91 protein-coding genes and 3 pseudogenes (1 of these 94 only partly in view) are annotated in these 115,343 nt (G+C 44.8%); 55 read left to right on the forward strand and 39 right to left on the reverse strand.

Annotation, left to right across the window (positions count from 1 at the left end; genetic code table 11):
- The first annotated feature begins 432 nt into the window (after positions 1–432).
- The 4 genes from BCU34_RS16450 to putP all read left to right on the forward strand — a co-directional run bounded on the left by BCU34_RS16450 (position 433) and on the right by putP (position 6,970).
- Positions 433–1,257, forward strand: coding sequence for an AraC family transcriptional regulator (locus BCU34_RS16450; RefSeq protein WP_048660513.1), 825 nt, complete (start codon positions 433–435; stop codon positions 1,255–1,257).
- A 182-nt stretch (positions 1,258–1,439) separates the two neighbouring features.
- Positions 1,440–4,577 (forward strand): bifunctional proline dehydrogenase/L-glutamate gamma-semialdehyde dehydrogenase PutA, encoded by a 3,138-nt coding sequence (gene putA / locus BCU34_RS16455; protein ID WP_102480794.1) that lies wholly within the window; start codon positions 1,440–1,442, stop codon positions 4,575–4,577.
- 11 nt (positions 4,578–4,588) lie between these two features.
- Entirely contained in the window at positions 4,589–5,293 is a 705-nt protein-coding gene (locus BCU34_RS16460; RefSeq protein ID WP_102480795.1) for a 1-pyrroline-5-carboxylate dehydrogenase, read from the forward strand.
- A 150-nt stretch (positions 5,294–5,443) separates the two neighbouring features.
- Entirely contained in the window at positions 5,444–6,970 is a 1,527-nt protein-coding gene (gene putP / locus BCU34_RS16465; protein WP_170960878.1) for a sodium/proline symporter PutP, read from the forward strand.
- Positions 6,971–7,623: 653 nt separating this feature from the next.
- On the opposite strand, the gene BCU34_RS16470 is transcribed toward putP, so the two are convergent.
- Positions 7,624–7,794, reverse strand: coding sequence for a hypothetical protein (locus tag BCU34_RS16470; RefSeq protein ID WP_165886738.1), 171 nt, complete (start codon positions 7,792–7,794; stop codon positions 7,624–7,626).
- Positions 7,795–8,073: 279 nt separating this feature from the next.
- Here BCU34_RS16470 and BCU34_RS16475 point away from each other — a divergent pair, with 279 nt between their 5' ends.
- On the forward strand, positions 8,074–8,562 hold the full coding sequence (locus tag BCU34_RS16475; RefSeq protein WP_004732526.1) for an Lrp/AsnC family transcriptional regulator: 489 nt from the start codon (positions 8,074–8,076) through the stop codon (positions 8,560–8,562).
- 114 nt (positions 8,563–8,676) lie between these two features.
- Here BCU34_RS16475 and BCU34_RS16480 read toward each other — a convergent pair whose 3' ends face one another.
- Complete coding sequence (locus BCU34_RS16480) at positions 8,677–9,381, reverse strand: DUF445 family protein (protein ID WP_102480797.1); 705 nt, start codon at positions 9,379–9,381, stop codon at positions 8,677–8,679.
- A gap of 287 nt (positions 9,382–9,668) precedes the next feature.
- A complete protein-coding gene (locus tag BCU34_RS16485; RefSeq protein ID WP_102480798.1) occupies positions 9,669–11,519 on the reverse strand; it encodes an ABC transporter ATP-binding protein in 1,851 nt (616 codons plus the stop codon).
- 598 nt (positions 11,520–12,117) lie between these two features.
- Here BCU34_RS16485 and BCU34_RS16490 point away from each other — a divergent pair.
- Positions 12,118–13,092, forward strand: a complete 975-nt coding sequence (locus tag BCU34_RS16490; protein WP_102480799.1) for an arginine deiminase-related protein — start codon at positions 12,118–12,120, stop codon at positions 13,090–13,092.
- Between the two features lie 146 nt (positions 13,093–13,238).
- Here BCU34_RS16490 and BCU34_RS16495 read toward each other — a convergent pair whose 3' ends face one another.
- The 6 genes and pseudogenes from BCU34_RS16495 to BCU34_RS16520 form a co-directional block, all read right to left on the reverse strand.
- Entirely contained in the window at positions 13,239–13,871 is a 633-nt protein-coding gene (locus BCU34_RS16495; protein WP_102480800.1) for an esterase/lipase family protein, read from the reverse strand.
- A 111-nt stretch (positions 13,872–13,982) separates the two neighbouring features.
- Positions 13,983–14,345: pseudogene (locus tag BCU34_RS16500) on the reverse strand (helix-turn-helix domain-containing protein); the annotation flags it as partial.
- A 30-nt stretch (positions 14,346–14,375) separates the two neighbouring features.
- Positions 14,376–14,951 carry a mechanosensitive ion channel family protein gene (locus BCU34_RS16505; protein ID WP_107898558.1) on the reverse strand — a complete coding sequence of 192 codons (576 nt, stop codon included), beginning with the start codon at positions 14,949–14,951 and terminating at the stop codon, positions 14,376–14,378.
- Between the two features lie 15 nt (positions 14,952–14,966).
- Positions 14,967–15,161, reverse strand: a pseudogene (locus BCU34_RS16510) (CorA family divalent cation transporter); the annotation flags it as partial.
- Positions 15,162–15,202: 41 nt separating this feature from the next.
- Positions 15,203–16,825: a phosphoethanolamine transferase gene (locus BCU34_RS16515; protein WP_102480801.1), complete on the reverse strand. Its 1,623-nt coding sequence runs from the start codon at positions 16,823–16,825 to the stop codon at positions 15,203–15,205.
- Positions 16,826–17,050: 225 nt separating this feature from the next.
- Entirely contained in the window at positions 17,051–17,620 is a 570-nt protein-coding gene (locus tag BCU34_RS16520) for a porin family protein (RefSeq protein WP_102266842.1), read from the reverse strand.
- A gap of 184 nt (positions 17,621–17,804) precedes the next feature.
- Here BCU34_RS16520 and BCU34_RS16525 point away from each other — a divergent pair, with 184 nt between their 5' ends.
- Positions 17,805–18,344 (forward strand): hydrolase, encoded by a 540-nt coding sequence (locus tag BCU34_RS16525; protein ID WP_102480802.1) that lies wholly within the window; start codon positions 17,805–17,807, stop codon positions 18,342–18,344.
- Here BCU34_RS16525 and BCU34_RS16530 read toward each other — a convergent pair.
- Together BCU34_RS16530 and BCU34_RS16535 are read right to left on the reverse strand one after the other, a co-directional pair.
- The gene (locus BCU34_RS16530) at positions 18,341–19,204 is read right to left on the reverse strand and encodes a MurR/RpiR family transcriptional regulator (protein ID WP_048660500.1); all 864 of its coding nucleotides are present in this window, start codon (positions 19,202–19,204) and stop codon (positions 18,341–18,343) included. The two genes, BCU34_RS16525 and BCU34_RS16530, sit on opposite strands and share 4 nt — an antisense overlap.
- A 192-nt stretch (positions 19,205–19,396) precedes the next feature.
- Positions 19,397–20,671 carry an amino acid deaminase gene (locus tag BCU34_RS16535; RefSeq protein WP_102480803.1) on the reverse strand — a complete coding sequence of 425 codons (1,275 nt, stop codon included), beginning with the start codon at positions 20,669–20,671 and terminating at the stop codon, positions 19,397–19,399.
- A 176-nt stretch (positions 20,672–20,847) separates the two neighbouring features.
- Here BCU34_RS16535 and BCU34_RS16540 point away from each other — a divergent pair, with 176 nt between their 5' ends.
- The 7 genes from BCU34_RS16540 (at position 20,848) to BCU34_RS16570 (ending at position 29,620) form a co-directional block, all read left to right on the forward strand.
- Positions 20,848–22,281: an N-acyl-D-amino-acid deacylase family protein gene (locus tag BCU34_RS16540; protein ID WP_102480210.1), complete on the forward strand. Its 1,434-nt coding sequence runs from the start codon at positions 20,848–20,850 to the stop codon at positions 22,279–22,281.
- A 103-nt stretch (positions 22,282–22,384) separates the two neighbouring features.
- Positions 22,385–22,777, forward strand: a complete 393-nt coding sequence (locus BCU34_RS16545) for a RidA family protein (RefSeq protein WP_102431864.1) — start codon at positions 22,385–22,387, stop codon at positions 22,775–22,777.
- A 206-nt stretch (positions 22,778–22,983) separates the two neighbouring features.
- Positions 22,984–24,498 carry a sodium:solute symporter family protein gene (locus BCU34_RS16550; protein ID WP_102479719.1) on the forward strand — a complete coding sequence of 505 codons (1,515 nt, stop codon included), beginning with the start codon at positions 22,984–22,986 and terminating at the stop codon, positions 24,496–24,498.
- 126 nt (positions 24,499–24,624) lie between these two features.
- On the forward strand, positions 24,625–25,572 hold the full coding sequence (locus BCU34_RS16555) for a sugar kinase (protein ID WP_102479718.1): 948 nt from the start codon (positions 24,625–24,627) through the stop codon (positions 25,570–25,572).
- Between the two features lie 20 nt (positions 25,573–25,592).
- On the forward strand, positions 25,593–26,222 hold the full coding sequence (locus BCU34_RS16560; protein ID WP_102479717.1) for a bifunctional 4-hydroxy-2-oxoglutarate aldolase/2-dehydro-3-deoxy-phosphogluconate aldolase: 630 nt from the start codon (positions 25,593–25,595) through the stop codon (positions 26,220–26,222).
- 174 nt (positions 26,223–26,396) lie between these two features.
- A complete protein-coding gene (locus tag BCU34_RS16565) occupies positions 26,397–27,092 on the forward strand; it encodes an oligogalacturonate-specific porin KdgM family protein (protein WP_102480235.1) in 696 nt (231 codons plus the stop codon).
- Between the two features lie 77 nt (positions 27,093–27,169).
- A complete protein-coding gene (locus tag BCU34_RS16570; RefSeq protein WP_102480707.1) occupies positions 27,170–29,620 on the forward strand; it encodes a family 20 glycosylhydrolase in 2,451 nt (816 codons plus the stop codon).
- A gap of 99 nt (positions 29,621–29,719) precedes the next feature.
- Here BCU34_RS16570 and BCU34_RS16575 read toward each other — a convergent pair whose 3' ends face one another.
- Positions 29,720–31,795, reverse strand: coding sequence for an ATP-binding protein (locus tag BCU34_RS16575; RefSeq protein WP_048660489.1), 2,076 nt, complete (start codon positions 31,793–31,795; stop codon positions 29,720–29,722).
- Positions 31,796–32,003: 208 nt separating this feature from the next.
- Between BCU34_RS16575 and BCU34_RS16580 the strand changes: the two genes are divergently transcribed.
- From BCU34_RS16580 to lhgO, 4 genes are all read left to right on the forward strand, one after another.
- Complete coding sequence (locus BCU34_RS16580) at positions 32,004–33,344, forward strand: sigma-54-dependent transcriptional regulator (RefSeq protein ID WP_048660488.1); 1,341 nt, start codon at positions 32,004–32,006, stop codon at positions 33,342–33,344.
- A gap of 321 nt (positions 33,345–33,665) precedes the next feature.
- A complete protein-coding gene (locus BCU34_RS16585) occupies positions 33,666–34,679 on the forward strand; it encodes a TAXI family TRAP transporter solute-binding subunit (protein ID WP_102480706.1) in 1,014 nt (337 codons plus the stop codon).
- Between the two features lie 143 nt (positions 34,680–34,822).
- Complete coding sequence (locus tag BCU34_RS16590; protein ID WP_102480705.1) at positions 34,823–37,000, forward strand: TRAP transporter permease; 2,178 nt, start codon at positions 34,823–34,825, stop codon at positions 36,998–37,000.
- Between the two features lie 26 nt (positions 37,001–37,026).
- Positions 37,027–38,244 carry an L-2-hydroxyglutarate oxidase gene (gene lhgO / locus BCU34_RS16595; RefSeq protein WP_102480704.1) on the forward strand — a complete coding sequence of 406 codons (1,218 nt, stop codon included), beginning with the start codon at positions 37,027–37,029 and terminating at the stop codon, positions 38,242–38,244.
- 84 nt (positions 38,245–38,328) lie between these two features.
- Here lhgO and BCU34_RS16600 read toward each other — a convergent pair whose 3' ends face one another.
- From BCU34_RS16600 to BCU34_RS16640, 9 genes are all read right to left on the reverse strand, one after another.
- A complete protein-coding gene (locus BCU34_RS16600; RefSeq protein ID WP_102480703.1) occupies positions 38,329–39,102 on the reverse strand; it encodes an ADP-ribosyltransferase in 774 nt (257 codons plus the stop codon).
- Between the two features lie 15 nt (positions 39,103–39,117).
- The gene (locus tag BCU34_RS16605; RefSeq protein WP_102480702.1) at positions 39,118–39,867 is read right to left on the reverse strand and encodes an ADP-ribosyltransferase; all 750 of its coding nucleotides are present in this window, start codon (positions 39,865–39,867) and stop codon (positions 39,118–39,120) included.
- A 15-nt stretch (positions 39,868–39,882) separates the two neighbouring features.
- Positions 39,883–42,477 (reverse strand): hypothetical protein, encoded by a 2,595-nt coding sequence (locus tag BCU34_RS16610; protein ID WP_102480701.1) that lies wholly within the window; start codon positions 42,475–42,477, stop codon positions 39,883–39,885.
- A gap of 219 nt (positions 42,478–42,696) precedes the next feature.
- Positions 42,697–44,589 carry a methyl-accepting chemotaxis protein gene (locus BCU34_RS16615; protein ID WP_102530148.1) on the reverse strand — a complete coding sequence of 631 codons (1,893 nt, stop codon included), beginning with the start codon at positions 44,587–44,589 and terminating at the stop codon, positions 42,697–42,699.
- A 705-nt stretch (positions 44,590–45,294) separates the two neighbouring features.
- Positions 45,295–46,851, reverse strand: coding sequence for a M28 family metallopeptidase (locus BCU34_RS16620; RefSeq protein ID WP_102479501.1), 1,557 nt, complete (start codon positions 46,849–46,851; stop codon positions 45,295–45,297).
- Positions 46,852–46,994: 143 nt separating this feature from the next.
- Positions 46,995–49,349 carry a M4 family metallopeptidase gene (locus BCU34_RS16625; RefSeq protein ID WP_102479502.1) on the reverse strand — a complete coding sequence of 785 codons (2,355 nt, stop codon included), beginning with the start codon at positions 49,347–49,349 and terminating at the stop codon, positions 46,995–46,997.
- A 564-nt stretch (positions 49,350–49,913) separates the two neighbouring features.
- Positions 49,914–50,189 (reverse strand): hypothetical protein, encoded by a 276-nt coding sequence (locus tag BCU34_RS16630; protein WP_048664464.1) that lies wholly within the window; start codon positions 50,187–50,189, stop codon positions 49,914–49,916.
- A 99-nt stretch (positions 50,190–50,288) separates the two neighbouring features.
- Entirely contained in the window at positions 50,289–51,608 is a 1,320-nt protein-coding gene (locus BCU34_RS16635) for a sensor histidine kinase (protein ID WP_102432485.1), read from the reverse strand.
- Between the two features lie 36 nt (positions 51,609–51,644).
- On the reverse strand, positions 51,645–52,349 hold the full coding sequence (locus BCU34_RS16640) for a response regulator transcription factor (protein WP_048664466.1): 705 nt from the start codon (positions 52,347–52,349) through the stop codon (positions 51,645–51,647).
- A 278-nt stretch (positions 52,350–52,627) separates the two neighbouring features.
- Here BCU34_RS16640 and BCU34_RS16645 point away from each other — a divergent pair, with 278 nt between their 5' ends.
- Complete coding sequence (locus BCU34_RS16645; RefSeq protein WP_102432483.1) at positions 52,628–53,737, forward strand: alpha/beta hydrolase; 1,110 nt, start codon at positions 52,628–52,630, stop codon at positions 53,735–53,737.
- A gap of 315 nt (positions 53,738–54,052) precedes the next feature.
- Positions 54,053–55,252 (forward strand): diaminopropionate ammonia-lyase, encoded by a 1,200-nt coding sequence (locus BCU34_RS16650; RefSeq protein ID WP_102478421.1) that lies wholly within the window; start codon positions 54,053–54,055, stop codon positions 55,250–55,252.
- Positions 55,253–55,404: 152 nt separating this feature from the next.
- Here the strand turns inward: BCU34_RS16650 and BCU34_RS16655 are convergent, their stop codons facing one another.
- The gene (locus BCU34_RS16655; protein ID WP_102478422.1) at positions 55,405–55,896 is read right to left on the reverse strand and encodes an Lrp/AsnC family transcriptional regulator; all 492 of its coding nucleotides are present in this window, start codon (positions 55,894–55,896) and stop codon (positions 55,405–55,407) included.
- Positions 55,897–56,206: 310 nt separating this feature from the next.
- Between BCU34_RS16655 and BCU34_RS16660 the strand changes: the two genes are divergently transcribed.
- The 22 genes from BCU34_RS16660 to BCU34_RS16765 all read left to right on the forward strand — a co-directional run bounded on the left by BCU34_RS16660 (position 56,207) and on the right by BCU34_RS16765 (position 80,680).
- Positions 56,207–57,001: an Asp/Glu racemase gene (locus BCU34_RS16660; RefSeq protein WP_102478420.1), complete on the forward strand. Its 795-nt coding sequence runs from the start codon at positions 56,207–56,209 to the stop codon at positions 56,999–57,001.
- A gap of 101 nt (positions 57,002–57,102) precedes the next feature.
- Positions 57,103–58,314, forward strand: a complete 1,212-nt coding sequence (locus tag BCU34_RS16665; RefSeq protein ID WP_102478419.1) for a M20 aminoacylase family protein — start codon at positions 57,103–57,105, stop codon at positions 58,312–58,314.
- 217 nt (positions 58,315–58,531) lie between these two features.
- Complete coding sequence (dctP, locus tag BCU34_RS16670; protein ID WP_102478418.1) at positions 58,532–59,575, forward strand: TRAP transporter substrate-binding protein DctP; 1,044 nt, start codon at positions 58,532–58,534, stop codon at positions 59,573–59,575.
- A 121-nt stretch (positions 59,576–59,696) separates the two neighbouring features.
- The gene (locus BCU34_RS16675; RefSeq protein ID WP_102432478.1) at positions 59,697–60,239 is read left to right on the forward strand and encodes a TRAP transporter small permease; all 543 of its coding nucleotides are present in this window, start codon (positions 59,697–59,699) and stop codon (positions 60,237–60,239) included.
- A complete protein-coding gene (locus BCU34_RS16680) occupies positions 60,236–61,579 on the forward strand; it encodes a TRAP transporter large permease (RefSeq protein WP_102478417.1) in 1,344 nt (447 codons plus the stop codon). Before BCU34_RS16675 ends, BCU34_RS16680 begins: the two co-directional genes overlap by 4 nt.
- Before the next feature lie 36 nt (positions 61,580–61,615).
- The gene (locus BCU34_RS16685) at positions 61,616–62,800 is read left to right on the forward strand and encodes a M24 family metallopeptidase (RefSeq protein WP_102478416.1); all 1,185 of its coding nucleotides are present in this window, start codon (positions 61,616–61,618) and stop codon (positions 62,798–62,800) included.
- Between the two features lie 207 nt (positions 62,801–63,007).
- Positions 63,008–64,690, forward strand: coding sequence for an LruC domain-containing protein (locus tag BCU34_RS16690; RefSeq protein WP_102478415.1), 1,683 nt, complete (start codon positions 63,008–63,010; stop codon positions 64,688–64,690).
- 9 nt (positions 64,691–64,699) lie between these two features.
- Complete coding sequence (locus BCU34_RS16695) at positions 64,700–65,206, forward strand: hypothetical protein (RefSeq protein WP_102432474.1); 507 nt, start codon at positions 64,700–64,702, stop codon at positions 65,204–65,206.
- Positions 65,207–65,636: 430 nt separating this feature from the next.
- Complete coding sequence (gene betI / locus BCU34_RS16700) at positions 65,637–66,239, forward strand: transcriptional regulator BetI (protein ID WP_102432473.1); 603 nt, start codon at positions 65,637–65,639, stop codon at positions 66,237–66,239.
- Between the two features lie 125 nt (positions 66,240–66,364).
- Entirely contained in the window at positions 66,365–67,825 is a 1,461-nt protein-coding gene (gene betB / locus BCU34_RS16705; protein ID WP_102530149.1) for a betaine-aldehyde dehydrogenase, read from the forward strand.
- Positions 67,826–67,897: 72 nt separating this feature from the next.
- Positions 67,898–69,610 carry a choline dehydrogenase gene (gene betA / locus BCU34_RS16710; RefSeq protein ID WP_102432471.1) on the forward strand — a complete coding sequence of 571 codons (1,713 nt, stop codon included), beginning with the start codon at positions 67,898–67,900 and terminating at the stop codon, positions 69,608–69,610.
- A gap of 171 nt (positions 69,611–69,781) precedes the next feature.
- Complete coding sequence (locus BCU34_RS16715) at positions 69,782–70,753, forward strand: choline ABC transporter substrate-binding protein (RefSeq protein ID WP_102480004.1); 972 nt, start codon at positions 69,782–69,784, stop codon at positions 70,751–70,753.
- Positions 70,754–70,848: 95 nt separating this feature from the next.
- Positions 70,849–71,691: a choline ABC transporter permease subunit gene (gene choW / locus BCU34_RS16720; RefSeq protein WP_102432469.1), complete on the forward strand. Its 843-nt coding sequence runs from the start codon at positions 70,849–70,851 to the stop codon at positions 71,689–71,691.
- A gap of 2 nt (positions 71,692–71,693) precedes the next feature.
- Positions 71,694–72,908 carry a choline ABC transporter ATP-binding protein gene (gene choV / locus BCU34_RS16725; protein ID WP_102480008.1) on the forward strand — a complete coding sequence of 405 codons (1,215 nt, stop codon included), beginning with the start codon at positions 71,694–71,696 and terminating at the stop codon, positions 72,906–72,908.
- 361 nt (positions 72,909–73,269) lie between these two features.
- Positions 73,270–73,752, forward strand: a complete 483-nt coding sequence (locus BCU34_RS16730) for a MarR family winged helix-turn-helix transcriptional regulator (RefSeq protein WP_017632044.1) — start codon at positions 73,270–73,272, stop codon at positions 73,750–73,752.
- Positions 73,753–74,197: 445 nt separating this feature from the next.
- The gene (locus BCU34_RS16735) at positions 74,198–74,854 is read left to right on the forward strand and encodes a QnrS family quinolone resistance pentapeptide repeat protein (RefSeq protein WP_055319277.1); all 657 of its coding nucleotides are present in this window, start codon (positions 74,198–74,200) and stop codon (positions 74,852–74,854) included.
- A gap of 542 nt (positions 74,855–75,396) precedes the next feature.
- On the forward strand, positions 75,397–75,840 hold the full coding sequence (locus tag BCU34_RS16740) for a PTS sugar transporter subunit IIA (RefSeq protein ID WP_102480010.1): 444 nt from the start codon (positions 75,397–75,399) through the stop codon (positions 75,838–75,840).
- 26 nt (positions 75,841–75,866) lie between these two features.
- A complete protein-coding gene (locus BCU34_RS16745) occupies positions 75,867–77,270 on the forward strand; it encodes a PTS mannitol transporter subunit IICB (protein ID WP_102480013.1) in 1,404 nt (467 codons plus the stop codon).
- Positions 77,271–77,318: 48 nt separating this feature from the next.
- The gene (locus tag BCU34_RS16750; protein WP_102480015.1) at positions 77,319–78,590 is read left to right on the forward strand and encodes a zinc-binding dehydrogenase; all 1,272 of its coding nucleotides are present in this window, start codon (positions 77,319–77,321) and stop codon (positions 78,588–78,590) included.
- 46 nt (positions 78,591–78,636) lie between these two features.
- Positions 78,637–79,170, forward strand: a complete 534-nt coding sequence (locus BCU34_RS16755; protein WP_102480017.1) for an MltR family transcriptional regulator — start codon at positions 78,637–78,639, stop codon at positions 79,168–79,170.
- Positions 79,171–79,180: 10 nt separating this feature from the next.
- On the forward strand, positions 79,181–79,915 hold the full coding sequence (locus tag BCU34_RS16760; RefSeq protein ID WP_102480019.1) for a nucleoside/nucleotide kinase family protein: 735 nt from the start codon (positions 79,181–79,183) through the stop codon (positions 79,913–79,915).
- 18 nt (positions 79,916–79,933) lie between these two features.
- On the forward strand, positions 79,934–80,680 hold the full coding sequence (locus tag BCU34_RS16765) for a phosphatase (RefSeq protein ID WP_102480022.1): 747 nt from the start codon (positions 79,934–79,936) through the stop codon (positions 80,678–80,680).
- A 139-nt stretch (positions 80,681–80,819) separates the two neighbouring features.
- Here the strand turns inward: BCU34_RS16765 and BCU34_RS16770 are convergent, their stop codons facing one another.
- The gene (locus tag BCU34_RS16770; protein WP_102432460.1) at positions 80,820–81,035 is read right to left on the reverse strand and encodes a hypothetical protein; all 216 of its coding nucleotides are present in this window, start codon (positions 81,033–81,035) and stop codon (positions 80,820–80,822) included.
- Between the two features lie 447 nt (positions 81,036–81,482).
- On the opposite strand from BCU34_RS16770, the gene BCU34_RS16775 reads away from it, so the two are divergent.
- From BCU34_RS16775 to BCU34_RS16785, 3 genes are all read left to right on the forward strand, one after another.
- Positions 81,483–81,743 carry a DUF5062 family protein gene (locus BCU34_RS16775; RefSeq protein WP_017061084.1) on the forward strand — a complete coding sequence of 87 codons (261 nt, stop codon included), beginning with the start codon at positions 81,483–81,485 and terminating at the stop codon, positions 81,741–81,743.
- A 365-nt stretch (positions 81,744–82,108) separates the two neighbouring features.
- Entirely contained in the window at positions 82,109–82,264 is a 156-nt protein-coding gene (locus BCU34_RS16780; protein ID WP_017061085.1) for a DUF5993 family protein, read from the forward strand.
- A gap of 9 nt (positions 82,265–82,273) precedes the next feature.
- Complete coding sequence (locus BCU34_RS16785) at positions 82,274–82,825, forward strand: disulfide bond formation protein B (protein WP_102433561.1); 552 nt, start codon at positions 82,274–82,276, stop codon at positions 82,823–82,825.
- 100 nt (positions 82,826–82,925) lie between these two features.
- On the opposite strand, the gene melB is transcribed toward BCU34_RS16785, so the two are convergent.
- Complete coding sequence (gene melB / locus BCU34_RS16790) at positions 82,926–84,353, reverse strand: melibiose:sodium transporter MelB (RefSeq protein ID WP_102478414.1); 1,428 nt, start codon at positions 84,351–84,353, stop codon at positions 82,926–82,928.
- Positions 84,354–84,424: 71 nt separating this feature from the next.
- Positions 84,425–85,777 (reverse strand): alpha-glucosidase/alpha-galactosidase, encoded by a 1,353-nt coding sequence (locus tag BCU34_RS16795; RefSeq protein ID WP_102478413.1) that lies wholly within the window; start codon positions 85,775–85,777, stop codon positions 84,425–84,427.
- 327 nt (positions 85,778–86,104) lie between these two features.
- Here BCU34_RS16795 and melR point away from each other — a divergent pair, with 327 nt between their 5' ends.
- On the forward strand, positions 86,105–87,109 hold the full coding sequence (melR, locus tag BCU34_RS16800; protein WP_102478412.1) for a transcriptional regulator MelR: 1,005 nt from the start codon (positions 86,105–86,107) through the stop codon (positions 87,107–87,109).
- A 98-nt stretch (positions 87,110–87,207) separates the two neighbouring features.
- On the opposite strand, the gene BCU34_RS16805 is transcribed toward melR, so the two are convergent.
- The 3 genes from BCU34_RS16805 to BCU34_RS16815 all read right to left on the reverse strand — a co-directional run bounded on the left by BCU34_RS16805 (position 87,208) and on the right by BCU34_RS16815 (position 90,349).
- A complete protein-coding gene (locus BCU34_RS16805) occupies positions 87,208–87,837 on the reverse strand; it encodes a bifunctional 4-hydroxy-2-oxoglutarate aldolase/2-dehydro-3-deoxy-phosphogluconate aldolase (protein WP_102478411.1) in 630 nt (209 codons plus the stop codon).
- 3 nt (positions 87,838–87,840) lie between these two features.
- A complete protein-coding gene (locus BCU34_RS16810) occupies positions 87,841–88,809 on the reverse strand; it encodes a sugar kinase (protein ID WP_102478410.1) in 969 nt (322 codons plus the stop codon).
- 106 nt (positions 88,810–88,915) lie between these two features.
- Entirely contained in the window at positions 88,916–90,349 is a 1,434-nt protein-coding gene (locus tag BCU34_RS16815; RefSeq protein ID WP_102478409.1) for a PTS transporter subunit EIIC, read from the reverse strand.
- Between the two features lie 262 nt (positions 90,350–90,611).
- Between BCU34_RS16815 and BCU34_RS16820 the strand changes: the two genes are divergently transcribed.
- Complete coding sequence (locus BCU34_RS16820) at positions 90,612–91,811, forward strand: enolase C-terminal domain-like protein (protein ID WP_048662511.1); 1,200 nt, start codon at positions 90,612–90,614, stop codon at positions 91,809–91,811.
- Between the two features lie 200 nt (positions 91,812–92,011).
- On the opposite strand, the gene BCU34_RS16825 is transcribed toward BCU34_RS16820, so the two are convergent.
- The 3 genes from BCU34_RS16825 to BCU34_RS16835 form a co-directional block, all read right to left on the reverse strand.
- Complete coding sequence (locus BCU34_RS16825; RefSeq protein WP_102480509.1) at positions 92,012–92,719, reverse strand: GntR family transcriptional regulator; 708 nt, start codon at positions 92,717–92,719, stop codon at positions 92,012–92,014.
- A 341-nt stretch (positions 92,720–93,060) separates the two neighbouring features.
- Positions 93,061–95,751 carry an alpha-glucosidase gene (gene ygjK / locus BCU34_RS16830; protein ID WP_102480510.1) on the reverse strand — a complete coding sequence of 897 codons (2,691 nt, stop codon included), beginning with the start codon at positions 95,749–95,751 and terminating at the stop codon, positions 93,061–93,063.
- A gap of 261 nt (positions 95,752–96,012) precedes the next feature.
- Positions 96,013–96,777, reverse strand: coding sequence for a helix-turn-helix domain-containing protein (locus BCU34_RS16835; RefSeq protein ID WP_102480585.1), 765 nt, complete (start codon positions 96,775–96,777; stop codon positions 96,013–96,015).
- 680 nt (positions 96,778–97,457) lie between these two features.
- Here BCU34_RS16835 and BCU34_RS16840 point away from each other — a divergent pair.
- From BCU34_RS16840 to BCU34_RS16850, 3 genes and pseudogenes are all read left to right on the forward strand, one after another.
- Positions 97,458–97,627 (forward strand): annotated as a pseudogene (locus BCU34_RS16840) (helix-turn-helix domain-containing protein); the annotation flags it as partial.
- 223 nt (positions 97,628–97,850) lie between these two features.
- The gene (locus BCU34_RS16845) at positions 97,851–98,474 is read left to right on the forward strand and encodes an HAD family hydrolase (protein ID WP_102479722.1); all 624 of its coding nucleotides are present in this window, start codon (positions 97,851–97,853) and stop codon (positions 98,472–98,474) included.
- 37 nt (positions 98,475–98,511) lie between these two features.
- The gene (locus BCU34_RS16850; RefSeq protein WP_102432565.1) at positions 98,512–99,351 is read left to right on the forward strand and encodes a hypothetical protein; all 840 of its coding nucleotides are present in this window, start codon (positions 98,512–98,514) and stop codon (positions 99,349–99,351) included.
- Positions 99,352–99,415: 64 nt separating this feature from the next.
- On the opposite strand, the gene BCU34_RS16855 is transcribed toward BCU34_RS16850, so the two are convergent.
- Positions 99,416–100,009, reverse strand: coding sequence for a sugar O-acetyltransferase (locus BCU34_RS16855; RefSeq protein WP_102479723.1), 594 nt, complete (start codon positions 100,007–100,009; stop codon positions 99,416–99,418).
- 296 nt (positions 100,010–100,305) lie between these two features.
- Positions 100,306–101,304, reverse strand: a complete 999-nt coding sequence (gene add / locus BCU34_RS16860; RefSeq protein ID WP_065111595.1) for an adenosine deaminase — start codon at positions 101,302–101,304, stop codon at positions 100,306–100,308.
- Positions 101,305–101,424: 120 nt separating this feature from the next.
- Between add and BCU34_RS16865 the strand changes: the two genes are divergently transcribed.
- Positions 101,425–102,372: a LysR substrate-binding domain-containing protein gene (locus BCU34_RS16865; protein ID WP_102480610.1), complete on the forward strand. Its 948-nt coding sequence runs from the start codon at positions 101,425–101,427 to the stop codon at positions 102,370–102,372.
- 118 nt (positions 102,373–102,490) lie between these two features.
- On the forward strand, positions 102,491–103,945 hold the full coding sequence (locus BCU34_RS16870; protein WP_102480609.1) for a glutathione synthase: 1,455 nt from the start codon (positions 102,491–102,493) through the stop codon (positions 103,943–103,945).
- Between the two features lie 85 nt (positions 103,946–104,030).
- On the opposite strand, the gene BCU34_RS16875 is transcribed toward BCU34_RS16870, so the two are convergent.
- The gene (locus tag BCU34_RS16875; protein WP_102480612.1) at positions 104,031–104,804 is read right to left on the reverse strand and encodes an AraC family transcriptional regulator; all 774 of its coding nucleotides are present in this window, start codon (positions 104,802–104,804) and stop codon (positions 104,031–104,033) included.
- Positions 104,805–104,901: 97 nt separating this feature from the next.
- On the opposite strand from BCU34_RS16875, the gene BCU34_RS16880 reads away from it, so the two are divergent.
- Together BCU34_RS16880 and BCU34_RS16885 are read left to right on the forward strand one after the other, a co-directional pair.
- Complete coding sequence (locus BCU34_RS16880) at positions 104,902–106,023, forward strand: multidrug effflux MFS transporter (protein WP_102480608.1); 1,122 nt, start codon at positions 104,902–104,904, stop codon at positions 106,021–106,023.
- Between the two features lie 422 nt (positions 106,024–106,445).
- The gene (locus BCU34_RS16885) at positions 106,446–107,540 is read left to right on the forward strand and encodes an HDOD domain-containing protein (protein WP_102480607.1); all 1,095 of its coding nucleotides are present in this window, start codon (positions 106,446–106,448) and stop codon (positions 107,538–107,540) included.
- 97 nt (positions 107,541–107,637) lie between these two features.
- Here the strand turns inward: BCU34_RS16885 and BCU34_RS16890 are convergent, their stop codons facing one another.
- The 3 genes from BCU34_RS16890 to BCU34_RS16900 all read right to left on the reverse strand — a co-directional run bounded on the left by BCU34_RS16890 (position 107,638) and on the right by BCU34_RS16900 (position 111,178).
- Positions 107,638–109,143, reverse strand: a complete 1,506-nt coding sequence (locus BCU34_RS16890; RefSeq protein ID WP_102480606.1) for an SgrR family transcriptional regulator — start codon at positions 109,141–109,143, stop codon at positions 107,638–107,640.
- Positions 109,144–109,153: 10 nt separating this feature from the next.
- Positions 109,154–110,164, reverse strand: coding sequence for a Gfo/Idh/MocA family protein (locus tag BCU34_RS16895; RefSeq protein WP_102480605.1), 1,011 nt, complete (start codon positions 110,162–110,164; stop codon positions 109,154–109,156).
- Positions 110,165–110,278: 114 nt separating this feature from the next.
- Positions 110,279–111,178: a homocysteine S-methyltransferase family protein gene (locus tag BCU34_RS16900; protein WP_102480604.1), complete on the reverse strand. Its 900-nt coding sequence runs from the start codon at positions 111,176–111,178 to the stop codon at positions 110,279–110,281.
- Between the two features lie 241 nt (positions 111,179–111,419).
- On the opposite strand from BCU34_RS16900, the gene BCU34_RS16905 reads away from it, so the two are divergent.
- Positions 111,420–112,121: a biotin/lipoate A/B protein ligase family protein gene (locus BCU34_RS16905; protein WP_102480603.1), complete on the forward strand. Its 702-nt coding sequence runs from the start codon at positions 111,420–111,422 to the stop codon at positions 112,119–112,121.
- 19 nt (positions 112,122–112,140) lie between these two features.
- Here BCU34_RS16905 and BCU34_RS16910 read toward each other — a convergent pair whose 3' ends face one another.
- Both BCU34_RS16910 and BCU34_RS16915 read right to left on the reverse strand, forming a co-directional pair.
- Positions 112,141–112,965 (reverse strand): SDR family NAD(P)-dependent oxidoreductase, encoded by an 825-nt coding sequence (locus tag BCU34_RS16910; protein ID WP_102480602.1) that lies wholly within the window; start codon positions 112,963–112,965, stop codon positions 112,141–112,143.
- Positions 112,966–113,309: 344 nt separating this feature from the next.
- Positions 113,310–115,343 carry the 3' portion of an alkyl/aryl-sulfatase gene (locus BCU34_RS16915; RefSeq protein ID WP_102432577.1) on the reverse strand. Its footprint extends 39 nt past the window's final position, so only the last 2,034 of its 2,073 coding nucleotides appear in the window; its start codon lies off the right edge, out of view; the stop codon is at positions 113,310–113,312.

A 115,343-nucleotide genomic window follows, 5' to 3' on the forward strand; every position in this document is an offset into this window, starting at 1 on the left:
CTACTTCCTAGTTGTGAGTCACTAGTTATTAGCAATTAACACAGTACCCGTCTTTATACCGTTTTATTGCTATCCAATCTACTCAAAAGCCAAGTTTCGGTACTTCGGATACACTTTTTACAGGTTTATAGCCAATTATTTGAGCTATATAAGAAAATTTATTCATTATGTTAGAGCGGTGAAGCATTTATTGATGACATGGTTTTTCGTGCTTGAATGCTTGTGAAGCCCCTAAACTTGCCGGAACGATTGGTTTTACAATGGCCGTAGTTTATACACTCTTGATCATCTTTCCGGAGGCATGATCAAGACGATCGCGGTGATGATCTTTTGTTTGAGGTCAGGAAATGACTCTCATGATCATTTACAAATTCATCTTGTGCAGATTTCAGAGTATTATTCTTACTATGTTGACCTGAGTACTTTGCTGTCATGCCAAAACCTTTACCCTTTCCAAACCTAGATTTGTCTCCGCTAGGCCTTACTGGCCCTCGTCCCGCAGAGATCATTACCTTGCCTTCGCATATGGATTGTCATGATCACCATTATTCTCAGGTGGTGATTGGTCTAAAAGGTCAGGCGGAATTTGAAGTCAGCGGTAAGGGTAATCTTGTCGGTCCAGGGCAAGGATGTGTGGTGACAGCAAGCTCTGATCATGCTTTCGGTGGTGTGGTCGGTCAGTCGGATATTCTGGTACTTAACATGCCTGTGCCGAGTGACGACGACCCTCTGATGCTAGAGAAGATTAACCAGCTAGAGTCATCAAATGTCTACTTCCAATTAGACGCGCAAATTCAAAAACTTATCCATATGTTGGTACAAGAGATGCAGGCAAGCCCTGATGATCTGCTATTAAGCCGTGCCTGTAATGATACGGTGATCGCATTGATGCAAAGACACATCTCGGCGTTTGAAACCTCAATCAAAGATTCGCGTTTCGACCTTGAAGCTCTGGATCGTTACATCGAGCAACACCTCGCGAATAAGATCTCAGTCGCGCAGCTTGCAGGTAGCGTGTTTTTGGGCGAAAGCCAATTCCACATGCTATTCAAAGAGCAAATGGGCATTACTCCTCACCAGTATGTATTAGGTAAGCGTATCGACCGCTCTCGCCGCTTGATCGAACAAGGTAATCTGAGTCTTGGTCAGGTTGCAGAATTGGCCGGTTTCTCCGGTCAATCTTCCTTTACTCACACCTTTTCACGCCTTCAAGGCATGTCACCATCCCAATACAAAAAGAAAATTTCTGTTAAATAGTGAAACAAAACGGCATATTATTTTAAAGTTTCATATGTGACGTTGTGTTTGTTTTGTTAATAAAGCGAGTTTTTAGCAAAAAACTCGGAGTTTTTGACAAGTAATCCTTATATACTCTAAATACACTGCAGCCATTGTAGAGATCCCCGGGCTAATTCCGGGTGTGAGATTAAGGAAAACGCATGTTTACAGCTACTGATGTGTTAAAGCCAGAATTCAACGAGCAGCCGCTTGCTGATCTATGGTCGCTTATCTCACCATTATATATGGTGGATGAAACCCAATGGCTAGAGCAACTTCTGCCACTAGCTACCCCTTCTGAGTCTGAAAAGCAGCAAATCACAGAGAAAACGACATCATTGATCGAGGCTATCCGTGCGGATAAGACTTCTATCCAGATGATCGATGCACTGCTGCTTGAATACAGCTTAGATACTCAAGAGGGCATCTTGCTGATGTGTCTGGCGGAAGCCTTGATGCGTATTCCTGATTCAGCAACAGCTGATGCACTGATTCGCGACAAACTGAGCGTTGCGGACTGGAAGTCTCACCTTAAGAATTCTGATTCGGTGTTTGTGAACGCATCCACTTGGGGCCTAATGTTAACGGGCAAGGTGGTTGGACTTTCATCTAAAGAGCAGAGTGCAGGTCAAGCGGTTAACCGTTTAGTGAACAAGCTTTCTGAGCCTGTGATTCGTAAAGCGATGCACCAAGCAATGAAGGTGATGGGTCACCAATTCGTTCTTGGTCGCAGCATTGCTGAAGCGCAAAAGAACGGTAAGTCTATGCGTGATAAAGGTTTTACCTACTCATACGACATGCTAGGTGAAGCAGCACTGACCACTGCAGACGCAAACAAATACTTCAAAGATTACCTAATGGCGATCGAAGCCGTAGGTCGAGACACATATGTCTCTTCAAAGTCTAGCCCAGCACCGTCTGTTTCTATCAAGCTTTCTGCACTTCACCCACGTTATGAAGTGGCGAATGAAGACCGTGTTCTAAATGAACTGTGCGACACACTAGAGCAACTACTGCGCCGCGCTGTCGAGCTTGATGTTGCAATTACGATTGATGCTGAAGAAGCGGATCGCCTAGAGCTATCTCTTAAACTATTCGAAAAACTGTACCGTACTGACCTTGTGAAAGGTTGGGGTAAATTTGGTCTGGTTATTCAAGCTTACTCAAAGCGTGCACTTCCGGTTCTGGTTTGGCTAAACCGCCTAGCGAAAGAGCAGGGTGATTTGATCCCGCTTCGCTTAGTTAAAGGTGCTTACTGGGACAGCGAAATCAAATGGTCGCAACAAGCTGGCTTTACTGATTACCCAGTTTACACACGTAAAGAAGCGACAGACGTAGCTTACCTTGCATGTGCGCGTTACCTATTGAGCCCAAGCGTTCGTGGTAATATCTTCCCGCAGTTTGCGAGCCACAATGCTCATACGGTTTCTGCTATTGCCGTAATGACCGACCATAAAGACTTTGAATTCCAACGCTTACACGGCATGGGTGATTCTCTGTACAACCATGCGATGGAAGCTTACCAACAGTCGGTACGTATCTACGCACCGGTTGGCAGCCATAAAGATCTACTGCCATACCTAGTACGTCGCTTGCTAGAAAACGGTGCAAACAGCTCGTTTGTCCACCGTCTAGTTGATGCGCGTTGCCCAGTGGCAGAGCTGACTCAACATCCTGTCGATATGCTTCTGGCGTTCGATACATTGCACAACACTAAGATTCCTCTGCCTCCAGCGGTTTTCCCTGAGCGTAAGAACTCTTACGGTGTGAACATTGATATTGAAAGCGAAGCGCATCAGTTTGAAGAGCAAGTAAAAGGCTTCTTAAACAATCAATGGACTGCGGGCCCTGTGATCAACGGTGAATCTCTTGCCGAAAGCATGATCAAGGCTGATCAGAACGTTGAGCAAGTGACGGCACCTTATGATCGTCGTATTAATGTGGGTCAGGTGGCTTTCGCTAACCTTGATCATGTTTCCGCAGCGATCACTGGCGCAGACGCAGCATTCGCTGATTGGAACACAACTTCGGTTGAAACCAAAGCGGCTGCGCTTGATAAGTTGGCTGACCTGATGGAAGACAACCTCGCTGAGCTGGTGGCGATTTGTCATCAAGAAGCGGGTAAGACGATTCACGACAGCGTTGATGAAGTACGTGAAGCAGTCGACTTCTGTCGTTACTACGCAAAACAAGCGGACAACCTACAAGGTTTCGAACTAAAAGGTTTTGATGGCCAAACACGAATCGCTTCTCGACAAGGTCGTGGTGTGTTCGTCTGTATCAGCCCTTGGAACTTCCCTCTAGCTATCTTCCTTGGCCAAATTACTGCAGCACTAGTGGCGGGTAACACGGTTGTGGCGAAGCCTGCCGAGCAAACAAGCTTGATTGCAGCTCGCGCGGTTGAACTGATGAATGAAGCGGGCTTCCCTGCTGGCACGATTCAGTTACTACCAGGTCGCGGTGCTGAGATCGGCAGTGCACTAACAAGCCATGATGCGATTGCGGGCGTTGCCTTTACTGGTTCTACGCCAACGGCACAGCGTATCAATGTGTCATTAGCCACTCGTAACGCTAAGCCAGTTCCGTTTATTGCGGAAACAGGCGGTCAGAACGCGATGATCGTCGACAGTACTGCACTGCCTGAACAGGTAGTTCGTGATGTGATTCGTTCAGCATTCGCTTCAGCAGGTCAGCGTTGTTCTGCACTACGTGTGCTTTACATCCAAGAAGACATTGCAGACCGCGTGGTTGGATTGATTCACGGAGCAATGGACGAGCTGAGTGTTGGCATTCCACACCTTCATAAAACCGATGTTGGCCCTGTTATCGACCAAAACGCGAAACAGAAGCTAATGGCGCACTTAGAAAACATGACCAATACCCAGAAGAAGGTGGCTCAACTTTCTCTAGGTACGGATTGTGAACATGGTGACTTTGTTCCACCAAGTGCTTTTGAAATTGATGACATCAGCTGCTTGAAAGAAGAACAGTTTGGCCCAGTGCTACACATTGTTCGCTTCAAAGCGAGTGAGCTAGCGCAAGTGGTAGACCAAATCAACCAAACGGGCTTTGGCTTAACTATGGGTATCCACAGCCGTAACGAGACAACTTACCGTTGGATCGAAAAACACGTTCGTGTGGGTAACTGCTACATCAACCGTGACCAAGTGGGCGCCGTTGTTGGTGTTCAACCATTTGGTGGTCAAGGCTTATCAGGTACTGGCCCTAAAGCGGGTGGTCCTCACTACCTATACCGCTTTACTGATGTTCATTTCTCTCAATCACAAGACAAGGCATAAGGAGCATTATCATGGTTCATCAAGTGACAGGTTTTTCTGATGCTTTGCTAGCGTGGGAACAATGGAATCTTACAGACTTTGATTACAAGAGTGCTCAGGTACTTGCGCTGAAATCAGAGATCGAAAGCCAATCTGCGCCTTTGGCGACGGTGGCGACTTATCATCTAGAGCAAGCGTCTGCGCTGCTTTCTGAACATCACCTAATGGCAGGTCCTACGGGCGAAACCAATGAGTTGTATGCCGCTGGTCGCGGTGTGGCTTTGGTGATTGTTGATGATTGCCAAGAGAAAGTGCCAGCGCTGCAAACTGCAATGGCTTTGATTACTGCTGCGCTATTGGCAGGTAACAGCGTTCAATTGTGCAGTGATGATGTGCAGTTCAATACCTTAGTTGCAGACGCAGCTAAGTCGTCGAATTTGCCAACTAACTTGGTGCAAGTTGCCTCGTATGACGCTGCTCAACAGTTGTTGTCTTGCGATGTACGTAGCGTGGGTTACGTAGGTAACTCGCAAACGGCACAAGCTATCAATTTACAGCTTGCTAAGCGTGACGGTGCAATCGTCGGTTTAGTAGCTGAAACGGATCTGGCGACAATGAATGTTGCCAATGATCCACACCTATCGCTGCGCTTCATTACCGAGCGTACGCGAACTATAAATATAACAGCCGTGGGCGGTAACGCGACCTTGCTCGAACTTGGAAGCGAAGCTCACTAACCTTCAGTAAAATTGGCTCTAAGCACTTTTGGTTCTTTCCAACTTTGGTTTTCACCCTCTTTGGATTTAACTGATAGTGCTTTGGAGCCTGAATACCTAACTCAATGCACTTGCTTGCCTTTCCGGTGAGTGCCTTGCATTGAATTAGGCATGGAAGGCTTTCTACAAAATGAGGACTATCAAATGATAGAAAACAGTTTTGCAATAACGACGACGTTCATTGCGTATCTAATTATGATGCTAGCGATCGGTGTTATTGCTTACAAACGTACATCTAACTCAACTGACTACTTCCTAGGTGGTCGTTCGTTAGGCCCATGGCCTGCTGCACTTTCTGCTGGTGCATCAGACATGAGTGGTTGGTTGCTACTTGGCCTGCCTGGTTACGCTTACGCTGCTGGCTTTGAAGCATTTTGGCTTGCTGGTGGTCTACTTGTTGGTACTTGGGCAAACTGGTTAATCAGTGCAAAACGTCTACGTACTTACAGCATTACGACTGAATCACTGACGCTGCCTGAGTTCCTATCTCGTCGTTTCAATGATAATTCTAAGCTGATCCAAACAATTTCTGCTTTCTTTATCCTTTTATTCTTCCTTTTCTACACAAGTTCAGGCTTGGTAGCAGGTGGTAAATTGTTTGAAACGGTATTCGGCCTAGATTACACAACTGCGGTAATTATCGGTACGGTATGTGTGGTTTCGTACACCCTATTTGGTGGCTTCCTTGCGGTATCTTGGACTGACTTAGTTCAAGGCTTGCTAATGTCTGCTGCGCTATTGATTGTACCAATCGCGGCAATGAACGGTGGCCTAGGTCAGCTGTCTAGCGACCTGCACAACATCAACCCAGAGCTTCTAACGTTATGGAATGATGCGAAGGGTGAGCCGCTTTCTGCTATTGCGATCATCTCGCTAGCGGCATGGGGTTTAGGTTACTTCGGTCAACCACACATCTTGGCTCGTTTCAAAGCAACTCGTTCAAACAAAGATCTTGTGACAGCACGCCGCATTGCGGTTATCTGGACTGCATTGTCTATGGTTGGTGCAATGCTAGTGGGTCTTGTTGGTCTAATTTACGTGACTAACTCTGGCGCACCTAAGCTAGACGATGGCGAGAAGATCTTCATGCTTCTTGTTAACGCGATGTTCCACCCGGTAATCGCAGGTATCCTACTTGCTGCAATCCTAGCGGCAATCATGAGTACTGCGGATTCACAACTTCTTGTTTCTTCATCTGCAATGGCAGAAGATCTGTACAAGCAAGTTCTGAAGAAAGACGCAACGTCAGAAGAGATTGTTCGTGTAGGCCGTTTCGCGGTTATCCTAATCTCTCTCATTGCACTTGTTCTAGCGATGACGCCAGACAGTTCAGTACTAGGCCTTGTATCTTACGCATGGGCTGGTTTTGGTGCTGCGTTTGGTCCAGCTATCGTATTGAGCCTGTACTGGTCTCGTATGAACCGTAACGGCGCTCTAGCGGGTATCGTGGTTGGTGGTGTTACGATTGTACTTTGGAAACAGTTCACGGGCGGTTGGTTCGATGTTTACGAAATCGTACCGGGAATCATCCTATCGACTATCTCTATCGTTATCGTGAGCCTAATCACTGGCGAGCCAGAAGACGAAGTTAAGAAGCAACACGCTGAGTTCGAGAAGAACCTCGTTGAGCTAGACTAATCCCAATGACTATCGGTTAAAAAACAGCCGAATTTACATTGTAAAACTTAGAGTAATAAATAGGGTCACTTTGGTGGCTCTATTTTTTTATGTGAGTACGACCTTTGTCCTATTTCAAATTAAGTCTATTCGAGGTTTTCTGATGTTGAAATTGGGGTTTACAATGTAAATCGAAAGCGTAGGATCTTGAGCGAGAAATGAAAGATCAATCTTGTTGATCGCGTTTAATGTCAAAAAACAAAATAGAAAAGTGGCTGTTTTTTGAACTTAGCGCTCACTTTTGTCATTAGCTCGGTGAATTGTGGAACCGAATTGGACATGATGTGTCAATTGTCAGTAACCACTAAAGACCTATAGGACAAAGGTATGCCTGATCTCTATTGCAAAGGATGTAAAAAAACAACACTACATAAGTCTATAATGAAACGTTGTGAAACAGAGCCCGAGACAGCCTATGGCCGTATGATGCAATGGACGTCAAAGCTATTTAGTGGAAACCTGTACTACGATATGGAAACTCAGCACTTCTGCCGCACGTGCAATTGCCGCTGCGAAACCGGAAGTACTGTTCCCCAAGTTGGTTTAGCCTAACCCATAGTAAGTGCTTACTAACTTGATTCAAAAAACCTCCGTGTTGGGAGGTTTTTGCGTTTCTAGGCTGCTTTGAGTGCAAGTTCAGTTTCAATGGCATTGCCATCAATCTTCACATCCCAACCATAGTTTGAGTACTCATTTGCTAGTGCTTGAGCAACATCTTTTGATACCGTTACGTATGTCCATGAACCAATACCGTAAGGTTTATATGCGAGTTCTTGCGTTTTCATAATAGAGTCATCCTTTCTCTTTGATAATTCTATTATTCACTCTGGCCTATATCCTTTCTTTCGTTTCCGGCTCAACTTATTTGTTAATCGGGTCATTTCTATAATAATTTGTTAATAATCAGAGTTTGATTTATAAGCTCCATTATCTATTTGTATTTATTTATATTTGACGTGAATGCCATGCGTGCATTTAGTTTTTTAAATGTGTGAGCGAGGTTTTCTTCGATTGCTCTAGGTATGGAATATACTGAGCGGAATTTAGAATGTTTAAGGAATGTTATGTCTCAGCATCAACTTGATCGTATCGATAAAGAGATACTACGAATTCTGCATATGAAGGGGCGTTTGCCTGTTGTTGAACTTGCAAAGCAGGTTAACCTCACGACGTCACCTTGCTCTGACAGGCTCAAGCGATTGGAGAAAGAGGGATATATCACGGGCTATCATGCTGAGCTTTGTTCAGAAAAGCTGGGACTCGATGTCCAAGTCTTTATCCATATTCGTCTCGATCAGACTAGCTTTTCTATTTTTGATAAGTTTGCCCAAGCGGTTGAAATGATGCCCGAGGTGGAAGAGTGTTATTCATTGTCGGGAGACTTCGATACCATGATCAAGGTTCGAGTGAAAGACATGAAGGCGTACCAAGCGTTTATGGCAACAAAGTTAGGTACCTTGCCAGGTGTGATTCAGACACGCAGTGAAGTCGTGATTGAAGAGCATAAAAAGGGCTTTGGTGTTAACCCTGAATTGTTGGCAACCTTAAAGTAGGGCACCGGCTTTACTTCAAGCGTGTTTGTTTAGATATAAAAAATGGAAGCCAATAAGCTTCCATTTTTGTGGGACGTTAGAGAAAGAGTAATCCGATAAACTTGTCTGGCTTACTTACAGCGTAATTGCTGCAGAGATTAAGCCAATCACACCACCGAATACACCACCCCAAACCACGAGCCAGCCAAGGTGCTTCTTGATCATGGTTTGAACCATCTCTTTTACAAGCTTCGGTGTCAGTTCATTCAAGCGCTGATCGATGATCGCCTCAATGTTCTCTTTGATTTCATCCATCATCGCAGGCGATTCTAGTTCGTCTTTGATGGCATTTTTTACAGAGTCACTCTTGCTGATTTCAATCACTGACTCTTGCATTTTCTCAACAAATGGCGCTTTCATCGGCTGTAGTGCCTCTGTGCCACCAACCATTGCCAACATACCGCCAAACTGTGAGTTCTCAATAACATGCACCAGTGAGTCGAATGCAGGATTAAAGTCGATCTTCTGAATCACAGGCTCTAGATTAAGCGATTTTCCTGTGATCTCGCTGCTTAAGAAGCGGTCGATGTTACTTTCAGTAAAGAACTGCTCCATCATCAGTTGTTTGATGGCTGCCTTGAACTCTTCAAAGCGCGCCGGAATAACGCCAGAACCGTATAGGCCGGGTACTTTCTCGAACAACATGTGAATCGCAAGCCAGTTGGTTATGGCACCTGAAAATGCGAATAGGCCTGCGTAAAGCAAGTATTGGTTTGCTGTCGCATAGCCGCCAGCAAGCAGTGCTAACGCGATAACGTTAGTTAAGACACTTTTGTTCATGGTTGATCTCTAGAAATAATACTGCGCGCATTTTAAGAAAAAAACGCCAAGAAAAAAACAAAAGGATCGATGAAGTTTACGTAACAGGTGGGGAAAGGTTGCTGATCTAGTGGCATAAGAAAGGCTAGCCTCCCCCCGAAGTCTAGCCTTATTCCAGAACGCGCAAGCGAGGCGTCTTTGGTGTTAATGTCATTATATAATTACGACATAGCATTCTGCCACGTGTAATTTACCACTAATTAACAAATTGTTGTGAATCACGCCGCACTTTTAAAATAGCACAAAAATTAAGCGCTCGTAGCCTGTTCAAGATCATCCGCAATGAAGCCACCAGTTTGGTGATTCCACAATTGAGCATAGATGCCATTTTGTGTAATCAGCTCTTGGTGCGTGCCTTCTTCAACGATATTACCTTGGTCAAGTACGATCAAACGGTCCATTGCTGCAATGGTCGACAGACGGTGTGCAATCGCGATTACTGTCTTGCCTTCCATCAACTCAATCAAGCTCTCTTGGATCGCCGCTTCCACCTCAGAATCGAGTGCAGACGTTGCTTCATCCAGAACTAATAGTGGCGCATTTTTCAAAAGAACACGCGAGATAGCGACACGTTGACGCTGTCCACCAGAAAGCTTAACGCCTCTTTCACCGACTTGAGCATCGTATCCAATGTTGCCAAATGGGTCGGTTAGGGTTTCGATAAACTCATGTGCGTGCGCCTGTTTAGTGGCTGCGTAAACTTCTTCATCTGATGCTTCAGGTCGACCGTAAAGAATGTTGTCTTTGATCGAACGGTGCAGCAGTGAGGTATCTTGAGTCACCATACCTATGTTACTGCGCAGTGAGTCTTGAGTAACGCTAGAGATTTCTTGGTCATCAATCAGGATGCGACCACTTTCTACATCGTGGAAACGCAGTAATAAGTTAACTAGGGTCGACTTACCTGCACCTGAACGGCCCACTAAGCCCACTTTTTCACCTGGCTTAATGTTGAGGTTCAGATTGTTGATCACGCCCTTGTTCTCGCCGTAGTTAAAGCTGACGTTGTCGAAGTTAATACCACCTTGTGGAACGTCCAAAGGCTTCGCATCTTTTTTGTCTTCGATAGCGATAGGTTTAGACAGGGTTTTGATGCCATCAATCACAGTACCTAGGTTTTCGAACAGACCACCGATTTCCCACATGATCCATTTCGACATGCCGTTAATACGCAGAGCTAAGCTGACTGCAATCGCAATTGCACCCACGGTGATTGCACTATCTAGCCATAAGTAGATAGAGATACCCGCAATGCTGAACACTAATAGATAGTTAGCGAACTCTACACAGATGTTGAAGCCAGTTACCAAGCGCATTTGACGGTGCACAGTATCAAGGAAGCCTTCCATGCCTTCTTCTGCGTATTCGGTCTCTCTTTTACTGTGTGAGAACAATTTCACCGTCGCGATGTTGGTGTAGCTATCGACAATACGACCTGTCATTAACGAACGCGCATCGGCTTGTTCTGATGACACATCTTTCAGCTTTGGTACGAAGTGCAGCTGGATACCGATGTAAACGAACAGCCAAACCAACATTGGAGCCATCAAGCGCCAATCCGATTCGGCAAGCATGAATAGCATTGCCGTGAAGTAAACCGTCACGTAAACAAACACATCAACCATTTTGGTCACGGTTTCACGTACCGCGAGCGATGTTTGCATCACTTTAGTGGCAACACGCCCTGCAAAGTCATCTTGATAAAACGATAAGCTTTGCTTCAAAAGGTAGCGGTGCGCTAACCAACGGATCGACATTGGATAGTTGCCCAGCAAAGTTTGGTGAAGCAATAACGAATAAACACTGATCAAGATTGGTATCACGACCAGTAACAGGATACCAAGCCCCATCAGAGTGGATTGGTTGTCTGCTAAGAAGGTGTCTGGGTTGCTTGTTGATAGCCAGTCAACCAGTTGTCCCATGTAACCGAACAGCGCGACTTCGATGATCGCGATGGTCATGCTCATCAAGCCGAGCAAGATCAACGGCTTTTCAAAACCTCGAGTGTAATGGCGGCAAAATGCCAGTATTCCAGTAGGAGGTTGTATCGGCTCTCCCTTTGGAAAGGCTTCAGTAAAGCCTTCAAATTTTTTGTACATAGATTTCCCTTTATAAACGAATGCATCTATTAGCAACTGCATCGTCTGTGTAGCTTTGTTTTTATAGGTTCGATTAGAAATTTAGCAGTCTTGATTTGAAATTATATAAGCGCCAATTCGTTCTTATAAGCATTAAACCATTCGATGGATTTTAGTTTAAGCGTTTGGTTGAAAGCTTGGCTCACGAGTTCGTTAATACTAATACGTTGTTTAAGCGATGTCGTAGGAAAGGTCCAAAGCGTGTCTTTCATGACGCGTATTTTAGATTGAATCGGACAGGAAAAGTTAAGCTTATTTCAAACGTAATTGATTGTTATGCAACGGTGATAATCCTAACGCTAAATGGATTAAATTGTAACCTAAACCCGCCGCAAGCTAGAGAAGGAAGCTTGGATATTTATTCAGCAAAACCTGAATCTCATATGCAAACTGTTGGTTCTTTCTGATGTGCTGTTATCTTGCAGTAAAAATTACCGAATAAACTGAGTTTTGCAGGAATTATCTGGGATAAATATTCAAATCATTATTCTTTTCAGTGAATCTTGTCGTAACAAGTTGTTTACAATTCTGAGGTAAATAAAAGATAGGGACGGTTGAGATGTTAAACCTACACAAAAAATCACTTCACATTACTAATGTTCAAAACGCCAATTGCGTTGTTATGGTGCCGCCAAAAGAATTTAAATTTAATGAAGAAACGGCACAAGATAATGAGTTTCAGCACAGAGTGAATCTGACCGAAGCTGAGGTCAAATTAGAAACTATGGCCGAATTTAAGGCGATGGTCGCTTCGTTGCGTAAAGAAGGTGTGCAAGTTGTAGAGTTTGATTACCCAGAATTGGGAGTTGAAACTCCGGATGCTGTTTTCCCAAACAACTGGTTCAGTACCTGTAGTGATGGAAGCTTATTCACTTTTCCTATGGCGTGTGAAAACCGTCAGAATGAAGTTAAGCCAAATGCCCTTATTGAAGCTTTAGAAGCGTCTGGTCGTATAGTTAACCACAGTGAGTCTCTAGAGTCTTATATCACACAAGGTTCATACCTTGAGAGCACTGGCGTGATGGTGATCGATCATATCAATAAGACCATCTACGCGGCGCTTTCTCAACGTTGTGACCGCGAAGTATTAGAAGATTACGCGAAGCGCATTGGTTATTCTCGCGTGGTGTCATTCCAAACAGCACTGCCGTCTGGTCAGCCGATCTACCACACCAATGTGATGATGGCGATTGGTGATAATTTCTGCGTGATCTGTGATGAAGTGATCCCAGAGTTTGAGCGCCGTTTTGTGGTGAAGTCGCTTGCTAAAGATAAGCAGGTTATCTCTATTTCAATCGATCAGATGAACCGTTTCTGCGGCAACATCCTCCAGCTTGAAACCGTGAATGGCGACAAAGTGATCGCGATGTCTCAATCGGCTTACGACGCTTTCTCCCCAGCTCAACTCGCACAACTTTCGACACACGGTAAGCTACTACCATTTAACGTGAAAACGATCGAAGACATTGGTGGTGGTTCGGTGCGATGCATGTTGGGTGAGGTGTTCTTACCAACGCGAGTAAATCGTCTGTAACAAGCACTCATTTCTAGTAATCAATCTTCGAATACCACTCTCATTGAAGAGTGGTATTTTTGTATTAGCTTATCTTTGAATTGGTCTATCAGAAGTAAGAAGACAGAAAAAAACCAAAGCTAGATACAAGAGCTAACTTACAAAAGCTATGAGGCGCTCTTGAAAGCCCTGTGTTCGATGAATTGAGTTGAGAGTGAGACTACTTCCTTAGAATACACCAGTGCAGTGTGATTGAGCTTGAGTGCGCAGGTGTCTGTTGCGCCTCGCAGGTTAGCGTCTTCAAGTGTCACAGTGCCATCACCAGGGTTTCTGCCCAATACAATGCGACCGACACCCGCATCATAAGTACCTTTAATCACACCAATCGGCACGTCAATATCATAATCACCCAAGCCATCGCTTAAGATCATCTTGCTCGAACCAAATATAAATCCGAGGCCATGATTTGACAGCGTTTTCGCGATAGTTGCGCCGTTGTGTGGAGTTCCCGCGGTAATGATGCAGGTGTCGGCAAAGTCGGGCTGGTAAAACTTAAAGTAGTGGCGGATCAGCAAGCCACCGAGCGAGTGACCAAAGAAATAAACCTCATCGTGTTCATCAAAGCGTGCATTCACGAAGCGGTTAAGGCGTTTAGCCGCAGAAGGGAAACGCAGCGAGTTGTAGGCAAACTTGTGGGTAGTGAAGCCGCGTTTTTTGAAATTTCTATCTAGATATTGCATGATCAACGCAGGCATATACAGACCATGAATTAAAACTATGTGTTTGTTTTTATTATTCATTATTGCCCTCCGACTGATGGTGTTTTCAGTATATGGAGTCGCAATTCTAAACTCAACAAAACTTGCTGTGAATGGGACACAATAGACAGAGAGTGTCGTAGTGGCAGTTCGTTATTCTGACCTGACCCCGCCATAAACGTCTATAGTTAATCCCCCTTGTTGGGCATAAGTATTGGGTGTTAGGCCAATGGTTTTCTTGAGGTAACGAATTAGGTGCGGTTGGTCACTAAACCCAAATTGAAAGGCGACGTCCATCCAGTCGATGTCATCCAAATTTCTCTTATACAAGTATTCCAACATAGCTTCGAGTTTGTTCATCGATTGGCACTGTTTTAGCGTGAGGCCAGTCACCTTGTTAAAGCTTCTCTCTAAGGTTCGTTGTGAGCAAAACAGTTTGTTGCCAAGCTCTGCAATCGGCGTTGAACCAAGCACCCCCAGCACCTTGCGTGTCAGTTCGCTGTGCCTGTCTATTTGACTTGCCGATATCTAAGGCACCAGTAGATCTTATGATTTTGAATTTTTAGTTTTGATTAGCTCAGAATCACTTGCTTCACTTTTTGCTTCAGGTTCAAACAAAACTTTTATCACGCCTTTTTGTAGGATCAGGTTATTAGGGTAGGTGATGATGTTGCCCGAACTGTGTCGAAGAATAACGTGGAACATGGTGATATCGATGATCACACCGCTGATGTCTTCGTCTTTCTCTGCGACCCTAACTCTGTCACCAATGCGATAAGGGAATACGAAAAATATTAGTACGCTGGCTGTTAGGTTACTTAGAATCGACCATTGCGCGAATAAAGCGACACCCAGCACCGCAAATATGGATGACAAGAATAGCGAAATATCACCAAAGCCCAAGTTAAGAACAATCGTAAACACAGCGATGAAGAGTAGAAACAGAACGATATTGAAACACTTAATCACGAACTGCTTTCGCTTCAACTCGACACGCTTGTTCTCCGCTAATGTTTCTATCCAGTTTTTCCCCAAGCGTTTTATCACCCAATACACAGTGATAAGAAGTAAACCTAAACTTACTTGTTTAAGCCACATATTGGATTGCAAAAACTCAATCATTAAATAAACCTCATTTTTCAAAATAACGACCTCTGGCTCTACGGCCACGAGTAGCCCAACGTAAAATGGTGGGATTGCTATTGGGTTATTTGTTCCGGGTATCCCTGCAATATTGACACCCAGTAAACCGGTGAAAAACCCAGCAGGGAGGAAAATACCCGCAATGATAGAAAATAGGTACGTATTTCTATTCTTTTTTTCAGTTTGTTCAGGCAACTCGAGCTTTCCGATGGTTTACATAAGCAAAAGCACTACCGACACGGTGCGAAGATGTCTTGGCTCGCTCGGTATTCGTTGGTTTGCACGTCCATCAGGCCAAGCAAGGAGTCGAACAGGTTATCGTGAGAAAAGCTCTGCTCTTTCCCCGCCTTTCTTAAGCAGGTCTCGCTTATCCCTTTCTGCGCAGCAAAACCATCAGACATCCATAGGATCATCGGTACGTGGGTTTGTTCTTTTGGTGCCAGTGAGTAGGGCATGCCATGAAGGTACACGCCATTCTCCCCTAAAGACTCTCCGTGATCCGAGATATACATCAGCGCGACATTGTACTTGTCGGTCAGTTTCTCCAGTTTCTGAATCGCCTGTGAGAGAAAGAAATCCGTGTACAGGATGGTGTTGTCGTAGGTGTTAACCACTTCCTCTTTGGTACAGTTTTCAATATCGGCGCGAGCGCAATCAGGCGTGAATTTCTTATGTTCTTCTGGATAGCGTTCAAAGTATGTAGGGCCATGAGAACCAGAAATATGATAGAAAATGATGCTATTTTTCTTAAGATCTTGAGTATCTTGCTCGAAGTTTTCTAACATCGCTGTGTCGTAGCACACATCGTTATTACACAACGGGTCGCTGTCTTTGGCGACGAGGGTCATCTCTTTGATTCGGTGTGCAACCGCCTTGTCTCCACCATCATGTTCTCGCCAGATAGAGTGAATGCCCGCGCGGTTCATGATATCGACCACGTTATCTTGATTGTAAGCCTTGTCGCGGTCGTAGTTGCTGCGATTCATGTTCGAGAACATACACGGCACAGAAACCGCAGTGGCTGTTCCGCACGACTGAACATCAGAGAAAAATATCGGGTTGTAAGGCTGGGTGTGAGCGTTAGTTTCTCTCTCATAGCCATGATATTGGTAGTTATACACGCGCGCGGTTTCACCAAGCACAAACACCAGTAAGGTCGGTTTGGTTGACGCTTTGGCTTGCGGTGTTTGCTTCGCATCTAATCCCAATTCTTGATAGGGGATGGGCTGTTTGATGTAGGTGTTATTGATGTATTTCACCGTTGATGCCACATACTCGGTCGGAATGATCATCTTTTTGATGTGCGAGTTATTGCGGCCAAACGATACGTAATCTTTGTAGAAAAGCCCGGCAATAATCGCAATGACGATCAAAGAAGAAAGTAAGCCAATCGATTTCCAGACAAAGAAATCTTTCCAAGACTCTTTTTCAAGTTTGGTAAACAACAGGATGAGTGATGGAATAGCGCCCATCGTTAGTAGCCATAATATCGAGTGACCACTGATATAACTGGTTGCTTCACCGCTATTGGTCTCAAACACATTCTCTATCATGCCGTAGTCGACGAATATGCCGTAATTGAACATACTGTAGCTGACTAAGGTTGAGGTGATCAGCAATAAGATGAAAAACGGCTTAGAGAAGATAGGCCAGTTGAATACTTGGAAGATGAAATTAAAGGCAGCAAGGAAGAAGATAGGAATGGAGATAAGAAACGCAATGCTTTCAGACTTCGATGCTTGAACAATACTAAACAGTTCTTGGGTGAGAGGTAGGTTGATGACAAGCAGGTAATACACGGCCAACACAAAAGGCAGCTTGTTTATCGAGATGTTTAAGCTTGGTAGATTCATAGGTCTTATTTTCCTGCGTCTCTTATCCCTTTATTTTAGTCTGGCTACCAAGAAAGCTCTAATATCAACGCATAAAGCTCAGATAGGCGGCGATAAACCGACTAAAGTGAAATGACGCGATAGGTGTGTAGATACAAAAATTCACTTTACTGAGTGACCTTCATGACAAGGTGGAACAGCAAAGTGAATTAGTATGTTCAGCTTATTCTATGTGGTTCAATCACATTAGAAGTTGTATGAACCACCGAAGCTAATGCTGCTGAATGCTAGTGTTTTGTCTTCTTTCTTAAAGCCGTAGTCGTTTTCAACACTCACTGCGTCTGCTTGTGAAATTAGACGTAGTGTTAGATGTTCGATTGGCGTGTATTCAACACCAACACCAAAGTGGAAACCTGTACCGCTATCATCATCGTAGCCAGCGCTCTTGTTTGCGTTTAGGTCAACAGAGCTTAAACCAGCCAATACGAATGGGCGGATTGTGTTGTCGAATGTGTAACCAAGATTTGCTGACAAAGAAACAGACGTCGGAGACAGTTTTGCCGTCCCCTTTTTGTAGTCTGCGTAATCGTTGTAGCCAAGTTCAACACCTACGATACGGTTGAATTGGTAGCCGCCGTATAGGTTGTAGCCCATGCCATCTGAATCTAAGTCACCTTGACCATCTGTATCAGAATCTTGGTATACGCCAAGGCCGCCACCAATGTACGCACCGCCGTCAGTACCTGCTGCTAAAGCAGGAAGAGAAACTGCGCTGATTAAACCTAGTGCTAATGCTGATTTTGTTATCTTGTTCATCTTCGTTACTCACTCTTTAATGTCATGCCAGTATCAATAATTTTTGTTTTGCGACCGTTGGTGAGCATTATTCCGTAGTCTTGTACCTATTACTGTATGGCTTTGTAAGTTGAATCGTTACATAGTAGAAAAAATACACATCAGATTGCGTAGTGGATAAGGTTCCCCAAAATAAGGAATAAACATGTTAATGAGACAAAACGCAGGCTTGGTGGTTGTGGACATACAAGGCAAGCTCGCACGCCTCGTCGATGACAGCGATTCGCTGATTTCTAACTGTGGGAAGTTAATTCAAGGAGCGCAGGCTTTGGATCTGCCAATTATTAGTTTGGAACAGAATCCCGAGAAGCTAGGTGCTACAGTCGATGAACTGAATGACCTGTTGAGTGATGCTAAGCCGATACCTAAATTCACGTTCAACGCGTGTGACGAACCTAAATTTGTTGAGGCGGTGCAAGCCAAGGACGTGGATACTTGGTTAGTGTGTGGTATCGAGGCTCATATTTGTGTTTATCAAACCGCATTGGGTTTATTGGATCTCGGGTACAAGGTTCAAGTAGTTGATGATTGCATTAGTTCACGAACCGCACTGAATAAGAAATTGGCCATCAGCCGATTGCGGGACGCTGGTGTCCAAATCACAGGATTGGAAATGAGCTTATACGAATTGGTGAAAGATTGCCGCGCACCAGCATTTAAGCTCATTCTGTCCTTGATTCGTTAGTCACCGAGAGGTTGTCGGTCGCCGCCGCCTCGGTAGGAATCGAGTGCAACCTTCAAGCGGCGCAGTTTATCGCGCGAGCGGTTCTTGTGATTGACCGCCATACCCATAGAAAGCACATCCACTAAGGCTAACATTGCGTAGCGAGATGCCGATGGTTTGTAGATGAAGTCGGTTTCCATGTGTTTGATAGGTAGCAAGATATCTGCAATCTTTGCCAGTGGTGTGTCTTGTGGGGTAATCGCGATGATCTTAAGCCCATACTGCTTAGCTAGCTCTGCGGTTTCGGTGATCACAGGCGTGAAACCGGTCGCGGAAATCATCACCATCACATCGTTGGCATCTGCCGTGGCAGCAACCATGCGTGACATTAAACCATCGTTGTACGACACCACTGGGTAGCCCAAGCGGAACAGGCGGTGTTGCAGCTCTTGAGAGGCGATGGTTGAGCCGCCACCCATGCCGATAGCAATAATTTGTCTGGCGTTGTGCAGCCAGCTCACCGCGGTTTCAACGTCTTGCTCCTTGAATAGAGTGCGGTTGATGTCTAGGCTCTGCTTGATCGATTCGTAGATACCTTGATAGCCCGTTTGGTTTACCGGTTCGAGAATAAAGCGCTGGCCCACCGTTAAGGTTTGAGCAAGCTTGATTTTCATATCACGTACGTTGTTACAGCCGATCGCCTTAGCAAAACGGGTTATCGTGGCTTCACTGACTTGAGCACCTTCAGCAAGCTCTGTGATACTGGCATTGGCAGCAAAATCAATGTCGTCCATGATCAGCTTGGCGACTTTTTTCTCGGCATCACGAAGAGCGGGAAAACGCTCTGTTATCTGTGAAATGATATCTACTTCTAAACTCAAGAATCTTGATCCTTTGTTGATGGGGCTAACCGTTATGGCTTAGTTTTTAAGAACCTAGCTCGTAAGAACCAAGCTATTTAGAACTAGGCTATTTGGCATTAAGCCATTTAGCACTAACCTATATAAAACTCAGCCTTAGCCCCGTAAGTATATCTGAATGTTTCGCTGATTCTAGCTTATTGAAAAATCGAGCTAGAAGCAGGTCTCTACCCAGTTTGTTACCTGATAGTCGTCATCGCTGATAGCAATGTAACGCCACTTATCGAACGTCAAGCACGGGTGTGAGGTAGAAAACGCAATCATGTCACCGACTTCAATCTCAGAAGAACCGTCTGTTTCAACAAAGGTATGCTGATCCATTACCGCGGTAGCAGTGAGCCCTTTTACTGAGATAGCTTCGCCGTTACGATAGCCGCGCTCTGCAATTGGTAAACCGGCATCGAAGGCAACATCACGCTTACCTAATCCAATCACTAACTTGGTCGGCTCTGGGCGAGAGATAACATATGCCCACACTTCAAGTGCCGACTCTAAATCACCACCCAATTCACACGCGTAACCTTGGTTTACTTGCGCACGTTGCAATACCTTGCTTTGGGCATCTAGGTAGATCCCAGTATCGTGAATGGCATAACAACCTGGGCGGATAATCGCTAAGTAATTTGTGAGGTTTGCCAAGCATTCTGCCACCACGTCATACCAAGCCGAGCCTGCGCCCGTAATTATAGGTTGACCGGTAATTAAGCCATCTGATGCGAGGCTTTCGACCGAAGTGAGCGCTTGGTTTAAGAAGGTACGAATGTCTTGCTCGGCATTGTCGCCATGAATCACACCCTCGTATACCTCAATACCCGCTAGCGAAAGCGCAGGCGTATCTTGGATAATTTGCGCCAGTTTTAGAACTTCTTGAGGTGAACGACAACCACAACGGCCACCCGGAACACCAAACTCGATTAGAACTTTTAGCGTCTGCTTTTTGTTGGAGAAATATTGGTTGAGTTGCTGCACGTTTACTGACGAATCCACACAACAATAGAAATCAACGTCGAACTCACTAATAAGCTGTTCGATGATCGCCATGTTGGTTTTACCTACCAATTGGTTAGCCATGATGATTCTTTTTGCACCTGCCATTGCTGCAATTTCTGCTTGTGCAGGTGTCGCAACGGTAATTCCCCAAGCGCCATTTTCTAACTGTTGACGGAAGAAGTCAGGTGTCATCGATGTTTTTCCGTGTGGCGACAATTTAACCTGATGATGATCGGCGAATGATTGCATCCAATTCAGGTTATTGGTCAACGCTGATTGTTTGATAATTGCTACCGGAAGCGAAATGTCTTCATCAACCAGTCGATAAACACCGTTCTCAGATTGTGATACTGCTCTCCCTTTTTGGCCTTTTTCAGTCAAGATGAAACTATCTTTTTGATACTTTATAACATCTTTTTGCGCCGGGTTATGTTTCATTGCTGATTCCTAACATGATTTAAGTGATTGTTATTTAATGTTTAAATATATCTGTAATGTATTTTGTGATAGAAACTATCACACAAATTAAAATATTATGTGTGTTTTGTCACTGAAAATAATCGGCTGGATTTCTAATATAGATCCATCAACAGAGTGGATTGAGAGAGTGAGAAATGTTGTTCGATACGATAATTAAAAATGTAGAGGTGTTTGATGGCACCGGCGAACAATCGTTTTGTGCCGATGTAGCAATCCGAGATGGAAAAATCGCTGAAATTGGCAAAATCGATCATGAAGATTGTAGCCAGTTGGTTGAGGGAGCAGGCTTAGCATTGGCTCCTGGATTCATCGATGTACACACACATGACGATACCAATGTAATTCGTTACCCAGACTGCCTACCAAAGATCAGCCAAGGTGTGACGACCGTGATTGTTGGCAACTGTGGCATCAGCGCATCGCCAACGGTTTTGGCGGACGATCCACCTGACCCAATGAATCTATTAGGCGCGCAGGCTGATTTCAAATACCCAACTTTTGCGGCGTATGCACAAGCGGTAGAGCAAGCGCAACCAGCGGTGAACGTAGCAGCGTTAGTTGGCCACACCACACTGCGTAACCAAGTGATGGACGATCTACAGCGCACCGCAAGCGAAGAAGAAATTGCAGCAATGCAAACCAACCTTGATTTAGCGATGGATCAGGGTGCGTTGGGTTTGAGTTCAGGTTTGGCTTACGCAAGTGCGAAACAAGCGAATGCCAACGAAGTGATGCAGTTAGCCAAAGTGCTGTCTAACCATGGCGGCATCTATACCACGCATATGCGTACCGAATTTGAAGAGATCTTAAGCGCGATGGAAGAAGCGTTTGAGACTGGGCAATACGCGAAAGTGCCTGTTGTTATCTCTCACCTTAAATGTGCTGGGGCGGGCAACTGGGGAAGAACCGTTGAAGTGCTTGATTTGATGGACAAGGTTTCTGAGCACCAAGATGTGTCTTGTGACTGCTACCCATATTCAGCGAGCTCTTCGACATTAGATCTGAAACAGGTGACGGACGATTTCGATATCTTCATCACTTGGTCTGAAGCAAAGCCAGAACATGCAGGAAAAACGCTGAAGCAAATTGCTGATGAAATGAATCTACCACTGATGGATGCGGCGAAAGCACTTCAACCAGCCGGTGCGGTTTACCACTGCATGGATGAGAATGACGTAAAGCGCGTATTGAAATACAAGCTGACCATGGTTGGTTCTGATGGTTTACCAAATGACCCGCATCCACACCCAAGGTTGTGGGGCACCTTCCCGAAAGTGTTGGGTCACTACTGCCGAGATGAAAAACTGTTCGCGCTGCCAGAAGCGATTCACAAAATGACCGGAATGTCTGCGAAGCGCTACAACCTCGCGGGAAGAGGTGAGATTCGCCAAGACGCATTTGCTGATTTAGTTTTATTTGATCCAAAGAGTATTAAAGACACAGCAACATTTGAAAATCCTATTTCAGTTGCTGAGGGAATAGAAAGTGTATTTGTAAATGGTGAGTTAACTTACCAAAAAGGAAAAGTAAAAAATAATCGTTCAGGCGTTTTTATTTACCGTAATTAGAATTTAATTGTTTCATTAAATATACAGTAGTAATAAAACGACGAATTAATTTAAATATATTGGAAAAGAACCAATATTATCTATAAAGAAGTGGAGTTAAAAAATGACTATTAAACGTTACGGTGTTGAAGGCGGTACAGGTACAGGCGGACAACATTTACCATTTGCACGCGCAACTGAAGCGGGTGGTTTCCTATACGTTTCTGGCCAGACACCGATGACAGATGGTGAAGTGGTAGAGGGTGGCATTGTAGACCAGTCTCGCCTAGCGATCCAAAACTGTGTCGATATCATGACTGAAGCGGGCTACGCCCTAGAAGACGTAATGCACGTAAAGGTTGTGCTAACGGATTCTCGTTACTTCCAATCTTTTAATAAGGTATTCAAAGAGTTCTTTGGTGCTAACCCACCGGCTCGTATCTGCATGGTTTGCGACCTAGTTGTAGACGTGAAGGTTGAAGTAGATGTGACTTGCTACCGCGCTGATCGCGTTTAGTAATAACCTAATCACAATTACCTACTTAGAGAGTATTAGGGGTTAGTCTTCCCTGTTATTATCCTTTAATACTCTCACCCTACATTTATAAAAATTACTTTAATTAAAATAGATAGAATCAATAAAGTAATTATATGAAATATAAAAATGAATGAATCATAAATAAAGTTCAAGAATGAACTCAATATTTCACTGAGAGGTGTCAAATGAACAGCACACTTTTTCTTACAGGCTTCGGCGTGTACGTATGTTTTTTAATTTGGTTAGGCTGGTTTGTCTCGCGTAATCAAAAATCTGGCGAAGATTTCTTATTAGGCGGCCGTGGCCTGCCACTGTTTTTAGTACTTGGTACAACTGTTGCGACTATGGTCGGCACGGGTTCAAGTATGGGCGCGGTTGGCTTCGGCTACGCAAATGGCTGGGCAGGTGCTCTGTACGGCATTGGTGGCGCTATAGGCATCCTATTGCTAGCCCTTTGGTTTGCTCCGGTTCGTAAACTGAACTTCATGACCATGAGTGAAGAGCTGGCTTACTACGTAGGCGCTAACCGAATCGTGAAAAACGTGGTTGGCTTACTTATCTTTATCGCGTCAATCGGTTGGTTAGGTGCGCACATTCTAGGTGGTGGCATGTACCTAGCGTGGATTGCAGACATCGACCTTAACCTTGCGAAAATCATTATTGCAGCGGCATTCACTATCTATGTTGTTATCGGTGGCTACACAGCGGTTGTATGGACCGATACGATTCAAGCAATCATCCTTTTTGCTGGCTTCATCCTAATGGCGGTAATGTCTGTTGATCACATTGGTGGCATGGACAACCTTTACGCTGCGATGGACCCTGCTGCTACAAGCTTTTTAGCAATCGATAAACTGGGCATTCTGCCTGCTGTTTCTCTGGCTGTGGTTATCGGTGTGGGTGTACTGGCAACGCCTTCATTCCGCCAACGCATCTATTCTGGTAAAGATGTTTCAACTATCCGTCGCTCATTCGTCGCTTCTGGTGTGTTGTACCTTTTCTTCTCAATTATTCCAGCAATCATTGGTATGGCTGCTCACGCAATCGACCCATCATTGGACAACCCGAACTACTCGTTTCCTTACGTAGCTGCAACGGTTCTTCCAGTTGGCGTAGGTATGATTGTTCTTATCGCTGGCCTATCTGCAACGATGTCGAGCGCAAGCTCAGATGCGATTGCCGGTGTATCTATCCTACTGCGTGACGTGTACGTGATGTTCACAGGCCGCGTACCAAACAAAGAATCAATGCTGAACTACTCTCGTCTAGCTTTAGTTGTGGTGATTGGCTTCGCACTACTGTTTGCACTGACCTCAAACGACATCATTGGCTACATCACTAAGATGATTTCAACGGTAATGTCGGGCATGTTTGTGTGCGGTATGTTGGGTAAATTCTGGAAACGCTACAACTGGCAAGGTGCGCTTGCAACGCTAGCGGGTGCTTCTGTCGCTTCATTCGTAGTAATGCTAAACGCTGACTACACAGCCTTCTGGGGCAACCCAGTGATTCCTTCATGTCTGTTTGCTCTAGCTGCAGGTGTGGCAGTGAGCCTATGTACTCCGGCTAACCAAGTAACACCTGAAATGGCAAAAGCGATTCTTGATGACGAGCGTGCTCTGATGGAGATGGAAATGTCTGAGTCTGGCGTACTTGAAGAAGAAGCGGCACCTCAACGTCCAGCAAATCAAACAAGCTAACTCAACGCTCCGCGGCGAGTTAGTACAGCAAAGTTAGTACGACAAACAGTGGAGTGATTTAGTTAGCTCAGGCTCTGCTTAGCGGCAGAGCCTTCTTCCCCATTTATCTCTATTTTAGGAGCGGCTATGCCTGCATCTTCTCATTTCAATATTGCTTTCTTTGGCGAATGTATGGTCGAAATCAGCGGCTCTCCATTAACCAAAAAGTTTGGCGGTGACACACTTAATACCGCACTTTACCTTTCTCGCTTAACTCAACATCAAAACATCTCTGTGCATTACGCGACAGGGCTTGGCAGTGATGAGCTGTCTCAAGATATGATTGATAGCTGGCAGTTAGAAGGTATTCAAACCAATTTCGTAGAACGCATTGTGAACAAGCTTCCTGGACTCTACATGGTCGAAACCGACGAGACAGGCGAGCGACACTTTCACTACTGGCGCAACGATGCGGCAGTAAAATCTTACTTCCATGCTAATGACTTGAATAAGCTTGAAATCGCTCTGACAGAGAAGCAAGTCGATGCGGTTTACATCAGCGGGATCAGTATCGCGGTTTTGGATGACGCCTCTCGTGAGCGCCTATTCAAAGCCATTAGCGTGTTCTCAAACCAAGGCGGAAAGGTGATTTTTGATAACAACTATCGCCCGCAACTTTGGAGCATCGAGCAAGCTCGACATTGGTATGCCAAGCTACTGCCGCTGGTGGACATCGCCTTGATTACCGAAGACGACGATCTACTTGTCTGGGGGAACTCAGAGAGCGTTCAACAACGCTGCCTCCGTTTGGGGTGCCAAGAGATCGTCATCAAGCGTGGCTGTGAGCCATGCAAGATTGTTCAAGTTGAACAAGGCGATGTTTTTGAGAGTTATGTATCCGCGACTCGTGTTTCTAACGTGGTCGACACCTGCGCAGCGGGTGACTCCTTCGCTGCGGGTTATCTGGCGGCGCGTCTTACAGGTGAGAGCACCAATGATGCAGCTGAACTGGGTCACCAATTGGCTTCTACCGTTATTCAATACTCAGGCGCGATCATCCCGGTAAGCGCTATGAATCACTTAATTAAAAAATAGAAAAACAAAGCGAATTTATTATGTCTCAAGAAATGATCAACACACTTAAGCAGTTCAAAGTTATCCCTGTTATCCAAATCAACAAGGTGGAACATGCGATTCCACTAGCAAAAGTGTTAGTAGAAAACGGCCTGCCAGTAGCAGAAGTGACGTTCCGTACCGAAGCAGCAGCGGATTCGATTCGTGCGATGCGTGATGCCTACCCAGAGATGTGTATCGGTGCTGGTACAGTATTAACGCCAGCGCAGATCGACCTTGCGAAAGAGGCGGGCAGCGAATTCATCGTAGCACCGGGCTTGAATCCAAACACAGTAAAACGTTGCCAAGAGATCGGTATGCCAATCGTTCCTGGCGTAAACAACCCAAGCCAAGTAGAGCAAGCGCTTGAGCTTGGTCTTAACTTCTTGAAGTTCTTCCCTGCTGAAGCGTCTGGTGGCATCAATATGGTGAAATCTTTGCTCGCGCCTTACGTTGATGTGTCGCTAATGCCAACGGGCGGTATCGGCAAACACAACGTCAATGATTACCTAGCGATCGATCGTGTGGTGTGTTGTGGTGGCACTTGGATGGTATCGCCAAAAATGATCGAGAACGAACAGTGGGACGAGATTGCAGTGTTGGTTCGTGAAGCCGTTGAATTGGTGAAATAGCTAAATTTAGAATTTATTAAAATAAATAATAGCTACTGAATATGAGCAGTAGCTATAAATACACTTCATACAATCAAAATAATTAATAAGAAATAAAAAGGTAGTCTCCGAATTTACACCTTTCTGCATATATCAATGTGCGGTGGGTTTTTATAATCATAATATCGGTGAACTATGAAAAAATTACTTTCTTTAACACTACTAGCATTATTACCAATGACCTCAACTGCCGGGGGTTATGTCGATTTAAGGGCAGAGTATCGAAGTACGACAGATCAGTATCGAAGTCGTTTTATTGTTGGTCACCATTTTGATAATGGGTATGGTTTAGAAACACTGACGAATGTTCGACATGCAGCGGGAGCGTATGACGAAACGAAGGTGATTAATACTGAGTTTACCCATTATTACACCTATGCCATCAATGACAATTTTATGCTGAACCCTGGCGTAGTGATGAATTTTCAAGGCTCAAATACCTTCTTGATGCCTTATCTAAAGCTCAACTACAACTTTGACAATGGGCTCTTTGTACATGGCCGTTATCGTTATGACTTTTCGACCGAAGCTTTAGTGAATGACTATGGCAATGAAGAGACAGCAAAGCGAAACCGTTATGATATTTGGACGGGATACAATACAGACAAATACATGATTTCGTATGCCTTTACGTATTTCGACCAGATTACGCATCATACGACAGAGCTTGCAACCGGCGATCTAAATGCCCGCGAGCATACCGTCAAAGCAGTTTACAAATGGAAACCAACAGTGAGGCCATACGCTGAAGTGGTTGATGCGGATACGGTGCAATCTGAAAATGATAAAACGGATTGGCGCTTCCGAGTTGGTGTTAATTTCTCATTCTAAAACAACATAGCCTAGTTATTTTTGTGAATAGGCTCTGATAAATAAAATACAATGAAAGTTATATAGGAAAACTAATAATGAAAAAAACTATATTGTCTCTATTGATTTCAGGTTCAGTAGTGTCTCCAATGGCGTTAGCAATGGCTCCGAATACCGATCTAAATTTAATGCCGTATCCACAGACAGTCGAGCTGCAAGCCGGGCAAGTTACGGTCGACGGTAACTTCAAGGTTTACATCAAAGGCTTTAACTCTGATCGCGTTGAATACACTGCGAAACGCTTTATCGATCGCCTAGAGCGCCAAACTGGCGTACCGATTTTAAACTGGCAGGTTGATAGCGAAGACGAAGCAAACCTGATCATAGATATCGACGCAGCACCAAAGTCTGAAATACAAAATATCGACTCTGTAGAGTCCTACAAAATTACCACTCAGGGTGAACAAATCACGCTGAGCTCTCCAAGCCCATACGGCACAATTCACGGCATCGAAACCCTTTTACAGCTCGTTGAAACCACAGCGACTGGCTACCATATTCCTGCCGTCACAATTGTCGATGAGCCTCGCTTCCGCTGGCGTGGTGTCTCTTACGATACGTCGCGTCACTTTATTGAATTCGATGTGCTGATTCGTCAGTTAGATGCGATGGCGTCGGCGAAGATGAATGTGTTCCATTGGCACTTCTGGGACGACCAAGGCATTCGCATTCAAACCGAATCATGGCCGCGTCTGTGGTCTGAAACTGCTGATGGTAATTACTACACCAAAGACCAAGTTCGTTACCTAGTTGAGTATGCTCGTAACCTTGGTATTCGTGTGATTCCTGAAGTCTCCTTGCCGGGCCACTCTTCTGCTGTGGCGCACGCTTACCCACGCTTGATGTCAGGTGGTGAAGGTCAAAGCTACGAACAAGAACGTGGCTGGGGCGTATTTGAGCCATTGATGGATCCACTTAACCCAGAGCTCTATGAAATGCTGGGTGACGTGTTCGACGAAGTGACAGAACTATTCCCAGATGAGTACTTCCACATTGGTGGAGATGAGCCGAACTATGCGCAGTGGAAAAACAGCGAAAAGCACCAAGAGTTCATTGAAGAGAACAATATTGATGGTGAGCGCGGCTTACAGTCTTACCTCAACGTAAAAGTTGAAAAGATGCTGGAAGAGCGCGGCAAGAAGATGACGGGTTGGGATGAGATTTGGCATAAAGATCTGCCAACCTCTATCGTGATTCAAAGCTGGCAAGGGCACGACAGCATTGGTCGTGCGGCGAAAGAGGGTTACCCAGGTATTCTGTCTACCGGTTACTACCTAGACCAACCTCAACCGACTAGCTACCACTATCGTAATGATCCAATGCCAAGCGGCATCACGGTTGACGATAAGCTGCACAGCGGCGAGAAGTTCGTGACTTACCAATGGCAAAAGCCTCGCTCTAAAGGCAGCCCACGTAAGGGAACACTGACCATCATTGAAGCGAAAGACGGTACTTTCCGCGCGTTCAGTGATTACAACGGTAAGTCTCGTGAAGAGATCTACATTCTTGATTATGTGCCGGGCAAAACCTTTGTTGGCCACTTCGATAACTTCATGTCTTACACCGAGTTCAACCTTAACCTCAATCCAAATGGGTTTGCGGAAGGCAGTTATCAGTTAATTGGTAACGTGCGTTGGCCAACCACAGGTGAAGTGATTGCGAGCAGCGATGTAGAAGGCAGCGTGATCCCTGAGCCAAACGGTGGCTACCCTGCGGAGCTAACCGACAAGGAAAAAGAGCTGATTTTAGGTGGTGAGATCACCATGTGGCTAGAAAACAAAGATAGCCTCACGGTAGAAAACTATCTATGGCCACGCAGCTATGCAATTGCAGAGCGTTTCTGGTCGGATGCTGAACTGACAGATGAGCGCAGCATGTACAAGCGCATGAAAGCGATGGATACATGGTCGGAAGTGTCGGTTGGGTTACGTCACCACGCCGATGCTGACATGTTATTGAAGCGCATTGCGAAAGGCCAAGATATTCACGACCTGCGCGTGCTAGCAAAATACACCGAGCCAGCACAGTATTATGCTCGCAACTGGGAGAAGTGGAATTCCACCGAACCTAAGGGCACCTTGTACAGCCAATACGAACGCCTAAACCGCTTCGTGGATGCGCTGCCAGTAGAAAGCTACGCGGTGTATGAGATGCAAGATTTGGTTAACGAAGTCGCGACGGGTAATCAACAAGCGCTTGAGCAACTTGCAGAGCATTATCATCAAGCAAAAGCGGCTGCACTCGCTGCTAAAACTGTCTTCGCAGGTAATGTGTCTTCGGTAGAGACTGTGATTGTCGCAGAGAAAACGGTGGAAGTCGCAGACTTGGGGTTAACCTTGATTGCTAAGGAAAAAGCGGGCGAAAAAGTTCGAGCATCAGACGCGAAAGCCTACCAAGCGATACTGTCTGATTCAGCGAAAATCTACGATGAATCGATCATTGCGATAGTTCGTCCAACGGAGTCACTGCTTAAGCACCTGAGCAAGTAAGCGAGATAGAATAAGTCACACGCTAATAAACTTCTTCAAACCGCCCTCTAGGGGCGGTTTTTTGTTCCAGAATTCCAATAGAGTATCAGGAACAAAACATCATGTAAGCGACGACTCACTGTCGGCACTCTTAAGCGTTAGCGTGAACGTCATTCCTTGTTCAGGGTTGTTCTTAGCAATTAGATAGCCTTGCATATCGCGCACATTGTTAGCGGTGATGGCGAGTCCGAGCCCGAGCCCTTCGCCCATTTTTTTGTTGGTGTGGAAGGGTTCGAAAATGGTTTCTAGTTGGTCTTCGGATACGCCACAGCCATTGTCTTGAACCTTGATGATAACTCGCTGCTGCTCGGTATGAGCGCTGATAACAATGGTTGCTGGTTTCTGATTTTTCGTGGCATCGACGGCATTTCTAAGTAGGTTGCCAAGCACTTGACGAAGCCGCGCCTCTTCTCCCATTACCATCGAAATATTGGAAGCTACACGCACGCGAATATCGACGTTTTCCAATTCGGCTTGATGAATACGTAGGATTTCTTGCAATGCGTCAGTCAGTGAAACTGGGTAGGGCTTTTCAAGTCTTTGAAAGGCGAACGACTTCAATTGGCTGGTCATGTTAGCCATTCTGTCGATTAGGCTCATGACCAAGTCCATGTTCGCTTTCAACATCTTAGTCTCGCCTCTTTCCATCAGTAACTGGTTACTCGAAAGCAGAGTTTTTAGACCGGTAAGCGGTTGATTAAGCTCATGAGTGATCGCACTCGACATACGCCCTAATGCGGCAAGTTTGCTTGATTCAACCAACTCTTGTTGTGCATCTTTGAGGTCTTGCGTTCGCTCTTCTACCCTCAATTGAAGTGTTTTATTGGCTTCCTGAACCGCGATCTCCGCTTTTTTACGTTTACTGATATCAATCACAGTACACAGGTAATAGGTTGTGGCATGCCAAGGAAAGGGGCTAATAGAGAACAACACCGGGAAGTAGCTGCCATCGCTGCGTCTTGCCATGGTTTCAACACTAGTGATCTCGGCCAGCTCCTGATGTTGCTCTAAGTTCTTCAACAACTGCAAAGTGGTTGAATTCGGGTTACTGGCCTCAAAAAGTTGCCATGCTTTGATGTTGTTGATCATCGAATCAGATAGGCAGAAGTAGTTTTTGGCCATCAGATTAATGTCGTGGATGTGGCCGTGTTTATCGATCAGCACAAGTCCAACGTGTGTCTTGTTGATCATTCCAGACAATCGTTTTTCAGATTCTTCAATCAGCTTTTGGATTCGTAGGTTGCTGAGTTTTTTCTGGCGTCTTTGGTAGAGAATGACCAGCAATAGCATGATGAAAAGACAGCCCACCGCCACGCTCCAACTTATCCAGTTAGTGGTTTGATTGAGGCTAGTTAATGGGGTGAGATAGGTTAAACGCCAATTGAGGTCATCTAATTTGATGGACTGAATTAGGTAATCCTTACCTTGCAGTCGCCAAACGCGAATGTGGGTTTGGTCGTACAACTCGCGTTTGGTGGCAGTAGGCTGAGAGTTGAAGGTGTCGTTAAACCAGTCAGCACTCAATCGGTTATCACTTGAGAGAAAGAACTGATCGCGAGGGTTCTGGAACAGGACTGCTTCGCCATCAGCAAACCATTGATCAGTCAGCAGCGATAAGTCAATTTGCACCGCAACAATGCCTACCACATCAGCGGCTCGATACACCGGAGCAGCAATAAAGTAATCTGGGGTTACGCCTTTGTTTTTGGTTACTACTGAAATCGCCCCACCTTGCTGGTGGATTTTCGACACAATCGTACTGGCGTTCTTTTTGCTCAGCTTGCTTCTTTCTACACTCGATACCAACAAATCACCTTCGCCAGAAAGCAGATACCAGCCCTTGGTGTTGGCCGCTTTATCCAGTTGAATCAGCTGTTTCTTAATGCGTTTTTCAAGGCGGGCTTCACCATCAATGAAACGTACACTGGTTTCATCGTTCGTCACTAGGTAGGGCAGATAATAGAAGCGTTTCAGGGTACGTCTGGCTTCGGCAATGTATCCGAGGAAGCGCTGTTCTGCATAGCGTTGGGCTTGTTCGAGCTTCCATTGGCTTATACCACTTTTGGTGGTTACCTGAACCAAACCAATTAATAAACAGGCACATAGGAATAACCAATATCGATTGTTATTCATCATTGCTGATCAAATCCTTTTAAAACTAGTGACTTGAGAAGGTTTTCTGTTTGCTTTTTAAGCGAATGGAGAGTGAGACAAGTTGAAGCTAGCAAACATTATAAAACTGTTAAAGGAGTGTTATTCAAAGTGGGAGCTAGCTCCTTTTCGTCTGCGGATTTTTTACATACCGTAGGCGACATTATTCAGAGGTAAGTGGCGGAACCAAACCATGCAGCGTATAGCTTTGATTGAAGATGATGCAATTGTGCGTCAAGCAACCAGCCAATGGTTACAATTAGCGGGCTTCGATGTCACCGCATTTGAGGTTGGGCAAGATGCGTTAAACGCGGTAGAGCAGGGTGATTTCCAAACCATCATCACCGACGTTCGTTTACCTGATATAGACGGCGTTGAGTTGCTTGCGCGATTTAAGCAGTTAGTACCTGAGGTACCTGTCATCTTGATCACTGGTCACGGTGATGTCGATATGGCCGTGAAAGCGTTACAACAAGGGGCGTATGATTTCATTGAAAAGCCATTCGACCCAGAGCGCCTCTCTCAAACGGTATCTGAAGCGGTCGACAAACATCAAAGTGGCCAAGACAGAAACAGTCGTCAGAACTATCTGGATAACCTGAAGGGTATTGAACAGGTTCTGATTGGCCGCAGTAAAGTGATGTGTGAATTACGAGAGCAAATACAAAAAGTCGCCTCGATTGATACCAATGTGATCATTTATGGTGAAACCGGCTGCGGTAAAGAGCTGGTCGCCTCTTGTCTGCATGAGTTTAGCCAGCGAAAACCTCATCCGTTTGTGCCGCTAAACTGTGGCGCGATTCCAGAAAACCTCTTTGAAAGCGAGCTGTTTGGACACGAAGCCGGAGCATTTACTGGTGCGGCCAAGCGACGTATTGGCAAGCTTGAATTTGCCGACAAAGGCACGGTGTTCCTTGATGAAATAGAGAGCATGCCATTGTCGATGCAGGTTAAGGTTCTACGAACTCTACAAGACAATGTTGTTGAACGTGTCGGTGGTAATCAGCAACAAAACGTTGACCTGCGAGTGGTGTCTGCTTCGAAAAGCGATCTACTCAATCACCCTGATTTTCGCCAAGATCTTTTCTATCGTTTGAACGTCGCACAGCTGCACTTACCTCCACTCAGTGATCGCGAAGAAGATGCCTTACTTTTGTTTGAACACTTCACCCAAGAAGCAAATCCCGAAACACGAATAGCCAGTGAGGCTGATCGTTACGCTTTATTGTCTTATGCGTGGCCGGGTAATGTGCGTGAGCTGCGCAATGTCGCGATTCGTTTTGCGTTAGATGAGAGCCTAACAGTTGGGGATATCTTGGCGTGTCGTCCCAACTCGGTAACGGAGTCTGCCACAGCGGGAATTCCGTTGGCGGTGCAGGTGCAGAGCTTTGAACGCAAGGTGATTCACGATGCGTTAGTGCGTTATCAAGGGCGTATTAATGATGTGATGCAAGATTTGGATCTACCTCGCCGAACACTGAACCAAAAAATGGTGCGCTATGCGCTGAATCGAAGCGACTATGTCGAATCTTAGTGAGCAACAAGACTGTAGTGTTTATTGAAAATTAATGAGCAATAAATGGCTCACACTGTATTTGTGATTTTATAACTGTTGGTCACATTTCTCACGTAAAGTGTGATGTGGCTAACTTTATATAGATGTTACTACCTGTTTTTAATGAGCAAAAAATGGCTCATGCTATCTGCACTGAATAAGCAATAATCCGCCTACTGTTATTGAGCTTTTTATTTAAACTTAATTAAATCAATAGCTTAAATTTTGGCATTGTGCTTGCTATCTAGCAATCGTTGTTAACAAAAATATAACGTGAATAACTCTACATGGAGAGTAATAATGAAATACAACAAGCTAGTTAAAACTTTAGCAATCGCAATGGCCTCTATCGGCCTTATCAGCAATGCCTCAGCTCAAGAGGATCGCAGCTACATTTTAGCGACGGCCTCAACGGGGGGGACTTACTATCCAGTGGGCGTCGCTTTGGCAACATTGAGTAAAGTTAAGCTTGCACCCAAGCAGCACTTCTCTTTGGCCGCGATCAGCTCTGCGGGATCGGGTGAAAACGTAAAACTGCTGAATGAGAACGAAGCACAGTTTGCCATTTTACAAGGTTTGTATGGCGCGTGGGCGTGGCAAGGGCTAGGTCCATATGAGAAATCAGGTCAACAAACACAGCTTCGTTCGGTGTCCATGTTATGGCAAAACGTAGAACACTTCATTGTGCGCTCTGACTTAGCCAAAACAGGCACTGTGAGCGACTTAGAGAACCTGAACGGTAAGAAATTCTCTATTGGTAAGAAAAACTCAGGTACCGAGAACTCGGGACGTCAGATCATGCAAGGCCTGTCCGTAGACCCAGAACAATTTAAACTTGCCTTTATGGGGTACGGCGGCAGTGCGAGCGCACTACAGAATGGCACGATTGATGGCATGAACACGCCTGCAGGCGTACCTGTTGGCGCGGTGACCCAAGCGTTTGCAGCCTTGGGTGAAGACATTCAAATCCTGTCGTTTACCGATACTCAAATTAAACAAGCGAACGGTGATTACAATATTTGGACAAAATATGAAATCCCTGCAAATACTTACCCGGGTGTAGATAAGCCAATCACCACCATCGCTCAACCTAACTTCCTAGCGGTTCGTGAAGACATCTCTGAAGAAGACGTGTACCAGCTAACCAAGGCTATCTATGAAAACCTACCTTTCCTACAAGGTATCCACAAAGCAACCAAAGCAATGGCACTCGATAAAGGGATTGCAGGCCTTCCTGTTCCGCTTCACCCGGGCGCGGCTCGTTACTATAAAGAAATGGGTATCGATATCCCTTCTGAGTTGATCGTCAACTAGCTAGTTCCCGACAAGTTATTGGTTGTCCACTGACCCTTCGTGACTTAATTGCTTGGTGCTCGTTCGCTAGAGAACGCGTTCGTGCACCACCTCACTTTATGGATTTTCTCTGCGCGTTTGGCTGTGGAGAGCAGGAGTTTTCTATGAGCGATTCGCTGCAGCAGGAACTGAAAAAATTTGAACTGCCGACCCGAACGGATTTTCCGTGGGTGGGCAAAGCGATAACGACAATGGGAGTAATCCTCTCCCTATTACACATTTGGTTTAACACCTTATCTACTTTACCAGAGCTTTGGATCTCGGCGACCCACTTTGCTGGCTTTGCGATCATTTGTGCACTTTGGTATCCCGCCCATATCTCGCTGAAAAAGAGCAAGATCGCTCTGGCGGTCGATATCGGAATCGCTTTGGCAGCTCTGGCTTGTCTTATCTACATCCCCTTTGCAGAAGATGCTTTGTATGAGCGAGGCGTGAAGTTTATCGCCAGTGATTGGTTCTTTTCTATCTTGGCCATTACCATCGTTATTGAGCTGATTCGACGCACCATGGGCTGGTTTATTCCGGTGCTTATCTTAGTGTGTTTGAGCTACGTAGTACTGTGGGGACAATGGACCAGCGGCATCTTCCATTTTCCGGGCTTGAGCCTTGAAACACTGCTTTACCGAAGCTTTTACTCATCAGAAGGGATGTTCGGTTCTATCTCAAGAATCAGCTGGACCTTCGTGTTCATGTTTATCCTATTTGGCGCATTCTTAGTGCGATCGGGCGTTGGTGATTACATTATTGATGTGTCTCGCGCCGCCGCGGGCAAAGTGATTGGTGGCCCTGGCTTTATTGCGGTGATTGGTTCTGGCTTGATGGGCTCAGTGTCCGGTTCGAGTGTGGCAAATACGGTTTCTACTGGCGTAATCAGTATTCCCTTGATGCAAAAAGCGGGTTTCCCTTCGCGCTTTGCCGCGGGTGTGGAAGCAGCTGCATCGACGGGCGGGCAGTTGATGCCACCTGTGATGGGCGCAGGTGCGTTTATCATGGCGTCTTACACGCAGATCCCTTATGTCGATATCATTGCGGTTTCCTTCGTTCCTGCGCTTATCTACTTTTTGTCGGTGGCCTTTTTCGTGCGTATTGAAGCAAAGCGTAGTGGTGTCCAAAAGGTCACTTCTGGCTGTGAACCGCTGTTGAAGGTATTACTGTCAGGTTGGCACAACCTGATCCCGTTAGCAGTGTTAGTGACTCTGTTAGTGAAGGGCTTTACGCCGACGTACGCTGCGGGTATCTCAATCATCTCGGTAGTTGTTGCTTCGTGGTTCTCCAAAAATCATAAAATGGGACCAAAGGCGATCATCGAAGCGCTTTCTCAAGGCGCGAAAAACATGGCGACTACGGCGGTGTTGTTGGTAGGTATTGGCCTCGTTATCAACGTGATCAGCACGACTGGTATTGGTAACACCTTCTCGTTGATGATCAATAGTTGGGCTAATGGTGACTTGTTGGTGATGATTGCCTTGATCGCGCTGGCATCTTTGATTCTCGGTATGGGCCTGCCCGTAACTGCGGCTTATATCGTGTTGGGTACTCTATCTGCTCCCGCTTTGTACAAGTTGATTGCTGAAAGCCAATTACTTGACCTGTTGGTTTCGGGTCAGTTACCTGAACAGGCGAAAGCGATCTTCATGTTGGCAGCGCCAGAAAAGCTGGAACTGCTTAATGCACCTATGGCTTTGGAAACCGCAAAAGAACTGATTGCGTTAGTGCCCGCTGATTTTGTGGAAACGCTGCTTGAACAAAGCTTAGGCTTGGAAGCGATCAGCCTTGCTCTGCTCTCTGCACACCTGATTATATTCTGGTTATCGCAAGATAGTAACGTGACGCCACCGGTTTGTTTAACCGCCTTTGCGGCAGCGACGATTGCTAAAACGCCGCCAATGAGAACGGGCTTAATGGCATGGAAGATCGCCAAAGGTTTGTATTTGGTGCCACTGCTTATCGCTTACACCAACTTGGTAAGTTGGGATGTGACCTCGGTTTTGGTTACCGGTGGCTTTGCTATTATCGGTACGTACGCGTTTATCGCAGCGATTGAGGGTTACCTAGAAAGTGAAATCAATCTCGTTCTTCGTGTTGTATTGATTGCATTGGGGGGCGCTTTGGTTTGGCCTGATGTGTCGATCGTGATCCGCTTGGTATGTGTGGCGCTGTTTGTTGGCATTTTTGTCTACAGCGGCCGCAAATACGATTCTAATCAAGTGAAAAAGGAACAAGAACGTGAGGAGTCAAAATTGCCTCAAACCGGGTCTAACGCTGTCGCGGCTTCCCTATAACTAAAAGGACTGAGTGTAGGAATATTATGAACTCAATATACGACTATATTATCGTTGGTGGTGGCATTGTTGGCGTATCGACCGCATGGCAATTACAACAAGCTCACCCTGATAAAAGTATCCTTTTAGTCGAGAAGGAGCGCGGCTTTGCGCAGCACCAAACTGGCCACAACAGTGGTGTGATTCACGCAGGCGTTTACTACGCTCCAGGCAGTTTAAAGGCGGATTTCTGTAAGCGTGGCGTCGAGCGCACCATCGCCTTTTGTAGCCAACACGATATTCCCGTTGAAAACTGCGGTAAGTTGTTGGTCGCGACTAATGAGCAGGAAGTGAAGCGCATGAACGCGCTCTATCAGCGTTGCCACGATAACGACATTGATGTCGACCTCTTGGACCAAGCGCAGCTCAAACTTGCCGAGCCTAACATCACGGGCTTGGGCGCGATTTATGTCAAAACCACTAGCATCGTCGATTACAAAAAAGTCACCGAAGTAATGGCTCAAGAGTTTGTTGAAGCGGGTGGCAAGCTCAGCCTCGGCACTGAAGTGATTATGGCGGATGAGCAAGAGGATGAGGTGCAGTTAACATGCAAAGTAGATGGTCAGACTCTACAACTCAATAGTCGATTTTTGATCACTTGTTCTGGTTTGATGGCGGATAGAATGACCAGCATGCTTGGCATTGAAACCGACTTCCAAATCGTGCCTTATCGCGGTGAATACTATCAGCTTGATCCTAAACATAACCAAGTGGTGAACCACCTTATCTATCCGATCCCTGACCCTGAACTGCCTTTCCTAGGCGTCCATTTAACACGCATGATTGATGGCTCGGTAACGGTAGGACCTAACGCGGTTCAAGGGTGGAAGCGAGAAGGTTACGGTAAGCTTAATTTTAGCGTTAAGGATACCTTGCAGATGCTGAGCTTTACTGGTTTTTGGAAGGTGACGGCTAAGCACCTAAAAACCGGTTTGGTTGAGTTTAAAAACTCGTGGTGGAAGCCGGGATATCTAAAGTTGGTTAATAAGTACTGCCCAAGTATCACTGTGTCTGACTTCAAGCCATACCCTGCAGGTATTCGTGCTCAAGCGGTACTCAAAGATGGTACCTTGGTTTATGACTTCCTGTTTGCGGAGAGCCCAAGAAGCTTGCATGTGTGCAATGCACCATCGCCAGCGGCGACCTCAGCGATGCCTATTGGCGAATACATTTGTGGCAAGATAATGCGTAAAACAGCCAGTTAAATAGCCCTAGCCTCAGTAATAAAAAAGACCATCTTGATGATGGTCTTTTTTATCAGCCGCCTACAAAATCGTGTGCACGATACACTACAGGCAATAGAGTGAGCTACGACTTCGAAGTGCTACTTCTTCACCGCTGTAACTGTCATAGATGTGGATATCAGGCTCCGCTTTTAGGTATCGAGCAGGGTTCTTTACTTCACGCATCTTGATGTAGTTTTTGTTCGGTGAGACTCGCTCAATTGCTTCTACTCGAAAGTAGGTGTTTGGCTTCGCGAGTATTTCTGCTTCATCTGGTTTGAACGTATACGCGTTAATGGCGCGACCTGCCGACTTGAGTTCAATTTTGAATTGAGCAGCAGAAGCACCTTCATAAACACCGGCTGAAGAAAAGTTCTTGGCGACACTTGGTAGAGTCGATGTCGACAAAAATGCTTTCTCATGCAGAATATCACCCACGTTGAGTTTATCGAGTAGTGAGTTCTTGATGGATGAGCCACGGTAAACCGTACCTTTGTAGTTAGGAAGTTTATTCATGACATTTCGCATGTGGAATACGCGTGATTTCAATGTACGACCAAACATTTCGGATAAGTAGCCTTCAGGCTCTCCCGCTCTCATGTATTCATTCACCACATCATGGTCAACTCGGCCGTAATTCTTGATGGCAGAGTACTCTTCACTGATCATCTTTTTTTCAGCTTTTACATGGTGTGTCGTTGCCCAATCCATCAAGTCATCCGCAATTTGTTGTTGCGCCTGATAGGAGAGTGAACGCCCTTTAAACTCAGGAAACTCCTCACTTTGTGCCGAAAAACTTGTCATTAAAGAGAGACAAAGCACCCAAATAAATCTTTTCATTGCTTGATCCTTAGCTTATGTACAAACGAGAGAGTGCCAAAATGACGCTTCTACTTCTTCGCCTGAGTTGAGGTTATATTTCTGAGTATTTTTGACGGCAGATGCCTTCACCGTTTCCACGCCGATGTAGGTATGGGTAGAGGTTCGCTCTATCTGGGTGATTCGAAAGTGTGCATTTGGCGCAAACAGAACCTCTGCTTCTTTGCTGTATTCCGAAAGCCCTGCAATGGTGTGACCCCCTTGATTGATCTTTACTTCAAACAGCACTCGCTTGAGCCTTTGTGGGGAGTTGGGATGCACTACCGAAAAGCGCTTAGCAACTTCTGGGAGAGTAGAGGTTGAAGTAAATGCTGGCTCGACCAACACGTCCCCCTCTTCGAGCTTGTTAAGCAGAGATAGTTTTACCCAAGTCCCTCGATAGGCGGTCCCTTTGTATTTTGGCAGCTTGTTGAGAGCCGATTTAACCGTGCGAATGTACTGCCTCGCATCCGCCCCCGCGACACCCCATGTTGAGGTGTCAGTTGCTCTTAGGTAGTCATTAGCGGTCTGATAGCCGGAAATTGAAAAGTCTTCCACAGCTTCCTTTTCATTGGCAGTTATGAAGGAGTAGCGCCAACCATTGGAAGCCTTTGACCAGTCTTTGAAGTCTTCTGCCAGCTGGGTTAATTCTTCCTCTGAACGGTTTGGCTGTTTGAGCGAATCAAACGGTTGAGAGAAGGCCGTAAAACTCAGACAACAGAGCAGTAATAAAAAACGAGTATTCATAGTGTCCGCCCTTTATTAGTATTGGTAGCTGTTAGGGCTTAAATCACATGGAATGCCGAAAGTGTTCTGATTGATGACGGCATACTTCAGAGCCCCAAACATATTGAGCTGTTGGCGAGTGACGGCGTCGTACCATTCTGAGATAGGCGAAATCCAATACAGGTCATCATCAGCCGCAACATCAAGCAGTGCGCTCTTAAGGTATGGGTAGTAAATCATGCAGCTACGGCCCGGTTTATCGGTAAAGTTTTCGTTTGTATTGCTTAACTTATCGAGCTTTTGATTGAGTTCAGACGTTGGGTTAAAGATGGCATCGATAGAGCGCTCAATGCGCGCATCGTAGCTATCAGGGATGATGTCTGAAATCAGGTAGCGCATAAGGTGAGCTGGCAGCATCTCTGAAAACAGAGCGGTGACTTCACCTTCCCCAGAGGCGTAGTGCCCAGTAGAGATATGCTGAGAATGGATGATCGATGTATAGCGCTGGAATTGGCCCACTTGTGAATGTAGCCACTCAACACCGTTGCTGTCGGAGACACTCATCGCTTCAGCAAGACGAGTTTTTACGATCCCTTTCGCGAGTTGCAGCGTGTTGCCTTCCAGATGAGCAAGATCCAGTGAGGATGACTTCAGTGCGGAATAAATTAGTGGTGCATTTTTTTGAAGATCAATGCTACCTGGATAAGTGAAGCTATAAAATTCGACAGCTCTCTTAGCTTGCCACTCGCTCTCTAGCGCAGCGGTAATCAAGCCACCAAGCTTTTGATAGCGCTTCGAGTGCACATAGGCGCCTTTGCCGGAGTAGTTTGCGTGCCAATTGTTGATGTAATGCAGCGACGCTTGTCGTGAAAGGTTCTCTTTTTGAAGGTAAGACAAGCTCCACCCAGCACATGCGCTACCGCCACCACATTCACCTTCAAGCATTGCGCTTGAGTCCAGTAACCAGTGATAAACCTGTTGTTTGTCGAATTCGGCTTGCTGTTTTAGACGTTGCTGCGCAGAAAAGTCCAACAGCTGTTGTTCCAACCAACGCTCCTCAGCTTCGGCATTCCAGCCATGATCAATTAGGCTACTAAGTGAATCGAAAAGCACGCGTTTTACTGCTTCTTTGCTTGGCGAGGAGATCTGAGCAATCACGTTATCTTCAGATGAAATAAATGGGCGAGTTTCTGCCGGCACCCAAGCGTACTCAACACAACCTCTAAAGTTTGGATCGCCTCCTAGAATGCCAATACGAACGCATTTTTCGTAACCACTTTGAAGGACGATCTCTTTGTTGCGTATTTCTTGTGTTGTTGCTGGGCGTCCTAAAATGCTGCGTGTCATCTCGTCAATGGCGCTGCGCTCTGCTTGTCCTTTGAAGAAATTATGCATGGTGTCGACCGAGCCTGAACGGAATAGTCGCTCTATGGCGATATCACCTTGTGTGAACATATCTCTTTGCAGCTTACTCATCAGCAGATTGATATGGTTATCTGCCGTTTCAATGATCTGGGTTTTGGCTGCAAGTGTGCGAGCATATAGCTGTTGAACTGCAGCTTGATCAAGCCCTTCAATTTGACCTGTTCGTAACTCATTCAGTTTGGCAATTGCTTGATCTAGCAGGTTCTGCTGACAGTGCTGAAGTTTGGCCAATGCGCGGTTCGCTTGGCGTTTTGAAGGTAGTGCTGGTGGCAGGGAATTACTCTCTTCAATATCATGATCAGGATAAAGGTCTGCCAGTACACGAGTTTCCTCGTTACAGCTAGCGGCAATGTCTGATGCAAACAGACGAGAGTCTTTATGGTCGAGAGCCAGTTGGCTAAAGATGGCCTTGCGGAGCTCGTGGTCGACCGCGGTGATCAGCTCTTCCGCCATAATGGTCTGAGCCTTTACCACTTCTTGATAATGTTGTTGGTATTTGAGGGCAAGATCGGTGGCAAAGCCTCGTGCAACGGCGTTCAACATCGCTTGCTGATCTGAGGCGAGTTCTGCCCAATAAATTTTGTCTCTTAAATCTTGCTGGGTGACGAGATCCTCATGAACGTGATAACTGTAATGGTTACCTGCTGCAATTCTATCCCAGCGACTACTCAAAATTTGGCGGTCGATCTCTCTCGCGGGCAGCTTTAAAACGCCAAACCAATCGACGAGTCCCATTACAGTGGCAAATCGATCGTAAGAGGTACGTGATTCATCTTGGAAGCTAGTTGCGACCTCATTTGCCCAAAGTCCAACGGCAACCGCGTCGCCAATCGGTCCCAGAGCTTCTAATGCGCCTTGCGCTAGCCCCGTCGTTGAGCGGCCTAATGTGTCCATCAGTCTTGCCGCTTCTTCAGGTGCTAGCGTAACAGCTGAGGCGGGTCCTGTTTCTAGCAAGGTAGCAGTTTCAGGGAAAACATCACTGGCTTCAGAGAGAGAGGGTTTTAAGTCGACAATGTGCTCTGGTGCCGATGGAAAAAGGTTTTCAGGCGTAATACCTTCACCGAAGGCATCATAGTTTTTCTGTCGGATCTGATGAAAGCTTTCGCTGTCCAAGACGTTATATTCGTCGCCGATGTTACAGACCTGAAAGGCATTAACGTTGGATGAAATCATAGCAGTAATAAGTGCTATTTTTTTTAACTTCATAGGTTTATCCTTATTGTTAGTGAAGTTATATGCTTAATTTAGAAAGCAAAAAGCCTCTCCTTGCCGAGATGGAAAAGAGACAGCTAGAGGTTGTGTGTAGGGGTACTTCGAGAAATCGTTTACTCAAATCACCCGGGCAGTGAAATGAGGTTTTCGCCTTGGCGTTGTGATTAGGGGAATTGCCTCCCCCTAATCAGTTTCTATTAAATGCTGTTGAGGTTAACGGTTTAGCTTAAAGGTACTGACTGCTTGCGTGAGCTTTTCAGACAGTGCAATAAGTTCCGAAGCTTTCTCTTGGTTTGATGCCGACAAGTTGTGTGTCTCGCGGGCTTTGTCATTGACGTCAACGATACTCTGATTGATTTCGCCTGCGACAAGGGTTTGCTCTTCAGTCGCTGTGGCTATCTGTGTATTCATGTCTTCAATGACGGTGATAGAGCTCGAGATTTCATTGAGTGAAGCCTGTGCTCGTTTCGCATTCTCCATGGTGACATTTGATGCTTCTCGGTTCATCTGCATCATATCCATAGAGCTATTGGCTTCATGCTGCAATGAAGTAATCACCTCTTGAATCTCATTGGTGCTCTGTTGAGTGCGGTTGGCTAGGTTACGAACCTCGTCAGCAACAACCGCGAAACCACGGCCTTGCTCACCAGCTCGTGCAGCTTCAATGGCAGCGTTAAGGGCAAGCAGGTTGGTTTGGTCTGCAATGTCTTTGATCACGTCCAATACGGTGCCAATACTTGAGGTTTTCTCACCTACGGTGTTGATGACGTCGGAAACTTCTTGAATCCCTTGAGAGAGGCTCACAATACTGTGATTTACAGTATCAAACGTTTGATTGCCGGACTGTGCTTCTTGCGCTGCTTGCATCGCCGCTTCTGAAGCTCGATGAGCGTTTTGTGCGACTTCATCTACAGCGACCGACATTTCGTTCATTGCCGTCGAAGTTTGCTCTAGCTGTTCCATTTGCGAGGCAGAACTGGCATTCACGCTGTCGGCTGCGTTGGTTATGCCTTCTGCAAAGGTAAACAGGTCGTTCGATGAGTTACGGATGGTCTCAATTGTGGTGCTCAGCTCATTGACCATATCGTTAACTGCAGCATTGATACCAATCGCTTTGCCCTGTTGTTGTTTGATTGCGGTAAAGTCACCAGAGGCCACTTTAGCTACGGTCGCTTCTATTTCACTTGGCTCTCCACCGAGTGGGCGGTAAACCAAAACTTCAACAACGTAGTACACGCAACCCGCGCAAATAAGCAGTAGCGTCAAAGAGGTGATCAGAGTTTCAGTTAGGTTATCTTTTGAGTCCTGATTAACATTGGTCTCTTTATCCCACGCCCATACACTCCAACCAAGATCGTTGATTTTAGCGCCTGCTGCCAAGAACTCCGTATTCTTATAAACGTACTCGAAGCTCTCTTCTCGCGTGGTGTCTCTGTTCGCAAAAGCTGGGATCTCGTTGAAGATACTTTTCCCTATTAAAGACGGGTTTTGTGCGGCTAAGATAAAGCCATCTTCACGAGTGACGAAGATTTTATTATTTGTGGTGAGTTGCTCGGTGAATCTGGTCAGGTCTTCAACCAGGATGTTTAGAGCAGCAACGCCGACAATCTTGCCTTGTTTGTAGATAGGCGTTGCTAGAGACATTACTTGGTCACCGGTTGACGCCAAGTAAGGACGAGTAATGATTTTGTCCTCGCCACTCATTGCTTTCAAAAACCATTCGCGTTGTTTGGTTTTGGCATTAAAGTTTTCAATGATGCCATTGGTTTTTGACGAGTAGGAAGTGCCATCCGCTAGAGAAAAGTAGATGTTAGTAACTTTGGTTGAGCTCATGGCACTATGGAGCGTTGTGATTGCTCGTGATGTGTCGACTTGACCACGCTCATCGAAAGACAGCTCATTGCTCACTACTTTCAAAATATCAAAGTAGCGATTAATTTTCTGTCCGATAGTATCTGCGATAAGTTGAGATTTATATCCCAACTGTTTTTTATAACTTACGGTCGACGAAGTCTCGAAATTCTTCCAGCTTAAAAAGCTTGTCGTCATGATTAACATGACTGTTAGCCCCATAATAGAAAGCAATATTTTTAGTTTAGCACTCATAACTTGTTCCAATATAAGCAGTGTTGATTATTTTTAAGATTTCTTATAATTCAGGCGAATGTCCGAACTTTAAATAATATAACACTTATAAAATTCACGTATAAGCTTGGTTTATTTGTGAATAATATACATCTAATTAATATATGCAATATTTATTAAATGCATTGATTACTTATTTATTTGGTGTATCGAGTGCTTGTTTTTATTGAACCAATATCCCAGAATTAAACTGGTCTTACTTGCTGATTTTATTGCTTATGCCTTGGTGTGTATGGGGTTGCTTGTTGATTATTGCCCTTAATTAAAATAAGGTTATGGCATTTGTTTACTTTAAATAAATCATAAAATGAAAGTTTGTTTAATTTTATTTAAATTTTCTTACTGGTCTGAGTTGTTGATTCCCATAATAGAGAGGAGAGAATAGAGTTAATAAAGAAGTATCTAATTAAGGTTTTTCTATTTTAGCTTTTATTTAAGTTAATATGTGGGAGTGGTTTTCACTGATTGAAATAGGCGTAATATATTTGTGGTCATTATTAGGTGAAAAGAATCTCTCTATTTACACTTAAATTAACTCATTTTCGTAAAATAGTATTGGCTCTCAAGTTCCTCAGTCTCCCTAACAAAAAACGCAGCCAGTTCAGCTGCGTTTTTTTTGTTATTTTGGCAGTGAGCCATGTCATTCTTGAGTTTAGCTAGTCAGCCCTAGAGAAGATCAGGGATAAAGTTAGCGACGATAGATACATCGCTGAAGTTGCGATAGCCGCGCACCATGATGCTGAATTCACCCGCAGGTTTGTTCAATACACATTGTTCATTGCTGCTGTTCTGATATGGACGGCAGTCAAAGTTTGCTTTTGATACCACACCGTTATATTTGACGTATAAGTCGGCATCGCCACTGCGAGGGCCTGTCATGGTTACGGTTAATTGCCCTGCGTTTTCCGTTGTTAGGGTAAAAAATTGCTCTTCACCGTAACCTGCGGATAGTCCTTCAACAGGGACGTCATATTGAAGTTCTGTTGGACCTGCAACAGGTGAATCCAGACTAGTTTCAACGAGATAAGCAATCGCCAATTTAGCGAACTTCGAGGCATGGGTTGCAGTTGGATCTGAGTTCTCAATCGTATCATGCTGCGTGTGGATGCTAGGGTTGTAATCGTTGAACATGCTCTCGAACGGCATAGCTGCTGGGTAGCCAACGTTGTGCCATGATGCGTGATCGGAACAGGCATAGCCACAACGGTCGAAACTGTAACTGATGTCGCTCGTGTAGGTATCAATCAACTCGCTCAGGTAAGCCGTTAGGTTGCTGTCGGTGTAGTCGGTGATGAAGGTAATATCGTGCGCTGAACCGTTGTAGTTGGTCATGTCTAATTGCAGTACCGATACAACGTTTGCTTGTTCGTCTCTTAATGCATTGGCGACATCTTGTGAGCCACGTAGCCCAACTTCTTCTGCAGCATAACCATAGAACTTAATGGTTTTGTCTGGTTGAATACCACTGGCGATCATCAGGCGAAGCGACTCTGTTACCGTTGCAATACCAGACGCATCATCATCGGCTCCCGGTGAGATGGTGCCTTCGCTTGTCCAAGATCCAACGGTCGAATCAAGGTGTCCACCAACCACGACGATCTCTTCAGGATATTTAGCGCCAAGCAGTGTCACTTCAACGGATTTCTGTGGGTATTCGGCATGCGTGATCTGGCGTGCAGACGCATACGGCACATCCTTAATTTCTGTTTCCCAACGCTCTAAAAGCCAATCTGAAGCAGCGACACCAGTAGAAGTAGTATAAAAACGGTTGGTGAAGTTGGTTAGGTCTTCGATGGTCGTGACCATGTTGTTCGGCTCGACCTGAGATAGCAGATCGTTCACTGTGTCTTGATGGCTGATCACCGGTTTTTCGAAGGTATTCATTGTCAGTGGCATCGCTGCGGCTTTGAGTGCACTTGCTTTGTCTTCGTGCACCATGTAGCCACCACAACGGTGAGTTTCTTCATGCATGTGGCTGGATAGTTTCGCCAGCTCTTTCTGGTTGATTTTAGCGACGATGGAGTGCTTGTTCCCAGTCACGCTTGGATAAACCGTTGCGCCATGTTGAGTCATTATATGCTGTGCGTCAGCATCGGTGGTAATCCAGACTTCCTCGTTCGCTGGTGGTGTGATGCCTAGGGATGCGTAAGCCGAAGTACTGTTGATTAAGGCTAAAGAGCCTCCGAGTACAGCCAAAGCTAGCATGCTTTTTTGAATAGCCATTTGTCGTCCTTTTTATGGTGAGTATTGTTATGTTGATGGAGGTGATTTTTGTGTAATACGTGGATGTTTTTGTGTAGATGTTTCATTTTCTGAACAGATAACCGCGAAAAGGGCCCCTTTCGGAGCCCTGAATTTGCTATCGATTATTGTGTTTTAATGAAACGGTAGTGCTTGGTTTCTGAACAGATATCGCTTGAGGTACACACTTGGTACTCCACATCCACTGTGCCGTTGTGACGGAACTTGTCGACGTATGAGTTGAAGTCTGTAGCACCAACATTCTTGCCATTACGCTTAATCACGAAGTAGTCATTGGTGTCGTAATCCCATGCCAGCTTAACGCGAGCCTTACCGTTCGGGTTTTTGTTACCAAACTTCAGTTTTAGCGGGAAGCCTTCTGCTGAGTCACCTTCAATCGTGATCGACTTGCTTGTCGATGTTGCAACGCCTGCATCGTCAGTCACGGTTAGAGTCACCACGTAGTCGCCAGCTTCAGCGTAGGTATAACGAGTCACTTCACCGGTTTGCGTGTTGCCATCGCCTAAGTTCCATTGGTAAGAAACGATCTGGCCATCGCTGTCCGAACTTGTGCTACGCAGCTCTACTTCTTTGCCTACGACCGTGTGTTCGAAAGAAGAAACTGGCGGTACGTTAGCATTGCCTGATTCGTACGATGCTTTCAGGTTTGCACCTGCGTAATCTGAGTAACCCAGAATGTTCACCGTGTAGCGACCAGCTGTTGGGTTTTCAATTACACATACTTCATCGGTTACGCTTTCACTCTTACAGATATTCTCTTGAGAGCTTGGCGCATAATCTAGACCGACATACATATCCGGATCACCAGTAGAGACAGCAAGATCAATCGTTAGCTTGTCTTGGCCTTCTGGTACTTCGATATCGAAGTAAGTTTTTGAGCCGGTTTCACCAGCAACCGCAGCTTCAACACCGTTTTCAAGGCGTTGATATTCCGGTTCTGGCGGCAGTGGTGGCTCTGCACATGGGGTAACACCCACCAGACCGAACGCAGAAACAACGTCATCGGCATTGTAGCCAAGGTCGTTTGCTGAGTTTTTCACGCCACAAGCACCCTGCCAGAAGTCACTATTTTCCGACCAGTAAATTTGGTTAGATAACACGAAAAGCTCGAATGCTTTTTTGGTATCCCAACCTTGCGTGGTTGCAAGATGGTAGAAGGCTTTGTTAAACACACCAGAGCTGTAGTGAACATTCAAGCCATCGTAGTACTCGGATGCATTATTGATTGAAGAACCATCGCGTGATGGATCGTCCATGTAACGCAGAGCCCCGTCGCCTTTAAATATATTACGGCCGACCATCCAGTCGTTGGTACCTTTCATGTAGTATTCTGCCGCTTCACCTGCCATATCAGAGAAAGCTTCGTTCATACCACCGGATTGGTTTGCGTAAACCAAACCTGAGTTTTGCTCAGTGAAACCGTGGCTCACTTCGTGCGCTGACACATCTAGACTTACAAGTGGGTAGAAGAAGCTTTCACCATCTCCGAATGTCATTGCCTTGCCATCCCAGAATGCGTTCTCGTAGTTGTTACCGTAGTGAACACGCATCATGAGTTTGAAAGAGAGCGGCGCTGTGTCGAACCAGTTCTTATACATATCGAACACGATGTTACCGAAGTAGTGCGCATCGTTGAGTGGAGAGAAGGCTCCGTTCACTTCTTTATGTTCGTTACGAGGACATTCGTAGCTATAAGTGGTGTCGCCGTCTGTCGCGCCATTTAGGTCAACGGTAACGACATTTTCCGATTCCATCACACACTCTGTGCCGTTTTCTACCACATCAAGGTAGTGGTAGTCGGTACCGTACTCGTACATGCCTGTTTTCTCGTTACCACCAGGGCCTGTACCGATCTGTGCGTGAGCAATACCTTCCCAACGGTCGATAACTTCGCCGGTGTGTGCGTCTAGCATGGTGAATGGTCGAGTTGGCTGTTCGCTGCCTTCGACAAGATAAGAGACAACGTAGACTAGGCGTGTTTTGTCATGTCCTTGTTTTCCTGAACCTTGATAAATAAACAGTTCATGCTGGACGTTATCTAAAGATTTGCTTGTTAAGCCCTGAACCTTGAGATCTTTACTCGCAAGCTCAACGGCTTGAGAGCTGTTGATCGATGGTTTAACAAACGATCGCTCTAGGGTCGTCGTTTTAAGGTAGTTGCCTTGAACAGACTTAAGTGCGCCACCTTGTACACTTTGGGTGGCATTTAGGTAATGTCCCCATACTGGCGTTCCCCAGATGTTCTGTTGGATCTTAACTTTGTAGATGCCACGCTTTTTGAGGTTAACTTCCTTTACCATCTTAAAGCTAGAGGCGTTACTGACGCCTAACTGAGTGTTCAACCCAGAAAAGCTAGTAAAGTTGATCGGTTGATCGATGCTAACTGATTCACTTGCATGTACTGATAAAGACATCGCACTCGCTATAGCAACGGCAACTAAACGTTTTTTCATTTTCATTGTTATTTTCTCTTTCCATGTAAAATCCATGAAAACTTAACAAAATTATCACAACGAATTTACATCATTCGATCCGATTAATTAGTAGCATGGCAATGATCTCTTTTATTCATGAAACTTATATTTTTCGTATTTACAGATAGTTATCGTTTCTGTTTATTTTTGAACGCACCTATATGTTTTATTTATAAAATTATGACACTTTTATTAAGTGTTAATTTCTATTGGAAATTAAGATTCTTAAGTAAATTGATCTGTGCCTCAGTTAAGGTGTTCCGAGCTGATAGAAGGATCAACGATTTGAAAGTGTCATTTTAACCTGAAGGCTGTTAAGCGATTTTAAGGGCAGTTTTGATAAGAATTTGAAGATTTTTAGGCTTATTTTTCGAATTGTTAGTTACAAGAGGGAAGGGGGATTGGGCACTTCTTTGGCACAGAGCACAAAATCTGCTGGATGAAAAAAGCCAGCGACGGGTCACTGGCTTAGATTAACTGAGTTTGTACAGGCTACTGATTAAAGGTACGTAACGAAGACACTTAACTATGGTTTGTAACTAAAGCTAATTACTGCTTTTTACCGCCAACTTGAACGTAGTCGATACCGATAATACGGTTGATGATACCCAGAACAGAGCTCGTATCAGAGTTTGTTGAGCGAATCGTATCAACAGTTGCACCTTCAGGCACTAATTCCATTGCGCGGTCTTGAGTATTACCTGGAACTTGGAAACCGACAATGTTAAAGCTCTCAGCGTGCGCTGTGTAAACTTCATCGTTGTGGCTAATACCTGAACAACCTGCAAGAGAGACAATACCCAAAATAACTAATAACTTTTTCATGAACACACCTTAAGAATGATTGGAGTTTAGATTCAATAGGTTCATGGGAGACAGTATCTCCCGACCGATGTTGAACATTATTCCAGAGGTGTTTCGTAGTTACTGTATGGGTTTGTCAGTCGAACCATTACATAGCTGAATGGTTATGGTGAATACCGCACCCTTTAAGGTTTGGCTTTGACCTACCTCCACGGTTGCGTTGTGTTGAGCGCAGATCTTCTCGACGATAGACAATCCTAAACCATGGCCACTCTTGGCTTTGTTACGTGCTTTATCGCCTACGTAAAACGGTTCAAACAAACGAGCCTGATGTTCTTGAGTCACACCATCACCATCATCATGTACTGCAATTTTCAGTTGTTCTTGATGCGTGCTGGCTTCAATTAACACTTGAGATCGTGCGAATTTCATGGCGTTGCGTACGAGGTTATCTAGGGCGCGGTTCAGCAGTATCTCATCCGCAAGAATCTCGTATGGTTGCTCTGGCAGTGATAGGTTGATGTTGAGCTCTGTATCTTTGTTCCAACGCGTCATTGCGTGGCCAAGAAAGTCATTTATCTCGACAGGCTGCTGCAAATTTTCGAGGTCGCAGCTATCCAGCTTGGCGTAACACAATAGCTCGTCGACCATCTTCTCCATCTCTTCCGTATCTTCCACAATGCTTTCTACAGTCTCTTGCTGAGATTCGTTGAGCGGTGTGTCTTTAAGCATTTCAGCTTGCCATTGGATCCGGAATATCGGCGTGCGCAGTTCATGAGCGACCGCATTGGTGAGTGAACGATTGCTCTCAATTAACCGGTGAATGCGGTCGGCCATTAGGTTGAAAGACTTATTGAGTGAGCCGATTGCAATGCCGCTTGAGGTCTCGGCTCGCGAGGAGAGATCCCCTTCAGCAAAGGCTAGCGTCGCCGATTCAAGCTTCTTAACTCGGCGGAAGATGATAAATAGGTGGCATACGCCATACAGGATAAAGCTTGCTAAAAAGAACAACCAAATGAGGTCATCTTCCAATTCTATTTTTTGCCTAACGAACGCTTCACTGTTGGGTAGGTAATGATAGGTATTGTCACTGCTTGCTAAGCGAAACCAAAGATCACGCTCATCATCGTGGAAGATAAAGGTATTTGGGTTGGTCGAGAAGAACTCTGAAACAGGGCTTGGTATTTCATCTTTTGGATTGAACGTAATCAGTTTATTTCGAGTGGTTTCGACAAACTGGTTCATGGCTTGTTGAGCCGCTTCAAGCCCCTGATTTTTTGCGATGTTCTCTATGAGTTGCTGGTGGGCTGTGGCTTCATAATCTTGCAGAACATATTCGTAGTCAGTATTGAGCTGATAGACACAGATTTCGTAAGCGACAATACCGCTCATGAAGCAAACTAACAGCCCTATTAAGGACTCCAAAAAGATACGTCGCATAATCGTTCTCTTTCATTACGCTCGTAGTGAGCGAAGTTAATGCCAGGCGGTTGAAACAAACAAGTAGCCCTTACCGCGAATGGTCTGAATTTTCTCTGCTGGTGTGTGGTCGTCGCCCAAAATCTTCCTTAGACGTACAACCTTGTTATCAATAGTTCGATCAATGCCATCATACTCAATACCGCGCAATGTTTGCGTCAAGTAGTCACGCGATAGCGGTGTGTCAGGGTTACTCGCCAATAGCCAAAGTAGGTCAAACTCGCTGTCAGTGAGTGATAAAACCGCACCTGAAAGCTCACACTTCTTATAAGTGTTTTTCAGAACGAGTTGATCAAACTGAAGGGTGTCTGAGTCATCGACTGAAGCGGTACTGGTGTCTTGGCGGCGTAACAGCGAACGAACCCTTGCCAGCAGAACTCTTGGTTTGATTGGCTTAGTGACATAGTCATCAGCCCCTGTCTCTAAACCAGCAACGTGGTCGAAATCATCATCGCTAGCGGTGAGCATCAAGATTTTACCTTTATAGTGCGTACGCGTCTGTCGGCAGATTGTAAGTCCATCAGTTACAGGAAGCATCAAATCCAGCAGTACGATATCAGGCTGTGCGGCAAGAATGGTTTGCACGGCGTCACTGCCATCATCTAGTGTGGAGACTTCAAAGTCCTGCGTAACAAAGTAATCCTTTAGCATTCGCTGAAGTTTCAAATCGTCTTCTACGATGATCATTTTAGGTTTTGTCATTCCATTATCAGCCTTATCGTGCGTTTCATTTATCGAGATTACGTGAGGGAGTCTTTTTGAGTAGCTAGTAATTGTGGTACACCCAATTTACAGGCCTTACGTAAAATACCTAATGCGAATGATTAAACACTTTATAAGTTAGTTCAATGATGAATTGGCATTTATAGGAAAATAAAAAACATTGTTCAAATAGGTTCGACATTCTCATACATTCTCAAGACAGATAAATTAAGCGCTAAATAATAGAATTTTCCAATCAAACATTTTGGGAATGACGCATGAATAACTATAGAAAAACGTTACTGGCACTGCCCTTGATTATTTTAGCTGGGTGTAATTCAAGCTCCAACTCGGGTAAATCGGCAGGTAACGCGGCGACTAAAGCACAAGTGAAACCTAAGGCGGATTACGTATTTTCGTCAGTGAAATTAGGCAAGTTGTATCAAGAACGAGAAGAGCTTCAAGAGTCAATGAAACTGACCTATGACGGTGTCCAGTATGACCAAATTCAATTTGCTGAAGATATTAGTGATAAGCAAAAAGTAGTAAGGCTTGCGAGCCGTTTAGGTCAAAGTGTTGATCTGTATTTTCCTGATGCAGGGTTTGATAGCTGCGGTATCTACACAGAGAGCAAGGGTTTGGACGTGTTTGATTGCGGCGCCCCGCTCCGCTCTGTTTCTAATGAGACCACGTTAATCCAAACAACAGCGAACAGTGCAAAAGCAGTTGAGCTTGAGTACCAAAATGAGTTGTCGCAATACGTGACGAGCTTGGGTTCGACGATTCTGAGTAACACCAAAAATGGTAATAAGGTCACCATCACCACTTCATTTGCTTTCAATGCCTTTTACCGCGATGTGCTCAACGAGACTGGGGCTGTTGATCGTATTACTTCCACTCTAGGCGCATCAACTTATTCTCAGCTTTTTGATATCGTGAAATTGTATCAAGGCAGTGAGATGACGTTGAAGTTTACCAACCATATTGGTGGAAGTGCCGACGACGATATCAATATGTACACCGGTCGCATGATCCACAATAACAAGATGACGACGATCGTAACGCCTACGGGTTCGGTGTTCTCTGGCGGCACGGACCTGTTTGCTGCAGGTAATCCACGAGTTTTGCAACGCGCTGATACCACCAAAGCTATTGAGCTGAATAAACAGGTGGGTGTGCACAGTTGGGCTGAGGGTGATAAAACGGCTAAAGAATTCCCATACACCAACGAAAGTCATCGCCAACAAGCGACCTATTTCAAAAAGGTGATGGGAGACAAAGGAATCGATTTTTATATCTTCACTTTAGATTCTGCTCCGGCTTCTGGTGAACACTGGGTGACAAAGGCCGACTCAGATAAATACGGCTTCATTACACGTATTGAGTAGCTTTGACTCGCATTAAAAATTAGGTGTGTATGTTGAAAGGTTGGTTGTGCTTTGTCATCACCAGCCTTTTTTGTTCTGGAATTGAAGGCGGTACCGCTTGTAATGCTCATGAATTCAACGAGAAAACATGGATGTGAGTAAAAACCGCATTTATTCGCTAAGTAACAACTAATTTCTGCAGATTTGGTTTTTAGAAAGCACAATCACAGCACTTTTTTGACGATAGTATTTATTATCCGCAACCTTACTGGCCAATAGGTTTCTATAATCTAACGATGTAAGGAGCATGTGAATGACTAATAAGGACGATCATTTATGCAGTTACTGGCAGGCACTCTGACACACTACGCTAATCCCCAAGCACGCCGTGAATTGGAATACTCAAGTGAGCAGCGTGACATTTTAAGTGTCGCGAACTCTCAACAGGCTATTAAAGATATTTCTCAATGGCCAGGTTACTCTGTGACTCCTTTGCATGAACTGAATGCTATCTCTGCTGAGATCGGCGTAAACAAGTTTTGGTATAAAGATGAATCGCAGCGTTTTAGCTTAAAGAGTTTTAAAGCTCTGGGCGGCGCTTATGCGGTGGCTCGTCAGCTTCAGATTGAAATCGCTAATCGCTATGGGAAGAATCCGACCATCAGTGAGCTGCTCAACGGTGAATGGAAATCAGAAGTTGCTGAGATCGTTGTGAGTTGTGCAACTGACGGAAACCATGGCCGTTCAGTGGCATGGGGCGCTCAGATGTTTGGTTGTGGTTGTGTGATTTATATTCACCGCGATGTGTCTGAAGGGCGCAAACAAGCGATGGAAGCGTTCGGTGCAGAAGTAGTTCGCATTACAGGTAATTACGATGAATCGGTTCGTTTGGCTGATTCTGAAGCCAAAGCGAAAAACCGCGTGATTGTGTCGGACACCTCTTATGAAGGTTACATGGAAATCCCGAAGGATGTGGCACTTGGCTACACAGTGATGTTGGCTGAAATTGTCGAGCAATTGGATGGTGAAATCCCAACACATGTCTTCGTACAAGGCGGTGTAGGTGGTTTGGCATCAGCCGTCTGTGGTTACTTCTGGGATTTGTGGGGCGCTGAGCGTCCACGTTTTGTAATCGTAGAACCTGAGCAGGCCAACTGTTTGCAGAAGAGTGCTCAAGCGGGCAAGCCCGTTGTAGTTACCGGCGATCTAGAGACACTGATGGCTGGGCTTGCCTGTGGTGAGGTTTCGAGCTTGGCATGGACGATTCTCCAAAATGGCGCCGATGATTTCATGACGCTGAGTGAAGAGGCGATCCCACAAGCGATGCGCATGTTGGCAAGTGGCGAGCAGACGGAAGCGGCGATAGAAGGGGGCGAATCTGCCGTTCCAGGGTTTGCCGCAGCGATCATCGCTAAGCAAGAGCCGAATTTCGCTGAAAAACTGGATTTAACTCAAGACAGCCGAGTGCTAGTCATTGGTACTGAAGGGGCAACTGACCCGGATCTCTACCAACAAATCATCGACAACAAAATCTAATAACGAAAAGCTCATAGTTAGCAGTTAGCAATTAATAGCTAATCGCGAACAACGAATAATAAAGTAAGCCCCAAAGTTGGCGGTATGTAAGGTTTCTTCATACCGTCTTTTTTTCTCTCTTTTTGACTTCATCTCATGACACGTCTTGCTTTCTAATCGCGCTGCTCATCAATCGGAATAGTCAGCCCGACCTTGACGTTATCCATCACCACATTGGTTTGAAAGCTTTTGATATTGGCATTATCGAAGAAGGCCTCACGAGTAAAATTATCGTACCCCTCCATATCTGCAGCCGTGACGATTAAGATAAAATCAGAGCTGCCTGTGACGTAATAGCATTGCTGCACAGAACGGTTCGAACTCATCTCTTTTTTGAAGTTATGCATCAAATCCACACGTTCACGTTCAAGTGTTACCTGAACGATAAACGTCATTCCGTGACCGACCGCTTTTGGGTTAATCACCGAGACATCAGACTGAATTACCCCTTGTGCTCTCATGCGTTTTAAACGGCGCTGAACGGCAGCAGGAGAGAGCCCGACCTTCTCTGCAATCTTGTCTGATGTTGCTCTATTTGAGTCTTGTACGATGTTGAGGATCTTCTTGTCGAAACTGTCGACCACCAATGCAGGCTGTTGTGTCATACCCATACTTCCCAGTGTCAATTTGTAAATTATTTGTTTCTTTTTTGCCAGTGTGTGATCGAGTTAAAGGTATTTGGCTCCAACAATTAATCACAGAGGATTGAGAACAAAAAATCACTATAACGCAATAAAAATGCGGAATTCCCGCACAATAAGGTATTCGTTTAATGATAATCCTTAAAGTTGTCGGTGCATTATTAACCTTGTGAACGAAATGTAAAGTTCAAAATCACAGAGTTTGAAGTTTATATGATACATGTTGTTAACATTTGTTAAGTGTTGATATTGGCAGCTCAAGGAGTCGGAAAGTATGAAATCTGCAACCGCTACTTTACAGTTTGAATTAGAAAAATTGGCACCAGCAGGACGCGTCGGTGTGATTGCGTTAGCGACAGATTTCAATATTGAGCGTGATTTAAACACGTTGTTTCCAGACGATGTACAGTCGTTCACCAGCCGAGTTCGAAACTATAATCCTTTGACGATAGAGAACCTGCGAAAGATGGAGCCAGGAATCGCTGCTTGCGCTGATACCATCCTTCCGGGTACCGAATTGGATGTGGTGATTTACGCTTGTACTTCCGGCACCGTAGCGATTGGCAGCGAACGAATTACCCAGCTTATTCATCAATCTTGCCCAAATGCAGCAGTAACGAATCCGGTGACTGCGGCCTTAGCGGCTTTCGACTGCTTTAAGTCGAAGCGTATCTCGGTATTAACGCCTTATACCGAAGCCGTGAATCAAGACGTCGCAGCATTTTTTGAATCGCAAGGCATTGAGGTATTGAGCATTGCTGGCTTTGGCTTTGAAGATGACACCGCGATGACGTTCATTGACCCAATGGACATTAAAAGTGCCGCACTACAAGTTTGCGATCCTGAAGCGGATCTTCTTTTTATCTCTTGCACGGCACTGCGTGCAGCATCGGTGATTGAATCCATTGAAGTGGAATTAGATAAGCCCGTTGTTAGCAGCAATCAGGTATTGGCTTGGCATTCGCTTCAGTTGATGAACTACCCCATACCCATAAAAGGTTTCGGTGCACTGCTAGAGCACCATCTTGAGCCAACCTCAGATAATCACCGAAGGTCGCAGTCGTTGTAACAACCTTCGATTAAAGCTGCTCGTTTCGTGTTTACATTCAGCAGTCAAGCTAACTCTACATTTTACGTTAATACAAAGAATGACACTTTGGGACTACTACTATGCCTTCTACTTTCTCGATCAAACCAGACCAACTGTCTTCGCAGCTTATTCAAAGCATGACGGAGTGGCGTCAACATTTACACCGTTTCCCTGAGTGTGGCTTTGACGTGAATCTGACCTCCGATTTCATCGCCGATAAGTTACATAGCTTTGGTATCGAAGTGGTGCGTAACATCGGTAAAACAGGATTAGTTGGGATACTTCGTTCAGGATCGAGTGAAGCGAGCATTGGTCTGAGAGCTGATATGGATGCGCTACATATTCACGAACAAAATAACTTCGCACACTGCTCACAACACGATGGAAAAATGCACGCTTGTGGGCACGATGGACACTCCGCAATGCTGCTCGGCGCTGCAAGCTATTTGGCAGAAAACCTATTGGCAGGGAACCCAACCTTCGATGGCACTGTGTATTTCATTTTTCAACCCGATGAAGAGCACGGTTGTGGCGCGCAAGCGATGATTGATGATGGCTTATTTGAGCGATTCTCGATTGATGAAGTGTATGGAGTTCATAACTTCCCCGGTTTAGCGGAAGGTAAGTTGATGGTTCGCCCCGGATCATTAATGGCCAGTGAAAGTAGCTTTGAGATCACCATCAATGGTGTGGGTGGGCATGCTGCTCTGCCGCATCAAGGTGTTGATCCTTTAGTCGTCGGTTCGCAAGTCATTCTTGGTCTGCAAACCATAGTATCTCGCAACCTTAGTGCGATCCACGACACGGCTGTAGTCTCTGCGACCGAGTTTATTACCGATGGCACGGTTAACGTTATCCCGACCCAAGTAACCATTAAAGGTGACTGCCGCTGCTTCACTGAGTCTTCTCTCGATCGAATCAAACAAAGTATGGAGAGGATTGTGGCTGGCATTTGTCAGGCTGCGGGCGCTACTTACGATTTCGAGTTCATCAATACCTTCTACCCAACCATCAATAGTGAGCAACAAACCCAATACTCGGTTGCCGCCGCGCAGAAAGTGCTTGGCGTAGAGAACGTTAATGACGCCTGCGACCCGCTGACTATTTCGGAAGATTTCTCAAGCATGCTTCGTGTTAAACCGGGCTGTTATGTGCTGTTGGGTAATGGTACAGAATCGGTCGGTGGCTGCGCATTGCACAACCCTGAATATGACTTTAATGACGGCATCTTAAAGCTCGGTGCGAGTTACTGGGTTCAGTTGGTGAACGACCGTTTAACAAGATCAATTTAGAAACACTTATTTAGAAACAATGAATTAAAAGCAGCTCAATTAGAAGTAACAACTCAATTAGAAGCGATAAGTAGAGACACGGATTCAGCAGTGACGCATTTGGCACTGCAAGATGGCAGACTTTAAACGGAGTTTATTGTCGACACTGCCAAAACTGAAGCGCGTGAAGTGACCAAGGTCATCAACGTGTAATTAGGATAATAAAAGGAAAGACAGGATGAAACGATTAGGCGTAGCACTGCTAAGTTTGAGCATGGTTTTTGGCGTTCATGCCGAAACATGGAAGTTTGCTTCAGAAGAGGACAAAACAGACGTTCAAAACATCTATGCGCAAAAATTTGCGGAAGTGATTAAGAAGGAATCTGATGGCGACATCCGTGTCCGCATCTATTACTACGGTCAACTAGGGACAGAAAACGACATCGTAGAATTGGCTGCTAAAGGCACGATTCAATTCGTATCTGTAGGAGCGGGTCACTTAGGATCTTATGTTCCTGAAGTTCAGGCAGTGAGCTTACCTTATGTACTGGGTACCAATGAAGAAATCACCCATAAGGTGTTAACGGAAAGCCCAACCATCTACAACAAATTGGCACCGAAGTTTGAGAGTGTAAACCTCAAGCTATTGTCGATGATGTCCGAAGGCGAAATGGTTTGGGGCGGTAATAAACCTATCCGTACTCCTGAAGATTTTGCGAACCAGAAAATCCGTACTTTCACTTCAACCATTCCTGTTGAAACCTACAAAGCGTTTGGTGCAACACCTACCCCTCTTTCTTGGGGTGAAGTGTACGGTTCACTGCAACTAAAGACCATTGATAGCATGGTTAACCCTATCTACTTCATCTACAACGCAAAGTGGCATGAGGTTCAAGACTACTTAATGTTCCCAGGTCAGCAACCTTATGTGAGTACCGTTTCGACCAACAGTAAGTGGTACAACGCTTTGTCTGAAGAGAAGCAAGCAATGGTCGACAAAGCAATCAAAGCGGCAGATCAAGCGGCTTACGACTATCAGATCCGCATCAACAAAGAGAACATGGACAAGATCTTGAAAGAGCGTCCAAACATGCAAGTGGTTGTGTTGACGGATGAAGAGCGTGAGCGCTTTAAAACGCTAAGCCAGAAGCTGCACACGACATACTACGACGTAGTGGCGAATGCTTACCCGGCGGGTCAGAAAAGCGAAGCTCGTGAGGGTGCGAAAACCATTCTCGAAGAGATCCTAGGTGAAGTGAAGGCTGCTTCAGCAACGCAATAGAAAGCGTTAGTAAGGATGATAGTTATCCGTTGATATGTGTCAGCGGATAGCTTATCCCAACCTTCTCCAAATAGTGGCAATGGACTCGTGTCACTGAACGAAGTATGGAGCACTGCCTGTTATGAAAGAACTGCTACATAAAATAAGTGTCGCGACAGAAAAGCTAGAGCGCTTTTTGATCATGACTGCCATTCTCGCGATGATGATCAACTCTACGGCCAATGCGATTGGTCGTTACGCCTTCAATAAAAGCCTATTTTTTTCGGAAGAGCTCAATCAGTTTCTGATTGTCTCTGTTACCTTCGTCGGCTTCGCTTATGCGGTGCGCCAAGGTCGAAATATTCGTATGACAGCGGTCTACGATTCATTGAGCACGAAAGCTCAGAAAATTCTCACAACCATCATTGCGTTATTAACAGCAATGCTGATGTTTTATCTCACCTACCATGCGTTCTTTTACGTTAAAGAGCTGAAAGATATCAACCGGTTAAGTCCAGCCTTACAGTTCCCTGTGTATTGGGTGTACGCGATCATTCCGATCGGATTTTTTATCGCGGGATTGCAATACAGCATGAGTTTCTTGATGAACTTACTGCATAAAGAGATTTACGTGTCATTTGACGTGATTGAAAATAGAAATACAAAAGTAGGTGAGTTCGAATGAGCGATGTTGCACAGTTTTTCTCGGACATTATTGCCGGCGAATTAGATATTTATGTCATCACATTTACTCTTGTCTCTGTGATGGTGATTTTGCTGTTTTTGAGCTTCCCTATGATTGTGCCATTAGCGGTTGGGGCGTTGATTGGTTTGATTCATTTCTCTCAGGTTGAGCCGGGAGTGCTGATTCAGCAGATGGTTACGGGTATCTCGCCGAACGCTCTGATTGCGGTGCCGATGTTCATCTTGGCTGCGGATATTATGACGCGTGGTCACACGGCGTATAACCTACTGGGTCTGATTCAAGCTTTTGTAGGACATCTGCGTGGCGGTTTGCCGATTACTACGTGTATCAGCTGTACCTTATTTGGTTCTGTTTCCGGTTCGACCCAAGCGACCGTGGTGTCGGTTGGCCAGATCATGCGTCCGAAGTTGTTGCAAGCAGGCTACAAAGACAGCTTTGTGATGGCGCTGATCATCAATGCCAGTGACATCGCGTTTCTTATTCCGCCGAGTATCGGCTTAATTCTTTACGGCACCTTAGCCAACGCCAGTGTAGGGGAGTTGTTTATTGCTGGTATTGGTCCGGGCTTAGTGCTCGCTAGCCTGTTCTCGTTATACAGCTATGCCTACAGCGTGAAACACAGTGACACCATCTCTTTGGTTGAAAAAGCCAACACCGCAGAACGTATTGAAGCGATAAAGAAAGCGATTCTTCCTCTTGGTTTCCCCGCTTTGATCATCGGTGGTATTTATTCTGGTGTGGTCACTCCTACCGAAGCAGCCTCATTTGCCGTGTTGTATGCAATCATCGTTGAGTGCATTTTTTATCGCAAACTTGGCGTAAAAGACATCTGTGATGCAGCGCTAAATACCGGCTTGATTACCGCGGTTGTGTTTGTGCTGGTGGGTGTCGGTCAGGCGTTCTCTTGGTATATCTCGTTTGAACAAATTCCTCAGGAATTGCTAGCTCCTCTTAATCTAGAAGACGCCTCACCTGAATACATTCTGTTTGTCATCGCACTGACTTTCTTTGTCGGCTGTATGTTTGTGGATTCGTTAGTGGTCTTGCTGATCTTGACGCCGATTTTCATGCCGATTGTCAATGCCGCAGGTATCGATCCAATCTTGGTCGGTGTGATGGTAACGCTACAAATGGCCATTGGGTCGGCAACACCTCCATTTGGTTGTGACATCTTTACAGCCATAGCGATTTTCGAGCGACCTTACATGGAAGTGATCCGTGGGGCATTACCGTTTTTCCTTATTTTGATATTGATGTCTGCTTTGCTGATTTTCTTTCCAAGTATCGCCCTGCTACCAAGAGATGTTTTATTCAATTAATTCTAGGGTTACCTTTCTTCATTCAAGGATAGAGATATGAGTATATTGCCGTTAACACCTCCGCAGAGAGGGTTTGAGTCAGCAGAACTCGAGCAACGCACTGTCGAGTTACAACAACGCCTTCGCGCACAAAACATCGATGCTGCGTTTTTCACAACCGAGCCTGAATTCCGTTATTTCAGTGGCTTTAAATCGCAGTTTTGGGAAAGCCCAACTCGACCTTGGTTTTTGGTCGTGCCTGCGGTTGGTAAGCCCATAGCGGTAGTGCCAGAGATCGGTGTCGCTGGCTTTGAAGAAACATGGATTGACGACGTGCGCAGTTGGCCGTCACCAAGGCCTGAAGATGACGGTATCTCTTTGTTAGCTTCTACGCTATCTGAGGTCTCCAAGAGTTCTCGTAGAATCGGTTCGATGATTGGCCCTGAAACACATCTGCGTATGCCTGCTACCAACTATGCGTTGTTACAGCAGAAGCTGAGCCAACACAACGTGGTTGATGTGTCACTGATGATTCGAGACTTACGTAGTGTTAAGTCTCAAGCTGAGATCGATAAAGTACGCTTTGCTTGTCAAGTGACGGCGGCGGGCTTTGAATATCTTCGTCACCATTTAGCGATAGGCATGACAGAACGACAGGCGTGTAAAGCGATGCATTTAGAGATGTTACGTTTGGGTGCCGATGCGTGTCCTTATCTTATTTCCGCGTCCGGCCAAGGTGGGTATGACAACATTATTATGGGACCAACCGACCGTGTACTCAGTGAAGGTGACGTGTTGATCATCGATACGGGGGCTAACTTTGATGGCTACTTTAGCGACTTTGACCGTAATTATGCCTTTGGTCACGCAGCACCTGACACCATTGCGGCTTACGATGCCGTTTATCAATCGACAGAAGCGGGGCTCGCGATTGCTGAACCGGGACGCACCACTGGAGACGTGTGGCAAGCTATGTGGTCGGTACTCGAAAAGAACGGCGCACTCGGCAACGATGTGGGTCGTATGGGGCATGGTTTAGGTATGCAGCTTACAGAGTGGCCATCACATGTGCCTAACGGTGATGTGATCTTAAAACCGGGTATGGTGTTAACACTTGAGCCGGGCATGGCATTTGCGAAAAACCGTATGATGGTACACGAGGAGAACATCGTTATTACCGAATCTGGTTGTGAAATGTTGCACCAAAGAGCCTGGCAGTCTATGCCGATTATCGGCGAATAAACCACAGTTAGTTACTTTGTTAACCCTTCTATTCATCCCAAATTAAGACCGCTATTTGAATAGCGGTTTTTACATTCAACTTTATTCTCAAAATGAGAATTTTCAACTAGATAATCATAACCTTCTGTTAAATATAGTTTTATTTTTCGGCACTATACTTGCTCCATTCCTCTATACACGTTTAAGGCTAGTGAAAGAGGGAACAGAATGAGAAATTGGAATTCAGTCATATTGCCGAGTTGCTTGGTGCCATGTGTCGCGATGGCGTTGACAACCGCAGACCTTACATTTGAATCAGGCTCGGATGCTTCTAACTATTCTGCAAAAGGTAAACCCAACAATACTTATTCGATCGCGGGGTCACTTCCTCAAGATGTTTTAACTAACGTCTATTCGATGTTGCCAGAAGGCACTACCGTGAACAGTGCCTTTATTGCATCTGAGCGTTATTCGAGTATTGATATTGATGATGAGTTGGACGGTGCAGAGTACGCCACAGCCACAATCACTTTCCTGAACGAAGGGGCGGGTTACCGCAACACCCTTGGCTACTTCGTTTTTGATACTGATAACCCTCCAGCAACTAAAGAAGATATCAACGCACATGTCGTGGTGTTTCCTAATACGTCGGTTGCTGATGTTGGGGAAATGCAAGAAGGGGACTCTATTGATCTCAGTGTCCAACTTACGGCAGGTCAAACATTAGCCTTTTTTATCATCTCGAATGGTTGGGGCTGGGAAGGATCTTATAACAACATCCCGTGGCTTGGTGGCTGGGGCACACCTTTCTACAGCTATCCATCACTTAACCCTGAGGCGTCAGCTGAAAATAGAAGACACAATGTTGCCTTTCTAGATACAGAGAATGAGTTTTTGGTACTTGGCTTTGAGGATATTTATCGTCCAACTGGAGACAACGACTTTAATGATCTGATTTTCACGGTCGAAGTGACGCCATTTACCGCCGTTGATGGGGTTAATGAAGATGGCACGACAGATTCCAAATATGAAGTGCTTGTTCAAGAGAATAATGAAGATGTGACCGTAACAACGGTTTACCCGAGCTCGAACAGCTACGCAACGATCGCATTCGAAGATAATTGGCCATTGAAAGGTGACTACGACTTCAATGACGTGGTGTGGCGCTACAAAGTGACAGAGCAGCTTAATGGTCAACGAGAACTCAAGAACTTGACCGTAGATTACACCCTTCAAGCAATGGGAGCGGGCTACTCAAATGGTTATGCTGTGAAGCTACCTAACGTTTTACCTGCTAACGTAGCGTCGACAACATTAACTCGTAACGGTGTTGCCGTCGGTCATACGATTTTGCAAGCAGGTGATAGTGAAACGATATTGATGGTCTCTGAGGATTTGAGAGTAGACCTAGAGAATCTTGGTGAACTATCGGAAAGCTGTGTTTTCTACCGAACCCAAAGTGCATGTTCTGGGGTACAAAACGCTGACGTGCTTAACTACCAACTGTACGTGGAATTTACTACAGCAGTATCACGTGATGACATAGGGTACCCACCTTATGACTCATTTATCTTTGGGGCTGATGGTACTTATCACGGTGACTTCGTCGCGACCCCTCCGGGTATGACGTGGCAAACTCACTTAAAAGAGTTTACAGGTACCAGTGATATGAATAACGCCTTGTTCAATAGTCATGATGACAGCTCTTCAGGCTCTGAGTCGTTCAAAACCAGTAATAATATGCCGTGGGTCATCAACATTCGAGACGAATGGGATCACCCTGTAGAACTGGTTGATATCAGTGATGCGTATACGTCATTCCCTACATGGGTAACCAGCAGCGGTGAGACCGATGGTGAATGGTACAAAGCATCGACCACGAACAAAGTTATATCAGCGACGGATGAGTAGGAGAGCACCATGAATAAGATAAGCAAATTAATTACCATGACATCCTTCTCACTCATAATAAGTGCTTGTGGCGGTGGAGGAGGTGGCGGTGGTAACACCAGTGCATCACCTGCGCAGACTCCAGCTGCGACACCAACACCGACGCCCGCTCAATTGCCTGCGTTAGTAATCCAGCCAGCAGCGATCAGTACGTCTGATATCGTGGCGCCTGTCGGTTTCTCATTTGATATTGGGGAGAAGATCAGCTTGTCGATGGATTACACGGGAACGACTTCGGGAGCGCTGCACTTGTATTCCGAGTCGGCATTTGTGATGAGTAACGGTGATGTTGTCGCTGACCCTTTATCGAGAATCACCACGGTGTATCCAACTCAAATCGATGTTGTGGAATTAGAAGTGAATGGGAACTGGGAGCAAATTTACGCTCGTTGGGTGCCGATGAGCAGCAGTGAGAAAGAGCAAAGTTGGGTGATTTCACTGGATCAGTCGAGCAATAGTTACCACTTAGCTTTTTAGTTGAACTAACCACGCTTTATTACCTCGATATTGGTGATAAAAAAATGAGAGCACCTAACTTGATAAAGGTGCTCTCGTCGTATCTGATTTTCATTCTTGCTCTCGATCAATTACGCCATCGCTTCTCCCTTCTTAACCACAAATAACGATGCCTATTCTTTGCATATCACCCATTTCGGCTCAGAAGATAAGTGGTTAAGTTTTGTTCTTATTGAGTAAAAACATTTGACCATTAACTATCACACCTCAAATCTTTAATTCTTTTCGTTAGTGCTCTAAATGATATTTAATTTATTGTTTTATAATGATTTTTGTGCTTTTGAATGCTGTATTGTTACGAGTTTGTTTTAAATAATAATTTGAACCCTAACTAAATTTCTGTCATTTTATATTTAACTGAACGTTCAATAAAAAATAAAAGGACTAAGAAATGCCGAAGGTTGGGATGCCTGACATACGTAAACCACAGCTTGTTCAAGCGACCATGACGGTGATTGATCGAGTCGGTTTGCATGCCGCGAGTATTGCGTTGATCAGCAAAGAAGCGGGAGTCTCTACCGGCATCATTAATCACTATTTTGGTGGTAAGCACGGCCTGCTCGAAGAGACCATGCGTGAAATCCTTCGCCAACTCTCCAACACCATCACGACTTCACTAAAAGCGCTTCCTGTTGATGCTCACCAACAGAGAATTAACGCAATCATCGATGGTAACTTCGAAGGTTACCAAGCAGAAAATAAGGTCGCGAAGGCGTGGTTGGCATTTTGGTCATATTCAATGCATGACGAGCAGCTGAAAAGACTGCAGCGTGTGAATGAAAAACGTTTGATTTCACACTTACGTCTTGAGTTGAAAGGTATTTTGAATCATGAACAAGCGGATCTCGTTGCTCACGGGGTTGCGTCTCTGATTGATGGTTTGTGGCTGAGAGGCACACTAAACCCAGATGGTATCGATGCTCAAAAGGCGCGAGCTATCATCAATGATTATCTAGATAAACAACTTACGTTCTACTCGTGTCACAGCAAATAGATCGCAGTGGTAGCGTTAGACCTTGAGCTAGACCTAGAGCAAGAGCTAGAACGACCACTATTTACACCTAATACTCACATATAGACCAGTAGAGTCTAATAACAATAATTAAGTCAGAATCTCAAATGGAAATGAACTCGTTATACATCGATGGCGCAGCGGTTAAAGCAACCTCTGGTGAAACCTTTGATAGCATTAACCCTGCAAACGGTGAACCTATCGCGACGTTAGGCCAAGCATCTTCCGCGGATGTCGACAGCGCTATTGAATCTGCGAAGCGCGGATTTGCGGTATGGTCAGCAATGACCGCTGTGGAACGCAGCCGTATTCTTTTGAAGGCTGTGGAAATACTTAGAGCTCGAAATGATGACCTTGCAAACCTTGAGGTTGTTGATACGGGCAAGCCGCTGCAAGAAGCAATTGAAGTGGATGTGGCGTCTGGCGCTGATGTTATTGAATACTTTGCTGGCTTGGCTCCCACGCTACAAGGCGACCAACAGCCGCTGAGCGAATCTCAATTTTTCTACACACGCCGTGAACCGCTGGGCATCTGTGCTGGCATTGGCGCATGGAACTACCCAATTCAAATCGCGATGTGGAAATCAGCTCCGGCATTGGCCGCGGGTAACGCGATGATTTTCAAACCTTCAGAAGAAACGCCGCTAACGGCGCTCAAGCTTGCAGAAATCTTTACTGAAGCTGGTCTTCCTGATGGCGTGTTTAACGTGGTTCAGGGCGATTACCGTGTTGGTCAAATGCTAACGGCGCACCCAGACGTCGCGAAAGTGTCGTTCACGGGCGAAACCGGTACCGGTAAAGCGGTAATGGCAGATAGCGCTAAGACGCTGAAATCAGTCACCATGGAACTTGGCGGCAAGTCACCAATGATCGTGTTTGATGATGCGAAATTGGATGATGCGGTTTCCGCTTCGATGGTTGCTAACTTCTACACCCAAGGCGAAGTGTGCACCAACGGTACTCGTGTTTATGTACACGAAAACATCTACAACGCATTCATCGATCAACTTAAAACACGCACTGAGAAGCTGATCATTGGTAACCCAATGGACATGGAGACTCAGATCGGCGCGTTGATTTCTAAAGAACACCTGTCAAAAGTCCTTGAAGCAATTGAGCTAGCTAAGCAGTCGGGTGCAACCCTGTTGACGGGCGGCTATCAAGTGACAGACAACGGTCTCGAAAACGGCAACTTTGTTATTCCAACGGTGTTTGTGGATTGCGAAGACAACATGCCTAATGTTCAACAAGAGATCTTCGGTCCTGTAATGTCAGTGTTGAAGTTTACGGATGAAGACGATGTGATTCGCCGCGCCAACGACACCAAATACGGCCTTGCGGCTGGTGTGTTCACGCAAAACCTTTCTCGTGCGCACCGTGTTATTCATCAAATGCAGGCAGGTATTTGTTGGGTGAACACGTGGGGCGACTCACCGGCAGAAATGCCTGTTGGTGGTTACAAGCTTTCGGGGATTGGCCGTGAAAATGGACCAGAAACCCTACTTCATTATACGCAGACTAAGAGCATTCTTATTGAACTTGGCGACTACGCCAGCCCTTATGCCTAAAGCGTAACACTCAATTTTATGGGTTAGCTTAACAGAGCTAGCCCTACTGACTCATCTCAGGGAAATCAAAACATGGAACAACGCTACGATTATATTATCGTCGGCGCGGGTTCGGCCGGCTGTGTGTTAGCGGATAGGCTAACGGAAAGCGGTGAACATAGCGTTTTATTACTGGAAGCTGGTGGCACGGATAAGAGCATTTTTATCCAGATGCCAACCGCGCTTTCTTACCCAATGAATACTGAAAAGTACGCTTGGCAATTTGAAACAGAGAAAGAACCGGGTCTTGATGGACGTGAACTGCACTGCCCACGTGGCAAAGTGTTAGGCGGCAGCTCATCGATCAACGGGATGGTTTATGTTCGTGGCCACGCGTGTGATTTTGACCAATGGGAAGAAGAGGGCGCAGCGGGTTGGAACTACCAAGCATGCTTACCTTACTTCCGCCGTGCTGAATCATGGAACAAAGGCGGTGATGAATACCGTGGTGACAATGGCCCTGTCGGCACTTGTAACGGTAACGATATGGAGCTCAACCCGCTTTACCAAGCGTTCATCGATGCAGGTAAAGATGCCGGTTACCCAGAAACAAACGATTACAACGGCTACCAGCAAGAAGGATTCGGCACTATGCATATGACGGTAGACAAGGGTGTTAGAGCCTCTACCTCTAACGCTTATCTACGCCGTGCATTGAAGCGTTCAAACCTAACCTTGAAGAAGGGCATCGTGGCGCGTCGTTTCTTACTTGAAGCACAAGACTCAAATGGTCAATCGGGCTTGAAAGCGGTTGGTGTTGAGTTTGAAAAGTCAGGCAATACCCAAGTTGCGGTAGCGAACAAAGAGGTGATCTCTTCTGCGGGTTCTATTGGTTCTGTTCAACTGCTTCAGCTTTCTGGTATCGGCCCGAAAGCCGTGCTTGAAAAGGCGGGTGTTGAGCTGAAACACGAACTCAGTGGCGTCGGTGAAAACCTTCAAGATCACTTAGAAGTGTACTTCCAATATCACTGTAACGAACCCATCACGCTCAACAGCAAGCTTGGCTTGGTAAGCAAGGGCATGATTGGTGCCGAGTGGATTCTGACTCGTAAGGGCCTTGGTGCCACTAACCACTTTGAATCGTGCGCGTTCATTCGCTCTCGTAAAGGATTGAAGTGGCCAAATATTCAATATCACTTCCTACCAGCTGCGATGCGTTATGACGGCCAAGCGGCCTTTGATGGCCACGGCTTCCAAGTACACGTTGGACCTAACAAGCCAGAGAGTCGCGGTACGGTTGCGATCACCTCTGCTGATCCGCATGCCAAGCCAGAGATCATTTTCAACTACATCTCAACCGAACAAGACCGCCAAGATTGGCGCGATTGTATTCGCTTAACCCGTGAGATTTTGTCGCAACCTGCGATGGATGTTTACCGTGGTGAAGAGATTCAGCCGGGTCTAAGCATTACCTCCGATGAAGCAATCGATGAATGGGTTAAGCAGAATGTTGAAAGTGCTTATCACCCTTCTTGTGGCTGCAAAATGGGCGCTGATAACGACCCAATGGCGGTGCTTGATGAAGAGTGTCGTGTTCGCGGCATTGATAATCTGCGTGTTGTTGATTCGTCTGTATTCCCAACTATTCCAAACGGAAACTTGAACGCGCCCACCATCATGGTGGCTGAGCGTGCCTCGGATTTGATTCTGGGCAAGCCCGTTCTAAAAGAGCAAAACGTTCCGGTATGGATAGCACCGGAATGGGAAGAGACACAAAGAATCAATAAGCCAGTACGAGAAGCGTAAGCGTCTGTTATTGGGTAAAAAATAGCAAAAGTAGTAAAGAATAAAAACAACAAGTAACAAGCAAAAAATAACAAAACTAATTAGTCAAAAGTCAAAAGTCAAAAGTCAGAAGAACTGCTCTCTATCGGCGTTGATATCGAGCAGCAAAAGGAAAGATAAAAAGGAACCATTATGACGACTCTAAATATTCAGAACGTGACGACAAAAACGTTAACAGCACTAGCCATCAGCTCATTTGCATTTGGTGCTAACGCTTCAGTAGAACCACAGCAATGTGAAAACGTTCGCTTCGCTGATGTAGGCTGGACTGACATTACCGCAACAACCGCCGTTACTTCTGAACTATTAAAAGGCCTTGGTTACAAAACCAAAACCGACCTACTTTCAGTACCGGTGACTTACTCTTCAATGGCAAACGGCGACATTGATGTATTCCTAGGGAACTGGATGCCAACCATGGAAGGCGATATTGCTAAATACCGTGAAGCGGGCACCGTTGAAACTGTTCGCGCCAACCTTGAAGGGGCGAAATACACGCTAGCTGTACCTAAGTACGTGTACGACGCCGGTGTTAAAAGTTTCGCAGACCTAGCAAAACATGCCGACAAATTTAAAGACCGCATCTACGGCATCGAGCCTGGTAACGATGGTAACCGTCTAATCCAATCGATGATCGACTCTGACGCATTCGGTCTAAAAGATTTCAGCCTAGTTGAATCAAGCGAAGCCGGCATGGTGTCGCAAGTATCACGCGCAGCACGCCGTAGCCAATGGATTGTTTACCTTGGTTGGGCTCCGCACCCGATGAACAGCAATGTTGAAATGGAATATCTTTCAGGCGGTGACGACTTCTTCGGCCCTAACTACGGTGGCGCGAATGTTTACACCAACGTTCGTTCAAACTACCTGTCTGAGTGTGCAAACGTCGGTCAACTTCTACAAAACCTAGAATTCACTCTAGAGATGGAAAACCAGTTGATGGAAGAGATTCTGAACCAAAAAGTGAAGCCAGAAAAAGCGGCTCGACAATGGTTGAACAATAACCCTCAACAAGTTGAAGCTTGGTTAGACAACGTAAAAACGCATAAAGGTGAATCAGCGACTCAAGCGGTTACTGAATACCTAAAACAAGTTAAAGCTTAGTTCTACCTATCTCAACAGCTACATAAATAATAAAGGTGGGCTTACCAATTTATCGATTGGTTTGAAGTAGCCCGCCCATAATAAAAGGCAATATTGTGAATTTTATTACGGAAAACAAAATCCCTGTCGGACAATGGATGGAAGCGGGTGTTGATTGGCTAACAATCAATGCAGCAGGATTCTTTGACGCTATTTCGATTTTTCTAGAAACCGTCATTATGTTTTTAGTCGATGTATTTAAGTGGATGCCGCCTGCTCTGCCAATCGTGATTACCGCTGCGATTGCATGGTACTTACACCGTAAACTCTCGCTGGTGATCTTTGTGGTCGCGGCACTGCTGACTATTCTTAACCTCGGCTACTGGCAAGAAATGCTGGAAACCTTTGTTCTCGTCTTTGCGGCGACAACGATTTCCGTATTAATTGGCGTACCGGTTGGCATCATGGCTGCTCACCGTCCTTGGCTCTATACGATGTTGCGCCCAATTCTCGATTTAATGCAGACCGTTCCGACGTTTGTGTATTTGATTCCAACTCTGGTTCTATTTGGCTTGGGCATCGTGCCTGGCTTAATCTCGACCATTATTTTCGCGATAGCTGCTCCGATTCGTTTGACCTACTTAGGGGTAACGAAAGTCCCTGAAGAGCTGATTGAAGCGGGTAAAGCCTTTGGTGCAAGTCGCATGAAGTTACTGCTCAAAGTTGAATTACCTGCCGCTCTGCCAAGCATCATGGCCGGTGTCACCCAATGTATTATGTTGTCGCTTTCGATGGTGGTTATCGCCGCTCTTGTTGGCGCTGACGGACTTGGTAAACCTGTTGTTCGTGCATTGAACACAGTGAATATCTCACAAGGTTTTGAAGCCGGATTAGCGATTGTTTTAGTCGCAATCATCCTTGACCGCTTGTGCAAAACACCAAACCAGAAGGAAGCTTAATCATGTCTATCTCTCAGGAACAGAAGGCAATGGACGCGATTACCATCAAAAACCTTGATGTTGTGTTTGGTAACAAAGCCAATCAAGCGCTGGATCTACTCGATCAAGGTAAAACTCGCCAAGAGATCATTGATGAGACTGGCCAAGTTGTTGGCGTAGATAATGTGTCGCTGACGGTGGAAGAAGGCGAGATTTGTGTACTGATGGGTTTGTCTGGTTCTGGTAAATCATCTTTGCTTCGCGCAGTTAACGGCTTGAATGAGATCAGCCGTGGCTCATTGGCGATCAAAGATGGAGACAAGCTGGTTGATTTAGGTGAACAATGCGACGAAGCGACCTTGCGTCACCTTCGTACTCACCGCGTTTCTATGGTGTTCCAAAAGTTTGCTTTGATGCCATGGCTTAACGTATTAGACAACGTGGCATTTGGTCTTGAAATGCAGGGTGTCGCCAAAGATGTTCGTCGTGCTAAGGCGCGTGAACAATTAGAAATGGTCGGCCTAGCCGAATGGGAAACCAAATTCCCGCATGAGCTTTCTGGCGGCATGCAGCAACGTGTTGGTTTGGCACGTGCGTTTGCAATGGATACTGACATTCTATTGATGGATGAACCGTTCTCGGCGCTTGACCCATTGATTCGTGCTCAACTGCAGGATGAACTGATCACGTTGCAAAACAAACTAAACAAAACGATTCTGTTCGTGAGTCACGACCTAGATGAAGCACTGAAGATTGGTAACAACATTGCGATCATGGAGTCAGGCAAACTGATTCAACACGGTAAACCTGAAGAGATCGTTCTGACGCCGAAAACAGAATATGTGAAGGACTTCGTTGCTCACACCAATCCATTGAATGTGCTTAAAGGTCGTTCTTTGATGCAGCCTCTTGATTCGCTGACGCAAGAGAATGAAAGCTGGAAGATCTGCGATTCTAAAAACCTCTGGATTGAACAGAGTGAAGGTGCTTTATCGGTCAAAGGTGAATCTACTTTGGCGCTTGTCGAGTGGAGCGAGTCAGATGACTTAGCGGCGATCAGCGCGTCGAGTGTCGTGGTCACAAGCCCTGAAATTGGCATGCGTGATGCGATTAAGCTCAAGCAGATAAGTAACCATCCGATTTTGCTGGTTGAAGACAATCAATTGGTTGGGATCTTGGATAACAGCGAGTTCTACAACGCGCTGACAGGTAATTTTCAACTAAACAGTGCTGCTTAGTCTTTTGAACTAAAATAGTCAGATATCGAAACATTTAATAGGTAGTGGGGCCATCACAATCTCCCTACCTATTTGACTGCTCTGCTTTTTTATTTGTTAACGACTTCTGGCTTTTTGTTACCTTGTTAGCCGATATAAGAGCGAAAATCGTGACTCATTGAGCAAAAGTGTTGCCCTGCGCAAATTCAGAGGCATAGAAAAGATTGAGAATAGTATGAACATCAGTACAATGCGGAAAAATTAATGACGTAATTTATCAATTTACAGTGTAATTTGAGCGGTCCTGACTCCGATTTCATGAGAGTTCTTCGCTTCGACACTGTAAAACCACTCACAGTATATTAGTACAAAGGTCTGCATCTTGGACAAACATGACGAAATCCTAGTCGCTATTCGACAAATTATTCGCGCTATCGATTTACACTCGAAAAAGCTGAGTAAAGAGTATGGTTTGACTGGCCCTCAATTAATTCTAATGAGAGCAATCCAAGAAATGGGTAATGTGACGATCAAAGAATTGTCGAATCACACCAATGTAAGCCAAGCCACAACCACGACGATCATCGATCGCCTAGAGTTGAATGGTTACGTACAACGTATCCGTAGTGTTGCAGACCGTCGTAAAGTGCATGCGAACTTGACGGAAAAAGGCCAAGAGCTGCTAAACAATGCGCCACCGCCGCTGCAAGATAACTTCGTTAAAAAATTCCAAAACCTAGAACCGTGGGAGCAGAGCCTACTGCTTTCCTCGATGCAACGCGTATCATCAATGATGAACGCAGAAGACATCGACGCAGCCCCAGTTCTACAGCTTGAAGGCATTGCAAACGTAGCCAAGAGCTAACATTTATTTAAATTGTTCTTTAGAACAACAACTTAAATAATTATCAAATGGTCGCATTAAGCGGCCATTTTTGATCTTGGCCTCCCTACTTCTCAGATTTTACTGGTACAAATCACCTTTTAGTTGTGGCCTGTCGATACAAATTGGGCCTGAGAAAGACCGATTATCAGCGAGTGCATCTGTATAGGGTATTGCATCAAGTTCATACTGACATATGATGATTATCTTCTCGTTGTGTCTCATCTTATATCCCCCTTCTAAGCGACAAAACTTTTTTCAAGATAAGCGCATGCTATAAAACGAAAATAACAGCCTTAAAGAGGTTGTTTGGTGCCTTAAAATGGCTAATTTTGGGTGTTTTAAGTTGCTGTTTTTGTTGGTTTTTAATTTGGTGTTTTCTTAAGATCGTAATGATAGTCTTAGTTTAATTTCTTTAGGGGGCTAAATGGATACTAATAACAGCACTTATCATCACCACAGTTTTGCTCAGCAAGATTTATCAGAGCTTACATTTACAGCCTGCACGTTTATCCGTTGTGATTTCAGACGTTCGAACTTACGCGACGCAACGTTTATTAACTGTAAGTTTATTGAACAAGGCGATATTGAGGGGTGCCACTTTGATGTTGCCGACTTACGAGATGCAAGCTTCCAGAATTGCCAGTTGGCGATGGCGAACTTTAGTAATGCAAACTGCTATGGGATCGAACTGCGCGAATGCGATCTGAAAGGCGCGAACTTTACTCGAACAAATTTTGCCAATCAGGTAAGCAATAGAATGTATTTTTGCTCTGCGTATATTACGGGCTGTAACCTGTCATACGCCAATTTTGAACAGGCTTGTTTAGAGAAGTGCGAGCTGTTTGAGAACCGTTGGATAGGAACCTACCTTGGTGGCGCGTCACTGAAAGAGTCTGATCTTAGCCGAGGCGTGTTCTCGGAAGATGTATGGGGGCAGTTCAGTATGCAGGGAGCAAACTTATGCCACGCTGAATTGGAAGGGTTAGATCCTCGAAAGGTCGACACATCGGGGATTAAAATCGTCGCTTGGCAGCAAGAGCAGCTGCTTGAAAGTATGGGTATTGTTGTAATGCCTGACTGATTTTTTCATTCGGTTGTAGCCAACCACAGTCGCTAGAAGAAAAGCCCAAAGCTAATAACTTTGGGTTTTTCCTTATTTGGAGTTTCGTCTGACTTTTTTATGCAGGTCGTTTGCATGTTGTGAGGCTGGATGAGTGAGTTAGCAGTTTGTTATGTTGTAAACTTTCAGTTGAATGGTGCTTGGATTTCATACGCGATCTTGGTCACTCATTTTGACGTGCTACATTTAATTATCATTAGATACAAACCTAACCATCATCACGTTTACTTTATGGTCAATATACCTTATTGGATTATTGTCACATTTTATGGATTTTTAAATAATGTCAAATTCGTGGATTACATCCAATTAACGCAGTTGACTTGTTGTTAATTATAAATTTGTAACTAAATAACACGTGATTATCGTGATGTTCAGCATTAAATGGTGATTGACTCGATATTTTTAGTGATCCCCGTCTACTTTATTGGTTATTTCTCTAATTCGATACTTCCATTGATAATAAACCCAACAACAACGAACACGAATAACTGGGATTTATTATGCTTTATGACCTTATTGACCATGACTTAATTGACGTCATTAACCACTCAGAATATCAGTGGGAAGATGCAGTTAAAGAAACGACGCGTTATTTGCAGGATAAAGGTTATGTAACCGATAAGTATGCGGATGCGATTATTCAGTCAACGTATGATAATGGACCTTATTACGTGCTTTGTCCAGGTATTGCAATGCCTCATGCTCGCCCTGAGGCTGGGGTTTTAAAAACAGGCCTTGGTATCCATGTGTTTTCTAACCCAGTCGATTTCGGTTCAGATATGGGACCAGCGCATGTATTACTGACCCTAGCAGCACAAGATTCAGATACTCACATTGAAGTGATTCAAGCATTAAGCGAAATGCTTTGTGATGAGGAAAATATTGCCAAACTGGCCGCTTCTTCATCGAAACAAGACGTGCTTGAAATAATTAAAAGTTACTAATAATAACCTTGTATAAGGAATATAACGTGTCTACAAATTTACGAGCCAGAATACAAGCCTTCGGTGGTCATCTGACCGCGATGGTTTTGCCAAATATCGGAGCCTTCATTGCGTGGGGCTTTATTACCGCATTATTTATTCCAACGGGTTGGATGCCTAACGAATATTTCGGCGAGTTAGTCGGTCCAATGATAACTTACTTACTGCCATTACTTATCGGTTACACCGGTGGTCAAATTGTCGGTGATAAGCGTGGGGCGGTAGCGGGTGCTATCGGTACCATGGGTGTTATCGCTGGCGCCGAGATTCCAATGTTTGTAGGTGCGATGATTATGGGCCCATTGAGTGGCTGGGTAATCGTTCAAATCGATAAACGTTTACAAGACAAGATCCCTTCTGGTTTCGAGATGGTGGTAAACAACTTCTCGCTAGGTATCTTCGGCATGTTGATGTGTCTATTTGCTTACGCGATTGTTGGCCCTGCAGTGACTGCAGCGAACCTATTCGTTAAATCGGGCATTGAAGCACTGGTTGCGACTGGCTTCCTACCGTTACTTGCAATTATTAACGAGCCAGCAAAAGTTCTATTCCTGAACAACGCTATCGACCAAGGTATCTACTACCCACTAGGCCTGCAAACAGCGGCGGAAACGGGCAAATCTATCTTCTTTATGGTGGCGTCTAACCCTGGCCCTGGTTTAGGTATGCTTCTGGCTTACGCTAAGTTTGGTCAAGGTCTAAGTAAGAAATCAGCGCCAAGTGCAATCATCATCCACTTCTTCGGTGGTATCCATGAGTTGTACTTCCCATACGTGCTAATGAAGCCAATCATGATTATAGCGATGATTGCAGGTGCAGCGACAGGCATCGCAACGTTCAACCTACTTGATGGTGGTCTGGTTGCAGGTCCAAGTCCTGGCTCTATCTTCTCTTACCTAGCTCTAACACCAAAAGGTAGCTTCTTCGCGACCATCGCCGGTGTAGCAACAGCAACGATTGTGTCTTTCCTAGTGGCAAGTGCAATCCTAAAAGTGAGCAAGAAGGAAGAGACTGAAGATGAGTTCGAACAATCGATGACTGACATGAAAGACATGAAAGCAGAAGGTTCAGTGGCTAAAACACCTGCTTCAGCAGTGAAAACTGCAGCGAAAGACATCAAATTTGTAGCTTTTGCATGCGATGCAGGGATGGGCTCAAGTGCCATGGGCGCCTCAACGTTCAAACGCAAACTCGAAAAAGCCGGCTTTAACGTTGAAGTGAAGAACTTCGCAATCGAAAAAGTGCCGAGTAACGCGGACGTGGTGGTGACCCACGAGAGTCTAGAGAGTCGAGCAATCAAAGCAACAGGCCTGCCTGTGGTGACCATCAAGAACTTCCTACATGACCCAGCATTAGACAACCTAATGGACACCATCGGTCAGCAAGCTTAATTAATATTCTGGGGTCAGTTATTGGCCCCACTTTTCGGAGATAAAATCATGGTTCAAACAACTGCAGCGGTAATTTGTGGTGAGAAAGACGTTCAACTTAGAACCTTTGAGCTACCAAAGATTTCGGATGATGAACTGCTAGTAAAAAATATTTCTAATAGCATTTGCCTGTCAACTTACAAAGCAGCACTGCTAGGTAGTAATCATAAGCGAGTTCCTGACAACATCTCTGAAGTGCCAGTGATGACAGGCCACGAATATGCGGGTGTGATTGTTGAAGTTGGCGCTAATCTAAAAGATCGCTTCAAGCCGGGCGAACCATTTGTACTGCAACCTGCAATGGGCCTACCAACTGGCTACTCAGCAGGCTATAGCTACGAAACCTTTGGCGGGAATGCGACTTACTCAATTATCCCGAAAGTGGCGATCGACCTTGATTGTGTCCTTCCATACAAAAGCCCATATTACGCAAATGCATCGTTAGCAGAGCCAATGTCTTGCATTATTGGTGCATTCCATGCGAGCTACCATACAACGCAATATGTTTATGAGCATCAAATGGGTATTAAAGAAGGCGGCTCACTTGCTTTACTTGCGTGTGCTGGCCCTATGGGGATCGGTGCGATTGATTATGCGATTAACGGACCCGTGAAACCAAGCTTGATTGTAGTGACTGACATTGATGAAGCACGTTTAGCGCGCGCTGAAAGCCTTATTCCAGTATCAAAAGCCGCGGAAAATGGTATTGAATTACATTATGTGAATACCGCTAAAGTTGATGACCCGGTTACCTACCTAAAAAGTTTGAATAAAGATAAAGGCTATGACGATGTCATGGTATACGCTGCGGTTGCACAGGTGCTAGAGCAAGCCGATGAGCTACTTGGTAATGATGGCTGTTTAAACTTCTTTGCTGGACCTACGGATAAGCAATTCAAAGTACCGTTTAATTTCTACAACGTTCACTACGAATCAACGCATATCGTTGGTACCTCTGGTGGTTCAACAGGTGATTTGATTGAGTCAGTAGAGCTGTCAGAAGCAGGCAAGATCAACCCATCGTTCATGTTAACGCACATCGGTGGCCTTGAAGCCGCGCCACATACCATTTTGAACCAGCTGGATCTTCCAGGTGGCAAGAAATTGATTTACCCTCATATAGATATGCCACTAACAGCGATAGATGAGTTTCATACCTTAGCGGACGTTGCTCCGTTCTTTAACGAACTTGACGCTATTGTTAAAGCCAATAATTACGTATGGAATGAACAGGCAGAAAAAGCTCTGCTTGAGTTCTACGATGTGAATTTAACGGTTTAATCGACAATTGATATTGTGGTAGCTAGCCTGCCTGCTACCACAATGCATGAGGAAGTTAGATATTACAGTCCAAGAAGAATTATTAGATGCTCTAGAAGAGTGCGCCAATGCGACTTGTTTCATTAAAGTATCTCATAAACTGATCAACTCAAAGTTAAAGCAACTGCTTCCAAGGGTGTTTGTACAAGATCCCTTGGTTCTAGAGTATGCGGTGACGCCTCTTCTTAAAGAAGATGGCCCTTTAGTGGAAATTGATGTGGTATCAAAATTGATGTTCGCCATGGGAAAAATATCGTTGGAAACTTATGCCGATATTGGATTGTTCGAACAAATGCATGGGTTTGTTATCAAGCAACCTAACGCGATCCAATTTAATGATGACATGATTTACGACTTTATTTGTAATCAGTCGACATTCTCTAAAGCTGAAAACAACATCTATTTAGACTCTATTAATCAATTGAAATTTTCGTCATTCGATGCATTTTCTAAAGCTCGCTACGAGTCGCTCATCAAGACGGTTCTCAAACTATCTTGTGAAAGCTTGTTAGAAACTGTTGAGAAAGAAATACTAAATTAAGGTTGTTAGCATGCAAGTGTCATTAAACGTCAGTGGCTTTGAAACAGAAGCTGTTTTTCCCGATCGCGACATTGAGCTTATTCATAAACCGCTGGTTGAAAAATTCACCTCGCTCTACAAACAGAAAAATGATCGAACGGTCATCTTCTTAGCTGCGCCTCCTGGTAGTGGCAAATCGACGTTAGCCGCGTTTTGGGAGCATTTGTCACAGACAGAAGCGAATTGTCAGCCACTTCAAGTTTTGCCATTTGATGGCTTTCATTATCCTAACGAAATATTGGATTCAAACTATATCGTTCGAGAAGATGAAAAAATTCAACTTCGCACCATTAAAGGGGCTTACGAAACCTTTAATTTAACGTCACTGATTGAAAAACTTAAACAGCTTAAGATCAAAGACCCAATGTGGCCATATTATGACCGCAACCTTCATGACCCAGTAGATAATGCGATAGCCGTCAATGAAGAGATCGTGGTGATTGAGGGCAATTGGTTGTTGCTAGATGAGCCTGTCTGGAATGGGCTACATGAGTTGGCGGATTTCACTATCTTTATCGATACCGATCCCAAGTTTCTAGAAGAGCGCCTTGTTAACCGAAAAATTCGTGGCGGCTCAACTCCGGAAGCGGCACAAGATTTTTACGAAAAGTCGGATTCGAAGAACGTGGCTAAAGTCTTAAACCATTCGATTAAGGCTGATCTGACTCTGTATATGAACCAAGACGGTTCGTTTGAAATTAATTAAACAAATTAGGAGGTCATGATGGAGATTGTTGTCGACAGCCATACCCATACATTGGCAAGTGGCCATGCCTATAGCACCATTATTGAGAATGCTCTAGCATCAAAAAATAAGGGGCTAAAACTCCTTTGTACAACGGATCATGCTCCTGAAATGCCGGGAGCCCCCCACTACTGGTTTTTCAACAACCAAAGGATTTTGCCCCGCTTTCTTCATGGTGTCGGTATCTTGCGCGGTGTGGAAGCTAACACGCTGAACATTGCAGGTGAGTTGGATCTTCCTCCTTCTTCTTACCAACATTTAGACTGGGTGATTGCTAGTTTACATGAACCAGTTTTCAAGCCCTCGACGAAGCAAGAACACACACAGGCATTAATGAATGTTATTAAGAGTGGTAAAGTTGATGTGTTGGGGCACTTAGGGAACCCAAACTATCAGTTTGATATGGAAGCGGTTCTGCAGTGCGCAAAGGAGCACAATGTTGCGATTGAAGTGAACAATACGTCACTGACAGGCAAGAGCCGAAAAGGAAGCGATGTGCGATGTTCAAAAATTGTCGAGATCGGCAAGCGAGTTGGCGTTTACTTTTCTACAGGTTCTGATGCGCATTTCTGTGAAGAGATTGCTCATTTGGATCTCGTAAAAGCATTACTTGAAAAGCATGGTGTGGAAGCAGACAAAATAATCACGACCTCAACATCCCGCTTTTTGAACTTTTTATTATTGCGCGGTAAGAGTCGAATCGAAGAATTTGTACACTTATATTAAGCGCGTTGCTGAGTTAATGATTACTGATATCAAAAAGCCCAAAGCTAATAACTTTGGGCTTTTCCGTATCTGGTAACCAGCATTTTATAATGATTTTTTAAAAAGAGAACGCTTGGTGAATAGAGAACTGATTGGCTGATTAGTGCATGCCTGAACGCATTTTGTCGGCCAGGGCAAAGAACACAAACAACACAAAACAGACCAGAGCAACACCCAATGAAACCAAGATGGTTGTTGCGTCTTTTGATATCAATGGAACGACGATAGAAGCTAACGCTACCAACATAACAAGGATATGAACGATTCGTCCGATGATCGGGTTTTTATGACAGAATGAAGCCCATAGGTAACGCATTTTTAACACCAGTATAATATTAGTGGGTTTATTCTATTTTCTTAATGAGTGTTTTGTAAATAATATTCTGTTACAGGAACCTGTAAATATGACCTAAGTCGTTTTACTATAAAACTGGTTAAATAACATAGGTTTATTTGTATTCTATAGAATGTATATCACCTAAATGATAATCATAGTATTCCGTATTCTTTAGGATGGTAAGTTAAATATTGTTCGATTTTCAGTTTTTGACTTAAGATCTCATTTACTGAGTTTTTTATTAAGAGCTCGTTTGCGTATAGCCATTGATATCGTAAATACCAACCAAATTTGAATCAGCCTAGAGCCTGTTATTCGTTTTATGTTATTTATCAAAGCGACTCCTCAAATTGAGAGCGAGGTAATCTTGTGAGTTTTTCTGTTTGATATACTCAGTACTCGTTCGATAAAGATGATGGAGATGATATGTCGAAAACCGCGAAGATCATTAATGAAGATAAGCTGGTAAAAAAAGCAGTTGAAGTCGGTTTTAAGATGGCAAAACTACAAGGTTTTGATTTGCCAAATTCATCCCAACCGATAAAGGTTAAAGCGGTGTACTTGTTCCTTGTTGAAGTCAATCAGATCACACCGTTACCTGACGATAAGCTTGATGGCGCGAACATCAAGAAGCGTTTAGCACTATGGCTTCATAAGGCACTGCCGGACAATGACCCGCTGAAGTAAGCTTGTATTACCTCATTTTGTATTTAAAACCTAGCGACCTTTCGCTAGGTTTTTTGCTTTTGGGTACAGTAAAAGTAGCCCCTAATATTCCCCCAAGCCTAACTTCATTCACATATTCGCCAACCTTATCTGCCATCAACATTAACGCGCATCATCTGTTCATTAGTTGCCTCAACGTACTTGTGAGTACTCAGTACGAGGCCCCAAACTTGACAGCTTGGATCTTACTAACAACTATTAAGTTGATGATCTTCAATTCGTAATCCATCGATTTACCGAACTTGAATGATTAAGAGCATCGGTGTGGATATTCGTTATGACGTTTAGTCTGACTGAACAGGATAAATAGAAAGGAAAAACCTCTTATGATGTCTTTACTGTTTTTGTTGTTACTAGTGGCGATGCTATGCGCCTTTTTCGATAAGAAGACCGCTGCTTATGGCTTTTTTGCTAGCTCAGTGATCCTAGGTTTGTATTGGTTTAACCACCATGCCACCGACCCATTATCGATCTTACTGTAAGGAGCTAGCATGAATCGAAATCAGTTAACTCTCTTGAATACACTTGGCTTGCTAGGTATGACAGCCGTTTTGTTGATCGGCTTTATTCTTCAGTTTGTTCTTAATGAGTTGCCTTGTCCGTTATGCTTATTACAACGTATTGGCTTTGTGATGGTGGCGTTTGGCTTCATGTTGAATGTGGTTTATGGGCCTCAATCTCGCCACTATGGCATCGTCCTAATTGGCGCTTTATATGGTGTTGCTACCTCGCTAAGACAGGTCTCGTTACATGTAATTCCCGGTACGCCTGGCTATGGTAGCCCCATCCTCGGGATGCATTATTATACGTGGGCTTTTGTTTTGTTCACGGCCACTATCTTTGCGGTTGCTGTGATCTTGATACTAACGAATAAGATAGAAACTCAAGAACCATACAAAATGAGCAATCTAGGGCGTATTGCGTGCTTACTGGCAATCGTTGTGGTTGCGCTCAATGCTATTGCTACGTTTGCTGAGTGTGGGCCTTATCAATGCCCTGATAACCCAGTGAGTTATTGGTTGCTTAATCAAGGTGTTGGTTAGAGCCGATTAACTAACAACAAAGCCACAGCATACGCTGTGGCTTTGTTGTTTGTGTTTGCGCTTTTAATTGTATATGTAAACTGTTCGATGTGATTTCATGCTATACGACTTGTGCCGGTTCTGTCGGTTTTGCGGTTTCCCCTTTATCTGAGCCTTCGTTTGTAATGTGGTCATATTTTTCAGTGAGGTGGTCTTGGATCTTTTGGTGATATGCGCCGTTCAGCTTGTAAAAGCGGAAGTAGATGATTAGCGCAATGGCAAAGAAGAAAGCTGGTAGACCAACCATGATGCATTGCATGCCGAATACGGTTTCAGGGCTTTGCGTTACGTTAGGTACATAATCAACAGCGGTGAGCGCGATACCGATAAAGAAAGCGGCAAATGCCGAACCTGCTTTTACGACCAAGGTTTGCACTGAGTAAGCGATGCTTTCGCAACGAGAACCCAGTTTAAACTCACCGTAATCGACCGTGTCTGCCACCATGATGACGTTAAGTACCCAGAATAGCGCTGTACCAATTTGTAGAAAAACGCCTGCTGTTGATATCAGCAGAATGCTCTGTTTGTCGTACATGCCAACGTAGATGAGTACTGCGCTGCCTAAAATAGGGAAAGACGATGCACATGCCCACAGAACTCGGCGTGAAAACATCTGGGCAAGTTTAGGGAACAGCACCAGTGTGATGAGGTTAGCAATACCTGCATAAGCCATGTAGTAAGGGAAAAGTTCTTCATTACCCACCACATAAGTGAAGTAGTAAACCGCGAACGCTGTAATGATGTTGGTCGCGAGGTTATAAGACAAAGCCATACACAAAACACTAGTCAGTTGGTCGTTTTTGTAGATAAGTGACAGTAGCTTTTTCAGTGAAACCTTTTCTTCAGGTTGATTTGTGTCTAGGTTGGCGGTTGAATAACGTTCTTTTACATTACGCAAAGTAATGAAAGTTGATACCAAGAAACAAGCGATCAACAAGAGTGTAAAAATCTGGAAGCCGAACCCTTTATCGTCCCCACCTACGTAGTTCACGAAAGGCATTGCGATAGCCGCAGTTACAATCCAAGCTAGGCTAGCAAAGAAGCGAGGGTATGGGACGAGCTCTTCACGTTCACGCTTATCTAAGGTGAGTGTTGGGACCAGTGACCAAAAAGGGATATCCATTAGTGTGTAAGTCATGCCCCACAAGATATAGGTTACAGCGGCGTATGCGATTAACCAAGGACCTTCGATGTAATGCGCACTAAACACCATCAGAAGAACCACGGAGTTAGCCAGTGTGCCAATTAAAATCCAAGGTTTGAACTTGCCCCATCGAGTGCGGGTATTGTTGACTAACCACCCCATAATAGGGTCATTGACGGCATCCCAGATGCGTGCGACGAGGAAAATGGTGCCGACTGTAGCGGCAGAAATACCGACTACATCCGTGTAGTAAAACATTAGGTACATGTAGACGATGGTGATTGCGAAGTCTTTACCAAATGCGCCAAAGCCATAACTTAGCTTGGTATTCATAGAGATACTCATTGCCACTCCTTACGCCTCCTCGGTGAGAAGGCGTTGATATTCACGTTGTTGTATGTTTTTTTAGTATGAAGTTACTTGTTAACCCACTCTGGTAACCAACCCTGATGGGCTTCAATCAAGTCATCAACCAGCGCGTATATCTCTTCTATTCCAAGTACGGCGGCAGTATGAGGGTCAAGCATCGCAGCATGATAAATACGGTCGCGGTTTTCAGTGAGAATGGCTTCTGTTAATAGAGTTTGGACGTTGATGTTAGTTTGCATCAATGCGGCCAAGTGATTTGGTAGGCGGCCAGCTTTGATTGGTTGCACACCATTGGCATCGACTAAACAGGCGACTTCAACACAGCAACCGTGCGGCAGGTTATCGATTAAGGCTTCGTTTTTAACGTTGCCATAGATGACGCTAGGTGTACCCGTCCAGATAGAATTCATGATGGTGCTAGCGTATTCGTGAGATTCCTCAACGGTGATCTTATCGGCCGTTTTGAACTCTTGAAGGTCTTTTTTCCAATCGGCAATTTGTTCGACACAACGTTTAGGGTATTCATCAAGTGGCACTTTATAACGTTCGATTAAATCTGGACGATTTGGCTTGATAAAGTAGGGGGTGTATTCAGAAAAATGTTCAGAAGACTCTGTCACGAAGTAGCCAAGCTTCTTAAACATCTCATAGCGGACTAAGTTGGTGCAGCGACCATTGTGATAAATACCCGGCTTAGGCGCTTGGCCACTCTCAAAGGCTTCAAGTAGGTCTGGATAAATGTCGACGTACTCACCGCTTTCTGTTTTTTTCTCGAGGGTTAGGTAGTAAGCCATGTGGTTAATGCCTGCGCAGGTATAGCGAAGATCTGCGTAATCTAAGTCTAGGTCGCGTGCTAGTTCTTCTGCGGTACCTTGTACTGAGTGACACAAACCGACTTGTTTAATGTGTGGATACTTCTCGTACATTGCCCATGTGTTCATTGCCATTGGGTTGACGTAGTTAAGCATGGTCGCGTTCGGGCAAACCTCAGTCATATCTTCACAGACACTCCAAAGATGCGGGACTGTGCGTAGCGAACGCATAATACCGCCTGGGCCTAGTGTGTCTGCGATGGTTTGTTCCAGACCATGGCGCTTACACACTTCGAAATCTGTGACGGTACATGGCTCGTAGCCACCGATTTGAAAGGCTATGACAACAAAATCTGCACCTTGTAGTGCCTCTTTTTGATCTAAATGGCATGAGATAGAGCCAGTCGCACTGGATGATTCCATCAACTTACTGACGACAAGGTGAGACTCTTCTAATCGATTCTCATCAATATCCATCAATGCGACATGAGCATTTTGTAGTGCTGAACGGTGGAAAACGTCGCCAAGAATGTTCTTAACAAAAATGGTTGAGCCTGCACCGATGAATGTGATTTTAGGGCTTTGCATAGTGGGATCCTTTATTTCTCTGAGTTCTTTGTTGATGCAGATAAATTACACCTAGAACCCATGTCGATTCGTCTCAGATAATCGAATAGCTCTCCTGTTTTCTAATATTTTTAAATCACTAAATAGAAATCTTAGGAAATGGGATAACTTGTTGGCTTTTAAGGAGAGAGGATATGCAATGAGGCTAGTTTTGCACTTAAGATACTGACTCTAATCACATCGTGATGATCTTATGAATTGGGGTACTGCGTCTCTATGATCGCCTTCAGAGTTTTATTATCGAGGAACTGTTAAAACTCAGCTATACGATTTCCTAAGGAGCGAGATATGCCGCAATCAGCCCCAGATACGGTGAGAATTATCACTTTAGATAAGTATTCATCCGAGACCGTGTCGGTAAGCCCACTGTCTCTCTATTCTTCCTATGAGAAAATCGATATTGAACTCAGAGCCCCTCATTCCATGCCTGGTTATCATTGGCATGGTCAAATTGAGGTGAATATACCCTTTGGCGATGATGTGGAGTACATCATTAACGGTAGCCCGGTTGTGGTCAAAAGTGGGTCGATTGGCTTGTTTTGGGCATCGGTACCGCATCGACTGACGAATCCAGGCCAATGCCATAATATGGGAATCATCAACATACCGATTCACCATTTTATGTCGTGGGCTCTCAGTCGGGATTTAGTCAACCAGATCACTCACGGCAGTGTGTTGCAATCGAATTCTTGTTCGCTGATCAGTGAGTTTGAAATCTCACGTTGGGCAGAGGAGATAAAGCATTCGTCCGAAAGTCGTCAACAGTTGGCTATGGATGAAATTGGCCTAATGCTTAAACGAATCTGCCTTGATGGCTGGCAACAACTGTTGGTAAATCGACAGGATAAGTCGACTAAGAAAGGGGTATCGAAACACTCGCAATTCTATGTCAGCCAGATGTTGGAATATATTGCGACTCACCATAATCAGCCATTGACCGTTAAAGATATCGCTGAACATATCGGGTTACACAGCAACTACGCGATGAACGTATTTCAGCGAACGATGCAGATGACTATTAAGCAGTACATTACTGCGATGCGCATCAACCACGCTCGTGCTTTGCTGAGTGATACAGATAGAACCATTCTCGATATCTCACTCACGGTGGGCTTTAATTCGAGTAGCCGATTCTATGAAACCTTCCAAACGTACATAGGTGTCACGCCGACTCAATATAGAAAATTAGCTAGAGAAGATCACCGATGGAGCAGTCATGGAGCTAGCCCTCTATACGACCTTGAGAAAGGGGCATGTGATGGGAAGCGGCCGTTAACAACGAAAGACAGTTAGCGATATTGATACAACCCGATAAAAGCAAAGCCACAGCATGTGCTGTGGCTTTGTTGCGATGGAATCAAGAGAATTTGTGCTTTGTAGATCGTTATCGATTAGCGATTCACTTGCTCGACAATCTCGCGTGTTAAGCGGGCAATCTCATCCCACTCTCCATTTTCAACGAGTTTCTTGTCGACCATCCATGTACCACCGCAGGCTAATACTTGAGGCACCGCTAAGTAGTTATCGATGTTTGATGGCGTGATACCGCCTGTAGGCATGAGTCTAATGTCGCCGTATGGACCAACGAGTGACTTAACCATCCTGATTCCAACTGAAGCTTCGGCAGGGAAAAACTTGAGAGTCGTTAGTCCCATCTCAAGTGCTGCTTCAACGGTGCTTGGATTGTTCACACCTGGAATGATATCGATGCCGATCTCTTGGCATGCTTTAACTGTGTTCGGATTAAAGCCCGGTGATACCACAAAGGTCGCGCCCGCTTCTTTAGCAGCGAGTGCTTGCTCGCCATTTAAGATAGTTCCTGCGCCGATCAGCATCTCTGGCTGTGCTTGGCGAAGTAGTCGAATCGCTTCAACAGCGGCGTCTGAACGGAACGTAATCTCAGCCGCTGGCAACCCATTCTCAGCCAATACTTTGCCTAGAGGGATAATATCCTCTGCGTTATCAATGGCGATAACAGGGATAACTTTAAGTGCTTTTAATTGGTCATTAATTGTAGGCATGGTTTACTTCTTAATAGGGTTTAAAAGAGTGTCGGTGATGGCTTTTGGAATAATTGCACCGTGGTGCTGAATCACTAGTCTCGCGAGTGCATTACCTTGTTGGCAGGCTTCTGAAACAGAACCTCCAGCGAGGTAACAAGATAAGAAACCACCGTTAAAAGAGTCGCCTGCAGAGGTGCTATCAACCACCGTCTCGACAGGTGTTGTTGTGACTTTTATTGGCACATCTTTGGGGCTTTCACTGATCAAGCAGCCTTCAGCACCAAGCTTTACAACAACAGTTTTGACGCCGAGTGCATGCAGTCTTTTTATGGTGTCTTGTGGCTGGGCGTCTTGCCATAAAAGTTGCTCATCGTCGAAGGTGACCAAGGCGATATCTGTCGCTTTATAGGCAAGCTGATAAGCTTCTTTGGTTGCGTCTTGTGAGTCCCACAACTTTGGTCGGTAGTTACTATCAAAGGCGATGGCCACGCCACGTTCACGTAGACCTTGGATGATAGTGAGCAACTTTAGCTGATCGCCATGAGGCAAGATCGCCAGAGAGATTCCACTCAAAAACACCATATCGACATCTTCAAGTTGGGCGGTTATTTTGTCGAAATCTGGGTGCTGTACCATGTAGCGAGCAGCCGAGTCATTACGCCAATACAGAAATGTGCGCTCGCCAACATCGTCGAGTTGAATGAGATAGAGTCCGGGTGAACGCTGTTCATCAATAAGCACAAACTCGGTTGATAGCCCTTCATCTTGCCATCGGTTAAGCATCTCTTGGCTGATAGCGTCTGAGCCTAACGCTGTGACATAACTGGTACGAATCATAGGTGCATCTGACGAACAGGAATAGCTGGTGGCACTTCGGTTCAAATAAACAGCGGCGTTGAGCGTATCCCCACCATAGGTCTGTTGCATGGAACCGAATGGAGCGCCGTTCAGTTCTATCATGCACTCGCCGATAATCGCAATGTGGCTCATAGTGTGCCCTTACAGAAAGATTGGTATTGCTAGATATAAATGATGGAACGTGGCTACAAGGAAAGTAGCCACGTTGATTCTTTTCCCAATAGCTTGAGAGGAGGTCTTACTTGTTGTCTAGTTTCACGAACAACAGCGTTAGAACATAAGACAGTGCGAACACACCAACCACGCCCATTAGTGCTTGAATGAAGTTTTGCGTACCGCCTGCAAGGTAAGCCGGTAAGCTGAATACAGAAGAAAGAATGTAGCTTGTTAAGTGCGTATCGATTGTTACCGAGATAGCACCGAACACACCTGCAGCCAAACTCGCGGTCATCATTGCTTTGGTGTATTTCGTTAGTACACCAAATAGAGCCGGCTCCGTGATGCCTAAGATCGCGGTAACACTTGAGCCCATCGTAATTGAAGATTGCTCTTTAGGTACCGTTTTACGTTGCTTATGCCAGATAGCCATTGTCGCGCCAGCAATTGCCATGTTACCCAAACACATGATCGGCATAAGTAGATCCTTACCATACAGTGCAAAGTTGTTGAGGCTGATTGGTGTCATGCTGTGGTGAATACCAAACACAATCGTAATAGGACGAGTTAAACCAAACACAAAGCCCGTCAAAGTCGGAGAGATCTCCAGTAGTGAACTCATTACCCAACCCGCGCCATTACTTAGCCAGATACCAGCAGGGCCAACAAATGAAAGTGTGATGGTTGAAGTCACCGTAAAGGCAAGCAGTGGCGTAAATACTGGTTTTGCAGAAGAAGGTACTAGACGGTCAACTAACGGAGTCACTTTAGACAATAACCAGATAGCGAGAATAGCTGGTACGATAGCACCGCCGTAGTTGAGCAGTTCAATAGGAACCACACCAAGAACCGTCAGCTCAGGTGCAGCGCCAGCATCTTTTAGCATCGCCGCTTTATCTACTAGCTTGGGTGCTAGCATTGCAAACGAAACAGCAAGAGCTATGTACTCATTTACTTTAAAGACCTTGGCTGCAGAGAAAGAAACCAACATAGGTAAGAAGAAGAACACAGCAACAGAGATAGAACGGAAGAAGTAAACCGTGTCTGAGGTTTCAGAGATAACATTGGTTGCAATAAGGCCAGACAACAGGCCCATCAACATACCAGCGCCAGCGATTGCGGGTACAACTGGACCAAAGATGCCCGCGACAATGCGCATCACGCCTTGGAACAGCTTGCCTTTCTCTAGCTCATCAGCCGGATTAGCGTCAGCTTGTTGAGTGTTTGATAGCGCGTTGAACCATTTCTCTACCTCAACACCGATGATGACTTGAGTTTGACCTTGTTGAAGTACCACACCTTTCACATCTGCGATCTGCTTGATCGCTTCTTCGTCTACCAGTGACTCGTCTGATAATTTGAATCTCAGCCTTGTCATACAGTGCGTGATACTCACGATATTGTCTTCACCACCAAGTGCAGTGATTAATAACTGTATATTTTCTTTGAAATTTTTCTTCTTCGATGATGACTTTGAGTTATTAATAACGGCATCACTCTTTTCTACCATTTGTATACTACACCTGTTATTGGAATATATTTAACTCGAGAAATCATAACGACAACCAATTTAAATCCAACGGAGTAAAAAGAGATCTCAATCACATTTAAAATCCGAAAAATTAATTTTTCACCGTTTTTGGCCAATTGGTATGTTTTGTTTATCAAAAAAAAAACACTTAACGTACCAATTATTTTTAGGCGAAAATTAGCGCTTGAAATGTGATTTTTAAAGCGGTTAGATAATAGGAGTTGACTTAAGTTTAGGTTATTTAATTGTGAAAGAAACTATTATATCTGATATCCATTGTATTATTACTAAACCAGACAGACACAATCTCATTACTGTGGTAGTTGAAACGAATGAAGGAGTGACTGGGTTTGGTTGTGCGACATTCCAACAAAGACCGCTTGCTGTAAAAACAATGGTCGATGAATATTTAAAACCTATTCTTATTGGTAAAAATGCCAACAATATTGAAGACTTATGGCAAATGATGATGGTCAACGCTTATTGGCGAAATGGCCCTGTTATCAATAATGCAATTTCCGGTGTTGATATGGCACTGTGGGATATTAAAGCCAAATTGGCGGGTATGCCGTTACACCAGTTATTTGGTGGTAAGTCTCGTGATGCTATTCCTGTATACACACACGCGACTAGCGACACAATGGAAGGTATTTATGAGCTGGTGGAATCTTTCCTAGACAAAGGCTACAAGCACATTCGTTGTCAGCTTGGTTTCTATGGCGGCGTTCCAACCGATTTGCATACCACTCAAAACCCGACTGAAGGCTCATATTACGACCAAGATCAGTACATGGACAATACTCTAACGATGTTTAAGTCGCTGAGAGAGAAATATGGTAACCAATTCCATATTCTTCATGATGTGCATGAGCGCCTATTCCCGAACCAAGCGATACAATTTGCCAAAGAAGTCGAGCAATATAAGCCTTACTTCATTGAAGATATTCTGCCGCCAAATCAAACGGAATGGTTGGATAATATTCGTAGCCAAAGCTCAGTTTCATTAGGTTTAGGGGAGTTATTTAATAACCCTGAAGAGTGGAAATCATTGATTGCTAACCGTCGCATTGACTTCATTCGTTGTCATGTTTCACAGATTGGTGGCATTACTCCTGCTCTGAAACTCGGCCATCTATGTCAGAACTTCGGTGTTCGTATTGCATGGCATTGCCCACCAGATATGACGCCAATTGGCGCAGCGGTAAACACGCATTTGAATGTGCATTTACACAATGCCGCCATTCAAGAACATGTCGAGTACAACGAGAATACGAACAAGGTATTCCCGAACGCTGCAGAGCCAATTAATGGCTACTTATACGCTTCTGAAATCGCAGGTATTGGTGTTGAAATCGACCGAGAAGTTGCAGCAGAGTTCCCTGTTATGTATCGCCCCCATGAGTGGACTCAAAGTCGCCTTCCTGATGGCGCGATTCATACCCCTTAACTCGTATTTTTAATATCAAATGGTCGCTATAAGCGACCATTTTCTTATTTAATATATTTACCAGATATTACGTATTATCAAAAATTATATTTCTAGTATCACTAAATTAATGATACTAGATGTGAAATAGTATTAGTGGCTAATCTATAGCGTAATTAACTTATATATAAAAATTAACCATATTAAATCGAATTTAAAGGTTACTTCTTATCTCGGAAGCTCATGCTCTCACTGTTAAAAGGCGTGTGGTAGGTGCATTGGTAGTTGATGTCGATAATATCACTGACGATGAACAGTTCCCCCGATGCTAAGAAACCTCGGTTGGTGATATTCATGACTGCCGCATTTTTTTTGCAGCCGAGCAACTCCGCATCTTCTTTAGAAACATTGATCGCTTGATACGTTGTTAAGTAGCTATCGATCTGAAGGCCTTTCGCCAATGCATGTTTCTGGATTGAGCTTTCAATGATCTCGGCATTCATTTCTGGGAAGACGTTAACAGGGATCTTGGCTTCTTCTATTTGAACTACTTTGTTGTTAATCAATCGAAGCCGTCTAATTTTCCAAATGTAGTCATTGTTGTCTAAAGAAAAAATCTGCTGTTCGTGGTTATCGGGTAGCGCTTTATTCAGCTGGAGCTTTTTATAAGAGATCTCTTCAAAACTGTTTTCAGTAATGGAGTTGTACACCAGTGGTGTACCAATCAGAGAAGTGTTGACGAAGTAACCAGAACCCACCTTAGATTTCACCATGCCAATAGCCTCTAGCTTGGCTAGTGCTTTGCGAATCGTGAAACGAGATAATCCATATATTTCAGATAGTTCTCTTTCAGCAGGAAGCTTATGGCTGATACTGTTTTGGCAAATTTTGCTCACAATATCTTGAACAACTAATTCATATTTTTTCATTCTAAAAACTTAAAAAAGCACTCATGGTGATTAAATTATAGTTAACTAAATCAGATACTCAGCGCATTCCGAGCTAGCCGGTAATTCTAACATAGAAGGCCAATTAGATGATGGGAAATAGGGTGTTTTGGAGGGCGAATTAGAGGGTTACTTCTGGGGGGTGTGACTTTATTCTCTTTCTTGATTAGATAAGCGTGAAGGCGAGGTTACATGCAAGCAAATAATAAAAAAGCCACAGCATTTACTGTGACTTTTGAATCTAACCTGATTTGAAGAGGTTTAAGCGGTTGCAGATGCTAGGGGGGTCATCCGCAACGCCTAATATCTAATGAGTGTGGCTGCTATTTACCCACGAAACCGTTGTACAACATGTAAAGGTGCGCTGCACTCCAAGAGAAGTTATTCGCGCCCTGAACCTCGCCCGTTTCTGGGTTGTAGTTTTCCTGAATCGGGGTAGATTCTGTTAGGCCTTGTGCATTTTGGAATAGCTTGTCGACCATTTGACGCGCTTCTACACCGTAGCCATAGTTGTCCATACCGCGCACACCAAAGTAGAACTGATCTAGCCACACGCGACCACGCCAGTAAATGTCTGGGCCGTAAGCCGGGTTGTCCATTGATGCCGTACCTAGCGGAATCTTAGGTGAGTTAAACTTGCTGGTATTCAGCATGTTCTCCACGACTTTGTCCGCGTGTTCTTGCGTCGCGGCGTTGTTGAATAGTGGTGACCAACCTTCAGGGCCCATGCCTCGCTTCACTAGTACCGGACCTGCACATTGGTTAGGAAGTCCATTTGGTACCACTTCGATATCGTAGTAGAAGCCTGTTGACTCATCGTACATACAACGGTTGATGTACTCTTTGGTGTCCGCTGCTTTTTCTGCAAACTCGGCCGCTTTGTCTGCTTTACCCAGTACGTCGGCGATTTGCGATAGGTATAGGTTATCTGAGTACCAGTAAGATGCTTGGTCTACCGACTCTTGCATCAATGAGTAACCTGAGAGGTTGCTTGAATCGTCAGTGTTCTCGTTGAACTTCACTTCCCAATCTTTCTTCGCTTGAGCCAATTTGTTCATGTTCTCAAGCGAATTATCAAGGTAGGTCACCACTGAACCGTCTGCGCCCATCGCAATATTGTACGTGTTGTCAAAGCCATTGGTGTCGTGCGCGTAGCGACCCATTTGGTCTATCTCTTCCGCTTTTTCTTGTGTCGGTTGTTCAGATAATCCTTGTAGGTTATCGATAGTGTCAATAAAGCCGAACACGCCCGCGTTATCACGACCCGACTCCCAACCCGCTGCGACTTTTGCAGGGATACTCATCGCCGTGTAATCACCAGAAGTCAGCAATTCGTTGTACTTCTCGATACTCGTTTCTTTGAGCCACGTATCGCCATTTGCCTCGTCTTTATATTGGAATTTCATGTCGTCCACAGACGCATCTGATCCCCAAGAACCGTCATTCACGTCACCTGCGAAAACCGTGTGAATTGGATCTTTCGCTGCGCCATATTCCGGAATTCCGTTCTTGTTGGTATCACGAGCACGTAACCACCAATCGTGGAACGCCACTAGCTTCGGATACATTTCTTCTAGCCATTTTTGCGCTTCTTCTGGACGGTTATGCTCATCTTTCAGTGCGGTATACACTTCCCATACCGCCCATGCTGCCAGTGATGGCTTAGTATTACGCTCGTTCCAGTTCAAGCCATCTGTCGCTTGAGGGAACACTTTTTTGTATTCAGTAGACATGCCTTCCCAGCGTTCTGCTGGCAGGTTGTAAGTCACAACATCAAGCAGGTAACCTTCATCCCAAGGGCGCACTGGATCATCAGACTGCACTTGGTATTGGAATACAGTACGAATGTTTTCCATCGCTACATCTGGGTTGAAGTGTGACATTGCGTAAGCTTGCTTCCATGTATCCCACGGCCATGTCATGTTGCCTGAGAAGTAAGGAGCCGTAACGGAAGGGGTTACCGTGTCGTGGTCAATCGCACCCGCAGCTCCACGCCAGTTCGCGTTCAATGTTTCCATTGCTTTTACTGCAACGAACTCATGCTCTTTTGAAGCCGCATCGTTGGTGAGACCGTTTTCTAGGTACTCTTCCCAACGCATTGCTGAATCGTGCATGTAACCTTTTGGATCGGCCATTACTTTATCTAGTTTTGCAAACTCAGACGCTTGTTCTTTGGTGTTTTGAACGTGAGTGTAAGCCGTGTATAACGTGATCTCTTCGCCATCACCTAGAGAGGCCGTTTGCACGAAACCTTTCTTGTCATCATTGATGGTAGAAGTTTCTGGTTTGATAGAACGCGTCACTTCGAACTTTGAATCGCTAGATGTCAACAATGACCATGAATCACGAACTGCGCCAAAAGAGACTTCTACACCACTGTCTGTCGCTGTAATTTCACGGGAGTAAGTTGGGTAAGCTTCTTCAACACTACGGACTGTGCTGTCTTCATTCTTGTATGCCGTGCCATCATCCGCACGATAGTTTTGCATCAACTCACCATCCCATTCACCTTGAATATCTAGCTTATTGGGGTTTTTGATGGTGGTTTTTGCAAGAGAAGTACGATTAGTCACAAAACGCATTTCTAGCTCGGCTTCGATACCGTTCTCGCCTGTATACGTTTGAATCAACGCACCTGGTTGTGAGTATGCGTTTGTCAATTCTAGCGGCATTGGCTGGCCGTCGACAGCCAGAGTCAAACGGTCGAAACGTGCAGCCATGAATGATACGTATTCTTCGGTCAATAGCGCTGTACCACCTAGTGTGATTTCACCACCTTTGGTGTCTAACGTGTGGCCATGCCATGAGCCGTTATCGAACATTGGAATGTAGCGCAGGTGGCCGCCGTGTAAATCACGCAATGCCACAGGTACACCTGCACGATCGATGGTGTTGTGGAATTCGGTTGCTTTAAGTGGAGCATCCACATTCGAGCTATTATCACTACTGTTGCACCCGCTTAGTGTTAGAGCAACCCCGACAGCAATCGCACATAAAGACGTTTTAAACTGCATGTTATATCCTTCTTTATTGATTTTTGAATCTGATCAGGCGAAAAAAGGTCGAGACATGCCCTGCCGAGTTTCGTGAAGAAGATTCAACCTTATTTATTTCACTTATTGGTATGAGAAAAGAGCGCTATTTGCGTCTATTCTTTCTTTATTCAACTTGTTTAAATAACAAGTTATTAATTATTTAATAATATTGTGCCTTGATGGATTACGACTAGATTCCTTATCAATAAAATATAAATTATTATTAGTGCGTGTTAATCATTATTCGTTTGCCATCGATATGGATTTTAATAATTCACCGTCAATATTTGGGATCGTATCAGAAAGAAATATCTGATTGCCTGGAGTGTAGGTCATTAACACATTTCTGAGTCGTTCACTGCCTTCTCCATTCTTGTTTTGTACATCAAATTCAATCAGTTTGTTGTACACTTCGTTAGCCAGCTTTTCTTCTTGTTCTTCAGTAATAGCAATGCGTCCTATACAGATCGGAGGGCGCACGTCATGGCTGAATACTTCATCTCTAAAGCGCTTAGCAAACAACGTATCAAGCTTAGATCCTTCTTCAAAAATAAAACGGCCTTGATCTTTGAATCGGTATTGGTCATTACCTTTCAATTCAACATAATCCATCATTTCTAATGCGCGAAAATATATGGCGACTGACGTATGGCTCAGTTGGTATTTATTGGCAATATCTTGAGGTGACCATTCCTTGCGTCGTAATAGATACAGAAAATCAAACAAGTACGGATATTGATGGAATATTTCACTGTTTATATCCGTAATAAACTGTTCGTTCTCTTGCTGTAACTGTTTGCCTAGAATAGATAATTCTACTAAGTCAGTATCTAAATGAGTTGCGTATGAGAGTATTTTATCCAGCCCTAAAGACGTGTTGTGTAGTTGTCTTTTAATGGTTGAGAGAGGAATTCCCATCCCGGCAGAGAGATCGGAATAACAAATCCCTTTCTCTTTGATTTTTTCTCGTAAAGCAGCAAGTAAATACGTTGCAGAATTATTCATCTAACAATGCCTGTTCTATTTTCGTCAGTATCCTTGATAATAAATTCAAGAGAATCCTACTCTTGTGATTTTGGTTCCAAATATTTTCAATATTAACTATGAGTTGAGTTTTGCAAATTTGAGAATTTTACTTGTTGTTTATTGAACAAGTTTCACTCAATGTTACTAACGTTTAACTCATTATCAATATGTGGGGAGTATAATTGTTTTGATGCGTAAAATTAAGTTAATGGTGGTTTTTAGTAAAAATTTTCTTACGAGAGATTAATTTGTTGGGTGGGCAGTATCAATAAGTTGTACTTGGGAATTTAGTCTAGATTGATATCACAAAGTATTCGTGATTGACTGGTATTTTATTGAGGAGGTGACCAGTGAAAATATTGTTATAAGGAGTAAGGAGGTTAGTTAAATGGGGAGTGTAATTATTGAAGCGTAATCATATTATATAGTTATTTCTTAAACTTCCTATATATTTGTCCTATTTATTACTCGATCTTTAATTTACTTGGTATCTCACCTTGCTCTCTCTTGGCTTGATAGGAGGAAGAATAAGATCACCTGTAAGCAGGCAGGAAAAAAGCACATCCAATAGGACGTACTTCGAGTGCTTGAGGTTTCTGAGTTGCGAGCTACATGGCTAAGTTTTCATGTCTTAAGTTGGTGAGTGCTTTTAGATGGCCCTGTCTTTTAAGTTCGCTAAGCGCGTTATGACTATTCAAGACTATTCGATCTCAGATATTGCGCTTCACTTGGGATACGCAGATGCCTCACAATTAAAAGAGCGTTTAAGCGAGCGAACGGAATAACACCACTTCAATGGAAAAAGATCAATAAAGGTATAGGTGTATAGCGCTTCTAAAGCACCAACCATATTCTCTTCAGAAGCCGATTTGTGTTAGTTATTTCTTAGTTTATTGATATTGAGAAGGCCGTCGTAATGATGGCCTTTTTTGTACTCTATTGATTGTATATTCTACCCAAGGCTTTTAATTTATAAACGTTCGCTATGAATCTTGATGTGCGGCACTTTGTGTCGCTTTTCCATCAATGACATGGTGATAACGGGAGTGTGTATGAGTTCTAATGAAATCAAAAATGTGGTGTTTGATGTAGGCAATGTCATTGTGCGTTGGGCACCTCTGGAAATTGCCCGGCTTACTTTTGGTGATACTGAAGAATTGGAGTCTCGAGCTCGTTCTATTTTTCAAAGTACGATTTGGTTGGATTTGAACAAAGGATTCTTGACCGAAAGTGAGGCCAAGCTTCGTTATCAACAAGAACTCGACTTGTCCCCGTTAGAGTGCGATCGCCTGTTCTATTACGTTAAGCAAACGCAGATCTTACTGCACGGTTCAGTTGAACTCATCGAGCGAGTAAAGCGATCGGGCTATGATGTGTACGCGCTTACTGACAATGTGGTCGAGATTGTTGAATATTTAAAAAATACCTATCAGTTTTGGGCGTTGTTTGATGGTGCGGCAGTATCTGCTGAATTGGGCATGCTTAAGCCACAACCTGAAATCTACCAAGCGCTGCTATCTAATAATGGGCTTGAAGCTTCAGAAACCGTCTTCATCGATGATATGCCCTATAACGTTGAAGGGGCAAAGGCTGTAGGCATAGCTGGTATTCAGTTTACCGATGCCGCTCAGTGTGAAAACAGCTTGCAGGCGCTTGGCGTTAATTTAATAGATTGACACCTTGGCGAATGAGTTAAATTTGAGGATGTAGAAAATGAAAAGATACCCACCTAAGTCTATCGTTACATTCTTGTTTTTGACTATGTCGGTGCTGGTTTTAGTCGTGGCTTTCGTGCTTCAAATTCGCGGTGAGCAAGCATGTGATAGTTGCTATGAATCAGATAAAGGACAGTTCAAGTTTGTCCTTTATGATGGAACTTCACCTGCGATAATTCCCAGTATTTATAACGAGCTATTACTTAAACAGGCGCCTTTGATGAAGAGCTTCGGCCTGGACTCAATACCGGTCATAACGGTGAGAGTATGGCAAAGCCAAAAGGCGTACTTAGATGAGCAAGAGCGTAGCATTGGACAGCGATATGCGTTTTCTACAGGCTACATCGAGCCTAAAAGTAATGAAATCAGGCTGCTTTATTTTGGTGGTGAAATCCAACGAACGGCATTGCATGAATTTGTGCATTTACTGACACTTCAAATCAACCCCAATTTCGCGAACAACCCTCGTTGGTTGTGGGAAGCCGTAGCCATCTATAAATCTGAAGATTATTGGTTCCACATGAATAACAGGAGCGCCATCAAAGGCCGCTTTGATGGGCTTGTTCAGGACTTATACAATAAGCCGAACAGTAGCTCGGCGGTTTATGAGCTTGGGTATACGGTCGGTGAGTTTATTGAACGTTCATGGGGAGAAGGGGCGTTTGTTGATCTTATTAAGAGCAATGGTGACCCCTCACAGCTTACCGATCAGCCAATAGAATCGCTGTTTTATGATTGGGAAAAATTCGTCAAAACTACGTATTTGAGTGGCCCGAAAAGTGAGTATGAAAAAGCCATGGAACGAAGCCCATTCGATAGAAGAGACACGGTAAACTAATCAAAAAAGAGGTGATGTTTAATTAAAAATATCACCTCTTTTGTCATTTACTTTTAGTTCGCGTTTACTTGCTGTCGTCAGTTGGCTGTTCAGTATTCAAATATCTAATCAATTTTGCCGGCGTACCACCGTATAGGCAATCTGGTGGTACATCATTGTTGACTACTGAGTTCGCTGCGATAACCGAGCGAGCGCCAATCGTTACACCTTGGTTGATCACTGAGTTGCCACCAACCCACACATCATCTTCGATTGTTATGGGTAAACAGAAGGTTTCCCATTTACGGCGGCTACGATAATCAAGGGAGTGTGATGGCGTATAGAATTGCGCACTTGGTCCAATTAAAACATTGTTGCCGATTTTGATGTTCGCACCATCTAGCATTACTGCGTTCATGTTAATGAAGGTATCTTCGCCAATCTCGATGGTTTTGCCAAACTCACAATGAAAAGGGGGCTGGATTAAGCTGCTACTACCCACCTTACCAAATAGCTGCTCTTGCAATGTGTGTTGCTGGTCTGGGTCTTGGTGACTGTTGAAAGCCATTAGCGACTTTCTGGCATTGGAACGCATGGTATCAATTTCTTGGTCTGCACCATCATATACTTGCCCAGATAGCATCTTTTCTAGTTCAGTTTTAACGTTTGTATTACTCATGCTTGCCCACTTTCCGAGAGTCTCGGTTTAATACCAATCGTAGTAAATAACTGGTCATCCTAGCTGGTTAAAACGCTCAATAACTGCGTTAGAAATTTTGATTGTAGAATAACTACTTATCGAAAATTTCTGCCTTGTTCTTAAGCCTTTTTCCTGCGCTATTTATGATCACTTACTTACTGTGATTGGTATAAATGACGAATACTGTAAGATTAGCGATTTTCGGGCATAAAAAAAGAGAAAAGCCTCAGCCTTTCTCTTCCTGTTTTTCTACTTAGCAATCAAGCTTGCTTAAATTAGATTTGCTCAACGAAACCCATTAGGTGTTGTTTCACTTCATCTGAAGCGAAAGCGCTCTCTACAGAGTATTTGTAGATTTCTACGTAGTCTTCTTTTGTTAGGCCGAATGTTTCACACACACGCTTCACTTCGTTAGTCATGGTTGTGTTCGACACAGTACGGTTGTCTGTGTTGATGGTCACAACGATGCCGTCTTTCTTGAATTCAGCAATTGGGTGGTCGCTGAATTTGTGAATACATTTAGTTTGAACGTTACTTGTTGGGCAAGTTTCAAGCGCAACCTGCTTCTCTTTAACGATGTTATATGCGTCTTCGTTACCTTGGATGTGAACACCGTGGCCGATACGCTCAGCGTCAAGCATTGTCACTGCATCGTAAACGTTTTGACCGTGCCATTGTTCACCAGCATGAACTGTAATGCGGTAGCCTTTTTCAAGAGCGTATTGCGTGTACTCAGGGAATTCAGCGCAGAAGCCCGGCTTTTCACCGCCCGCAATATCAAACGCAACCACGCCTTTACCTAGGTAAGGTTGGCCTGCGTCGATCACGTCTTTGATAGAATCTTTAGGGAACATACGAAGCACAGACATAATGTAGTTGCCCTTGATGTCGTATTTCTCTTCTGCGCGCTTCATGCCTTTTACTGCACTTGCAATGATCGTATCAAGAGACAAGCCCTTGTTTACGTGCAGGATTGGTGCGAAACGAACTTCTAGGTACTTAACGTTTTCTAGTGCAGCGTCTTCGTAAAGCTCGAAAGAGATACGCTCAATCGCTTCTTCAGTCTGCATTACTTGTAGTGGCAGGCTGAAACAAGCCAGATACTCATCTAGGTTTTTGCAATCTTCTGGCACCGTTAGAGATTGAACAACCGCGTCGCGATCTTCAGGTAGTTCGATATTGTACTGTTTTGCTAGGTCAATAATCGTATCTGGGCGAACACTTCCGTCTAGGTGGCAGTGTAAATCAATCTTTGGTAGTGCTAGAAAATCCATGAGTATTCCTTAATTCTATTATTATTTGAGCGTGTTAACTCACATGCGCTAAATTTACCAAGACCATGATATGATTTAAAGTGACAATTAATCATCATTAACCTGAATTTAGGGAATATCATGGTAGATGTTAAAAGCTTACTTAAATGCGACATGAATTTGCTGCTTTGCCTACATGTTCTTATTGAAGAGCGAAGTGTGAGTAAAACAGCAGAGCGACTCTTTTTGAGCCAGTCTGCGGTAAGTAAACAGCTCACTAAGCTGAGAGCTTTGTTTGATGATCCGCTATTTGAGCGAGAATCTAAAGGTCTGTTTCCAACCCCGAAAGCTACTTCTTTAGCGCCTAAGATTCATCAGATCCTTTTGCAAGTTGAACAGCTAACCGTGCCGGACATTTTTGAGCCGAAAGACAGCGAGCGCACTTTTAATATCGATCTTGTTGAAACCGCTTATACCGCGATATACCCTAAATTTATGCCTAACGCGTTGGCAGATGCGCCGAACATTACGGTAAACAGCACTACTTGGAGTAGCGAAACCTTTAAGCGCCTACTAAAGCGTGAGGTCGATTTTGGGATTGGAATTTTTGAGCTCGATGAAAGAGCGAGTACTCACATTCAAAATATCCCTGCTGAGTTAAACCATGTCGAATTGCTGCAAGATTACTCTGTGTGTTTGATGCGTAATGATCACCCGGTGCTTCAGGAAGATTGGAACCTGCAAGCCTTCCTTAAATACCGTCATATTCAGTTAGTCACTGGTGGCGTTGGCGACTGGTTGCTTCTGGAGATCTTGCAAGCCAAACAGCTTCAAATTAACAAAGCCGCCAACGTGTCGGACATCACCAGCGCAGTAAAGCTGTGCAAGCAAAGCGATTTGTTAATGTGTTATCCGTACAACTCGGTTTGTGACTATATTGAGAGTGGCGAACTGGTGATGAAACCGATTCCCATTGAGTTGGTTCCCGGTGGTTTGTTTTTGCTTTGGCATCGTTATTTTGACTCTGAACCAAGTCACAAATGGCTTCGCGACCTAATCGTCAATAAGACCCAAGAACCTCAGCTGTAAACTGCGAGCTACGATGATCAAAACGGCGAAATAACTTTTTTAAAATTTATTTCGTCTTTTTCGAATGAGCATCGTCTTACTACGGGTGCCAAATGCCCGCCAAGAATGAGATATCTAAATGAATCCAATGCCATCGATTCCGCAACAAGTCATTGAAGATGCTTGTGAGTGGGCCATTATGCACGGTGTCGCTTTTCGTCAGTCTGACAATACCGCGAGACATTGCCCTTTTAGCCTTGCTCCAATGAGTATTGAGCGTAAGGTATTTGAACACCTGTTGAGGGTGACACCGCTTATCACCAAGCTCATCAACAATGTTTCGGAAGACCATGACTTTTTACAGTCATCATTGAGCGATATGGCGAAAGCCGATCCGTTTTTTGGTCGCTTGATGGAGCTTCATCAACAGGCTCATGGCAGTGCCGATGAGCGCTTGAATCCAGCTCGACAACCTTTGTTGTTGATGCGTACTGATTTTATGGACGATCGCCGACACGGTGCAAAAGTGATTGAGTTTAATGGCATTGCGGCAGGGATGGCCCCGTTTGGTCAACGCGCTACAGAGTTCCACTCGTTCATGCAAAACCAATGGGCAAACGTTTATAACAATTGGTTGGAAGACCCGTCAGCAACACCGGCTGAAAACCAAGGTTTAACCCAGTTGGCTTATGGTATCGCTAATGCTGCAAGGCAAGTAAAAGCCGACTTCAACGAGCAAGATAAACCGGTTTTCTTGATGGTGGTGCAGAAGAACGAAGACAACGTATATGACCAACATTTGCTTGAAGTTGAGCTGCAAAAACAGGGCATTCGCACGGTTCGTCGTACCTTTGAACAATTGAGCTGCCAGCTTTCATCGGGCGATAATCAACGCTTGTTATTGAAAGATGTGGGCGCTGTCGATGTGGTGTACCTAAGAGCTGGCTATCAGTATTCAGATTACTGGGCTCCAGAACTCAACGAATCGGTTTGTTGCCATACGTTAAGTCAGACTCGCTTGTTTATGGAGCAACACCATGTCGCAATGAACGCGACCATCAACCAGCAATTAGCGACCAGTAAAACCATGCAAATGTTGCTGACCATGATGCCAGCAGCTGAATACGCACGTTGGGGTTTAACGTTACAAGAAGCCGAACTGGTCAAGAGTGTATTAGCTGACATGAAGCCCATCGGCAGTGAAGAAATTGAATGGTTTAATACACAAGCTGATAAGCAAGAATGGGTGCTGAAAAACCAAGGAGAGGGCGGTGGCCACTGCGTCTTTGGTGACGATATCAGTGAACAGCTGAGCCAACTTGAGCCAGAAGAGTACGACGCGTGGGCACTGATGCAGCGCTTGTACCCTCATGAACGTGACGTACCGACCATCGCAGTGCGCGATACACAACAAACGCTCGTGACAGACTTAGTCAGCGAAGTAGGTTTATTCACCGCTTACTATCAAGGAGAACCAGTAACAGAGCTGGACGGTTATGCTGGCTACTTAATCCGCAGTAAGCCAGCCAGCGAAAACGAAGGCGGGATCCACAGTGGAAAAGGGATTCTCGATTCGCTGGTGTTGATTGACTAGTTGAATCTGTATTAAAAAACCAGAACTCATGTTCTGGTTTTTTTTATCTGAACTAAGTACAACCTCAGAGTTTGGATTACTACGATCACGTCCCTAACTTGGTAAACGCCAACGGGGTTTGTCCGGTTTGCTGTTTGAAAAAAGCGATAAACGCACTGTTGGATGAGAACTCTAACAGATGAGCCACATCACCGACTTGTCGGTTTTCTGAGAGCAGTTCAATCGCTTTAAACAAGCGCCATTGTTGTCGCCACTCTTGATAAGTCATGCCTGTTTCGGCTTTGAATAATCGAGTAATCGTCTTGGTACTTGCGCCAACCGAATTCGCTAATGTCGATAATGCAGGGGCAAGAAAAGAGGCGGTTCGAACTTGCTTGCAAAAGCTTTTAAAGCGGCGATCTGTCGGTAGTGGCAAGATGAACGAATGCTGATTGGCACTGTAAAACTCTTCCCAGAATAGGTTGGCGGTGTTGGTTGTGTGCTCCGATGCAATGTTCCAATCCCAAAAGGCCATCTTATTGATCAGCGCTTTCAAAAGCTCGTTCACTTCCACAATCTCAATGGCCTCTGGGCAGGTGCAAACACTGCTATCGAAATACAGTGAGCGATAGGCAACCACATTGGTCATCTGCGCTCGGTGCTTGGTATAGGGCGGGATCCACACGGCTTTGGTCGGCGGTAAAATGCAAAGAGCGTTCTCTAAGGTCAAGGTGATGCAGCCTTGCGGAGCATACAGAAGTTGCCCCTTGACGTGGTGGTGTATGCCTGAGTCATGTTTGCCTAGCTCTGCGGCAATGCCAATTACAGGCGCGGGTATACTGTCTGCATCAAACTCGATGGTCTCACTAATTAATGCCATTTGTCCCAATTTTGTTGTTTTTGGTTTTAATGTTGTTAACGAGCCAAGATTAGTTTCCTCTAGACTTCGCGTCAAGTTCACTGGTCTTGGAAAAATGATGAAAACAAAACCTTCTTTATGGCAAATGGTGCTGCTGTTGATGTTCCCCCAAATCGCAGAAACCATCTATAGCCCGACTCTGGATTCAATATCGAAATCCTTTGATGTCAGCTACACACAAGCTACTCAAACCCTATCGATTTACTTCTCAGCGTTTGCGCTCGGTGTTGTGGTATGGGGCATATTGGCAGACAAATGGGGACGCCGGCCCACCATGTTATTGGGCTTGGGGTTATTCGCCTGTTCTGCGCTGATCGCAATGCAAACCAATAGCTTTGTTTGGTTGATGATAGCCAGAGCCATGGGCGCTTTCGGGCTTGCGGTTGGCTCTGTCGTCACTCAAACCATGCTTCGAGATGCCTTTAGCGGTACTGAGCTAGCTAAGGTATTTGGTTACATGGGGATGGGATTGTCGATTAGCCCAATCATCGGGTTGCTACTTGGTGGTCAATTAAGCCAAGCAGGCGGGCATCAATATGTGTTTATTGCTTTGTTTATTATGGTGTTAGCGCTGCTGACACATAGCTTATGGTCGCTGCCTGAAACGCAGCAATCTAAGCAGCCGCTACGATTAAAATCGCTCAGTATTCATATGATTAAAGACGGTGGTATTTGGGTGTCGGCACTGCTTGTCGCCTCGTTCAATATTGCGCTGTTTTCGTATTACCAACTGGGTTCATTCACCTTCTTGCTGCTTGGGTTCAGCATCGAGCAGTTTGGTTATAGTGGCGTCGTGCTTGGGTTCGGAACCTTGTTGGGAAGCTTGATTAACAAAGCGCTATTGAAACGACAAGTATCATCTATCTCTTTGATTGGCTTAGCGGCAGGGCTTCAAACATTAGGTGCGGTGGGTGTGTATTTTTCACAACACACGATCTGGTTCTTGCTTCCGATGATGTTGGTGGTTATGGCGTTTGGCATTGCGATTCCTAATGTATTGAGCCGAGCGTTAGTGCGTTACCAATCTCAAGCAGGAAGCGCAGGCGCACTGTTTGGTTTGATGTATTACACCTTGATTGGTTCAGGGCTCGCTTTGGCGGGACTGATTCAAGATCTAGGTGTGGTGTTAGTACTTTGTGGTGCGTTATCTGTGTTGGTGACGATACGTAGTCGACTCTAGCTTAAACAGTAAGTCTCTCATCTATATCGATAAATTCCGCACTCTATTGGGTGCGGAATTTTTCATTTTATTGATTCGTAACCGTTGGTAACGAAGTATCGGCTGAGCGTATTGGCGAACGTGTTCTGATTGAGCCTTGTTTGACTGAGGTTTATGGGCAAGATTGTGTTAGAAGTAGCAGAGCGCTAATTTAGTCAGCTTCAGGATTCAGATTGATGGAAGAGCGAGCAAGTGTTACTTGCTCGCTTTTTTGTTTCTGGCGAATACCGGAGGCTTGGCCTAGCAAACGGCTAAATAACATATCCTATATAGCAGAAAAATTAATGATTCATTTATCACTGTATGGTTTATGAGTTGCCTGTGCGATAATCACCGCCGTTATATATCCCTATCTATGTTGTATTCATCTAGGAGCCGTATTGATGTTTAAAAGGGTATTGCAGGCACTATTCTCACCTTTTGTTGATTCAAAAAACAAACCCTCTGCAGAGCCTGTCCAACAAGAGCAACAACAAACCGTTGCTACTGATTCTGTTCCGTCTTCAATTTTTGTTCCGCCGTCGTCCGCTCAGCCATCATCATTAATCGTCGATAAGACACTTAGCCTGCACGATGGTGAATTCCTTGATTATTTGTTTGGAGAGTCTCGCCTTCGAACGGAGTCAGATCCATTTAGCGATTTTGTCGCTTGTCAGATAGAACGTTTGATTCGCTCTCCAAAAGCTTTGCTTAATGAACTGCCAGTGATGCCAGCCTCTGTGACCACGTTAATGGCTGAATTGCAGAGCGATGAGTTTGATATCGATGCATTGTTAAGAGTGATTGAGCGCGAGCCGAGTATGGCTGCCGATGTGATTAAACTGGCTAACAGTGCTTTTTATAAGCGTGGTGAAAAACAGGTTACTGACCTAAAAACAGCATTCTTAAATATGGGTTCTCAAGGGCTTGTTGAAGGAGTAGTGAATAGCTACATGAAGAACTTCACGCCGGGGAACAATATTTACTGGCGTCACTTCGGTGAGAAAATTTGGTATCACAGTGTTCAAACCGCGTCTTTTTCTAAGGAGTTGATGAAAGACTCTTCATCCCAAGAAGATCAGGCTGCGGCGTACTTTGTTGGGTTGATTCGCAACTTAGGCAAGATGATTATTTTCCAAATGATGGTAGAAGCCTTCAAGCATGTAGATCCCTCTGTTCCGCCAAACTCGTTAGCATTGAAGCGCCTGATGAACAGTTACTCTATTCGCCTGACTTACACCATTGCTAAGTTCTGGGAACTGCCAGAATCTGTGTTGACCGCAATTGGCTACCAAGAGTCGAGCCGATACGAATGCACACCACTTGGTCAAGCTGTGTTTGAAGCTAACTACCTAAGTGAGCTGAAATACTTATTGGAAGAGCAGGCGATTGAAGCAGAGCAGTTTAAGACTCGATGTAAAGAGACACTCTTATCTCCAGCGGCATTCAAAGTGGCTAACCGTATCTATAAAGAATCTGAGTTATCGCTAGTGAGCTAACCCTTAGCCTATTCGACCTACGCTGTGACTGAACATTATGATTGGTTGCAGCTTGGTTGGGCTAGGTTGTGAAATACAGTTCAGCTACGAAATTCGCTTACAAATGGCTAATCCATAGCTTGTCGAGCTCACACCAACCGAAGCCATTCACTTGCGCACCGTGTATCTTTTCAGAAACCTCTAAGTTGAACGCTTCTTGCTTGAGCTCAACCACAATCCCAGTTTCATCGAGCCAATGTCTAAGTTCTAACAGCTTATTCATTGCCAGGTCGAGGTTTGGCTCGCGTCGAATTGAGGCTATCCCTTGCTCAATCCTATTTAGCATCTTTGCGGCTAGCGATAAGTCTTCAAAAGGGAAACGAGTAAAGAAACTTAACCATGAGGAGAAGGTATCGTTTTCATCAATAATGCTGCACAGCGCGATGTCTTTGGTCGCTGTGTAGTGTCCATATTCGATATTGGTTTTTTGATCGTCAGATACTGATAATTGCTCGAAAAGCGCTTGGCATTCTGAGGTGTCTTCAACGGTGAACTCACGAGCGGTTTTCGACAACTTCGGGTTTTGAACCTTGAAGAAGGTTGAACCGAAATTCTGTAGAGCTGAATCGCTCGCTCCATTCACCGTGACCGTTTTCTCTGGCATTTTGACGCACACTTGGTTTTGCGCACATGCCTTAGTTTGCGACCAGTCAGGGTAAACCCAAAGCTCAACTCGATTGAGAATCGGTGTGCTGTGTGAATAGGCATTATTGCGGTTTAACCTCAGCATCTTGCTTGAGAATATCTCCAACGCGAAAGCGCCTGAGCCAATTAGCTTATCGTCTGATGTGTGCTCAAATATCGAAGCCTCAGGTCTAGCCAGTAATCGAGGCAAATGCCAATCAGGCTCACTCAGAGTCATTTTGATCACATCGCCAGTGACAGCCGACACGTCAACAATATGTTGATAGCAACGACGCCAGAATTTGCTCCTAGAGAGTGAGGAGAGACAGCGCACTATGTCTTGGATTTCAAGCGATCGACCGTTATGGAATTGAGCGCCATTACGAACTTGGAAATGCCAAACGGTAGCATCTTCATTATGCTGCCAATGATAAGCTAAATCACCGCTCAGCTTTTCTTGTCGAATTGCAGTGAGGCGTTGGCAAATCTGCATCACTAAGAAACGTTCAGTACGCCTTAGCACACGCTGAGGGTGGAGTGCTTCAAGTTCTCGGTGGAAGGGAATTAATGCTACGTTCTGTGTTGAATGATTGTTGCTGCTCAGAAAGGCTTGCAGCTCAGTGCCAGCGTTTCGGCCATTGAAGCTTAAGGTGTTAAACACCTGCTCAATATTGCCTGAATCTGCTTGGCTTTGTGCGTATTGGTAACACGCCTCAATGGGTTCAACCAGACACGTGAGTTGTGCCTTCTTGCTGCGGCCTGAACTAGCTTGCCACTCAATCCAACCTTGCGCTGTCATCGCTTTGAGTAAGGTCTGAACGTGACGTTCACTCACGTGCAGCAGTGTGGCCAGTTGATTGACTTGACAATGCGATACTCCAGGCCCAAAAGCCTGAAATATCTTTTCATACAGTTCAAGCTTGCGCTTAAGGTTGCCCAATTTGCTTTTCCTAACGATGAGGTTGAGTTAAATGTGGATAGCCAGAGTCAATGAGTGCTTGTTCCATGGTATCCAGTACCTGAGCACTTACATTTGAGCTTAGGATATCAGAGTACGTTTTTCCCTCTAGCACCAGCTGTGAGAAGTGTTCGATTTGATATTCGAACCCATTGCCTTGAATTGGGTGCTCGATGGTGAAGGTTTCATTCTGATATTCGACCTCGATGTAGGCTGGGTTCCACCATTTGTCTTGAATCGTGATGGTGATATCTGGACCATTTAATCGAGCTGAGCGGGGCAGGTTGTGCACTGTCGAAGCTGATATGGTCGCGTTGATCTCGCCAGAAAACTGAAAGCAGGAATCGGTATCAACATTGGCCCCCTCATACAGACATGACATCTCTACCTGAGGTTTTGAAGGACTAACCCCCAACGTTCGACACAGATCGTAGAAGAACCAAAGCCCATAGACCCCAACATCGAGCGTTGCTCCGCCTGACAAGTCCGGATTGAAGATAAACAAATCGGGCTTATAGTCGTGATGGTTACCAAAGCTGGCTTCGATTGAATCTATCTGAATGTTGTTATCGACCAAGAATGATTGAAGCTCACGATACGCGGGAAACACCACGGTTTTCATCGCTTCTAACAGCATCACGCCATTTTGTTTCGCGAGGGCTTTCATCTCCAGCCAATCACTAAGGTTGGTAAAAGCCGGCTTCTCGACCAATACATGTTTTTTACTCTTTAGAAACAGTTCGGCGAGTGGCTGGTGGTATGGGTGAACCGTAGCGATGTACACCGCTTCAACATCTGGATCTTGCGCCATGACTTCATAAGATCCATAAGCCTTGTTGCAACCAAACTTATTGGCGAACGTGGCTGCGCGGGAGTGATCTCTTGCGGCAACGGCATAAAGTTCACCATGCAGACAGTGCTCTGTGACTGCGGTTGCGAATCGATTGGCGATATTGCCTAGCCCTGCGATACCCCATTTAATCTTGCGTTGCGTGCCGCTCATCAGTTGCTCCAAATCGTTGTTTTGTATCAGTGTACTCAGAGACGCCACATACAAATAGAGAACAGATTTCTCAACCTGTTCTCTATTTAATTCTATTCTAGTTGAAGCTCCGTATCAGCTCTGTATGGAGCGTTTCCACTCGGCTAAGGCTTGAATGTGTTTTGGCCCAATACCACAGCAACCACCGACAATATTGGCACCCAATGCGTGCCAACGTTTTGCGTAAGCTAAGTAACCTTGGCCATCCAGCTCTCGCATCTCCTGAAACATGTCATTGGCTTCATGTTCACTGCTGATAGGAGCAAAGTTATTGGCGTAGACACCAATCTCCAAATCACTGCCTAACTCGTCGATCACTTGTTGAGCATCGATAATAGCTTGATCCATCACTTCAGGCACTGAGCAGTTAAACATAATGCCTGTCGCGTTTAATTGGCAGGCAAGTTTGATCGCATCTGTTACGCTCTCACCAGAACGAATGCTGGCAGAATCGCCCTTGGTGTCTTCCAAACTGAATGCGTAGTAACATGGCTTATTTGACTGCTTAAGTACCGCATGAATGGATTCGAATTCTTGCAGGCTGCAGATGGTTTCCGCGATCCAAAGGTCGATGTTGGGATCTTGTGCATCGTAAAGGGTTTGAATAATTGGCGCTGCTTCTTCTACCTTGAACAAGTCTGGTCGGTAGCTGCCGAATGGCGGTGGAATCGCGCCTGCTACTTTCACGGTGTGAGAAGTATTGTCAGCAACTGCTTTAGCCAGTTCGCCAGAAAGTGCGGCTAGTTCAAAGCCTCGTTGTTCAAAGAGCTCTTGACCCAAATGAAAAGGCACACACGCGTAGCTATTAGTGATCAGGATTTCAGCACCAGCATCGACAAAGTTTTGATGCGCTTGGCTGACAAATTCGGGTGCTTCAATCAGCGCTTGAGCACTCCAAAGTGGTTGAGAAAATGGCGCGCCAATTTCTTTGAGTTCTCGGCCCATGCCGCCATCAAGTATGGTTAGTGTTTTCATATTCAATACTATCTAAACAATTGCTGAAGTTCTGCCGCCACCATATCAGACAACCTTGTAAGACTGAAGCCATCAAAGTGGAAGTGGTTTAGCTAAATCAATACATCTCAATAGCGAAAGGAAAAAAGGATGGAGAGGTAATCGGTGCTATGCTGCATTGGGTTTAAGATATATGTTTATCTCATCAACCATCCCAGAACGTTAAATACTAAGTCACCACAATCTGTTGAGGAAAAGTGCATTGAAGTTAACGAATAAACTCGTACGTTACCCGCACATTGATGTTGATCGTGCGTTTGAAAAAGAAGCTGAATTATTGCAGCAAATACAGGCTGGAGAGATTGGACAAGCCTTAATGCTATGGCAAGCAAAAACGCCAACACTCGTTTTGCCCGCAGGTAAAAAGTGGCCAGTGACGGTAGAATCTAGAAAGCAACTTGAGGCACAAGGCTGGCAGCTCACCTCGCGTAAAACAGGTGGTGCTCCCGTTCCTCAACTGCCGGGGATCATTAACCTATCGCACATTTATCATTGGCCTCGTGACGAAGCGTACAATATTCAAAAAGCGTATCTACATCTGTGCAATGTCTTAACCCTGTTTTTTAAAGAACTAGGTGTCGATGTGGATGTGCATGCAACTCCCGGTTCTTACTGTGATGGCGACTACAACCTCAATATCAACAAACAGAAAATAGTGGGCACTGCTCAGCGCGTTTTACTTAAACGAGGGGGCGGTCAAATAGTACTTTCACAAGCCTGTATCTTGTTAGATGTCGACTTAGAGAACATCGTTGCACCCGTAAATTTTTATAATCAAATTTGCGACAATCTGACCGTTGTAGATCCGCACGTTCATACTCCGTTGTCTGAGCATGTGACGCCTCTGCCCAACGTAGACTCACTCTTCCAGCAGTTAAGCCAAGCCTTTATCAAGCATGTGTGATGCTATGTGTCTACCAGAATCAACTGGGTGCCATGCACAATTTCTCTTTTAGCAACCGGTCAAGCGTTTCCACTAATTTACGGTTTTTAGCGGGATTCAATGCATCGGCATGGGGATCTTTGAATAACCCAGAATCATTATCAAAATATTGACCGGAAGCGCTGGCAAACTCGTCACTGAGTGCCGCGCGACAAAGGATATCGGCTCCAATTGCCAGATCATTCCCGTCCACGCCATAAGCCTCTTTGACCAATTTGCTGCCAAGGAAAGAAGCAGGGTTCACCGGGATCACCGCAGGTCTATTATCTAATAGAGTGTTGGCCAATTCGATAGACCACATTGTCAGCGCGAGCTTACTTTGCGCGTAAACTGGGCCATCTAATTTGCCTGCGTTCGGACTGGTAAGCGCTTCTAAATCTACGGTTGATTGGGCTGCTGAAGATAGGTTGACGATGCGACCTGTCGCACCAAAAAGAGGGAGCAGCTTCTGTGTTAGTAGATAAGGCGCAATGGTGTTCACAACAAAACGTACATCAAGGTTGTCTGAGGTGGTGATGTCCGACACCTTGTATACGCCAGCATTGTTGATCAGTATATCGAGTCGCTTGTGATTATTTTTGATTTGGGTGGCGAGTTTATCGACATCAGAGAGCGTCGATAGGTCTGCGATATAGCTTTCTATGATTGCACTCTTAGACAGGCGAGACAGAGCGGCCAAGACTTTACTAACCTTAGCTGGGTTGCGACCATGAATCAGAACATGGTGCTCTTGTTGTGTTAGTGCTTTTGCGGTCTCTAAACCAATGCCATCCGTGGCCCCTGTGATCAGAATTGTTTTTTGCATTTTTCTTCCTTTGAAACATTTCCCGTGTAACTTTTATAACAAAGATTCGGTGCGCAAAATTCATACTAGTTCACATGATGGGAGGAACAACGGTTAGGTAATGTGCTGTAAATGAGAATTATGACAATACTGAGTCGGGTAGGATTGCTGGATATTATACTGCGATTTCTCTAAAGCTTTTGTGAGTGGTTTGTAATGGTAAGATTTAAGCCTGCTGGAGGAAATACTCTTGCAAGAAAAAGCCTCAACTAAATTTTTTAGTTGAGGCTTGGTCGTTATTAGCCTTTTTTCAGCCTATATTGGCTTTGTTTGACGTTGTTATTTTATAGATATTTTTTTGGAGCTTAATGCGCGTGTACCGCTGAATCTTGGTATAGCTCTGCATCAACTTCTTCACCTTTGTTTGGACGCGGCACAATCTCAAATGAGGTGTCAGCTTCAGTCAGGGAAGACAACAGTTTGTTCAGAGATGATTTGTCACCTTTCACGCCTGCTTGTCCGTCTTCTAACAGTTTTCCAAGGCTTGTTTTCTTAAGCACGATATCAGACACGTCAGACTTATTGATGATCAGTGTCGTTTCAGCGTCTTGTAGCTCGCTTACTTGAATGTTATTCAGGTTACCGTTAGACATCTCAACGTAGTAGAACTCTTGCACATCTGGTAGCTGAATATTCAATGTAAATGGTGTTTCTTGTGCTTTTAGAGAATCCACTTTTACTGCTAAGTAATCGAGTAGGTTTTCAATCGTCATGTTCGCTAACACGTCCGGAGATGCCGTTTTTGGTGCGCCCGGCTGAGTGCCAATGCGAAGCTCTTGAGCGCCCGTTAGGTAGATGTTTCTCCAACCTGCACCTTCTGATTGATAACCCAATTGCTCGTAAGTGTCTGCCAATAGGCCACGTGCAACTTTGTTATCTGGTTCTGCTTGAATCACCTTATTCAATGCGGTTGCAACGAAGCGGTATTCACCTTCTTGGAAATCTTGTTGCGCTTTTTCAATCACAGCATCGCTGCCGCCCATGTACTCAACAAACTTCACCGATTCTGGCTCGATTGGTAATGGGTTTAGGTTCGCCGGGTTCATATCGAAGTAACCAAGATACATGTTGTACACAGCGCGAGCGTTGTGAGAGTAAGTACCGTGGTAGCCGTTTGTGTGCCAAGTCTGCTGAATGCTGTCTGGCATTACTTCGTAAATCGCATCACCGATGTCTTGCAGAACCACACCGTTATTCGCTAAGCGAAGCGTTTGGTTATGAGTAAAACCGTAAGCATCACGTTGCATTTTTAAGTAGTCAGAAATCTCTTCTTCACCCCAAACTGGAGCTGAGTGGGAGGCGAATAACACCTCAGTTTCTTCGCCCCATGTCACCAACATTTCGTTGATCTTCTTCGACCACTTCAAGCCATCACGTACTTTTGCACCACGCAGTGTGTACAGGTTGTGCATGCCTTGGTAAGTCAGCTCACCAGTCCAAAGTGCTTTCATACTCGGGATATAAGTCACCATCTCAGAGGCTGCTTCCGTCCCAGATGCATCCATGAATTGCATTTCTAGGCCATCAATAACCAGAGTTTCAATCTCTTCGTTATGGTTTAGCTCGTAGTCTGGCAGTACGTAAGTAATGCTACCTGTTGATAGACCTTTAGACAGCGCCGCATCTACAATACCGTGCTTGTGTCGGTTCAACGTTGCACCGTACTGATAAGCGGTACGACGAGACATTGCATTACCCGCCAATACGTTCTCATCTACGATTTCTTTAGTGATGTTTTTCGAACCGTACACTTTTACATCTGGGTATGCATCTTTGATTGCTCTCGCGCCACCAAAGTGGTCAGCGTGAGAGTGAGAGTAAACCATTGCAACGACTGGCAGTTCACCGCCATCAGGTACGTTTTTCTGGAAAAATTTAAGAGCTTTAGCTGCTGCTTCTTTGGTAAGAAGAACGTCGTAAGCAATCCAACCACTGTCACTACGAATGAAAGAGATAGACGCTAAATCCGCACCACGAACTTGGTATACTTTACCCGGAACAACTTCATATAAACCTTCAGCCGCTTGGTTTAATACCGCTTGGCGCCAAAGTGAAGGGTTTACCGAATCAGGTGCTTGGTCTGCGTTATTAACACTTGGATCGATGAAGTTAAAGCTATTGCGAATGATGTCGCCAGTCTCTTGGTCAAAGCTAGCAATCAAGCCTTTGTTGTTATTCTCAAAAGCGCGAATATCAGCAAAGTTAAGAGTTTTTGCGAACTCGTTGTTTGCTTTAGTGGTCATTTCGGTTGCATTTTTGCCACCTTGGTCGCCAATTTCGCTGAAGTGTGCGTGGTCATGATTGGCTGCAACCGCAGGGAATGCGAGAGAAATAGCTAG

The sequence above is a fragment of the Vibrio sp. 10N.286.45.E10 genome (assembly GCF_002874195.2).
Lineage (GTDB): Bacteria > Pseudomonadota > Gammaproteobacteria > Enterobacterales > Vibrionaceae > Vibrio > Vibrio crassostreae.

Excerpts from the sequence above, each read along its gene's own strand:
- BCU34_RS16450 (WP_048660513.1), top strand. The coding sequence starts at position 433 with ATGCCAAAACCTTTACCCTTTCCAAACCTAGATTTGTCTCCGCTAGGC.
- putA (WP_102480794.1), top strand. The coding sequence starts at position 1,440 with ATGTTTACAGCTACTGATGTGTTAAAGCCAGAATTCAACGAGCAGCCG.
- BCU34_RS16460 (WP_102480795.1), top strand. The coding sequence starts at position 4,589 with ATGGTTCATCAAGTGACAGGTTTTTCTGATGCTTTGCTAGCGTGGGAA.
- putP (WP_170960878.1), top strand. The coding sequence starts at position 5,444 with ATGGAAGGCTTTCTACAAAATGAGGACTATCAAATGATAGAAAACAGT.
- BCU34_RS16470 (WP_165886738.1), bottom strand. The coding sequence starts at position 7,794 with ATGAAAACGCAAGAACTCGCATATAAACCTTACGGTATTGGTTCATGG.
- BCU34_RS16475 (WP_004732526.1), top strand. The coding sequence starts at position 8,074 with ATGTCTCAGCATCAACTTGATCGTATCGATAAAGAGATACTACGAATT.
- BCU34_RS16480 (WP_102480797.1), bottom strand. The coding sequence starts at position 9,381 with ATGAACAAAAGTGTCTTAACTAACGTTATCGCGTTAGCACTGCTTGCT.
- BCU34_RS16485 (WP_102480798.1), bottom strand. The coding sequence starts at position 11,519 with ATGTACAAAAAATTTGAAGGCTTTACTGAAGCCTTTCCAAAGGGAGAG.
- BCU34_RS16490 (WP_102480799.1), top strand. The coding sequence starts at position 12,118 with ATGTTAAACCTACACAAAAAATCACTTCACATTACTAATGTTCAAAAC.
- BCU34_RS16495 (WP_102480800.1), bottom strand. The coding sequence starts at position 13,871 with ATGAATAATAAAAACAAACACATAGTTTTAATTCATGGTCTGTATATG.
- BCU34_RS16505 (WP_107898558.1), bottom strand. The coding sequence starts at position 14,951 with ATGATTGAGTTTTTGCAATCCAATATGTGGCTTAAACAAGTAAGTTTA.
- BCU34_RS16515 (WP_102480801.1), bottom strand. The coding sequence starts at position 16,825 with ATGAATCTACCAAGCTTAAACATCTCGATAAACAAGCTGCCTTTTGTG.
- BCU34_RS16520 (WP_102266842.1), bottom strand. The coding sequence starts at position 17,620 with ATGAACAAGATAACAAAATCAGCATTAGCACTAGGTTTAATCAGCGCA.
- BCU34_RS16525 (WP_102480802.1), top strand. The coding sequence starts at position 17,805 with ATGTTAATGAGACAAAACGCAGGCTTGGTGGTTGTGGACATACAAGGC.
- BCU34_RS16535 (WP_102480803.1), bottom strand. The coding sequence starts at position 20,671 with ATGAAACATAACCCGGCGCAAAAAGATGTTATAAAGTATCAAAAAGAT.
- BCU34_RS16540 (WP_102480210.1), top strand. The coding sequence starts at position 20,848 with ATGTTGTTCGATACGATAATTAAAAATGTAGAGGTGTTTGATGGCACC.
- BCU34_RS16545 (WP_102431864.1), top strand. The coding sequence starts at position 22,385 with ATGACTATTAAACGTTACGGTGTTGAAGGCGGTACAGGTACAGGCGGA.
- BCU34_RS16550 (WP_102479719.1), top strand. The coding sequence starts at position 22,984 with ATGAACAGCACACTTTTTCTTACAGGCTTCGGCGTGTACGTATGTTTT.
- BCU34_RS16555 (WP_102479718.1), top strand. The coding sequence starts at position 24,625 with ATGCCTGCATCTTCTCATTTCAATATTGCTTTCTTTGGCGAATGTATG.
- BCU34_RS16560 (WP_102479717.1), top strand. The coding sequence starts at position 25,593 with ATGTCTCAAGAAATGATCAACACACTTAAGCAGTTCAAAGTTATCCCT.
- BCU34_RS16565 (WP_102480235.1), top strand. The coding sequence starts at position 26,397 with ATGAAAAAATTACTTTCTTTAACACTACTAGCATTATTACCAATGACC.
- BCU34_RS16570 (WP_102480707.1), top strand. The coding sequence starts at position 27,170 with ATGAAAAAAACTATATTGTCTCTATTGATTTCAGGTTCAGTAGTGTCT.
- BCU34_RS16575 (WP_048660489.1), bottom strand. The coding sequence starts at position 31,795 with ATGATGAATAACAATCGATATTGGTTATTCCTATGTGCCTGTTTATTA.
- BCU34_RS16580 (WP_048660488.1), top strand. The coding sequence starts at position 32,004 with ATGCAGCGTATAGCTTTGATTGAAGATGATGCAATTGTGCGTCAAGCA.
- BCU34_RS16585 (WP_102480706.1), top strand. The coding sequence starts at position 33,666 with ATGAAATACAACAAGCTAGTTAAAACTTTAGCAATCGCAATGGCCTCT.
- BCU34_RS16590 (WP_102480705.1), top strand. The coding sequence starts at position 34,823 with ATGAGCGATTCGCTGCAGCAGGAACTGAAAAAATTTGAACTGCCGACC.
- lhgO (WP_102480704.1), top strand. The coding sequence starts at position 37,027 with ATGAACTCAATATACGACTATATTATCGTTGGTGGTGGCATTGTTGGC.
- BCU34_RS16600 (WP_102480703.1), bottom strand. The coding sequence starts at position 39,102 with ATGAAAAGATTTATTTGGGTGCTTTGTCTCTCTTTAATGACAAGTTTT.
- BCU34_RS16605 (WP_102480702.1), bottom strand. The coding sequence starts at position 39,867 with ATGAATACTCGTTTTTTATTACTGCTCTGTTGTCTGAGTTTTACGGCC.
- BCU34_RS16610 (WP_102480701.1), bottom strand. The coding sequence starts at position 42,477 with ATGAAGTTAAAAAAAATAGCACTTATTACTGCTATGATTTCATCCAAC.
- BCU34_RS16615 (WP_102530148.1), bottom strand. The coding sequence starts at position 44,589 with ATGAGTGCTAAACTAAAAATATTGCTTTCTATTATGGGGCTAACAGTC.
- BCU34_RS16620 (WP_102479501.1), bottom strand. The coding sequence starts at position 46,851 with ATGGCTATTCAAAAAAGCATGCTAGCTTTGGCTGTACTCGGAGGCTCT.
- BCU34_RS16625 (WP_102479502.1), bottom strand. The coding sequence starts at position 49,349 with ATGAAAATGAAAAAACGTTTAGTTGCCGTTGCTATAGCGAGTGCGATG.
- BCU34_RS16630 (WP_048664464.1), bottom strand. The coding sequence starts at position 50,189 with ATGAAAAAGTTATTAGTTATTTTGGGTATTGTCTCTCTTGCAGGTTGT.
- BCU34_RS16635 (WP_102432485.1), bottom strand. The coding sequence starts at position 51,608 with ATGCGACGTATCTTTTTGGAGTCCTTAATAGGGCTGTTAGTTTGCTTC.
- BCU34_RS16640 (WP_048664466.1), bottom strand. The coding sequence starts at position 52,349 with ATGACAAAACCTAAAATGATCATCGTAGAAGACGATTTGAAACTTCAG.
- BCU34_RS16645 (WP_102432483.1), top strand. The coding sequence starts at position 52,628 with ATGAATAACTATAGAAAAACGTTACTGGCACTGCCCTTGATTATTTTA.
- BCU34_RS16650 (WP_102478421.1), top strand. The coding sequence starts at position 54,053 with ATGCAGTTACTGGCAGGCACTCTGACACACTACGCTAATCCCCAAGCA.
- BCU34_RS16655 (WP_102478422.1), bottom strand. The coding sequence starts at position 55,896 with ATGACACAACAGCCTGCATTGGTGGTCGACAGTTTCGACAAGAAGATC.
- BCU34_RS16660 (WP_102478420.1), top strand. The coding sequence starts at position 56,207 with ATGAAATCTGCAACCGCTACTTTACAGTTTGAATTAGAAAAATTGGCA.
- BCU34_RS16665 (WP_102478419.1), top strand. The coding sequence starts at position 57,103 with ATGCCTTCTACTTTCTCGATCAAACCAGACCAACTGTCTTCGCAGCTT.
- dctP (WP_102478418.1), top strand. The coding sequence starts at position 58,532 with ATGAAACGATTAGGCGTAGCACTGCTAAGTTTGAGCATGGTTTTTGGC.
- BCU34_RS16675 (WP_102432478.1), top strand. The coding sequence starts at position 59,697 with ATGAAAGAACTGCTACATAAAATAAGTGTCGCGACAGAAAAGCTAGAG.
- BCU34_RS16680 (WP_102478417.1), top strand. The coding sequence starts at position 60,236 with ATGAGCGATGTTGCACAGTTTTTCTCGGACATTATTGCCGGCGAATTA.
- BCU34_RS16685 (WP_102478416.1), top strand. The coding sequence starts at position 61,616 with ATGAGTATATTGCCGTTAACACCTCCGCAGAGAGGGTTTGAGTCAGCA.
- BCU34_RS16690 (WP_102478415.1), top strand. The coding sequence starts at position 63,008 with ATGAGAAATTGGAATTCAGTCATATTGCCGAGTTGCTTGGTGCCATGT.
- BCU34_RS16695 (WP_102432474.1), top strand. The coding sequence starts at position 64,700 with ATGAATAAGATAAGCAAATTAATTACCATGACATCCTTCTCACTCATA.
- betI (WP_102432473.1), top strand. The coding sequence starts at position 65,637 with ATGCCGAAGGTTGGGATGCCTGACATACGTAAACCACAGCTTGTTCAA.
- betB (WP_102530149.1), top strand. The coding sequence starts at position 66,365 with ATGGAAATGAACTCGTTATACATCGATGGCGCAGCGGTTAAAGCAACC.
- betA (WP_102432471.1), top strand. The coding sequence starts at position 67,898 with ATGGAACAACGCTACGATTATATTATCGTCGGCGCGGGTTCGGCCGGC.
- BCU34_RS16715 (WP_102480004.1), top strand. The coding sequence starts at position 69,782 with ATGACGACTCTAAATATTCAGAACGTGACGACAAAAACGTTAACAGCA.
- choV (WP_102480008.1), top strand. The coding sequence starts at position 71,694 with ATGTCTATCTCTCAGGAACAGAAGGCAATGGACGCGATTACCATCAAA.
- BCU34_RS16735 (WP_055319277.1), top strand. The coding sequence starts at position 74,198 with ATGGATACTAATAACAGCACTTATCATCACCACAGTTTTGCTCAGCAA.
- BCU34_RS16740 (WP_102480010.1), top strand. The coding sequence starts at position 75,397 with ATGCTTTATGACCTTATTGACCATGACTTAATTGACGTCATTAACCAC.
- BCU34_RS16750 (WP_102480015.1), top strand. The coding sequence starts at position 77,319 with ATGGTTCAAACAACTGCAGCGGTAATTTGTGGTGAGAAAGACGTTCAA.
- BCU34_RS16755 (WP_102480017.1), top strand. The coding sequence starts at position 78,637 with ATGAGGAAGTTAGATATTACAGTCCAAGAAGAATTATTAGATGCTCTA.
- BCU34_RS16760 (WP_102480019.1), top strand. The coding sequence starts at position 79,181 with ATGCAAGTGTCATTAAACGTCAGTGGCTTTGAAACAGAAGCTGTTTTT.
- BCU34_RS16765 (WP_102480022.1), top strand. The coding sequence starts at position 79,934 with ATGGAGATTGTTGTCGACAGCCATACCCATACATTGGCAAGTGGCCAT.
- BCU34_RS16770 (WP_102432460.1), bottom strand. The coding sequence starts at position 81,035 with ATGCGTTACCTATGGGCTTCATTCTGTCATAAAAACCCGATCATCGGA.
- BCU34_RS16775 (WP_017061084.1), top strand. The coding sequence starts at position 81,483 with ATGTCGAAAACCGCGAAGATCATTAATGAAGATAAGCTGGTAAAAAAA.
- BCU34_RS16780 (WP_017061085.1), top strand. The coding sequence starts at position 82,109 with ATGATGTCTTTACTGTTTTTGTTGTTACTAGTGGCGATGCTATGCGCC.
- BCU34_RS16785 (WP_102433561.1), top strand. The coding sequence starts at position 82,274 with ATGAATCGAAATCAGTTAACTCTCTTGAATACACTTGGCTTGCTAGGT.
- melB (WP_102478414.1), bottom strand. The coding sequence starts at position 84,353 with ATGAGTATCTCTATGAATACCAAGCTAAGTTATGGCTTTGGCGCATTT.
- BCU34_RS16795 (WP_102478413.1), bottom strand. The coding sequence starts at position 85,777 with ATGCAAAGCCCTAAAATCACATTCATCGGTGCAGGCTCAACCATTTTT.
- melR (WP_102478412.1), top strand. The coding sequence starts at position 86,105 with ATGCCGCAATCAGCCCCAGATACGGTGAGAATTATCACTTTAGATAAG.
- BCU34_RS16805 (WP_102478411.1), bottom strand. The coding sequence starts at position 87,837 with ATGCCTACAATTAATGACCAATTAAAAGCACTTAAAGTTATCCCTGTT.
- BCU34_RS16810 (WP_102478410.1), bottom strand. The coding sequence starts at position 88,809 with ATGAGCCACATTGCGATTATCGGCGAGTGCATGATAGAACTGAACGGC.
- BCU34_RS16825 (WP_102480509.1), bottom strand. The coding sequence starts at position 92,719 with ATGAAAAAATATGAATTAGTTGTTCAAGATATTGTGAGCAAAATTTGC.
- ygjK (WP_102480510.1), bottom strand. The coding sequence starts at position 95,751 with ATGCAGTTTAAAACGTCTTTATGTGCGATTGCTGTCGGGGTTGCTCTA.
- BCU34_RS16835 (WP_102480585.1), bottom strand. The coding sequence starts at position 96,777 with ATGAATAATTCTGCAACGTATTTACTTGCTGCTTTACGAGAAAAAATC.
- BCU34_RS16845 (WP_102479722.1), top strand. The coding sequence starts at position 97,851 with ATGAGTTCTAATGAAATCAAAAATGTGGTGTTTGATGTAGGCAATGTC.
- BCU34_RS16850 (WP_102432565.1), top strand. The coding sequence starts at position 98,512 with ATGAAAAGATACCCACCTAAGTCTATCGTTACATTCTTGTTTTTGACT.
- BCU34_RS16855 (WP_102479723.1), bottom strand. The coding sequence starts at position 100,009 with ATGAGTAATACAAACGTTAAAACTGAACTAGAAAAGATGCTATCTGGG.
- add (WP_065111595.1), bottom strand. The coding sequence starts at position 101,304 with ATGGATTTTCTAGCACTACCAAAGATTGATTTACACTGCCACCTAGAC.
- BCU34_RS16865 (WP_102480610.1), top strand. The coding sequence starts at position 101,425 with ATGGTAGATGTTAAAAGCTTACTTAAATGCGACATGAATTTGCTGCTT.
- BCU34_RS16870 (WP_102480609.1), top strand. The coding sequence starts at position 102,491 with ATGAATCCAATGCCATCGATTCCGCAACAAGTCATTGAAGATGCTTGT.
- BCU34_RS16875 (WP_102480612.1), bottom strand. The coding sequence starts at position 104,804 with ATGGCATTAATTAGTGAGACCATCGAGTTTGATGCAGACAGTATACCC.
- BCU34_RS16880 (WP_102480608.1), top strand. The coding sequence starts at position 104,902 with ATGAAAACAAAACCTTCTTTATGGCAAATGGTGCTGCTGTTGATGTTC.
- BCU34_RS16885 (WP_102480607.1), top strand. The coding sequence starts at position 106,446 with ATGTTTAAAAGGGTATTGCAGGCACTATTCTCACCTTTTGTTGATTCA.
- BCU34_RS16895 (WP_102480605.1), bottom strand. The coding sequence starts at position 110,164 with ATGAGCGGCACGCAACGCAAGATTAAATGGGGTATCGCAGGGCTAGGC.
- BCU34_RS16900 (WP_102480604.1), bottom strand. The coding sequence starts at position 111,178 with ATGAAAACACTAACCATACTTGATGGCGGCATGGGCCGAGAACTCAAA.
- BCU34_RS16910 (WP_102480602.1), bottom strand. The coding sequence starts at position 112,965 with ATGCAAAAAACAATTCTGATCACAGGGGCCACGGATGGCATTGGTTTA.